The 113,080-nt window shown below is 69.4% G+C and carries 102 protein-coding genes, 1 tRNA gene and 1 pseudogene; 49 read left to right on the top strand and 55 right to left on the bottom strand.

Going from position 1 to position 113,080, the window contains the following annotated elements:
* Positions 1–9: 9 nt before the first annotated feature.
* A complete protein-coding gene (locus G9Q41_RS14280; RefSeq protein WP_092527554.1) occupies positions 10–567 on the bottom strand; it encodes a sigma-70 family RNA polymerase sigma factor in 558 nt (185 codons plus the stop codon).
* Between the two features lie 193 nt (positions 568–760).
* Between G9Q41_RS14280 and G9Q41_RS14275 the strand changes: the two genes are divergently transcribed.
* The 4 genes from G9Q41_RS14275 to G9Q41_RS14260 all read left to right on the top strand — a co-directional run bounded on the left by G9Q41_RS14275 (position 761) and on the right by G9Q41_RS14260 (position 7,728).
* A complete protein-coding gene (locus G9Q41_RS14275) occupies positions 761–1,516 on the top strand; it encodes a zf-HC2 domain-containing protein (RefSeq protein ID WP_165632874.1) in 756 nt (251 codons plus the stop codon).
* Positions 1,517–1,609: 93 nt separating this feature from the next.
* On the top strand, positions 1,610–3,883 hold the full coding sequence (locus tag G9Q41_RS14270) for a heavy metal translocating P-type ATPase (RefSeq protein ID WP_207631076.1): 2,274 nt from the start codon (positions 1,610–1,612) through the stop codon (positions 3,881–3,883).
* Between the two features lie 503 nt (positions 3,884–4,386).
* The gene (locus tag G9Q41_RS14265; RefSeq protein ID WP_092524336.1) at positions 4,387–5,139 is read left to right on the top strand and encodes an ABC transporter ATP-binding protein; all 753 of its coding nucleotides are present in this window, start codon (positions 4,387–4,389) and stop codon (positions 5,137–5,139) included.
* Positions 5,140–5,145: 6 nt separating this feature from the next.
* Positions 5,146–7,728 (top strand): FtsX-like permease family protein, encoded by a 2,583-nt coding sequence (locus tag G9Q41_RS14260; protein ID WP_165632875.1) that lies wholly within the window; start codon positions 5,146–5,148, stop codon positions 7,726–7,728.
* A gap of 94 nt (positions 7,729–7,822) precedes the next feature.
* Here the strand turns inward: G9Q41_RS14260 and G9Q41_RS14255 are convergent, their stop codons facing one another.
* The 3 genes from G9Q41_RS14255 to G9Q41_RS14245 all read right to left on the bottom strand — a co-directional run bounded on the left by G9Q41_RS14255 (position 7,823) and on the right by G9Q41_RS14245 (position 12,347).
* On the bottom strand, positions 7,823–9,829 hold the full coding sequence (locus G9Q41_RS14255; RefSeq protein WP_207631077.1) for a cytochrome c oxidase assembly protein: 2,007 nt from the start codon (positions 9,827–9,829) through the stop codon (positions 7,823–7,825).
* A gap of 177 nt (positions 9,830–10,006) precedes the next feature.
* Positions 10,007–11,038, bottom strand: a complete 1,032-nt coding sequence (locus G9Q41_RS14250) for a cytochrome c oxidase assembly protein (protein WP_165632876.1) — start codon at positions 11,036–11,038, stop codon at positions 10,007–10,009.
* A 163-nt stretch (positions 11,039–11,201) separates the two neighbouring features.
* Positions 11,202–12,347: a citrate synthase 2 gene (locus G9Q41_RS14245; RefSeq protein WP_092524330.1), complete on the bottom strand. Its 1,146-nt coding sequence runs from the start codon at positions 12,345–12,347 to the stop codon at positions 11,202–11,204.
* Between the two features lie 570 nt (positions 12,348–12,917).
* Between G9Q41_RS14245 and pdxH the strand changes: the two genes are divergently transcribed.
* Positions 12,918–13,571 carry a pyridoxamine 5'-phosphate oxidase gene (pdxH, locus tag G9Q41_RS14240; RefSeq protein ID WP_092524328.1) on the top strand — a complete coding sequence of 218 codons (654 nt, stop codon included), beginning with the start codon at positions 12,918–12,920 and terminating at the stop codon, positions 13,569–13,571.
* 85 nt (positions 13,572–13,656) lie between these two features.
* The gene (locus G9Q41_RS14235; RefSeq protein ID WP_165632877.1) at positions 13,657–14,586 is read left to right on the top strand and encodes an aldose 1-epimerase family protein; all 930 of its coding nucleotides are present in this window, start codon (positions 13,657–13,659) and stop codon (positions 14,584–14,586) included.
* 45 nt (positions 14,587–14,631) lie between these two features.
* Here the strand turns inward: G9Q41_RS14235 and G9Q41_RS14230 are convergent, their stop codons facing one another.
* Positions 14,632–15,765 (bottom strand): acyl-CoA dehydrogenase family protein, encoded by a 1,134-nt coding sequence (locus G9Q41_RS14230; RefSeq protein ID WP_092524324.1) that lies wholly within the window; start codon positions 15,763–15,765, stop codon positions 14,632–14,634.
* Between the two features lie 179 nt (positions 15,766–15,944).
* On the opposite strand from G9Q41_RS14230, the gene G9Q41_RS14225 reads away from it, so the two are divergent.
* From G9Q41_RS14225 to G9Q41_RS14215, 3 genes are all read left to right on the top strand, one after another.
* Positions 15,945–16,613: a TetR/AcrR family transcriptional regulator gene (locus G9Q41_RS14225; RefSeq protein WP_165632879.1), complete on the top strand. Its 669-nt coding sequence runs from the start codon at positions 15,945–15,947 to the stop codon at positions 16,611–16,613.
* On the top strand, positions 16,610–17,566 hold the full coding sequence (locus G9Q41_RS14220; RefSeq protein WP_165632881.1) for a carbohydrate kinase: 957 nt from the start codon (positions 16,610–16,612) through the stop codon (positions 17,564–17,566). Before G9Q41_RS14225 ends, G9Q41_RS14220 begins: the two co-directional genes overlap by 4 nt.
* A gap of 1,015 nt (positions 17,567–18,581) precedes the next feature.
* Positions 18,582–19,886, top strand: coding sequence for a citrate synthase (locus tag G9Q41_RS14215; RefSeq protein WP_092524318.1), 1,305 nt, complete (start codon positions 18,582–18,584; stop codon positions 19,884–19,886).
* A gap of 110 nt (positions 19,887–19,996) precedes the next feature.
* Here G9Q41_RS14215 and G9Q41_RS14210 read toward each other — a convergent pair whose 3' ends face one another.
* The 9 genes from G9Q41_RS14210 to G9Q41_RS14170 form a co-directional block, all read right to left on the bottom strand.
* Positions 19,997–21,193, bottom strand: a complete 1,197-nt coding sequence (locus G9Q41_RS14210; protein WP_347567545.1) for an ABC transporter permease — start codon at positions 21,191–21,193, stop codon at positions 19,997–19,999.
* A complete protein-coding gene (locus G9Q41_RS14205) occupies positions 21,190–22,101 on the bottom strand; it encodes an ATP-binding cassette domain-containing protein (protein ID WP_165632883.1) in 912 nt (303 codons plus the stop codon). The genes G9Q41_RS14210 and G9Q41_RS14205 overlap by 4 nt, the downstream gene beginning before the upstream one ends.
* Before the next feature lie 518 nt (positions 22,102–22,619).
* Complete coding sequence (locus G9Q41_RS14200) at positions 22,620–23,081, bottom strand: Imm1 family immunity protein (protein ID WP_165632885.1); 462 nt, start codon at positions 23,079–23,081, stop codon at positions 22,620–22,622.
* Positions 23,078–23,818, bottom strand: a complete 741-nt coding sequence (locus tag G9Q41_RS14195) for a DddA-like double-stranded DNA deaminase toxin (protein WP_165632886.1) — start codon at positions 23,816–23,818, stop codon at positions 23,078–23,080. Before G9Q41_RS14195 ends, G9Q41_RS14200 begins: the two co-directional genes overlap by 4 nt.
* A 10-nt stretch (positions 23,819–23,828) precedes the next feature.
* Complete coding sequence (locus G9Q41_RS14190) at positions 23,829–24,077, bottom strand: hypothetical protein (RefSeq protein WP_092524310.1); 249 nt, start codon at positions 24,075–24,077, stop codon at positions 23,829–23,831.
* A 117-nt stretch (positions 24,078–24,194) separates the two neighbouring features.
* Positions 24,195–25,778, bottom strand: a complete 1,584-nt coding sequence (locus G9Q41_RS14185; RefSeq protein WP_165632888.1) for an FAD-dependent oxidoreductase — start codon at positions 25,776–25,778, stop codon at positions 24,195–24,197.
* A gap of 79 nt (positions 25,779–25,857) precedes the next feature.
* The gene (locus G9Q41_RS14180) at positions 25,858–26,886 is read right to left on the bottom strand and encodes an NADP-dependent oxidoreductase (RefSeq protein WP_165632890.1); all 1,029 of its coding nucleotides are present in this window, start codon (positions 26,884–26,886) and stop codon (positions 25,858–25,860) included.
* 173 nt (positions 26,887–27,059) lie between these two features.
* The gene (locus G9Q41_RS14175) at positions 27,060–27,278 is read right to left on the bottom strand and encodes a DUF397 domain-containing protein (protein WP_165632892.1); all 219 of its coding nucleotides are present in this window, start codon (positions 27,276–27,278) and stop codon (positions 27,060–27,062) included.
* On the bottom strand, positions 27,275–28,102 hold the full coding sequence (locus G9Q41_RS14170) for a helix-turn-helix transcriptional regulator (protein WP_165632894.1): 828 nt from the start codon (positions 28,100–28,102) through the stop codon (positions 27,275–27,277). Before G9Q41_RS14170 ends, G9Q41_RS14175 begins: the two co-directional genes overlap by 4 nt.
* A 219-nt stretch (positions 28,103–28,321) precedes the next feature.
* Between G9Q41_RS14170 and G9Q41_RS14165 the strand changes: the two genes are divergently transcribed.
* Positions 28,322–28,765 carry a hypothetical protein gene (locus G9Q41_RS14165; protein WP_207631078.1) on the top strand — a complete coding sequence of 148 codons (444 nt, stop codon included), beginning with the start codon at positions 28,322–28,324 and terminating at the stop codon, positions 28,763–28,765.
* A gap of 118 nt (positions 28,766–28,883) precedes the next feature.
* Here the strand turns inward: G9Q41_RS14165 and G9Q41_RS14160 are convergent, their stop codons facing one another.
* From G9Q41_RS14160 to G9Q41_RS14130, 7 genes are all read right to left on the bottom strand, one after another.
* On the bottom strand, positions 28,884–29,315 hold the full coding sequence (locus G9Q41_RS14160) for a hypothetical protein (protein ID WP_165632896.1): 432 nt from the start codon (positions 29,313–29,315) through the stop codon (positions 28,884–28,886).
* Complete coding sequence (locus G9Q41_RS14155; protein ID WP_092524300.1) at positions 29,308–32,217, bottom strand: FtsK/SpoIIIE domain-containing protein; 2,910 nt, start codon at positions 32,215–32,217, stop codon at positions 29,308–29,310. The genes G9Q41_RS14160 and G9Q41_RS14155 overlap by 8 nt, the downstream gene beginning before the upstream one ends.
* A 344-nt stretch (positions 32,218–32,561) precedes the next feature.
* Positions 32,562–32,813 (bottom strand): hypothetical protein, encoded by a 252-nt coding sequence (locus G9Q41_RS14150; RefSeq protein ID WP_092524298.1) that lies wholly within the window; start codon positions 32,811–32,813, stop codon positions 32,562–32,564.
* A gap of 4 nt (positions 32,814–32,817) precedes the next feature.
* The gene (locus G9Q41_RS14145) at positions 32,818–33,078 is read right to left on the bottom strand and encodes a hypothetical protein (protein WP_026152045.1); all 261 of its coding nucleotides are present in this window, start codon (positions 33,076–33,078) and stop codon (positions 32,818–32,820) included.
* Between the two features lie 254 nt (positions 33,079–33,332).
* Positions 33,333–33,854: a hypothetical protein gene (locus G9Q41_RS14140; protein ID WP_207631080.1), complete on the bottom strand. Its 522-nt coding sequence runs from the start codon at positions 33,852–33,854 to the stop codon at positions 33,333–33,335.
* Positions 33,835–34,440 (bottom strand): PRC-barrel domain-containing protein, encoded by a 606-nt coding sequence (locus G9Q41_RS14135; protein ID WP_165632899.1) that lies wholly within the window; start codon positions 34,438–34,440, stop codon positions 33,835–33,837. The genes G9Q41_RS14140 and G9Q41_RS14135 overlap by 20 nt, the downstream gene beginning before the upstream one ends.
* Before the next feature lie 225 nt (positions 34,441–34,665).
* The gene (locus tag G9Q41_RS14130) at positions 34,666–35,409 is read right to left on the bottom strand and encodes a DUF4232 domain-containing protein (RefSeq protein WP_165632900.1); all 744 of its coding nucleotides are present in this window, start codon (positions 35,407–35,409) and stop codon (positions 34,666–34,668) included.
* A gap of 800 nt (positions 35,410–36,209) precedes the next feature.
* Between G9Q41_RS14130 and G9Q41_RS21580 the strand changes: the two genes are divergently transcribed.
* The 4 genes from G9Q41_RS21580 to G9Q41_RS22730 are packed head-to-tail and all read left to right on the top strand — an operon-like array spanning position 36,210 to position 40,541.
* The gene (locus G9Q41_RS21580) at positions 36,210–37,130 is read left to right on the top strand and encodes a multidrug resistance efflux transporter family protein (RefSeq protein WP_165632901.1); all 921 of its coding nucleotides are present in this window, start codon (positions 36,210–36,212) and stop codon (positions 37,128–37,130) included.
* Positions 37,131–37,142: 12 nt separating this feature from the next.
* Positions 37,143–38,378, top strand: coding sequence for a glycosyltransferase (locus G9Q41_RS21575; RefSeq protein ID WP_347567546.1), 1,236 nt, complete (start codon positions 37,143–37,145; stop codon positions 38,376–38,378).
* Positions 38,379–38,391: 13 nt separating this feature from the next.
* Positions 38,392–39,360 carry an alpha/beta hydrolase gene (locus G9Q41_RS14120; protein WP_165632902.1) on the top strand — a complete coding sequence of 323 codons (969 nt, stop codon included), beginning with the start codon at positions 38,392–38,394 and terminating at the stop codon, positions 39,358–39,360.
* Positions 39,357–40,541, top strand: a complete 1,185-nt coding sequence (locus G9Q41_RS22730; RefSeq protein ID WP_165632903.1) for a glycosyltransferase family 1 protein — start codon at positions 39,357–39,359, stop codon at positions 40,539–40,541. The genes G9Q41_RS14120 and G9Q41_RS22730 overlap by 4 nt, the downstream gene beginning before the upstream one ends.
* Before the next feature lie 193 nt (positions 40,542–40,734).
* On the opposite strand, the gene G9Q41_RS14110 is transcribed toward G9Q41_RS22730, so the two are convergent.
* Complete coding sequence (locus G9Q41_RS14110) at positions 40,735–41,217, bottom strand: peptidase inhibitor family I36 protein (RefSeq protein ID WP_165632904.1); 483 nt, start codon at positions 41,215–41,217, stop codon at positions 40,735–40,737.
* 237 nt (positions 41,218–41,454) lie between these two features.
* Between G9Q41_RS14110 and G9Q41_RS14105 the strand changes: the two genes are divergently transcribed.
* From G9Q41_RS14105 to G9Q41_RS14090, 4 genes are all read left to right on the top strand, one after another.
* Positions 41,455–42,429 carry an aldo/keto reductase gene (locus G9Q41_RS14105; RefSeq protein WP_207631081.1) on the top strand — a complete coding sequence of 325 codons (975 nt, stop codon included), beginning with the start codon at positions 41,455–41,457 and terminating at the stop codon, positions 42,427–42,429.
* Positions 42,430–42,615: 186 nt separating this feature from the next.
* Positions 42,616–42,921 carry a YrhK family protein gene (locus tag G9Q41_RS14100; protein ID WP_092524284.1) on the top strand — a complete coding sequence of 102 codons (306 nt, stop codon included), beginning with the start codon at positions 42,616–42,618 and terminating at the stop codon, positions 42,919–42,921.
* A complete protein-coding gene (locus G9Q41_RS14095; protein WP_165632905.1) occupies positions 42,921–44,150 on the top strand; it encodes a helix-turn-helix domain-containing protein in 1,230 nt (409 codons plus the stop codon). The genes G9Q41_RS14100 and G9Q41_RS14095 overlap by 1 nt, the downstream gene beginning before the upstream one ends.
* 209 nt (positions 44,151–44,359) lie before the next feature.
* Positions 44,360–45,973, top strand: a complete 1,614-nt coding sequence (locus G9Q41_RS14090; protein ID WP_165632906.1) for a long-chain fatty acid--CoA ligase — start codon at positions 44,360–44,362, stop codon at positions 45,971–45,973.
* A 96-nt stretch (positions 45,974–46,069) separates the two neighbouring features.
* Here G9Q41_RS14090 and G9Q41_RS21990 read toward each other — a convergent pair whose 3' ends face one another.
* Positions 46,070–46,192 carry a cell wall metabolism sensor histidine kinase WalK gene (locus tag G9Q41_RS21990; RefSeq protein WP_165632907.1) on the bottom strand — a complete coding sequence of 41 codons (123 nt, stop codon included), beginning with the start codon at positions 46,190–46,192 and terminating at the stop codon, positions 46,070–46,072.
* 708 nt (positions 46,193–46,900) lie between these two features.
* Between G9Q41_RS21990 and G9Q41_RS14080 the strand changes: the two genes are divergently transcribed.
* Complete coding sequence (locus tag G9Q41_RS14080) at positions 46,901–48,397, top strand: potassium/proton antiporter (protein WP_165632908.1); 1,497 nt, start codon at positions 46,901–46,903, stop codon at positions 48,395–48,397.
* Between the two features lie 889 nt (positions 48,398–49,286).
* Here G9Q41_RS14080 and G9Q41_RS14075 read toward each other — a convergent pair.
* Positions 49,287–50,711, bottom strand: a complete 1,425-nt coding sequence (locus G9Q41_RS14075) for an MBL fold metallo-hydrolase (protein ID WP_165632909.1) — start codon at positions 50,709–50,711, stop codon at positions 49,287–49,289.
* A 196-nt stretch (positions 50,712–50,907) separates the two neighbouring features.
* Complete coding sequence (locus tag G9Q41_RS14070; RefSeq protein WP_165632910.1) at positions 50,908–51,495, bottom strand: TetR/AcrR family transcriptional regulator; 588 nt, start codon at positions 51,493–51,495, stop codon at positions 50,908–50,910.
* 105 nt (positions 51,496–51,600) lie between these two features.
* Between G9Q41_RS14070 and G9Q41_RS14065 the strand changes: the two genes are divergently transcribed.
* Together G9Q41_RS14065 and G9Q41_RS14060 are read left to right on the top strand one after the other, a co-directional pair.
* Positions 51,601–52,275: a haloacid dehalogenase type II gene (locus G9Q41_RS14065; protein WP_165632911.1), complete on the top strand. Its 675-nt coding sequence runs from the start codon at positions 51,601–51,603 to the stop codon at positions 52,273–52,275.
* 101 nt (positions 52,276–52,376) lie between these two features.
* Entirely contained in the window at positions 52,377–53,216 is an 840-nt protein-coding gene (locus G9Q41_RS14060) for an arginase family protein (protein ID WP_165632912.1), read from the top strand.
* Positions 53,217–53,293: 77 nt separating this feature from the next.
* On the opposite strand, the gene G9Q41_RS14055 is transcribed toward G9Q41_RS14060, so the two are convergent.
* Positions 53,294–54,346, bottom strand: coding sequence for a zinc-dependent alcohol dehydrogenase family protein (locus tag G9Q41_RS14055; RefSeq protein ID WP_165632913.1), 1,053 nt, complete (start codon positions 54,344–54,346; stop codon positions 53,294–53,296).
* A 61-nt stretch (positions 54,347–54,407) separates the two neighbouring features.
* On the bottom strand, positions 54,408–55,421 hold the full coding sequence (locus tag G9Q41_RS14050; protein ID WP_165632914.1) for an NADP-dependent oxidoreductase: 1,014 nt from the start codon (positions 55,419–55,421) through the stop codon (positions 54,408–54,410).
* 199 nt (positions 55,422–55,620) lie between these two features.
* Here G9Q41_RS14050 and G9Q41_RS14045 point away from each other — a divergent pair, with 199 nt between their 5' ends.
* Positions 55,621–56,652 carry an aldo/keto reductase gene (locus G9Q41_RS14045; protein ID WP_165632915.1) on the top strand — a complete coding sequence of 344 codons (1,032 nt, stop codon included), beginning with the start codon at positions 55,621–55,623 and terminating at the stop codon, positions 56,650–56,652.
* 121 nt (positions 56,653–56,773) lie between these two features.
* Here the strand turns inward: G9Q41_RS14045 and G9Q41_RS14040 are convergent, their stop codons facing one another.
* The 4 genes from G9Q41_RS14040 to G9Q41_RS14025 form a co-directional block, all read right to left on the bottom strand.
* Positions 56,774–57,289: a MarR family transcriptional regulator gene (locus G9Q41_RS14040; protein WP_165632916.1), complete on the bottom strand. Its 516-nt coding sequence runs from the start codon at positions 57,287–57,289 to the stop codon at positions 56,774–56,776.
* A gap of 95 nt (positions 57,290–57,384) precedes the next feature.
* Positions 57,385–57,966 (bottom strand): TetR family transcriptional regulator, encoded by a 582-nt coding sequence (locus G9Q41_RS14035; RefSeq protein ID WP_165632917.1) that lies wholly within the window; start codon positions 57,964–57,966, stop codon positions 57,385–57,387.
* Positions 57,963–58,970: an aldo/keto reductase gene (locus G9Q41_RS14030; RefSeq protein WP_092524260.1), complete on the bottom strand. Its 1,008-nt coding sequence runs from the start codon at positions 58,968–58,970 to the stop codon at positions 57,963–57,965. The genes G9Q41_RS14035 and G9Q41_RS14030 overlap by 4 nt, the downstream gene beginning before the upstream one ends.
* A gap of 96 nt (positions 58,971–59,066) precedes the next feature.
* Positions 59,067–59,897 (bottom strand): MOSC N-terminal beta barrel domain-containing protein, encoded by an 831-nt coding sequence (locus tag G9Q41_RS14025; RefSeq protein ID WP_165632918.1) that lies wholly within the window; start codon positions 59,895–59,897, stop codon positions 59,067–59,069.
* Positions 59,898–60,075: 178 nt separating this feature from the next.
* Here G9Q41_RS14025 and G9Q41_RS14020 point away from each other — a divergent pair, with 178 nt between their 5' ends.
* The 5 genes from G9Q41_RS14020 to G9Q41_RS14000 all read left to right on the top strand — a co-directional run bounded on the left by G9Q41_RS14020 (position 60,076) and on the right by G9Q41_RS14000 (position 62,702).
* Entirely contained in the window at positions 60,076–60,252 is a 177-nt protein-coding gene (locus G9Q41_RS14020; RefSeq protein ID WP_165632919.1) for a hypothetical protein, read from the top strand.
* A complete protein-coding gene (locus G9Q41_RS14015) occupies positions 60,242–60,616 on the top strand; it encodes a hypothetical protein (protein WP_165632920.1) in 375 nt (124 codons plus the stop codon). The genes G9Q41_RS14020 and G9Q41_RS14015 overlap by 11 nt, the downstream gene beginning before the upstream one ends.
* Before the next feature lie 57 nt (positions 60,617–60,673).
* A complete protein-coding gene (locus G9Q41_RS14010) occupies positions 60,674–61,549 on the top strand; it encodes a hypothetical protein (RefSeq protein ID WP_165632921.1) in 876 nt (291 codons plus the stop codon).
* A gap of 239 nt (positions 61,550–61,788) precedes the next feature.
* The gene (locus G9Q41_RS14005; RefSeq protein ID WP_092524252.1) at positions 61,789–62,247 is read left to right on the top strand and encodes a type II toxin-antitoxin system antitoxin SocA domain-containing protein; all 459 of its coding nucleotides are present in this window, start codon (positions 61,789–61,791) and stop codon (positions 62,245–62,247) included.
* Positions 62,244–62,702 carry a hypothetical protein gene (locus tag G9Q41_RS14000; RefSeq protein ID WP_165632922.1) on the top strand — a complete coding sequence of 153 codons (459 nt, stop codon included), beginning with the start codon at positions 62,244–62,246 and terminating at the stop codon, positions 62,700–62,702. Before G9Q41_RS14005 ends, G9Q41_RS14000 begins: the two co-directional genes overlap by 4 nt.
* A gap of 260 nt (positions 62,703–62,962) precedes the next feature.
* Here G9Q41_RS14000 and G9Q41_RS13995 read toward each other — a convergent pair whose 3' ends face one another.
* The 3 genes from G9Q41_RS13995 to G9Q41_RS13985 form a co-directional block, all read right to left on the bottom strand.
* Positions 62,963–63,685 carry a DUF5710 domain-containing protein gene (locus tag G9Q41_RS13995; protein WP_165632923.1) on the bottom strand — a complete coding sequence of 241 codons (723 nt, stop codon included), beginning with the start codon at positions 63,683–63,685 and terminating at the stop codon, positions 62,963–62,965.
* Between the two features lie 2 nt (positions 63,686–63,687).
* Positions 63,688–64,470, bottom strand: a complete 783-nt coding sequence (locus tag G9Q41_RS13990) for an exonuclease domain-containing protein (protein ID WP_165632924.1) — start codon at positions 64,468–64,470, stop codon at positions 63,688–63,690.
* A gap of 155 nt (positions 64,471–64,625) precedes the next feature.
* The gene (locus tag G9Q41_RS13985) at positions 64,626–65,291 is read right to left on the bottom strand and encodes a triacylglycerol lipase (protein ID WP_165632925.1); all 666 of its coding nucleotides are present in this window, start codon (positions 65,289–65,291) and stop codon (positions 64,626–64,628) included.
* Between the two features lie 281 nt (positions 65,292–65,572).
* Here G9Q41_RS13985 and G9Q41_RS13980 point away from each other — a divergent pair, with 281 nt between their 5' ends.
* A complete protein-coding gene (locus tag G9Q41_RS13980; RefSeq protein ID WP_242687465.1) occupies positions 65,573–68,308 on the top strand; it encodes a LuxR family transcriptional regulator in 2,736 nt (911 codons plus the stop codon).
* Positions 68,309–68,452: 144 nt separating this feature from the next.
* On the top strand, positions 68,453–69,298 hold the full coding sequence (locus G9Q41_RS13975; RefSeq protein WP_165632927.1) for a formate/nitrite transporter family protein: 846 nt from the start codon (positions 68,453–68,455) through the stop codon (positions 69,296–69,298).
* 120 nt (positions 69,299–69,418) lie between these two features.
* Here the strand turns inward: G9Q41_RS13975 and G9Q41_RS13970 are convergent, their stop codons facing one another.
* From G9Q41_RS13970 to G9Q41_RS13960, 3 genes are all read right to left on the bottom strand, one after another.
* Positions 69,419–70,558 carry a hypothetical protein gene (locus G9Q41_RS13970; protein WP_165632928.1) on the bottom strand — a complete coding sequence of 380 codons (1,140 nt, stop codon included), beginning with the start codon at positions 70,556–70,558 and terminating at the stop codon, positions 69,419–69,421.
* Positions 70,559–70,684: 126 nt separating this feature from the next.
* Positions 70,685–71,020 carry a hypothetical protein gene (locus G9Q41_RS13965; RefSeq protein ID WP_092524234.1) on the bottom strand — a complete coding sequence of 112 codons (336 nt, stop codon included), beginning with the start codon at positions 71,018–71,020 and terminating at the stop codon, positions 70,685–70,687.
* Positions 71,021–71,060: 40 nt separating this feature from the next.
* On the bottom strand, positions 71,061–71,279 hold the full coding sequence (locus G9Q41_RS13960; RefSeq protein ID WP_092524232.1) for a hypothetical protein: 219 nt from the start codon (positions 71,277–71,279) through the stop codon (positions 71,061–71,063).
* 194 nt (positions 71,280–71,473) lie between these two features.
* Between G9Q41_RS13960 and G9Q41_RS13955 the strand changes: the two genes are divergently transcribed.
* Positions 71,474–73,441, top strand: coding sequence for an IucA/IucC family siderophore biosynthesis protein (locus G9Q41_RS13955; protein ID WP_165632929.1), 1,968 nt, complete (start codon positions 71,474–71,476; stop codon positions 73,439–73,441).
* Positions 73,438–75,441 (top strand): IucA/IucC family protein, encoded by a 2,004-nt coding sequence (locus G9Q41_RS13950; RefSeq protein WP_347567547.1) that lies wholly within the window; start codon positions 73,438–73,440, stop codon positions 75,439–75,441. Before G9Q41_RS13955 ends, G9Q41_RS13950 begins: the two co-directional genes overlap by 4 nt.
* Before the next feature lie 81 nt (positions 75,442–75,522).
* Here G9Q41_RS13950 and G9Q41_RS13945 read toward each other — a convergent pair whose 3' ends face one another.
* Together G9Q41_RS13945 and G9Q41_RS13940 are read right to left on the bottom strand one after the other, a co-directional pair.
* The gene (locus G9Q41_RS13945) at positions 75,523–77,067 is read right to left on the bottom strand and encodes a hypothetical protein (RefSeq protein ID WP_165632930.1); all 1,545 of its coding nucleotides are present in this window, start codon (positions 77,065–77,067) and stop codon (positions 75,523–75,525) included.
* Between the two features lie 498 nt (positions 77,068–77,565).
* Positions 77,566–78,159: a TetR/AcrR family transcriptional regulator gene (locus tag G9Q41_RS13940; protein WP_165632931.1), complete on the bottom strand. Its 594-nt coding sequence runs from the start codon at positions 78,157–78,159 to the stop codon at positions 77,566–77,568.
* Between the two features lie 320 nt (positions 78,160–78,479).
* Between G9Q41_RS13940 and G9Q41_RS13935 the strand changes: the two genes are divergently transcribed.
* The 5 genes from G9Q41_RS13935 to G9Q41_RS13915 all read left to right on the top strand — a co-directional run bounded on the left by G9Q41_RS13935 (position 78,480) and on the right by G9Q41_RS13915 (position 83,740).
* Positions 78,480–79,853: a carboxypeptidase regulatory-like domain-containing protein gene (locus G9Q41_RS13935; RefSeq protein WP_347567548.1), complete on the top strand. Its 1,374-nt coding sequence runs from the start codon at positions 78,480–78,482 to the stop codon at positions 79,851–79,853.
* Between the two features lie 151 nt (positions 79,854–80,004).
* A complete protein-coding gene (locus G9Q41_RS13930) occupies positions 80,005–80,640 on the top strand; it encodes a TetR/AcrR family transcriptional regulator (RefSeq protein ID WP_347567549.1) in 636 nt (211 codons plus the stop codon).
* Between the two features lie 11 nt (positions 80,641–80,651).
* On the top strand, positions 80,652–81,596 hold the full coding sequence (locus tag G9Q41_RS13925; RefSeq protein ID WP_165632933.1) for an ATP-binding cassette domain-containing protein: 945 nt from the start codon (positions 80,652–80,654) through the stop codon (positions 81,594–81,596).
* A gap of 21 nt (positions 81,597–81,617) precedes the next feature.
* Entirely contained in the window at positions 81,618–82,460 is an 843-nt protein-coding gene (locus G9Q41_RS13920) for an ABC transporter permease (protein WP_092524216.1), read from the top strand.
* Positions 82,461–82,534: 74 nt separating this feature from the next.
* Positions 82,535–83,740, top strand: a complete 1,206-nt coding sequence (locus tag G9Q41_RS13915) for a macrolide family glycosyltransferase (RefSeq protein ID WP_165632934.1) — start codon at positions 82,535–82,537, stop codon at positions 83,738–83,740.
* Positions 83,741–83,938: 198 nt separating this feature from the next.
* Here G9Q41_RS13915 and G9Q41_RS13910 read toward each other — a convergent pair whose 3' ends face one another.
* A complete protein-coding gene (locus G9Q41_RS13910; protein ID WP_165632935.1) occupies positions 83,939–84,271 on the bottom strand; it encodes a putative quinol monooxygenase in 333 nt (110 codons plus the stop codon).
* Between the two features lie 512 nt (positions 84,272–84,783).
* Here G9Q41_RS13910 and G9Q41_RS13905 point away from each other — a divergent pair.
* Positions 84,784–86,253: an SDR family oxidoreductase gene (locus G9Q41_RS13905; protein ID WP_165632936.1), complete on the top strand. Its 1,470-nt coding sequence runs from the start codon at positions 84,784–84,786 to the stop codon at positions 86,251–86,253.
* A gap of 199 nt (positions 86,254–86,452) precedes the next feature.
* A pseudogene (locus G9Q41_RS22725) lies at positions 86,453–87,828 on the top strand (deoxyribodipyrimidine photo-lyase).
* A gap of 674 nt (positions 87,829–88,502) precedes the next feature.
* On the opposite strand, the gene G9Q41_RS13890 reads toward G9Q41_RS22725, so the two are convergent.
* From G9Q41_RS13890 to G9Q41_RS13870, 5 genes are all read right to left on the bottom strand, one after another.
* Positions 88,503–89,285: a sulfite exporter TauE/SafE family protein gene (locus tag G9Q41_RS13890; protein WP_165632938.1), complete on the bottom strand. Its 783-nt coding sequence runs from the start codon at positions 89,283–89,285 to the stop codon at positions 88,503–88,505.
* 171 nt (positions 89,286–89,456) lie between these two features.
* Positions 89,457–90,032, bottom strand: a complete 576-nt coding sequence (locus G9Q41_RS13885; protein ID WP_165632939.1) for a rhodanese-like domain-containing protein — start codon at positions 90,030–90,032, stop codon at positions 89,457–89,459.
* Positions 90,033–90,170: 138 nt separating this feature from the next.
* Positions 90,171–91,592, bottom strand: a complete 1,422-nt coding sequence (locus G9Q41_RS13880) for an MBL fold metallo-hydrolase (RefSeq protein ID WP_165632940.1) — start codon at positions 91,590–91,592, stop codon at positions 90,171–90,173.
* Positions 91,593–91,695: 103 nt separating this feature from the next.
* Positions 91,696–91,965, bottom strand: a complete 270-nt coding sequence (locus G9Q41_RS13875; protein WP_165632941.1) for a metal-sensitive transcriptional regulator — start codon at positions 91,963–91,965, stop codon at positions 91,696–91,698.
* Between the two features lie 125 nt (positions 91,966–92,090).
* Positions 92,091–92,549, bottom strand: coding sequence for a hypothetical protein (locus G9Q41_RS13870; RefSeq protein ID WP_165632942.1), 459 nt, complete (start codon positions 92,547–92,549; stop codon positions 92,091–92,093).
* Positions 92,550–92,602: 53 nt separating this feature from the next.
* On the opposite strand from G9Q41_RS13870, the gene G9Q41_RS13865 reads away from it, so the two are divergent.
* The 7 genes from G9Q41_RS13865 (at position 92,603) to G9Q41_RS13835 (ending at position 100,308) form a co-directional block, all read left to right on the top strand.
* Positions 92,603–93,298, top strand: a complete 696-nt coding sequence (locus G9Q41_RS13865) for a response regulator transcription factor (protein WP_165632943.1) — start codon at positions 92,603–92,605, stop codon at positions 93,296–93,298.
* Positions 93,298–94,590 (top strand): HAMP domain-containing sensor histidine kinase, encoded by a 1,293-nt coding sequence (locus tag G9Q41_RS13860; RefSeq protein ID WP_165632944.1) that lies wholly within the window; start codon positions 93,298–93,300, stop codon positions 94,588–94,590. Before G9Q41_RS13865 ends, G9Q41_RS13860 begins: the two co-directional genes overlap by 1 nt.
* Before the next feature lie 205 nt (positions 94,591–94,795).
* On the top strand, positions 94,796–95,257 hold the full coding sequence (locus tag G9Q41_RS13855; RefSeq protein WP_165632945.1) for a PepSY domain-containing protein: 462 nt from the start codon (positions 94,796–94,798) through the stop codon (positions 95,255–95,257).
* Positions 95,258–95,502: 245 nt separating this feature from the next.
* Positions 95,503–95,826, top strand: coding sequence for a type VII secretion target (locus G9Q41_RS13850; RefSeq protein WP_165632946.1), 324 nt, complete (start codon positions 95,503–95,505; stop codon positions 95,824–95,826).
* 6 nt (positions 95,827–95,832) lie between these two features.
* Entirely contained in the window at positions 95,833–98,178 is a 2,346-nt protein-coding gene (locus G9Q41_RS13845; RefSeq protein ID WP_165632947.1) for a DUF6571 family protein, read from the top strand.
* Between the two features lie 104 nt (positions 98,179–98,282).
* Entirely contained in the window at positions 98,283–99,245 is a 963-nt protein-coding gene (locus tag G9Q41_RS13840) for a hypothetical protein (protein ID WP_165632948.1), read from the top strand.
* A gap of 43 nt (positions 99,246–99,288) precedes the next feature.
* Positions 99,289–100,308: a hypothetical protein gene (locus G9Q41_RS13835; RefSeq protein ID WP_165632949.1), complete on the top strand. Its 1,020-nt coding sequence runs from the start codon at positions 99,289–99,291 to the stop codon at positions 100,306–100,308.
* Positions 100,309–100,358: 50 nt separating this feature from the next.
* Here G9Q41_RS13835 and G9Q41_RS13830 read toward each other — a convergent pair whose 3' ends face one another.
* The 3 genes from G9Q41_RS13830 to G9Q41_RS13820 are packed head-to-tail and all read right to left on the bottom strand — an operon-like array spanning position 100,359 to position 101,649.
* A complete protein-coding gene (locus G9Q41_RS13830) occupies positions 100,359–100,577 on the bottom strand; it encodes a hypothetical protein (RefSeq protein ID WP_165632950.1) in 219 nt (72 codons plus the stop codon).
* Between the two features lie 26 nt (positions 100,578–100,603).
* Positions 100,604–100,795 carry a DUF397 domain-containing protein gene (locus G9Q41_RS13825; protein WP_165632951.1) on the bottom strand — a complete coding sequence of 64 codons (192 nt, stop codon included), beginning with the start codon at positions 100,793–100,795 and terminating at the stop codon, positions 100,604–100,606.
* Positions 100,795–101,649 (bottom strand): helix-turn-helix transcriptional regulator, encoded by an 855-nt coding sequence (locus G9Q41_RS13820; RefSeq protein ID WP_165632952.1) that lies wholly within the window; start codon positions 101,647–101,649, stop codon positions 100,795–100,797. Before G9Q41_RS13820 ends, G9Q41_RS13825 begins: the two co-directional genes overlap by 1 nt.
* Positions 101,650–101,776: 127 nt before the next feature.
* On the opposite strand from G9Q41_RS13820, the gene G9Q41_RS13815 reads away from it, so the two are divergent.
* From G9Q41_RS13815 to G9Q41_RS13805, 3 genes are read left to right on the top strand one after another with little or no spacing between them, the layout of a single operon-like run.
* On the top strand, positions 101,777–102,028 hold the full coding sequence (locus G9Q41_RS13815; protein ID WP_092524188.1) for a zinc finger protein: 252 nt from the start codon (positions 101,777–101,779) through the stop codon (positions 102,026–102,028).
* On the top strand, positions 102,025–102,261 hold the full coding sequence (locus tag G9Q41_RS13810) for a hypothetical protein (RefSeq protein ID WP_092524186.1): 237 nt from the start codon (positions 102,025–102,027) through the stop codon (positions 102,259–102,261). Before G9Q41_RS13815 ends, G9Q41_RS13810 begins: the two co-directional genes overlap by 4 nt.
* Positions 102,254–102,568: a hypothetical protein gene (locus tag G9Q41_RS13805; RefSeq protein ID WP_165632780.1), complete on the top strand. Its 315-nt coding sequence runs from the start codon at positions 102,254–102,256 to the stop codon at positions 102,566–102,568. The genes G9Q41_RS13810 and G9Q41_RS13805 overlap by 8 nt, the downstream gene beginning before the upstream one ends.
* Positions 102,569–102,750: 182 nt before the next feature.
* Here G9Q41_RS13805 and G9Q41_RS13800 read toward each other — a convergent pair whose 3' ends face one another.
* The 6 genes from G9Q41_RS13800 to G9Q41_RS13775 all read right to left on the bottom strand — a co-directional run bounded on the left by G9Q41_RS13800 (position 102,751) and on the right by G9Q41_RS13775 (position 109,368).
* The gene (locus G9Q41_RS13800) at positions 102,751–103,032 is read right to left on the bottom strand and encodes a TM2 domain-containing protein (protein WP_165632953.1); all 282 of its coding nucleotides are present in this window, start codon (positions 103,030–103,032) and stop codon (positions 102,751–102,753) included.
* 459 nt (positions 103,033–103,491) lie between these two features.
* On the bottom strand, positions 103,492–105,267 hold the full coding sequence (locus G9Q41_RS13795) for a P-loop NTPase fold protein (protein WP_165632954.1): 1,776 nt from the start codon (positions 105,265–105,267) through the stop codon (positions 103,492–103,494).
* A 577-nt stretch (positions 105,268–105,844) separates the two neighbouring features.
* Complete coding sequence (locus tag G9Q41_RS13790) at positions 105,845–106,831, bottom strand: NAD(P)-dependent oxidoreductase (RefSeq protein WP_165632955.1); 987 nt, start codon at positions 106,829–106,831, stop codon at positions 105,845–105,847.
* Between the two features lie 124 nt (positions 106,832–106,955).
* Positions 106,956–108,209 carry a diguanylate cyclase gene (locus tag G9Q41_RS13785; RefSeq protein WP_347567550.1) on the bottom strand — a complete coding sequence of 418 codons (1,254 nt, stop codon included), beginning with the start codon at positions 108,207–108,209 and terminating at the stop codon, positions 106,956–106,958.
* 299 nt (positions 108,210–108,508) lie between these two features.
* Positions 108,509–109,054 carry an alpha/beta hydrolase gene (locus tag G9Q41_RS13780; RefSeq protein WP_165632956.1) on the bottom strand — a complete coding sequence of 182 codons (546 nt, stop codon included), beginning with the start codon at positions 109,052–109,054 and terminating at the stop codon, positions 108,509–108,511.
* A 241-nt stretch (positions 109,055–109,295) separates the two neighbouring features.
* Positions 109,296–109,368 (bottom strand) — tRNA-Arg (locus G9Q41_RS13775).
* A gap of 216 nt (positions 109,369–109,584) precedes the next feature.
* Here G9Q41_RS13775 and G9Q41_RS13770 point away from each other — a divergent pair.
* Positions 109,585–111,690 (top strand): NB-ARC domain-containing protein, encoded by a 2,106-nt coding sequence (locus tag G9Q41_RS13770; RefSeq protein ID WP_165632957.1) that lies wholly within the window; start codon positions 109,585–109,587, stop codon positions 111,688–111,690.
* Positions 111,691–111,796: 106 nt separating this feature from the next.
* On the opposite strand, the gene G9Q41_RS13765 is transcribed toward G9Q41_RS13770, so the two are convergent.
* On the bottom strand, positions 111,797–112,924 hold the full coding sequence (locus tag G9Q41_RS13765) for a hypothetical protein (protein ID WP_165632958.1): 1,128 nt from the start codon (positions 112,922–112,924) through the stop codon (positions 111,797–111,799).
* Positions 112,925–113,080: the final 156 nt, after the last annotated feature.

Raw genomic sequence — 113,080 nt, 5'->3', positions numbered from 1 at the left:
CTCGCTCTGCTACTCCGCGGTGCGCTGGGGGGACTCCTCCTCGCGCAGCTGCGCGGCCAGGTCCTCGCGCGCCCTGGCCACCCGGGAGCGCACGGTTCCGACGCGGCAGCCGGTGACCTGCGCCGTCTCCGCGTAGCTGAGCCCGAGCACCTGGGTCAGCACGAACGCCTCGCGCCGTTGCGGGCCGAGCGCGGACAGGGCGCTGCGCAGCGCGTAACCGTCCAGCAGCGTCGGCGTGCGGGGCTGGGCGAGCTCCGCGGCTCGCTGCCAGTCGGGGTGGTCGGCCCGCTGCGGGCGGCGTTTGCGGCGCCGCAGGTGGTCGGCGGCCACTTTCCTGGCTATCGAGAGCAGCCAGGTGCGGGCCGGGGCCTTCCCCCGGTAGGAACTGAGCGAGCGGAACGCCCGCAGGTAACACTCCTGAGTGAGGTCCTCGGCGGAGCTCTCGTCGGTGAGATGCCGCAGCAGCTGCCAGACCTGCCGCTGCGTCCCGCGGACGAACGCGGTGGCGGCCGCGGTGTCGCCCTGCTTGGCCGCGAACGCACGACGCGTGAGCTCCTGGTCGTCCAACACCCGGTCCAATGAGTTCTCGGGGACGGAAGGTCCACCGGAAGAGTTGCCGTGGTCACGGTGAGCGAGCCGCCCGGCACCGCCCGGCCGGCCGCGCTCACCTCGGAGAACGATACTCGCCGCCTCGCTGGACCGGTCGTGCGGCTTCGGGAACCAACCGGGACTCGCGGACGACCAGCACCGTGTGGACTGCGTGACGAGTGTCGAGATCCTCTCCGCCGAGCTCGACGGGGCGGCGACGGCGGAGGAGCGCCGTCGAGCACGGCTGCACCTGGACGGCTGTGCCTCCTGCCGGGACTGGTACCGCGAGGCCACGGCGCTGACCAGGGCGGTCCGGGTGATGCCCGCAGAGCCGGGCCCCGATGTGACCGAGGCGGTGCTGCCCGCCCTGCGACCGAGCAGGCTGGACCGGCTGCGCGGGGCCGAGGGAAGGTCGCTGCGGCTCGGGGTGCGCTGGTTGCTCGGTCTGGTGGCGCTGCTCCAGCTCGGCACGGCGGTGCTGTATCTCACCGGAGCGGAGGTCCGAGTGCTGCCCGGGGGCGCGCACGACACCGTCGCGCACGTCGACCACGAGACCGGGGCGTGGAACGCGGCGCTGGCAGTGGCGCTGCTCTGGGTGGCGCTGCGCTCCAGGCACGCGGCCGCTCAGCTGCCGGTGCTGGCCAGTTTCACCGCCGCGCTCGGTGGGCTGTGCCTGCTGGACCTGCTCACCGACCGCGTGGGGCTGGCACGGGTGCTTTCTCACGTACCCGTACTGCTCGGGTTGGCGCTGGTGGCAGTGTTGGCGGTGTTGCGCGGGCCGGAAGGGTTCCCCGGCACCCCGGAGGCCGGTCACGCGGGCGCGGCCCCGGACGAGGACGGTGAACCGGGGATCGTCCCCGGCCCCGCGGAGGACGCGGAGTCGGAGGACCCCGGGTCCTCCCCGGTCGCCCACCGCGCGAGCGCGTGAGGGGGTCGCAAAGCGGGCGCACAGCCCGAGTTGGAGGTCGGACGCCGTGGCGGGGAGTGCTCCACCACGACGAGACGCACGAAAGGTGTCCGGATGACGATGTCCGCGGAGCCCTCGACGGCCGAGCACGCTGCGGATCAGCGCTCGGTCGAGCTGACCGTGGGCGGTATGACCTGTGCCGCGTGTGCGACCAGGGTGGAGCGCAAGCTGAACAAGCTCGACGGGGTGCGGGCCAGCGTCAACTACGCCACCGCGCGGGCCAGCGTCACCGCCGCCCCCGAAACCGAGGACGAGCTGCTCACCGGAACGGTCGAGAAGGCGGGCTACCGGGCCGAGGTGCTGCGCCCCGCCGAGCAGTCCCTGGAGGAGGACTCCGAGCAGCGGGTGCGCGACCTGTGGCGCAGGCTGGCCGTGGCCGTCATGCTGTTCATCCCCCTGGCCGACCTGGCGATCCTGTTCACGGTGCTGCCCGAGGCGCGGTTCCCCGGCTGGCAGTGGCTGGTCGTGGCGCTGGCGCTGCCCGTGGCGGGGTGGGCGGCCTGGCCGTTCCACCGGGCCGCGCTGATCAACGCCAGGCACGGTTCCTCCTCCATGGACACCCTGGTCTCGGTCGGCATAGCCGCGGCCTGCGTGTGGTCGCTGTACGCGATGTTCACGCCCAGCGGGGCCCCTGCCGACGCCTCGGGGCTGTGGTTGCTGCTCAACACCGACGGCGCCGCCTACCTCGAGGTGGCTGCCGGGGTGACCACCTTCGTGCTGGCCGGGCGCTACTTCGAGGCGAAGGCCCAGCGCAAGGCAGGCAGCGCGCTGCGCGCGCTGGCCGAGCTGAGCGCCAAGACCGCCACGGTGCAGGAGGCGGACGGCACGCAGCGGGGGATTCCGGCGGAGCAGCTGCGCGTGGGCCAGCACTTCGTCACGCGCTCGGGGGGCACGATCGCCACCGACGGGCGCGTGGTGCGCGGGCGGGCCGCCGTGGACCGCAGCTCCATGACGGGCGAGTCCGTCCCCGCCGAGGTCACCGAGGGCGCCGAGGTCACCGGTGGGACCGTCGTCTCCAACGGCTGGCTGCTGACCGAGGCCACCGAGGTCGGCGGCGATACCCAGCTGGCCGGGATGGTCCGGCTGGTGGAGCAGGCGCAGAGCGGCAAGGCCGCCGTGCAGCGGCTCGCCGACCGCATCTCGGCCCACTTCGTCCCGGCCGTGCTCGTGCTGGCCGCGCTGACCCTGGCCGGGTGGCTGCTGCTGGGGGCCGGTCCCGAACGCGCGTTCACCGTGGCGCTGTCCGTGCTGGTCATCGCCTGCCCCTGTGCGCTGGGGCTGGCCACTCCGACCGCGTTGATGGCCGCCTCCGGGCGCGGGGCCCAGCTGGGGATCTTCCTGAAGGGGTACCGAGCCCTGGAGTCGACCAGGGAGGTCGACACCGTCGTGCTGGACAAGACCGGGACGGTCACCACGGGCGGCATGTCGTTGACGGACGCGTGCTGCGCGTCCGGCTTCTCGCGGGAGCGGGTGCTGCGGCTGGCCGGAGCGGTGGAGCACGCCTCCGAGCACGCGGTGGCCGCGGCCGTGGTCGCGGCGGCGCGCGCCGAGTCGCTCGGGGAGGACGAGTCGCTGCCCTCCGTGGAGGGCTTCGTGAACGAACCGGGGCTCGGTGCGCGCGGCGAGGTCGAGGGACACCGGGTCCTGGTCGGCAGGGCGAAGCTGTTCACCGACCGCGAGGTGCCGGTCCCGGACGAGCTGGACCGGCAGCGTTCCGAGTGGGAGAGCGCGGGACGCACCACCGTCCTGGTCGGCTGCGACGACGCCGTGGTCGCGGTGCTCGCGCTCTCCGATCGGGTCAAGTCCTCGGCCGAGGCGGCGGTGCGCGAGCTGTCCCGGCTCGGGATGAGCACCGTGCTGCTCACCGGGGACAACGAGGCCACGGCGCGTTCGGTCGCCGCCGAGGTGGGCATCGACGAGGTGGTGGCCGGGGTGCTGCCCGGGGAGAAGGTCGCCGAGCTCGAGCGCTTGCGGGAGCGGGGGCGTCGGGTGGCGATGGTCGGCGACGGGGTCAACGACGCCCCGGCCCTGGCCACCGCCGAACTCGGCCTCGCCGTGGGGGCGGGCACCGATGTGGCGATCTCCGCCGCGGACCTGATCCTGGTGCGCGACGACCTCACCGCGGTGCCCGACGCGATCAAGCTCTCCCGCCGGACGCTCGGCACGATCCGGGGGAACCTGGTCTGGGCCTTCGGCTACAACCTCGCGGCCGTCCCGCTGGCCGTGCTGGGGCTGCTCAACCCGTTGATCGCCGGAGGGGCCATGGCGCTGTCCTCGGGGTTCGTCGTCTCGAACAGTCTCAGGCTGCGGAGGTTCTCCCCGAGCTGACCGGGACCTCGCGCTCTCGCTCCCGCGCACGCGCCCGTCCGGGGCGCACCGTCCACCGGCTCGAGCCTCCGTCCCGTGTGGCCGGTGCGCCCGCGAATCGGGCCCGGACGGGGGATTGGTTCGGCTCGCCGCGCCCCCGGGGAGGTTTCAGGGGAGTCTGGGGGATTCACCCGAGGCGCGCGCGATCTCCGCGGTGCTTGTCTTGATCCGTACCTTCCGGAGCTTCCCGCGAGCTCCGGTCCGCGGGCGGCGGAGGACGTGATGCCGGAGACCCCGGAGCGCGTTCCACGTTCGTGGTGGGGCTTCTCACCCGGACGGGAGCGCGCGGGGGCAACCCGAGCATTCTTCCGCGCGTCGTGCGGACGGCACGTATCGTTCTTCGTGCTCAGCCGATCACGTTGAGCCAACTTCACAAGTTGAACAGACCACAATGGGGGATTCACGTGAGTGTCCCGAACGGGCCGCACCAGGACGCGGCCTCATCGGAGGACCCGACCGGTGGCTTGTCCACCACCCCGAGAGAGCCCGAGCGGGGATACGCGACGGGCGGATCCGCACTGGTGAAGGTCTACGGCAGCGGTGCCGCCCAGGTGCGTGCGCTCGACGGAGTCGACATCGGCTTCGGCAGGGGGCAGTTCAGCGCGATCATGGGGCCCTCTGGCTCGGGCAAGTCGACGTTGATGCACTGCCTGGCCGGGTTGGACGTGCCCACCTCCGGGCGCGTGATGCTCGGTGACACGGAGCTGACCGCGCTGCCGGACAAGAAGCTGACCCTGGTGCGCCGCGACAGGATCGGCTTCCTCTTCCAGTCGTTCAACCTGCTGCCGACGCTGACCGCCGAGCAGAACATCCTGCTGCCCCTGGAGCTGGCCGGGCGCAAGCCGGACCGGGACTGGCTGGGCAGGATCACCGACGCGCTGGACATCACCCAGCGCCTCAAGCACCGCCCGAGCGAGCTCTCCGGCGGGCAGCAGCAGCGGGTCGCGGTGGCTCGCGCGCTGGTGACCAGCCCGGAGGTGGTGTTCGCCGACGAGCCCACCGGGGCGCTGGACTCCCAGTCCGGGACGAACCTGCTGAACTTCCTGCGCGGTTCGGTTCGGGACCTCGGCCAGACGGTGGTGATGGTCACCCACGACCCGGTGGCCGCCTCCTACGCCGACAGGGTGGTGCTGCTGGCCGACGGGGGAATCGCGGGACAGATCGACAACCCCACTTCGGACGCCGTGCTCGAAGCGCTGCGTCAGCTGGGTGGGTGAGGGCCGATGCTGCGCAACACGCTGTTGCAACTGAGGTCCAACCTGGGACGCGTCTCCGCTGCCGGGCTGGCCATCGTGCTCGGAGTCGCCTTCGTCGCGGCCAGCCTGGTCTTCGCCGGGACGATGCGCTCCTCGATGGAACGCATGCTCTCCGCGCCCTACCTGGCCGCCGACGTCGTCGTGTCGACCAGCACGATGACGGGGCAGGGGGAGATCTCGCCGAGCGAGCGGAACGAACGAGAGGCGGAGCGCGTCGAGAACATCCGCCGGGTGGACGGGGTCGCCACGGCCTCGCCCCGCTACGAGGACTACGTCAACGGGTCCTGGGACGGCGGGAAGGGCACCGTCCAGCTGAAACGGCTCCCGCAGGACGAGCAGCTGCGCTGGTACGAGCTCAGCAAGGGCGAGTACCCCACGGCGCGGAACCAGGTCGTGATCAACGAGCGCGCCGCGAAGGCCGAGGGGATCACCCCCGGCGACAGGATCGAGGTCGAGGGGTTCGGCACCCCGTCCGTGGGCAGCACCGGTGACGAGCAGCAGCAGGAGCCCCCGAAGACCGAGGTGACCGTCTCCGGCCTGGTGGACACCGGGGAGACGCTGCTCACGGGATCGGGAGCGCCGACGCTGTTCGCCGATGTCGGGGTGCTGCAGGAGTTCGCGACGAGCGGCTACAGCGAGATCGACCTGGTGCTCGCGGACGGCGCCGACACGCAGGCCGTGCTCGAGAGGGTGCGCGAGGCGGCCCCGGAGAGCGCGGACGTGCGCACGGGTGATCAGGCGGCCCAACATCAGGTGGAGCAGTTCAGCACCAGCGCGTCCGTCGCGCTGAACGCGGCGCTGCTTCCCTTCGGGGGAATAGCCCTGTTCGTGGCCGGCTTCGTCATCGTCAACACCTTCTCGGTGCTGCACGCGCAGCGCAGGCGCCAGTACGCGCTGCTGCGCTGCGTGGGTGCCACCCGGGGCCAGATCCGCCGCTCGGCGCTGTCCGAGGCGCTGATCATCGGTGTGGCCAGCTCGGTGATCGGTACCGCGCTGGGGATCCTCGTCGTTCCCACCGTGGGCTGGCCGATCGGACTGACCGGCTCCCCGGCCGACCTCGGCGCCCTGGGGATAACTCCGTGGGCGTTCGTCGTCCCGCTGCTGGCCGGCGTGCTGGTCACCTTCCTGGCGGCGCTGGCCCCGGCCGCGCGCGCGATCCGGGTCTCCCCGCTGGCCGCGCTGCGGCCCGTGGCTGATGAGCAGTCGGCACGCAGGATGGGCAGGGTCCGGCTCGTCTTCGCCGTCGTGCTGACCGCGCTCGGTGGTGCGCTGCTGTTCGGGGGAGCCGTGCTGGGAGTGGTGGCGCTCGCGGTCTTCGGCGGCATGATCGGCGCTGTCGGGGTGCTGCTGTTCACGCCGACGCTGATCCCCGGAGTGGCCAGGCTCATCGGCAAGCTGTTTCGGGTGTTCGGTCCCACCGGGGTGCTGGCCACCGGAAACGCCGTCCGCAACCCGTACCGGGCCTCCTCGACCAGCACCGCGCTGATGATCGGCGTCGGCCTGCTGGTGGTGCTGATGACCGGTGCGGCCACCGCCGAGCGCAGCGCCATCGCGGAGATCGACCGCAGCATGCCCATCGACGCGCAGATCAGCTCCATGAGCCAGAACGGGTCGGTTCCCGACGGGCTGGTCGAGGACGTGCGGTCCATGGACGGCACGGCGGTCAGCACCGAACTGCTCGGTGCTCGGGCCGAGGTCGATGCGGCGGACGAGGTCCGCGTCTCCTCCGGGAAGCTTCCCGTGCAGCTGCTCGGTGTCGAACCGGGCAAGCTGAGCGAGGTCGCCAGGCACGGGGGCGACGTCCTGGAGCAGGGCACGGTGGTGGCCCACCCGGACTTCCTGTCCAGCCTCGGCTGGTCGGACGGGCAGCGGGTCGAGCTTGCCGCGGGGCCGAGCCCGATCACGGTGCGCGTCGAGAGCGCCAAGTTGGGCGACTACAACGAGCTGCTGCTGTCCGAGAGCGACCTGCGGGCGACCGGACTGGAGACCAAGCCGATGAGCGTGTGGGCGCATGCCTCCGCGGACGCGGACCTGCAGCAGTACGCCTCCGATCTCCAGGAGCTCAGCGACAACAGCAGCGGTGACTCCGCGCTCAGCGTGAGCGGGGCCGCGATGAGCCGCGCCAACGTCATGCAGGTGCTCAACGTGATGCTGCTGGTGATGACCGGGCTGCTCGGAGTGGCCGTGATCATCGCGGTGGTCGGCATCGCCAACACGCTCGGGCTGTCGGTGATCGAACGCGGCAGGGAGTCCGCGCTGCTGCGCGCGCTCGGGCTCACCAGGGGGCAGCTGCGCGGAACCCTGGCGCTGGAGGCGATACTGCTGGCCCTGGTCGGCGCGGTGCTGGGCGCGGTGCTGGGCGTGGTGCTCGCCTGGGGCGGTGTCGCCGCCATGCTGGGGCAGGCCCAGGTGCCGGTGGCCTTCGCGGTGCCGTGGTGGCAGGTGGCGCTCGTGCTGGCGTGCTCGATCCCCGTGGGGATCCTCGCCTCCGTCCTGCCCGCGCGGCGCGCGGTCCGGGCGGTCCCGGCCGCCGCGCTGGCCGAGGAGTGATCCGCCCGCTCCTACCGTGACGACGGAGAGCCGGGGCGCCTCTCACGCCCCGGCTCTCCGCGTGAGTTCATCGGCTCGGTCCGGTGATCGCGCGTCACCGGCCCGGGTCGGGCTCGTGCTCGCCCCGCCGGGTGGCCTCCAGCCGCGCCAGCATCGAGTCGTGCGCGTCGGTGTCCTCGTCCGTGCCGTGCTGGTCCCGCTGCCACTGGCGCAGCAGCACGAACAGCACCAGCAGCATCGGCAGCTCGCCGCCCAGCCAGCCGATCAGCGCCCCGGCCTGCTGCGCGGCCATCGGGTCGATGCTCCAGGGCAGGTCGAGAGTGCGGTAGTAGTTGTCCGCGATCGGCTCGGGCATACTCAGCACGAGCACCCCGAAGAAAGCCAGCAGCGGCATCATCCCCAGGGTGACGCCGAGCCGGGCCAGCTGCGGTACGCGGCGCGGGGTGCGGTCGACGTCCAGGATCGACCAGAACCACAGGTAGCCGGTGACCAGGAAGTACACGTTCATGATCGTGTGCGCCCAGTGCTCCTGCATGATCAGCTGGAACAGCCCGGTCGGGTAGAGCCCGTACAGCGAGCCCGCCAGCAGCAGGGAGGCGATCACCGGGTTGGTCAGCAGCCGAGCGACCGGGGAGTCCACCACCCCGAGCAGCCACTCGCGCGGACCGAACGGCTGGTGCTGCCCGGAGCTGGGCAGCGCCCGGAGGGCGAGGGTGATCGGCGCCCCGAGCGTCAGCAGCGCGGGGCCCACCATGTTCAGCAGCAGGTGCGCCGACATGTGCACCCCGAACGTCGCCGGGGCGTAGCTGGCCACCCCGGAGGAGCTGGCTACCAGGACGGCGGCGCAGCCCGCGAACCAGCTGGCGGTGTGCAGTGCGGGCCAGCGCTGCCCGCGCGACCGGATCCGGCGGACGCCGAGCGGGTAGAGCACGGCCAGCAGCACGGCGGCGGTGCCCAGCAGCAGGTCGAACCGCCACGTGGTGATCAGCTCCCAGACCCCGGGGAACTCGGGCAGGTTGTAGCCGATCAGCAGTTCGGAGGCGGTGGCGTCCCGGTCGAGCAGGTTCGGCGGGGGCGTGTGGGCCATTCCCATGGACACCCCGAAGGTGCCCAGCAGGACGGCGAGCTCCACCCCGCCGAGCCGGAGCAGCGCGCGGTGCGGGGCCACCCCCGACCGGGCGAGGCGGCGGCGCAGCGGGATCGACACCGCCCCGATCAGGAGCAGGCACCCCACCTTGGCCAGCACCATGGCCCCGTAGCTGGTGTCGAACAGCTGGTCCACGGGAACCAGCACGAGCGAACCGATCACCCCGGAAGCGGCGAGCACGCCCCAGCACCCGGCGGCGAAGCGTCGGTAGCGGCGCAGCACGACCTCCGCCTGAGCCCCGTTCCTGCGGGAGTGGGCGAGCACGGCGATCAGGCTCCCCAGCCACAGCACGGCTGCGACCACGTGGAACGCCATGCTGTCCGAGGCGAAGTCGTGCCCCGCGTTGGAAGCGGCGTGCCCGACCAGGACCGGCGGCAGCAGCGCGAGAACCCCCACCGCGGCCAACGCCATCGTGGTGCGCCACCGCAGCACGAAGTGGCAGGTGAGAGCCAGCGCGAGCGTGACGGCGGCGGAGAGCAGCCAGGCCTTCGGCACGTCCAGCGCGCCCAGCAGCCCGGCGAGCGCGGTCGGCGAGAGGCTCGCCGACACCGGCTGCCCGGCCGAGTCCGCCGCGTCGAAGACGGTGAGCAGCAGGCTCGCCCCGCCCCACACCCACGCGGCCCCTCCCGCCGCGCGCAGCGCCGCGTAGCCGTCCGGCGAGACCAGACCGTCCCGCTGCGGCGCGGTGAAGAACGCGCAGAACACCAGCGAGCCCACGCAGGTGGCCGCGGCCAGGTCGAACACCAGGCGCAGCAGGTTGAGGCCGAGCTTGGTCGGCGCGCCGGGGTCGGTGTAGCCGAGCACGAGGTAGACGCTCTCGCCCGCGGAGAGGACCAGCGCGGTCGTCAGCGCCACGGCGAGCACCGCGCCCGCGACCGCCCAGTGGACGGGCCACCTCCGAACCCGCGGCTCCGGTGAGCCGTCCGTGCGGTTGCTCGGGAGGGGACCGGACATGAGTGAACCTCGTGCTCGATGTGGGAACGGGATCGTGCGGGTGGGGCGAACCGCGCCGCGGGGCCGTACGCAGCATAGCGGCGGTTCCTCGGCGCCGGCTTCGGCGCCGACCTGCCGCCGAAGCCGCCGGGGTTCCGCCGAGCGGTGGTCGGGGGACTGGGGGACGTCGAAGCCCCGCTAGCCTCCGCGCTCGTCGCGGTCGTGCCGGGCGAGCCGGGCGAGCATGGCGTTGTAGGCCTGACGCGCCTGCTCGTCCTCGTCCAGGTCCTCGCTCGCCTGCAGGCTCCGAGCCGCCGACTGGTCGTCCTCGTCGGTGTCGGCGAGCGCGCTGCGCCGGGCGGATTCCAGCCAGTTGCCGAACCCGGCCTCCGAGCCCTTGGCGCGCATCCACTGCTTGACCAGGATCAGCGCGAACACGGCCATCAGCGCGTCACCGAAGAACCACATGATGCCGCCGCCGAGCCGCTGATCGGCCAGCACGGTCAGGGTCCCGTCGTCCATCCACCAGTCGCGCATCTCGTGGTAGGCGGGGAACAGCGGGTCGTCGGCCATCATCAGGATCACGCCGATGCCCGTGTCCGGCCCCATGCCCATCATCGCGCTGAACACGCGCAGCGGGTAGGGGAAGCGCTGCCAGCGCGTCGGCTCGGTCCCGAGCAGCGGCAGGAAGGTGAGGTAGCCGGTCACCAGGTAGAGCGCGCTCTCCGCGTGGTGCAGCCACGGGTTAAGCAGCATGATCTGCATGAACGAGGTCAGATGGGTGGCGACCAGCACCACGGTGTACAGCACCATCGTCCACGCGGGGTGGGTGAGCATCCCGACGGTGCGTCCGCGCAGGAGGCGTTCCCGCGCGCCGGACTCGTCCAGTTCGCTGTAGAGCTGGAGCGGTTTGCCGTAGACCAGCAGGGCGGGAACCAGCATGATCAACATCAGGTGCTGGACCATGTGCATGGTGAACAGCGCGTGGCTGTAGACCCCGACGAAGCTGTTCATGGCCACGAACCAGCTCACCAGCCCGGCGGCGAACAGCCAGCTGCGGTGCGCGGGCCACTTCCGGTGCGTTCGGCGGCGCAGCCGCAGCACGCCCACCGCGTAAGTGGCCCCGATCAGCGCGATCAGCAGGTCCCACCAGAAGGCGAACTTCCAGCTGAGCAGCGCGTTGCTGAATGTCAGCGGTTCGACGTGGTGCACACCGACACTGTCTCGCATCCGGTTCGTGCTGTTCGCGGGGACATGCCCGACAGTGGGCTGCGGCACTGCCCGGGATGCCCGAGCGGTGCCGGTCGCTCAGCACCGGCCGAGCGACCGGCACCGCCGGAAGGACTCGCCGGGCGGCAGGCCCGGCGCCCGGCAGAGGGACTCCGCGGGCTCCTCAGCCGAGGGCGGCCTCCAGCGGGGAGGTGCCGTCCCAGCCGGCCACCTCGCGCGGCGCCCGCGCCCCCGGGCCGACGTAGCGGGCGGCCGGGCGGACCAGCCGTCCGGTGCGCTGCTGCTCCAGCACGTGCGCGGACCACCCGGCCAGCCGGGCGCAGGTGAACATGGCGGGCATCATCGCGGTGGGCACCTCGGCGAAGTCGAGGATCACCGCGGCCCAGAACTCGACGTTGGTCGCTATCTGCCGGTCGGGGCGTCGTTCCGCGAGCACCGACAGCGCCGCCCGCTCCAGCTCGGTGGCGACCTCGAAGCGGGGGGAGCCGAGGTGCTTGCAGGTCTCGCGCAGCACGCGCGCCCGCGGGTCCTCGGCGCGGTACACCCGGTGGCCGAAGCCCATCAGCCGTTCACCGCGGTCGAGGATCGATTCGACGACCGCCCGCGCGTCGCCGCGCCGCTCGACCTCCTCGATCATCGGCAGCACCCGGGCGGGGGCCCCGCCGTGCAGCGGTCCGGACATGGCCCCCACCGCCCCGGACAGGCTCGCGGCGGCGTCGGCCCCGGTGGAGGCGATGACGCGGGCGGTGAAGGTCGAGGCGTTCAAGCCGTGCTCGGCGGCCGAGACCCAGTAGGCGTCCAGCGCCTTGACGTGGGCGGGGTCGGCTTCTCCCCGCCAGGCGGTCAGGAAGCGCTCGGCCAGGGTCGAGCACTCGTCGAGCTCGGCGCGGGGCACCGGCGCGCGGTCGCCGCGCGCGGACTGCGCCGCGTAGGACAGCGCCAGTTCCGAGGCCAGCGCCAGCTGTTCGCGGGCCTGGTGCTGGTCGACGTCCAGCAGCGGGGAGAACCCGTTGGCCGAGGCCACCATGGCCAGGGCCGACTGCACGTCGACGCGGACGTCTCCGTTGCGCACGGGAAGTGGCGAGTCCGCCGTGGCGCGGAGGCCCGCACCGAACTCCCCGTCCACCAGCAGCGCCCACACGTCGCCGAAGGAGAGCTTGCCCGCGAGCTCCTCGATGTCGACCCCGCGATAACGCAGGGCCCCGCCGTCGCGGTCCGGTTCGGCGATCTCGGTCTCGAACGCCACCACGCCTTCCAGCCCCGGGCTGACCGTGGTCTGCGTCGATTCGTTGTCCACTCGGTTCGGCATCGTCGCCTCGTCTCCTGGGTTCCGGTTGTGACCGTGGCTCCCGGACGGGAGCACGGTGGGGACGTGGCGGGGTGTGGAACACGGTCGCTTCCGGGGCGGCCCGTGTCGTAGCGGTAACGGTGCACCCGCGCGCGGACCGATGGCAATCGTCTCGCCCGCCCAGCGGGTCGGAATGAAGAAGATCACACCCGCCGCGGGCGACCGGATCGGTTCGCTCGGGGCGCCGCGCCGGTTCGCGCGGCCTCGAGTACCCGCCCCGGCAGTCCCGGCTCTGGCGCCCGGCCGCACTGCTCGCGCTCGCGGCGCGCCCCTCCCGCGCCGCGCGGACGGTTGTCCGCACGAGTGACGTGCTTCTCAGTTACGGGGAACTGGATCGATTACGGAATCGATCGGGGGAGCACTCCGGTTCGGAGGCGGTTCGGATTCCGTTTACCGTCGTTGCGTGACCGTTGCCCGCGTCGGGTTCGGGTGAACGGCCCTTTTCAGCACGCACCATACCGCGGTTCGCCGTGAGCACGTTCGATTCAGCGACGGCGCCCCGAGGCGTCGGTGTGAGTCAGGAGGAGATGGATGTCGCAGGCAAAGGCCACGTTGTCCGGAATGCGCGTGTCCTACGACGCCGAACCGTTCAGCGAGGAGCTGCTGGCCGAGACCTGGCACGAGCAGCTCCAGGAGTGGTTCGACGAAGCCGTGCGGGCGGAACTGGCCGAGCCGAACGCGATGGTGCTGGCCACGGCCGACGCCACCGGCATGCCCTCCTCCCGGACCGTGCTGTGCAAGGGCTTCGACGAGCGCGGGCTCGTCTTCTTCACCAACTACACCTCCTCCAAGAGCCACGACCTCTCCGCGACCAGGGTGGCCGCGGCGACCTTCCCCTGGTTGTCGATGCAGCGGCAGGTGAACGTGCGCGGGACCGTCGAGAAGGTCAAGGAGGAGGAGACGGCCGAGTACTGGGCACACCGGCCGCGCGGTTCCCAGCTCGGCGCCTGGGCGTCCCCGCAGTCCAGCGTCGTGCCGAGCAAGGACTCCCTGGAGGCCTCCCTGGCCGGGATCGAGCGCCGGTTCTCCGACGCGGAGCGGGTACCGGTCCCGCCGCACTGGGGCGGCTGGCGCATCCGCCCCGAGCACGTCGAGTTCTGGCAGGGACGTCCGGATCGGCTGCACGACCGACTGCGTTTCCGCCGGACGGACGACTCGTGGAAGGTGGAGCGTCTCGCTCCGTGAGAGCGGCCGCGCTGACTTCGGTACCTGCCCCGGCCACTCTCCCGACGGTGATCCGTCGAGATCGAACACGACCTACAGTGGTCGGGTGACCGAAAACATTCCGGCCACCGGACGGCAGTTCGAGATCGTCCACGGTGGCGCGCACGCTGTGATCACCGAAGTCGGTGCGGGACTGCGTGGCTTCCACGTCGACGGCGTCCCCTACAGCGAGAGCTACGAGGCCGACCGACTGCCCCCGGGAGCCGCGGGGGCGGTGCTGGTGCCGTGGCCGAACCGGGTCACCGACGGGCGGTGGGAGCTGGACGGGCAGCCCCAGCAGCTCGCGCTCACGGAACCGGAGCGTGGCAACGCCATTCACGGGCTGCTGCGGCACACGCCGTGGGCGGTCAGCGAGCACACCGACTCGACTGTGGTGCTGCACGCGATGATCCCGGCGCAGCCGGGCTGGCCGGTTCCGCTGCTCACCTCGGTCGAGTACGTGGTCGACGAGAACGGGCTCGGGGTGCACCACACGGTGGAGAACCTCGGCTCCCGGGTCGTTCCCTTCGGGCTGGGGGTGCACCCCTACCCGAGGGCGGGCAACGCGGACACCGACGACTGCACGCTGCGGTTGGCGGCTTCCAGCGTGCTTCCCGCCGACGAGGAGAGGATGCTGCCCGTTCCTCCCGAGCGGGAGTTGCAGGGCCCCGAGGCGGAGCTGCGCGCGGGCAGACCGCTGCGGGGAGTGTGGCTGGACACCGCGTTCGGCGGTGCCCGCCCGGCTCCGGACGACCCGCGTGAGCTCGTGCGCCATTCGGTCACCGACTCGACCGGGCGCGGTGTCGAGGTGTGGGCGGACCCGGTCTTCGGGTGGGTGCAGGTCTACACGGCGGGGGAGTTCCCCGGACGGGGCAGGGCCGTCGCCGTCGAGCCCATGACCTGCCCTCCGGACGCGCTGAACTCGGGCACCGACCTGATCCACCTGGAACCGGGCAGCACCTGGTCGGCCCGTTGGGGGCTGCGGCCCATCGGGTGAGGCGCCCGGGGCGTGCGGACGTCTCCGCGCGGTTCCGGCCGTGGTTCACCCGGCGAGTTCGCGACCGATCACCATGCGCTGGATCTGGTTGGTTCCCTCGAAGATCTGCAGCACCTTGGCCTCGCGCATGTACCGCTCGGCGGGGAAGTCCCTGGTGTAGCCCGCCCCGCCCAGGACCTGCACCGCGTCGGTGGTCACCTTCATCGCCGCTTCGGTCGCGACCAGCTTGGCCACGGCGGCCTGTCGCCCGAAGGTTCGCCCCGCGTCCCTGCGGCGGGCCGCGTCCAGGTAGGTGGCGCGGGCCGACTGCACCGCCGCCTCCATGTCGGCGAGCATGAACTCGACTCCCTGGAACCGGATGACGGGTTGGCCGAACTGGCTGCGCTGCTTGGCGTACTCCACGGCCAGCTCCAGCGCGGCCTGGGCCAGTCCCACGGCGCACGCCGCGATTCCGAGCCTTCCCGAGTCCAGGGCGCGCAGGGCTATCCGCATCCCCTGGCCGCGCTCGCCGATGAGTCGCTCGCCGCCGACCGGGGCCTCGTCGAGGACCAGCTCCGTGGTGGGGGAGCCGTTCAGTCCCATCTTCCGCTCCGGTGCTCCGGCCGAGAGCCCCGGAGTGTCCCCGTCGAGCAGCAGGCAGCTGATCTCGTCGTCGTCCGTTCGGGCCATCAGGGTGTAGAAGTCGGCCACGCCTCCGTGGGTGATCCAGCACTTGGTGCCCGTGACCGAGTACCCCGATTCCCGTGGTCGCGCCGCGGTGCGCAGCGCCGCCGCGTCCGAGCCTGCCTGCGGTTCGGAGAGGGCGTAGCCCCCGAGCGTCCGCCCGCCGATCATCTCGCCCAGCCATCTGCGGCGCTGCTCCTCGGTTCCGAACTCGGCCAGCGGATAGCAGGACAGGGTGTGCACCGACAGGCCGACTCCGACCGTCATCCACGCGCTGCTGAGCTCCTCCAGTACCTGCAGGTAGGTCTCGTACGGCTGGTTCGCGCCGCCGAACTCCTCGGGGTAGGGCAGTCCGAGAAGTCCCGCCTCCCCGAGCAGTTTGAACTTGTCCCCGGGGAACTGCTCGTTCTCCTCGGCCGCTGCGGCTGCGGGGGCGAGCTCGTTGCGGGCGATTTCCCTGGTGAGGGCGATCAGATCGTTCGCTTCGGGGGTGGCGAGCAGGCGTTCGACCGGCATCGGATCTTCGCTCCAGCGACCGTGCGTACTGGTTTTCAGTACTCCGTACAGTACTGTGTAACCGTGATCAGTACGGCTACTGAGCACGCATAGTACTTCGCCCGCTCACTCGGCGAAACCGCTTCCGGGGCGTGCGTCCCGCACAGCCGTTCGGGTGAGCGCTGTGACAACCTCGGGCGATGACCTATTCCCGTCCGACGGAGAGCCCCGGAGGCAGGAGTGCGGGGCCCCCGAGCAGGGCCGTGCACGCGCGGCGGGCGGAGCTGTTGGACAGGTTGTGCGACCTCTTCCTGGCCGAGGGGTTCGCGCACTTCACGCTGGACGAGTTGGCCGCGCGGCTGCACTGCTCCAAGTCCACGCTGTACACGCTCGCCCGCAGCAAGGAGCAACTCGCGGTCCGCGTGGTCGGGCACTTCTTCAAACGCGCGACCACCAACATAGAGCGCCGGGTGGCCGAGGAGACCGACGTGCGCTCGGTCATGCGCGTCTACCTGAAGGCGGCCGCTGCCGAGCTGGCCCCGGCCGGAAGGCGGTTCATAGCCGACATGGCGGACAACCCCGCCACGCGGGCCTGCTACGAGGCCAATGCCACCGCCGCGGCGGACCGGATCCGCTCGCTCGTGCACGAGGGCGTGCGCGCGGGGGTGTTCCGCGAGGTCGACGCCGCCCTGGTCGGGGAGATGGTCGGCCTGACCATCTCCGCGATCCAGCGTGGAGAGATAACCGAGCGCACCGGGCTGTCCGATGCCGCGGCCTTCGACGCGCTCTCGGAGTTCCTGGTGGGCGGTCTGGCGGCCCCCGAGGAGGGGCGGCAGGCAGCAGATACGTGCCGAACGGAGGAACCTTGATCATCGTCGGTGGAGAGGCGCTCGTCGACCTCGTGCCCGAGGGCGCTTCCGCGGAGGAGTTGCCGCCGCTGCGCCCCTGGCTGGGCGGCGGGCCCTACAACATAGCCATCGCCCTGGGCAGGCTGGGCGAGCCCGTCGGCATGCTCACGAGGCTGTCCACGGACCGCTTCGGGGAGAAGCTGAGCGAGCGGTTGAGCGAGGCCGGAGTGGACACCGCCCTGGTGCAGCGCGGTCCCGAGCCGACGACGCTGGCCGTGGTCGAGCTGGACGAGAACGGCGCCGCGCGGTACGGCTTCCACACGGAGGGCACCGCCACCCCGCTGCTCGCCGATCCCGGGCAGCTGCCGGAGGGGACCGAGGCCGTCTCCCTCGGCACGCTCGGGATGGTTCTGGAACCGGGCGCCTCGGTCTACGAGCGGGTGCTCTTCCGCGCGGCGGAGCGCGGGAGCTTCGTGGCCCTCGACCCGAACATCCGGGCCGATCTGATCGGCGAGCCGGACACCTACCGGCGCAGGTTCCGCGACTGGTTGCCCGCCGTGACGCTGCTCAAGCTCTCGGTGGAGGACGCGGCGTGGCTGGCCGGTGTCGACTCGGAAACCGAGTCGGAGCCGTTGTTCGCGGCGTTGCGCGACTGGCTGGACCGCGGCCCCTCGGCCGTGGTGCTGACGCGGGGGGCGGACGGCATGGCCGTGCTCACCGCCGCGGGGGAGTTCGTGGAGGTCGAGGCCGCCCGGGTGCCGGTGGTGGACACGATCGGCGCCGGGGACACGATTCAGGCCGCCCTGCTCGCCTGGCTGCGGCGCGAGGGGGCGCTCTCCGCGGCGGCGATCTCCGGGCTGGACGCGGGGAGCTGGCGCGCGGCGCTGAGCTACGCGGCCGCCGCGGCCGGGGTCACGGTTTCCCGCTCGGGGGCCCAGCCGCCGTACGCCGGCGAACTCGCGGAGCCGCGGTGAGCGTGGGGCGGTGAGGTCCCGCCGAGCGAGCGCCCACGACGGAGGTTTGAACCGAGGGTCTCAGCGGCGAAAAGGGGGTGCCCCTCGGCGTGGGGCACCCCCTGCTCAGCGACCCGGCCCGACCTGGAGTCGGACCGGGCCGTCGACGTGATTCCTCGTGTCAGAGGACGTCGATGTTAACCAGCATGTCGATCAACGACTGGATAATGACCACTTTGGTTGTCCTTTGCTCATTTGGCGATTGTTTTTCATGTTGCGGCCGCACCAAGAGAAGTTAGTAGCGGATCGCGGTTGTGTCTTTCACACGAAAGTGCAAAGTGGACACGACTTTGCGTGACCCTGGAACACGCCAAGTGATCATGAAACACTTTTGTGAAAGTTAGTCACGTACTGGTGGCCGCGCGATGATCACGCGGGGTGCAAGTTACTGACGGGTTGGCGGGTTTCGCTCGCGGGGTCCGACCGGAGTGCTCTGGGAGTCGTTGTGCTGTGAGTGCGTTGCGGTGCTGAAACGCTTCGGTGTTCGCCTGTTCGGGTGGTTCTTAACTCTTTCGAGTGAGCGCCGAGGCAGCACTTCTGAATTGTGATTCGAGTCACTGCTGATGCCTCGAGTGGGGGTCTCGCGCGGGGAGGACTTCGGCCGAGAAGATGAACGCGTAGCGCGATCCGCCGAACCCGGAGTGTCGCGTTCGGACGGGTTGCCGCCGAGCACGGCCGGCGGCATGCTGTTGCGGGATCGGCCGTATCGGTGACGTGGGCGACCGCCTTTCGGGGGGATCGGGTGTGATCGTGGTCCCACCTGCCCGATTCGACTAACACTGTTGCTGCGTGAGAGGCCTTTCGCGGTCTAGCGTGACTACCGACAGGACCCCAACGGGGTGGTGCTGCGGCGGTTCGGAGGATCCCGACCGGCGTGTGCGCTCGATCGGGAACGGGTGACCCCGGCGCCTCGGGTGTCGGTCGTACCGCTGGTCGGCGGCAGCCCCACCCCCGATTGAGCGCGAGAGGTTCCCGAATGCCCGACGACGCGACCGCCAAACGCTCCGTCGCGCTGCGCTACGACGCCGGCGAACACGAGATGTCCGTGACGGCCCCCACCGAGGGCACGCCCGGCGTCAACCTGGACAAGCTGATGGCCAAGACCGGTTTGGTGACGCTCGATCCGGGCTTCGTCAACACCGCGGCCTGCGAATCCGACATCACCTACATCGACGGTGAAGCGGGGATTCTGCGGTATCGGGGTTATCCGATCGAGGAACTGGCGAGCAACTCCAACTTCGTCGAGGTCAGCTACCTGCTGATCTACGGTGAGTTGCCGACCAAGGAGCAGTACGAGGACTTCGCCGACCGGGTCCGCAGGCACACCCTGCTGCACGAGGACCTGCGCAAGTTCTTCGACGGATTCCCCCGGGACGCGCACCCCATGCCGGTGCTGTCCTCGGCGGTTTCCGCGCTGTCCACTTTCTACCAGGACAGCCTCAATCCGTTCGACCAGCAGCAGGTCGAGCTGTCCACGCACAGGTTGTTGGCAAAGCTGCCCACGATCGCCGCCTACGCCTACAAGAAGTCCGTCGGCCAGCCGTTCCTCTACCCGGACAACTCGCTCGGTCTGGTGGAGAACTTCCTGCGGATGACCTTCGGGTTCCCCGCCGAGCCGTACGAGGTCGACCCCACGATGGCGCGGGCGCTCGACATGCTGTTCATCCTGCACGCCGATCACGAGCAGAACTGCTCCACCTCGACCGTGCGGATGGTCGGTTCCTCCGAGGCGAACCTGTTCGCCAGCACCAGCGCGGGCATCAACGCGCTGTTCGGGCCGCTGCACGGCGGTGCGAACAGCGCCGTGCTGGAGATGCTGGAGGGCATCCGGGCCGAGGGCGGTGACGTCGACTCCTTCGTGGAGCGGGTCAAGAACAAGGAACCCGGCGTGAAGCTGATGGGTTTCGGGCACCGGGTCTACAAGAACTACGATCCGCGCGCGCGGATCATCAAGAAGACCGCCGACGAGGTGCTGGAAAAGCTCGGGGGCGACGACCCGTTGTTGGACATCGCGTTGAAGCTGGAGGAGCGCGCGCTGTCCGACGACTACTTCATCGAGCGCAACCTCTACCCGAACGTCGACTTCTACACCGGGTTGATCTACAAGGCGATGGGCTTCCCGACGAAGTTCTTCACCGTGCTGTTCGCGCTCGGCAGGCTGCCGGGCTGGATCGCGCACTGGCGCGAGATGATGGACGACCCGGCGCGCAAGATCAGCCGCCCGCGGCAGGTGTACACCGGGTACGGCGAGCGCTCCTACGTTCCGATGAACGAGCGCTGAATCCTTCTCGAAACCGTTGCGTGCGCGAGAGCGGGCCGCCCGGGACCGACTGTCCGAGCGGCCCGCTCCTTTCTCGCTCCGTTCGCGCCTCCGGGCGCGTCAGGCGCCGGTCAGGACGCCCGCAGCGCGTCCTTCACCCGGACCCTGGCGCCGGTGCGCAGGATGGCGTTCGAGTAGATCCGACCGCCCAGCCAGAGCACGGCAGCGCTCGCCACGAGCGAGAGCACCACCGCCAGCGGTGCCTCCCACGGTGCTGCCACGCCGAGCGCCAGCCGCATCGGCATCAGCACCGGCGAGAAACCGGGAACGAAGGACAGCACCTTCCCCAGCACGCTGCCCGGATCGCCGGGGAGCACCGAGATTCCCACCAGGAACGGCACCACCAGCGTCATGATCACCGGTGTGATCACGCTCTGCAGGTCCTCCTGCCGGGAAACCAGCGAGGAAGCTGCCGCGAGCAGCGTCGCGTACAGGAGGAACCCGAGCAGGAACCACACCAGGACCCAGCCCAGCAGTCCCGCGACGGCCCCCAGCGGCAGCGTCAGGGTCGCCGTGGCGCTGACCGCGACGAGCCCGACCACCCCGATGGTCGCGAACTGGATCAGCCCGGTGAGCCCGATTCCCAGGATCTTCCCGGCCATCAGCTGAGTGCTGCTGATGGTCGACAGCAGCACCTCGACCACCCGGTTGGACTTCTCCTCCACGACGCCCTGAGCGATCATCTGCCCGGTCATGATCAGGAACATGTAGAGCAGGAAAGCGGCCACGAACGCGATCAGCAGTCGCTGTGCCTGCTGCGGGGCGGAGGACTCCAGGTTCGTGGTCGTGACTTCGACCTTCTCGGCCTGCCCGCGGACCTGGCCCGGGTCCATCCCCGCTTCGGCCATCGCCTCGTCCAGGGAGCGCTGCTGCGCGATGTTGGCCAGCATGTTTCGCAGGTCGGCGTGGTTCCCGTCCTCGAAGACCAGCTCCGGTTCGGTGGACGTGCCGGTCACCAGCACGTCCAGCTCACCCTCGCGGACCAGCTCCTCGCCCCGCTCGCGGTTGCCGACCCGCTGGAGCTGCCACCCGGTGTTCTCGGGAGTGCCCGCCCGGAGTGGCTGGGTCAGCGAGCTCGCCTGCGGCGTCACCCCGATGCTGGTGCTGCTCCCCGACGCGTTCGAGTTCCCGATGAAGAGCATCAGAGCCGGGTAGGCCAGCACCACCAGAAGCATGAACAGCGTTCCCAGCACGAACGCCCGCGTCCGCACTCTGGTCAGCAGCTCGCGCCGGGCGACCAGCCACACGGTGTGCAGTGTCGATTTCACTCGTCGGTCTCCTCGGTTACGACGTCGCGGAACAGCTCGGTCAGGCTCGGGCGGGCCCTGCTGAACTCGTGCACCGGCCCGGTGTCCAGCGCGGCACGCAGGACCTGCTGGTCGTCGGCCGTCTCGTCGAGCTGCAGCGTGGTGTGCCCGTTCGCGCTGTCCACGACGCTGACCCCTGGCAGTCCCTCCGCCCAGTCGGCGGGGGCCTGCGGGGCGTGCACGGTCAGCTGGGGCGGGGCGCTGGACCGCAGTTCCTCGACGGTGCCGTCGGCGATCATCCTGCCGCGCCGCACGATCCCGACCCGGTCGCAGAGTCGCTGCACCAGTTCCAGCTGGTGACTGGAGAAGATCACCGGCACGCCGCGGTCGCGCATTTCCCGCAGCACGTCGCTCATCACCTCGACCGCCACGGGATCCAGCCCGGAGAAGGGCTCGTCGAGGATCAGCACCGCGGGGTCGTGTATCAGCGCGGCGGCGAGCTGCACGCGCTGCTGGTTGCCCAGGCTGAGCTTCTGCAGCTGGTCCCCGCGCCGTTCGGCGATTCCCAGCCGCTCGGTCCACCGGTTCACCGCGCGAGCGGCCTCGGCGCGGGACAGGCCGTGCAGCTCACCCAGGTACTGGAGCTGCTCCAGGACCTTCATCTTCGGGTAGAGTCCGCGCTCCTCGGGCATGTAGCCGATTCGGGTGCGGACGGTGCGGTCGATCGGGGCGTCGTCGTAGCGGACATCCCCGGAGTCCGCGGCGAGCACGCCCAGCGCGATCCGCATGGTGGTGGTCTTTCCGGCGCCGTTGCTGCCGACGAATCCGAGCATCTCACCTGGTCGCACGGTGAGTGACATCTCGTCCAGGGCAACGACGTCCCCGTAGCGTTTGGAGATCCGGTCGACCTCCAGCGCGCCTTCGGGCACGGGACACTCCTATTCGGTAGTCGAGCAAGGAACCGTCCCGCTTCAGTGTGGGTGCGCCGCCGGATCGGTGCCGTCGCCGCGTCTCTGCCCCCAGCTGACGCGAGACCGTTTCGTGAAAACCCTATCGCCGAGCCCGCCCCTGACGAGCGCTTTTACCGAATCGGAAGACGACCGTGCTGTGGGGAGGGTCCGCGCGGCCCAGGCCGCTGCTCCGGGTGGCCCACGGCGCGGCGCGGCGCCGCCGCAGGCGAGGGGGATCCGAGGAGCGCGCCCCGGGGTCTGACGGGGCGCGGCTCGGGTGAGGACATCCCCGCGTGCGCGGGGCCTACTTGGAGTGCGCCGAGTGGATGCCGGCCCAGGACGGTCTACCCCCGCGTGCGCGGGGCCTACCGCGACGTGCCCACACCGCGCGGTGTCGTGTGGGGTCCATCCCCGCGTGCGCGGGTCCTACACTCGGTGACCTGCGATCTTAGCAGTGCTTTCCCGCTGCGGGAACCACTTCCGTTCCGCGGCGGAGGTCAGTACCACTGGCCGGGCTGCCACTGCACGCAGGTGGGGCGCTGTCCGGTGCGGCAGTACTCGGCGATGGCTTCGCGTGCCCGGTCCAGCGGCAGCGAGGCCGAAGCGGGGAAGAACAGCTGCCCTTCGGGATCGAACAGCAACGCCGGTGTGTCCTCGGTGGCGTGCGGGTTGTGGGAATCCACAGCCTCACCGTTGACCGCTTCGGGACGTGCGTCCATGTGGTTGAGCGCGCTCCAACCGTCGTCGGGAGCGACGGTGATGCGAAGTCTCGCGCATGGGAAAGACGGACCGTTCTCGTCGCGGAAGCTCAGGCAAGGCCTGTCCCAGACGTAGATCTGGGAGTACCGCGTATCGAGGACGGTCTCCACGAGGTCGGCGGTTTCCTCGAGGGTGCGTGCGTAGTGGAACTCGTGGCCGAGGATTCCGGTTATGACGGTCCCCGTGTCGATGGTGGTCATGGTGTTTCCTCTCCACGTATTTCGATGGGACGTGACTCTCCTGGTTCCCACACGGCCAGTGTTGATCCACGAGGCAGGATGGCTCGTACCGCAGCATGGCAACCCCACGGATCAGGACACATGCGATTGTTCAGCACGACGACGCCGTAAGTCTGCCCTGCTTCTTTCATCCGTTGGGCGTACTTCGCTTCGACGTGGGTGTCGACGACCGGAGACGCATCTCCTCGATGTGGGGGGCACACGCTCGACGTGTCGAGAGTGAGACGTATGCGGTCGGACAGTTCGCGATCTCGACCACTGACCAGGATCTGTTCGTTGCCGTCCTGGTCGTGGATGAGTCCGGTGGTTTGTCCGCCGGTGTGGTCGGGGAGTCGTGCGCGGATGTGCTCGATCCAGGAGCGGTCTCCGGCCGTGTCGGTGGGCACCCGCGGGAGCGTCGAGGGGTGCGGCAGGCTCGGCGGGGGTTGCTCGGCGTGCATGCCGAGTTCGGCGAGGTAGTTGATCAGGTGCCCGCGGGTGGTCTCGCTCAGGGCGAGCACGTCGTCGATGAGTTCGCGGGTGTGTTCGAGCAGGGCCCTTGCCTCGGCCAGTTCGGGCGAGGTGCTGCCCGGGTCGATCTCGTCCAGGGTGGGCAGGGCGTATTCGGTGACCCAGGCCCGGGCCTGGTGGAGTTGTTCGGGCGGTACTCGTTCGAGCATCCCGCCGAGGGTGTTGCCCAGTTCCTCCACAGCGGACATGGCGGGCTCCCTAGTAGACCGTGGTGCGGAGTCGGGTGTGCTCGGCGGCCCGTGTTGCGGCCTGCGCTGCTTCGCCCGCTTTCTCGGCCGCGATGCCGAACAGCTGCAACGCCTGGTGCACCTCCTCGTTGGTGCTGGTTCCGGCTGTTCGGTGCAGCTGCCGATGCAGTTCGTCGAGCGTGGTCCAGGATTCCCGGAGCTCGCCTGCGGGGACGGTGTCGGTGAGTTGCTGGAGTCGGTTCCGGATGTCGTCGAGCATCGCCGCTCTCCTACCAGCCCGGTCCGACACTCGGACCGCACGCGCAGCCCGCGCCCTCCCGCAGGGTTGGGCCGGTGGGGTCGCGGTGCGCGCGGCCGAGGGCCGCGGCGTCGACTCCTAGAGCAGCACGCCGCGCAGGGCTCGGGTGACCACCTCGTCCAGCTCACCCAGGGCTGCGGCGCGTTCGGAGGGGGCAGGTTCCGCGCGGAGCCTGCGGTCCAGCACGTCGGCGGCGTTCAGGGCGCCCTCGTGGCGCACCGCCCACAGGACTTCGGCCACGGTGGGGGAGTGGCCGTCCAGCGCGCGTTCGGCCAGGTTCGGATCGAGCTCGTGCAGGGCGAGTATCCGCTCGGCGTCCTTCCCGTAGTGCGCGACCAGCTCGGGCGGGGCCTCCACCCCGTCCGGGGTGTGCGTGTCCGTGGCACCGACCAGCCGGAGCGCAGCGGTTCCGCTGGAACCCGCGCGCAGCCCGGTGGTGCGCACCGCGGTGTCGACGGCCTCCTCCGCGGCCTTCCGGAAGGAGATCGGCCCGGAGCTCGCGACGGTGACGACCCCGTCGGGTGAGATGTGGCTCCCGTGCCCGGGGAAGGCCCGGGCAGCCCCGCCGCGTCCCGTCCGCGGCGTTCGGCGCAGGACGAGGCGCTCTTCCTCGTGGACTCCCGCCAGGTGCTCGGGCGACAGCCGCGTTCCGAGCAGCCCACCGCCCGACTCCAGCAGCTCCGCCCGCTCGGAGGCCGACAGCCCGGCGGGGGCGGTGCCTGCTTCCCGCGGGGCGCCCTCGGTGGTCAGCGGCCCCAGGGACAGCCGCCCGTCGCCCAGGGGCAGGATCTCGAGCGGGCCGCTGCCAGGGCCATCTCCGGACGAGATCACTCCCGCGCGGGCGGTGTCGACGGTGTCGGCGGCCAGCAGCAGCCAGGAGTCGCGCAGCACGCGCGCCCCCGGCACCTCGACCAGCTCCCGCGCACGCGCCCCGGTGGCGTTGACGACCGAGCGGGCCCGCACGCGGATCGCGGAGTCGCCGAGCCGATCCAGCACGTCGGCTCCGTCGCGGTGCAGCGCCGTGGCGCGCACCCGGGGCAGGATTCGCGCGCCCATCCCGGCCGCGGTGCGGGCCAGCGCCACGACCAGCCTGGCCTCGTCGACCGGTTGCCCGGTGAATTCCAGCAGCCCGCCGCGCAGGTCCTGCCTGCGGAGCGCGGGGACCAGCGCTCGAGCCTCGGCGGGAGGCACTCGACGCGTGGCGGGCAGCGCGCTCGTGCCCGCGCGCCCGCGCGGCGCCTCCGCGCTCCGGAGTCGGGTGAGCAGCGCGAGCTGGTCCGCTGTGGAGATCTCCGCGCCGAAGGGGGTGAGCAGCGGCAGGGTGCGGAAGAGGTGCGGGGCGGTCCGGTTCGCCAGCGAAGCCAGCTCACCGGCTCGGGCGCGGGCGTGGGCGAGTTCCTCGGGAACGAGCCGGGGAGGTGCTCCGCGGGTGGACCCGCGGGACCACCGGGAGGAGTTCCGGGCGAGGTCCTCCTCCTCGACGAGCGCCACGGACAGCCCGCGCGAAGCGGCGTCGAGAGCCACCGCCGTCCCGGTGATCCCGCCGCCGACCACCAGCACGTCCGGTCGCGCCCCGCCCGCGAGCTCGGCCAGTTCGGCGTCGCGCCTGGAGGCGTTGAGCGAGGTGGCCCGGAAGGGGGCGGACGGGCTGGATGTGCTCATGCGCTCGCTGGTCCTCCCGCGGGGTTGCCTCCCGGCCGGTCCACGTCGACCGGGGACCGGCCGGGCCTTCGCGGAAGGATCAGACGTTGACGATCATCTTGCCGGTGTTGTCCCCGCGCAGCACGCCGAGGAAGGCCTCGGGCGCGTTGCGCAGCCCGTCCACGAAGGTCTCCTCGTGGATGAGCTTACCCTCGCGGACCAGCGGGGCCACGTGCTCGAAGAACTCGCGCTTGAGGTGGCCGTTGTCGTTGACGATGAAGCCCTGCATGCTCAGGCGCTTGGTCACGAACTGGAACATGTTGCGGGGCCCCGGCTGCGCCTCGGTCGCGTTGTACTGCGAGATCGCCCCGCAGGCCGCGATCCGGCCGAAGTCGTTCATGGAGCCGATGGCCGCCTCGAGGTGGTCCCCGCCGACGTTGTCGAAGTAGACGTCGATGCCGTCGGGGGCGGCCGTGCGCAGCTGCTCGGCCACGGGGGCGTCCTTGTAGTTGAAGGCCGCGTCGAAGCCGAACCGCTCGGTGACCAGCCGCACCTTCTCGGCCGAGCCCGCGCTGCCGATCACGCGTTCGGCCCCGTTGAGTTTGGCCAGCTGGCCCACGAGCGAGCCGACCGCTCCGGCGGCTCCGGAGACGAAGACGGTGTCGCCCTGCTTGAAGCGGGCCTTGTCCATCAGCCCGGCGTAGGCGGTCATGCCCGGCATCCCGAGCACGCCGAGGAAGGCGCTCGACGGCAGGTCGTCGGCCACCGTCGTGGCCTGGGAGGCGTCCACCACGGCGTACTCCCGCCAGCCGAGGCTGTGCAGGACCTGCTGCCCGGCGGAGAACTCGTCGGACTCGGAGCGGACGACCTCGCCGACGGCACCGCCGTCGAGCGGCTTGCCGACCTCGAAGGGAGCCACGTAGGACTTGGCCGCGCTCATCCGCCCGCGCATGTACGGGTCGACGCTCATGGCCTTGTTGCGCACCAGGATCTGGCCCGGTCCCGGTTCGGGGACGGGAGCCTCCGCGATCTCGAAGTTGTCCGTTGTCGGCCATCCCTCGGGGCGGGAGGCGAGTCGTACCTCCAGGGCCGTGGCCGGGACGGAAGAGTCGCTCACCTGAACCTCCATATTCGAAACTACTTCGTACCGTAATTTTACCCGCGTCGCGGTGTGGTTGCCACGCGAGTGAGTGCCTTCGATCGTACCGACCGGTCGGTCTTCGGGGTGCGCAAGTGCCGAGGCGCGACCCGGCGATGAGGCCACGGCTGCGCACGGGACAGGGCGCGCGGAGAGCCCCGGTCTCAGGCTGAACCGAGCCGTCCGGCCTTGACCTCGTCGAGGAAGGCGGCCCAGGCCTCACCGCTCAGCGCGAGCGCGCCGCCGTCGCGGTCCTTGGTGTCTCGCACCCTCCGGGCTCCGCCGGGAAAGCCGGCGACCTCGACGCAGTTTCCGGTTCCGGTGCTGTAACTGCTCCTGCGCCAGCTCGGGGCAGTTAACGCGGTGCGGGTCTCGGTGGTCATGGCAATTCCTCGAGCACGTCGTGGATGAGGTCGAGCGATTCCCGTGGGGACAACGCCTGGCTCTGCACCGAGGCCATCGCGTGCTGATAGCTGCGGATCACGCCATCGCGCTCGTGCACCGTCCAGGACGTCACGCCGTCAGCATAGACGGCTTCCGGGGTGGTTTCCTCGGGCCACTGGATGATTACGAAGGAGTCTCCGAGCGCCGCGTGCGCGTCTGCGGTGAACGGGACGATTTGAATGGTTACGTCCCCTTCGCTGATCGTGCTTTCGAGATAGCGCAGTTGCTCGCGCATGACCTCGGTTCCGCCGATGCGTTGCCGGATGGCGGCTTCCCCGAGCACGGCGGTCAAGCGCACGCCCTCGCGGAGGCGTTGCTGGCGACGCATCCGCAGTTCCAGGTACCGGTCGATATCGGACACTCTGATGTGGGGCGAGACTGCGGTGATGATCCGCTCCGCGTAGGCGCGGGTCTGGAGCAGTCCGGGAATCAGATGCCCTTCGTAGGTGCGTATCCAGGAGGCGTCCGCCTCCAGCTCGATGAGCATCTGCACGGCCTCGGAGAGGATGTCGCCGTAGTCCTGCCACCAGCCGGGTTCCTCGGCCTTGCGGCGGAGCGTGTCCAGCTGGGCGGTCGCTTCCGCAGGGATCTCCAGCGCTTCTGCGGTAGCCGTCAGCACCGGTGGCGTCAGTTTGGACTTGCCCGCTTCGATCTTCGACCAGGTCGCTTGGTGAAGACCGAGGGTCTTCGCCAGTTCCGTCCCGGAGAGTCCGCTCCTCTCCCGGTAGCTCCGCAACTTACTGCCGAGGCGGCGACTGCGCACCGTTGGTCTCATAGTCCGGTTCTTCCCGTTTTTCCGCTCTCACTCGTCCGAAGGATTTCATGCTTCGAATAATGCATGACAGTATACGAAGCATGTTAAGTAGCTAACTGTGCACGGTAGATCACGAAAAGAGAAGGGGTGAAGGTGCCCCGTTCGTGCCGACAGCGGAAGCGATCAGTGAGCGGATCCCGTCCGGGAAGACGATCAGGAGGAGCATCGATGAGCACGCGGCTACGGTCGGAAAAACCCGCCGACACACAGCACGACCACCGACAGACGCAGAAGGACACGAGCTCACCGCACCGGCCGGACTCGTGCGGACATCCGCTGGACGCCCTGGTTCCCGACCCCGCGGGGATTCCGCCGCTCTGCGACGAACCGAGGTTCGTCGAACTGTTGGCGGGGATGGTCGCCGACCACGCTCCGCTCGTGTTCGCGATCGTTCAGGAATACGGCGAACGAGTGGACGGCCGCATCGTTGCCTGGGGAATGCTCCTCGAGGACGGCGCCGAGGTCATCGCCCTCGACCGCCGAGCGCGCATGAGTCTGCGAACCCCCGAAGAAGCCCTGCCGCTCTTCCGCTTCGGCAGTCACATCGGGAGCCGGCTGATTTGGTTCGACCCGGCGGCCGGGACCGTGCTCGACGAAGATCAGCACGGTTGATCGTCGGAGACAGCACCACGAACGGGCGACGCTTCCACGACGGGGGTCGCCCGTGCAACCCTTCCCATGCTCGAACGGACGACATCTGGCCGAGCGGGGGAGGAAAGCGTACTCAGTACTAGCGACGCCCCAGCCAGCCGGTGGGTAGGAACCCCGAACCCGACCAGCGCTTCTGACCGACCGCCTCGTGCAGCTCCATGTAGGCGCTCTGCACCGAGCGGATGGCCTCCTCGGCCGAGGTGGGCTCGGCCGCGGGATCGGGAGGGGGGAGCTGGGTCACCTGCATCCAGCGCTCCTCCCACAGCGCCTCCTTGGCCGCGTTCCAGCGGAGCCGAACCCCCTCGTCCACCTGGTCCCGCTGCTGTTGCGCCTGCTCGACCCGGTCCCGTTCGGTGGCCAGCTCGTGCTCCAGCTGCTCGGCGCGCTGCCGCTCCCGCTCGCTCAGCCGCTCGGCCGCCTCGGTGGCCAGCGCGGTGATCTCCTTGTAGCGCTCGGCCGCCCTGGAGGCCCGCTCCGCGGGCTGCTCGGGCTGCTCGGACTGCTCAGTCACCCGTTTCCTCCCCGACGTTGGACACGACAGCGTCCGAACCGCGCGGACGCGGGACGTGCTCCTGCTCGTCGAACTCCGGCTCCGGCATCCGCTCCTCGAGCATCCCGGACAGGTCGAACGGGAGGACCACCTCGGGATGCGAGTGCGTCGAGCGGTCGAAGAACAGTCCGCGATGGGCGCGCGGGGACCAGGTGATCAACTGCCCCGCCGCCAGCGGCGCCAGCTCCTGCCCCTGCACGTCGAAGGCGACCCAGGCCCCCACGTCGTCGGCGGGCCCCATGCCCAGCGCGTTGCGCAGCCGCTGGACGCTGCGCCACCAACCGATGGTGTGCACCCCCGCCTCGGGACCCTGCTTGAGGATCTTGCGCAGCTGGTCCAGCCCGCTGAGCCGCGTCTGCGGGTCCTTGTTCTCCAGCAGTGGCTGGGCGGCATCGGCCCCGTAGAGCAGCAGGCAGTGCTTGGCCGCCCCGGAACCCTTCGAGCTCGAGTCGGCCCGCTCGTCGAGCAGCGCGGACAACCGCTGCAGGGTGTCGTTCAACTCCCCCGTCTCGACGAACGAGACCTCGTGCCCGTTCCGCCGCAGCGTCGTCTCCAGCGCACGCGCGTGCTCCGCGCTCTCCTCGACCAGCCCCGCGATGGTGAACTCGACGTCGCCGGGCACGAACTGCGCGGCCAGCGAGAGCGCGCTCGCACCCAGCACGGCCACGGCGTCCTGCTGGGCCGAACCGAGCACGGCCAGGTTCCGGCCGGGGGAGCGCCCGAACGGCAGTGCCGCTGCCGTGCCCCGCACGTCGATCACCTGGCCCAGCAGCACCTGCGGGGACCGGGCCGGACCGGGGCGCAGCGCCTCGTAGTCCTCCAGCTCGGAGAGCCGGGGCAGATGCGAGCCGTCGAACAGCCGCGGAGGCCGCGCGTTGCGCCTGCCCGTCTCCCACAGGTGCCGCTCCCACAGGTCCGTCTGCAGCGAGTCGAAGGTCTCCGAGGCCGTGGCGTCCGGGATGCGCGCCACCTCGTTGCCGTGCTTGACCCCTGAATCGTGGTTGACCACGGCGTGCCAGCGCGGCAGCTCCAGCGCGGTCGTGTTGTTGTCCACCAGCACCCGCCGGGCCTTGGGCAGGGCGATGCGCAGGATGAACTGCTCGAAGATGGCCGGTTTGCCCCAGAACGCCTCGATGCCGGACACGTCCTGACTGGCCAGCACCAGGTGGATCCCCTGGGAGCGCCCCCTGCGGGCGACGTCCTCCAGCAGCGTGGCCGCCTGGGTGGACACCGAGTCGCGTTCGGAGAACAGGTACTGGAACTCGTCGATCACGGCGACGATCCGGGGCCAACGCCCCTGCGGATCGCGCTGGCGCAGCTCCTCGAGCTTGGTCACCTCGCAGGCCTTGGCCGCGTCGGCCCTGCGCCGCATCTCCGTGGCGAGGAAGCGCAGCAGCGCCAGCCCGAACTCGCGGTCGGTGTTGACGTTGACCCCCACGAGCTTGGCGTGCGGCAGCCAGCTCGGATCCCTGCTCCCCGGGGTGAACTGGGCGAAGGACACGCCCTCCTTGAAGTCGAGCAGGTACATCTCCAGCTCGTCCGGGCTGTACCGGGCGGCCAGCGCCCCCAGCATCCCGTACAGGAAGTTCGTCTTGCCCGAGCCGCTGGGACCCCCGACCAGGGTGTGCGGGCTGGAGTCGCCGAGCGAGATCCGCACCGGCTCCCCCTCGAAGAACCCCACGGGAGCGGTCAGCCCGGAGGTGGAGTCGTTCGTCCAGTACTGCTCGGGAAGCAGGTCGGAGAAGGTCCGCACCCGGGAGCGCCTGGCCTGGAACGCTTCCGAGATCGCCGAGCACGCCCTGCTCACGCGTTCCCGCGGCGGAGTCTCGTCCGGAGCGATCGCCAGGTGGGCGCCGGTCATGCTGCTGCGCGCGCTGTTCGGACCGGTCAGGGTCACCGACTCCAGGGCGTTGTTCACCGTCATGGGCAGGTCCACGACGATCAGCTGGATGCCGCAGGACAGGCCGTTGCGGGCGACGCGCTGCAACTGCTGCTGCTGTTCCTCCTTGAGCGGTTCGCCGTCGCCGAACAGCACGGCGATCCGCCAGGGCTCGCCACGATGGCCGGTTTCCTCCACGAGGGACTTCAGCGAGGTGTGCCCGCCGAGCAGCGCGGTGGTGTGGATCCTCCTGATGTGCTCGGCCAGTTCCTCGAGGAGGTCGTCCAGCCGCGTCGGATCGTGCGCCGTGAGCAGACCCGAGCGGGTCAGGGGGAACAGCCCGGGCAGGGTGCCGGTCAGCCGTGCGGTGTCCCAGACGTGCACGCGCACCAGTCCCGGCTCGTAGTACGAGAGCACGCGCAGCAGCAGGTTCTGCACGAGGTGCTCGGCCGCGTCCCGCGTGGCTTCCTCCGCGTTGGCGGACCGGCAGGTGATGCGCAGGTTCGACTCGTCGAGCAGCGGAACCGCCGCGGGAAAGCCGGGGGCTTCGGGAGCGGCCGGGGCGTGTGCGGCGCCGATGCGCCACAGCTCGGGAGCGGGGGTCTGGGCGGTCGCGGAACCGATGCTGCCCAGCCACTCGCGCCACGGCGCCGAGGCGGTGCCGGGGGCCGCTTCGGCCATCAGCTCGGTCAACCGCTCGGGGCCCTGCGCCGTCCACCGGGAGAACACCTCGGCCCGTTCGGCCAGCGCCTCGTCCAGCGCCGTCCGGAACTCCGGTTGCTCGGACCCCTCGAACGAGTCCGGATCCCCTGCCGCAGCGGAGACCCCGTGCTGTGCGATTCGCAGCGCGTGCTCCTGCTTGGCCTGATCCGACCGGACCCGCGCCACCTCGTTCTCGGCCGCTCCGAGGGCCGTGGCCGCGGTGGCGCTGAGCCGGTCGAAGGCCGTCTGAATCGCGTTGCGCCGCTCGTTGCGTTTCCGCACGCCCCACCTCGGTACTCGCATCACTGACCGTAAGCAAAGTACCACTGATCAGCCCGTGTGGACGGCGGTGTGACCGGTTACTCGCGACGGGACACCGGAGCGCGGGAGCGGTGCCCCGGTGTCGTCCGCTCGGCCCCTCGCGGATGGTCGCTCGGCGGGAACTCGCGCGGGACGCCGGCGGCGCCCCGACATCGGGTGGTGCTCCGCACGACGTCGGGACCGTCCTCACGGGAGCGACGCGGGAGAGGCCGCGCAGGTGTCGGTGACCGGGATGGCGGTTACGGCGCGGTCGCGCCGCGGGAAAAGCCCCGCGAGCACCGACTGCTGAGGCGAGCGAGACCCGGTCACAGTCCGGCTGCGAACTGTCTGATCGTGTCGGCCACCTGCTCCACCGTGGACAGGGTGTGCTCGATCTGGTCGTCCGCACGGTGCAGCCCCGGGGGGACCACCGTCTCCGGGTTGTCCGGATCCACTCCGCGCAGCGCCGATTCCGCCTGGTGCAGCGCGGTGCGGGAGGTGGCCAGGTGGCGCTGGGTCTGCTCGAGCTGATCGCTGACCGTCTGCAGTGCCTGCTGGAGTTCCTGAAGTGCCGACACCGCGTTACAGCCGTCCCGCGTAGTTCTCGGCCGAGGTGATGCTGGCGTTGATCGTGCCCTGAACCCCGTTGAGGCTCTGCGCTGCCTCGGCGAGCATCCCGTAGGCGTGCTGGATCTCCTCCTGCCCGCTGCCCTGCGTGGCGTTGGCCAGCGCCTGCTGGGCCTCCTCCAGGCTCAGGGTCGCCTGCTGCAGGGCCGCCACGCTCTCCGAGGCCTTCTGGTTGGCCAGTGCTATACCGGCGCGGACCTCTTCCACACCTGCCATCGAACTTGTCCCCCTCCGGGTGATCGTGTTCCGATGCCACGCCTCGATTCGGCGCGCTCGCGTGGACACCGATGTCGATCACCAAAGTAGCGTTCCACCACGGTGCTGCCGATCTCAGGTTGGCACTCGGCGCGTTCGCCCGAAACGTCCGTACGGAGGTCACTTCCGGCGACTTCGGGGGAACCGCTCCGCGGCGGTGGGCGAGCGCGGCGAACCGCGCTCCGCACCGGAGCGGGGGGCGGGGAGAGGAGTCCTCAGGGGTCGAGGTGATTCCCGGGGTGTCCCTCCGACCTGGAGGGCTGGGCCGGGCTCTGGTGGGAGGGACCGGTCAGCGGTCCCGCCTCGGCGGCTGAGGCCACCTCACCGGTGAAGCCGGTTTCCCCGGTGGTGCTCCACGCCTCCACGAGCACTCGTTCCCCGCGCGCGACCAGGGAACCGACCAGTGCGGGGTCGTCGATCACGGTCCAGGCGCTCGGCGGTTCGCAGGAGACGCGAGCTCCGGTGAAACCGGGTCCGAGAGCGTTCAGCAGCTCCCGCACCGCTCGGGAGAGGGCGGCGGCCTGGTTGCCCGACGCCGGAGCTGAGGTGGTCCGTGCCAGCGTCACGGAGCGGCAGCCGGGTTCCTCGTCGGAGCAGTCCACGGACTGCACGATCCGCCCGTCCGTTCGCCGGACCAGCTCGGAACACGCCCGGCGTGCCGTTTCCTCGTCCTCGGCGCCGACCACGACAGTGGTCAACAGCTCCACAGCGAACTCGTCAGCCGTCACGGTCGTCATTGTCCCGCAGGCTGTCGCCGGCACGGTCGGGTGTGGCCTCCGGAGGCGGGGTGCGGGCTCGCGCGTGGTGTTGTTCCGGAGGGGGCCCGTCCGGAGGCGTCGCCGCTCCGGAACGGGCGGATTCGGAGGAGCTGCCCGGAACGGGGAAGTGCTCCTGGCCCGGTGTCGTCATCGCCTCAGGTGGGCAGCTCCGGCTGCGGGCGTGGGAGTCCCGCGCCCGGGACTCCGCAGTGGGGCGGCTTTCCGGGAGCCGGGGCGGCGGCACTTCCGCGTTGTCGACGCCGTAGTGCTCGTAGAGTCTGTGCCCGTCCCGATTGGAGAGGTGGCCGTGCTCGACGTCCACGCTCGGGGCCGTTCTGACCTGGCGCTTCGAGAAGCCGAGCAGCAGACGTCCCCGACTGAGGACGGCGCCGTGCAGCGGGGCGAAGTTCTCGCGCATCCCCAGCGGGCCGCTGCGGACGGTCACCCAGTCGGCCCGGTGGCTGCTGTCGTCGACGTAGACGTCCCCGACCCGTCCGATGCGCTCCCCGTCCCGGTCGTGTACCCGGATGCCGAGCAGGTCCTGTGCGTGCGGCGCTTCGCTCATGGCCCCCGCCTCGGTCGTGCTCGGGCTGACGAGTGTTCCTCCGCCGCGGTCAGTTCCGCGTTCCACGCTGCCCGGTTTGTCGGGTGAGCGCAAATCCTGCGGGCTCGTTCCGCCGGCGCGGAGGAGCCGGGGCGGGGGAGCCGGGGTGGGGGGAGTCCCGGCGGAGAGGACGCGGGCGCGGCCACTTCGCACGGGCACCGGTGCACGCGGCACCTGGCGAGCGGTTCAGCGGAACGCCGTCACGTCCACGTCCCCTCCGCACACTCGGCCGAGGTTCCAGTCGAGCCGGAACGAATCGGTTTCATCCGGAGGAGTGACCCTGACTCCTGCCGGGACCGGTTCGCAGGAGCTGCCCGCCGGATCGGTACCGGTCGGAACGACGCCCCAGTGCAGTTGCGCCGAGGAGGTCTCGTCCGGAGCCAGCCTGAGGGTGCTGGGCCCCGGATCGGCGGTCCTGGACACGTCGGTCGGCAGCGGGGATCCGGACTCGTCGAGCAGTTCCAACCCCGGGTAGCCGTAGAGCGTGCACGTGCTGTCCCCGGTGTTGCGCACCGTCAGCTCGGCGTAGCGCTGTCCGGCCCCCGGGTGGCCCCGCTTCAGGGAGCCGTCCAGCGACCCGGTGTGGCAGCGGCTCACCGGAGGGGGGTGTTCGGTGCTGGTCGGAGTTCTGCCGTTGGACTCTCTGCTCTCCGAGGGCGAGGAAGCAGTGGAGCTCTCCGTCGGGCTCCGCCCCGTCCGCTCTCCGGCAGTCGAGTCGTCGGTTCGCGTGCGGGACGTCGACGTGTCCGCCGCTCCCGCGACGGAGTCGCCGGACGCGCCCATCGCTTCGCCCGCCGCGTTGGACAGCTCGTTCGCGGAGCCGGCCTGCTGTCCGCATCCGGCGAGCAGCGCTCCCGTGAGCAGAGTCGTCGTCGCCGCGAAAACGCGGAGACCGAGACCGTTCCGTCCATTCCGTCCGTGGGGAACCATTGCGGCACCTCTCATCGCTACCGGTTTGGTCGATTCACCGTTGATCCGTTTCTCCGTCCCGTAGGACGTGTCGGCTGCCCAGGGGTTGCTTCCGTAGTACCGAACTGGGCGAGATCGTCTTCGGTGCCAGTCCGGTCCGGTTCACCCGGGTGTGCCGCGGGCCCGTCGTCGCCCGTCGTCACGTGGTGGGCTGGTCCGGTTCGGGCGCGGGAGGTGATCGAGCTGCGCGTGTGCCGGTGAGTTCGTCACGCCGGGTCGCCGAACGGGCTCGCCGCGTGTTTTTCCCTCTTTCGCGTAAGTGGGCTCGCTCACCGCGGACCGTACTCCCCGATTCGGGGGAATGCTGCCCGCAGCGGCTCGCGTGGAGGCGAAACTGCTGGTGTGCGCGCTACAGCGCGGGCAGGGGCGCGTTCGGGCGGTGGTCCCCGGATGAAGTGAATCGGCATCATGCCGGGGACGGGTGTTCTACAGTCGTGCGCGTGAGCGTCCGGGCTCGGCTGAGCCCGGGGCGTCCCTGAGAGCGGCGCGATGTGCTCCGGGGAAAGTGGGGGATCGCCCCGAAGTGGAACGATGTGCGATACGCGAGATTTCAGAGGAGCACGAACGGCCGGCTCCGGGAAGCTTGAGGCGGAACCTTCCGGTCGGAGTTCTCGTCGATTCGGAGTCTGCGGCGGTGTTGTGGAGGATCGTGGTGGAGACCCGGGAAGGTGGGTTGTTCCCGGTCCGGGAAATCGGAGAACCGAGTGGGAACGGTGGCTCGTGGTGCTGGATGATGCGGCTATGAGCGGACGAGACCTGATATGACCATGTTCGCGGTTGTACTCGCGGCCGTGGCGGCCTTCGGATACGCCTTCGGAGCCCGCCTGCAGCACGGTGCGGTCCACGACACGATCTCCGGACGGAGACTGGGGGTACGTAACCAACTGCGCCTGGTGCGCAACACCAGATGGCTGCTGGGGTTGATCTGCCTGGCCAGCGGCACCGTCCTGCACGCGCTGGCGCTGGGGCTCGCTCCGCTCAGCGTGGTACAGCCGCTCGGGGTGCTGGCCCTGCCCATCACCGTGCTGCTGAACTCCGGTGGGAACGCGGGTGAGCTGGGCAAGCTGCCGCGCTCCACGATCGTGGCGGTGTTGATGAGCGGCGGCGGTGTCGCCGCGTTCGTCTTCCTCGCGATGCGCAGCGCCACCCCGACCTCGGTGACTTCGGAAGCGGCCGTGACCGCGATCCAGCTCGTTACCGTGACGGTGCTGGTGTGCGGGGTGGTGGCCCTGCTGAGTCGCAGCTCGGTCCGCTGCGTGGCCTACGCCTCCGGCTGCGCCGTGGCGTACGGTCTCGTTTCGCTGCTGCTTCGCGCGGTCTCCCAGCAGGTGACCTCCGGAAGGCTCGCCGAAGTCGAGCTGTGGTTGCTGCTCGCCATGGTGGTGGCGGTTCTCATCGGCGGGTGGTTGCTGCAGCACGCCTACGCGAGCGGCCCTCCCGACCTCGCCGTCGCCTGTCTGACCGTTATCGACCCGCTGGTGGCCGTGGGACTCGGCATCGGTCTGCTGGGGGAGGCCGATGCGGTCGGCACGTCGACCGCGATGGCCGAAGTGGTGTGCGCTGCGATCGCTTGCGCCGGTGTGTTCGCGCTTGCGCGCTACCACCCGGACAACCGGAGCGGCGTTGCGCCTACCGTGACCGAGGACGGCGACCGCCGGGTCACGTCGATTGACAGTTCGTAATGGGAGTAGCAGGTGACTTCGCAACCAAGCGGCCGGCCACTGCGGATCGTGATCGGTGCCGTCATGTATCCGCCCGACGTCAACGGTGCCGCTAGCTTCGGACACCGGCTCGCGACGGGACTGGCCGCACGTGGCCACGACGTGCACGTGATCTGCCACGCCGCGGACCGGAGAACGCAGACCGCGGTCGAGGACGGCGTCACCGTTCACCGGGTCGGCTCCTACGCCACTCCGGTCCACCCGACCGCCAGGATGTGCTCCCCGTGGCGCGCCTCTTCCGAGGCGAGGAGACTGCTGGCCGAGATCCGACCGGACGTGGTGCACGTCCAGTCCCACTTCTTCATCGGCCGCGGAGTGATCAACGCCGCCCGCAGGATGAACATTCCGCTGGTGGCGACCAACCACTTCATGCCCGAGAACATCTTCGGGTACCTGCCGATTCCCGGAGCGCTGAAGTCCGTTACGGCCAAGGTGCTGTGGCGGAACCTGGTCAAGCACTACCGCAAGGCCGCGACGGTGACCGCGCCGACCCCGCGCGCCGTTCGGCTGCTGCAGGAGAACGGCTTCGACAAGCGTGCGCTGCCGATATCCTGCGGGATCGACATCGACCGGTACCGCAGCGCCGCGGCCGAGCACCGGGAGCAGCACCCCTGCCCCGAGGTCAGGACCGTGCTGTTCGTGGGCAGGCTCGACGAGGAGAAGCACGTCGAGGACCTGTTGCGTGCGATGTCGCTGCTGCGCACGGACGTGTCCACTCGCCTGGAGATCGTCGGGGACGGCAGCAGGAAGGAGTCCCTCGAGCAGCTCGCCGCGGAGCTCGGCATCGCCGACAGGGTGTGCTTCGCCGGGTTCGTCGACGACGAGGAGCTGTTGGCCGCCTACGCGCGTGCCGACGTGTTCTGCATGCCCAGCATCGCGGAGCTGCAGAGTCTGGCGACGATGGAGGCCATGTCGGCGCGCACGGCCGTGGTGCTGGCCAACGCGATGGCCCTGCCCCACTTGGTTCGACCGGGGAACAACGGTTGGCTCTACCCGCCGGGGGACGTCCACGCGTTGGCCAAGGCCATCGACGAGATCGTCAGCGACCGCGCGACCGTCGACAGCATGGGGGCCTTCAGCGAGCAGATCATTGCCGAGGCGCACGACATCGACGCGGTGCTGGCCAGGTTCGAGTCGGTTTACCGGCATCTGATCGATCCGGGCAGGGCCGACGACCCTGTGGAGATCCACACCGAGATGGCGAGCTGAGGGACGTTTCGTGGTGCGTGAGTCGACAACCGTGCCGAACGGTTCCGGGGAACTCACAGCCGGGGTGAGCCGTTCGACGTTTTCCGTGCTGGGCAGCGACCTGAGCGTCTGGCGGTACAGCTCGGCTGCCGTTCTCCCGGAGGGATACGAGCAGGACCACCCCGCCGCGAGCGGGAACGGGGACGCGGCTCGGGACTCCGGCAGCAGGTTGATCATGCTGCACGGGCTGCGCGGCACCCACCACGGACTCGGGCTGATCGCGGGCTCGTTGCCGGAGCGGGAAGTGCTGATTCCCGACCTTCCGGGGTTCGGCGACTCGGGGCCGATGACCGCGGGCAGGCACGACGTGGCCGGGTACGCGCGAGCCGTGGTGGAACTGCTCCGCGAGCTCCGTTCGGACGGGGAGCGCTTCGATCTGCTCGGACACTCCTTCGGTGCGGTGGTGGCCGCCGCGGTGGCCGCACGTGCCCCCGAGCTGGTTCGCAGGATGGTGCTGGTCAACCCGATAGCCGTTTCACCGGCCCACGGGGCCTCCTCCGTGCTCACTCGGATCACCTCCGCCTACTACCGCTTGGGCGAGCTGCTGCCCCGGAGGGTGGGGAGGGCCCTGCTGTCGAATCGGTGGATCGTGCTCGCAGCGACCCGCGTCATGCTCCGCACCCGTGACTCGCGGGTGCGTCGGTTCGTCTACGACAGCCACCTGCGGCATTTCAGCCGTTTCCACAGTCCGGCGCTCGTGGTCGAGAGCTATCGTTCCTCGCTGACCGCATCGGTCGAGGACCACGTCGAGCGGGTGCAGGCGCCCACGCTGTTGATAGCGGGGGCCACGGACGAGATCGCTCCGCTCGACGGGCAGCGACGACTGGTCGGCCGGTTCGCGGACGGTAGGCTGCGGGTGCTCGACGAGGTCGGCCATCTCGTGCACTACGAGGCACCCGAGCGCGTTGCTCGGGAGGTCCGCTCGTTTCTGGACGAGTCGTGAGCGGAACCGGGGACGACACGCGTTCGCCCGCCGGGGGGCGCGAAGACGGTGCGCGGGACGCGGACACGCGGATCTTCGTCGATGCGCGCTGGACGCGTACCGACTTCCCGGACGGCATCAGTCGCTACACGGCGGGACTGGTCGAGGCGTTGCACCGGATCCACCCGGTGACCGTGCTGGTCCACGACCCCGCCCAGCTCGGATTGCTGCCCGCGGAGGTTCCGCACGAGTTGATCAACAGCCCGTTCTCGCCGCGGGAGCTGTGGTTGTCGCGCACCCTGCACGGGCTCGGTGCCGAAGTGGTGTTCAGCCCGATGCAGGTGATCGGTGGCTTCCGGCGCCGCTACGCGCAGGTGCTCACCCTGCACGACCTGATCTACTACCGGTATCCGAAACCCCCCGAGTTCCTCCCGCTGCCGGTGCGGGTCGTGTGGTGGCTGTTCCACCAGGCCTGGTGGCCGCAGCGCGTGCTGCTCAACCGCGCAGATCTGGTGGTCACCGTCAGCGAGACGACCAGGGGACTGATCGAGCGGCACCGGTTGACCCGGCGGCCCGTCACGGTCGTTCCCAACGCGCCGACGGCTTCGTCCGCAGCGGGCGCCGCGAGTTCCGGCGGCGCGGAGCGGACGGGTGAGCAGGACGGACAGGGCGAGCAGGGAGGTTCTCCTTCCGCGCTGTTGTACATGGGCTCGTTCATGCCGTACAAGAACGTCACCACGCTCATCTCCGCGATGGACGGGCTGCCCGGATACCGGCTCCACCTGTTGAGCCGGATCGACCCGGACAGGCTGCGCTCACTGCGGGAGGTGGTGCCCGACGGGGCCGACGTGGTCTTCTGGAACGGTGTGTCCGAAGAGGACTACAGGAGACTGCTGAGGAACGCGGCGGCCCTGGTGACCGCTTCCAGGGACGAGGGATTCGGACTCCCGCTGATCGAAGCCATGAACGCGGAAACCCCGGTGGTCTGCAGTGACATCCCGATATTCCGCGAGGTGACGGGTGGGCACGCGCAGTTCTTCGATCCGGATTCGGTTTCCGGATTCATCGCGGCCGTGCGCTGCTTCGAGGATCCGGAAACCAGGGCGGGAACGGTCGAATCCGCGCGTGCCCACGCCGCGGGTTTCACCTGGGAGGAGTCCGCGCGCAAACTCCACGATTCGATTCGTCGGCTGGTTTCGTGACGTGGTCCCGGCGGGACTTCGCCGGCTCGGTCGTGCCACGGGGCGTCCCGCGCTCCCCGTAGTGGGTGGTCGCGAGAGCATCACGAGAGGTCCCGCGGCGACGTCGGTCAGCGACGAGATCGCTTCGGCGCCGTTCCCGGAACCGAACACCACCTCCGGCAAGCACTGTTCCGGTAACGCCAGTCCCCTGCGCTCAGTGCGTCCAGATCTTGAAGGCTCTTACCACGAACGGGGAGCGCGGAACGAAACTTCCCTCCGGGTAGGTGCTGAACTCACCTCTGGTTCCGCAGTGCGCGTCCTGGTACACGGTGACGGGGCGGTTCAATCTGTTGACGAAGGAGTGCGCCTCCAAGTCGCCGCTCAGCGGGACGCACTCCTCCATGTTGGTCGTACGCAGGTCGGCGGAGTGCGGACTTCCGCCGTACTGCTGCTCGGGCCAGGCGCAGAAGACACCGGACTCGCACTGCGCCTCGTCTTGCGCGGGGTCCTGCGCGGGGCCGGAAGCGGCCGCGGCCGGAGCTCCCAGGGCCACCGCCGCCAGAGCCAGCACCAGTGGGGTGCACCTCGCCCGCAACCGCCGCGGTGCTGCCGTCCAGGGGCGCGTGCGCTCCCCACCGGTGAGTTCTCCGCCGGTGAGTTCTCCGCGGGAAGTGGTCACACGTGAAGCGAGTTTCATGCGAAATGGATCCTTTCCGGTCGTGAATCCGTTGTCGGGATTCGCGTCGAAACCTCGCGGTCAACATGGCGAAGGCTGGAGCCGAGTCGCCAGCGAATGATCCGGATTCACCCCGGAAGAGTGTTTTTTCGTACTTTTTGCGGGGCTTGGAAACTCGGATGTTTACACGAAAGAGTGCTCCTGTGACGTTGTGCGTTCGAGGTGGCGAAAAATCGCCGTTTCCGGTGTCATGGAAGTATGCAGACCACAGTGTTGGGTAAGACGGGTATGGAGGTGTCCCGGATCGCCTTCGGCACCTGGCAGCTGGGTGGCGAGTGGGGATCCTTCGACGAGGAACAGGCCGTCACCGCGATCCGTCACGCGCGTGAGCTGGGGGTCAATTTCTTCGACACCGCACAGGCCTACGGCTTCGGCAAGTCCGAGGAGGTCCTGGGGCGCGCGCTGCAGGACGAGTTGAAGAGGGATCGGGACAGTCTGGTCATCGCGACCAAGGGTGGTATCAACCCCGGAGGGGAGCGCCCGCGGGACGCGCGACGCGCGAACCTGCGTCAGGGCGTGACCGAGAGCCTGAGCGCTCTCGGCGTGGACCACATCGACCTGTACCAGGTGCACTGGCCGGACGAGCAGACCCCGGCCGAGGAAACCGCGAGCGCGCTGCAGGAGCTCGTGGACGAGGGCAAGATCCGCCACGTGGGCGTGTCCAACTACGACGCGGCTCAGATGGCCGATTTCGACCGCACCCGTCCCGTTGAGACGCTCCAGCCGCCGTACCACCTGTTCCGGCGGGGCATCGAGCGCGAGGTGCTGCCCTACACGCGCGAGCACGACATCGGGGTGCTCGCCTACAGCCCGCTGGCCAGCGGGCTGCTGACGGGCAGGCTCTCCGCGGAGAGCACCTTCGAGTCGAGTGACTGGCGTGCCCACTCCTCGGCCTTCCAGGGGGAGACGTTCCGGCGCAATCTGGAGGTCGTGGAACAGCTCTCCCGCTTCGCCGCCGAACGCGGGACGAACGTGAGTCAGCTCGCGATCGCCTGGGTGCTCGCCCAGCGCGGTGTGCACGTCGCGATCGTCGGGGCGCGGAGTCCGCGCAACATCGAGAACAGCCTGGCCGCCGCCGATCTGGAGTTGACCCAGCAGGACCTGGACGAGATCGACAACATCGCCTCCTCCGGAGTGTCGATCGAGGGGGCCAGCCCGGAAGGCGTGGCCTGAGGAACCCCTGAGGGCTCGTACGCCCGGTCGAGCAATCACGGCCGTCCCCGCGCGGGTCGCGCACCCGCGCGGGGACGGCCGTTGCTCGTTTCTCCGGAGCCGCGTGGATCGGGAGACCTCCCCGGATGTCTTCCGGCGCGGCTGTGCTCGCCGCTTCACGCCCCGGTCGGGTGCGAGGATGGGCAGATGAGCGAGTCCTCCGATCCTTTCGCCTCCACCCCGCTGGTGCTGCGGATCGGGCACGAGGAACTGTCGATCCGCAAGCGCTACGAAGCACTGAGCATCGTCAACGACATCCTCATCGCGCTGTGGTTCGTGGTAGGCAGCGTCCTGTTCTTCTGGGAGAGCACCACCTTCCTCGGAACCTGGTTCTTCCTCGTGGGCAGCATCGAGCTCGCGATCCGGCCGGCCATCCGGCTGAAACGACAGCTGCACCTGCGCAGGTTGCACGCTCCCGCCCGGTCGAGCGCGGAGTCGGAGCAGGACTTCTAGTGATCGACCGCACGAGCGCAGAAGGGGGTCCTTCCGGGGTGCACGAGGGCGCTTCCGAGGCGGCGGCTCGGTTGGCGCGCTCCATGCTCGCCGGGATCGACTCCGTCACGGACCGGCTGGTCGACGACATCATCGCGGAGAACCCCGAGTACTACGAGTCCGAGCGCGTGGCCGAGTCCGATCTGCGCGACTCCTGCCGGGCGAACCTCCAGCGGGTGCTGCAGCTGCTCGGCCGGCGCGTTCCGCCCGGAGCGGATCCCTACGACGCCGCCCGGCGAACGGGGAGGTTGCGTGCCGAGCAGCGGGTCGCGCTCGATCTGGTGCTGCGCTCCTTCCGGCTCGGCGGTCGCGTGGTGTGGTCCAGCGCCCTCGAAGCCGCGCGGGAGGAGCACGCGTTCGACCCGGACACCCTGCTGGAGGTCGGGACCTCGATCTGGAACGTGGTGGACGCGGTCTCCCTCGCGGTCTCGGATTCCTACCGTGCCGCCGAGCTGGAGCTGCTCCGGGGCGACGAGCAGCGTCGCCAGGTGCTCGTCGACGGGTTGCTGCGCGGTACCGGTACCGACTCCGACTTCGTCGAGTCCGCGCTGCGCGCTCTCGGACTGCCCGCGGTGGGGCCGTACCTGGTGATCGCGGCCGAGATCCCCTCGAGCGTGGCCGACGTGCCCGCTCCGGAGAGCACCTTGCAGCAGCACGGGATAAGTTCGGTGTGGCAGGCCCAGGCCGACACGCTCGTGGGGCTGGTCGCAGTGGGTGACCACCCGCTGGAGGAGATCCCCGGTCTGCTGCGGGACGTCGTGCAGGCGGGCATGGGGGTCTCGCCGACGGTCGACCGCGGTGACGCCGTTCCCCACGCCAGGGAGCTCGCCGTGCTCGCCCTGCGCTCCCTGCCGAGAGGCGCGAGCGAGACGGCGTGGTTGGACCGGCGGTTGCCCCAGGCGCTGGTCGCGCGCTCCCCGGAACTGGCCGACCGGCTGGTGGAGCGGACCCTGGCGCCGGTGCTGAACCTTCCGGAAGCCGAGCGGAGGTTGCTGCTCGAAACCCTCGAGACCTGGCTGGCGGCCGACTGCTCGGCCAAGAGGACCGCTGCCCGGCTCTACTGCCACCGCAACACGGTGCTGAACAGGTTGAGTCGCATCGAGGCGCTGTTGTGCCGCCCGGTTACCGGGGTGCAGGAGACGGTCTGGCTCAGCCTGGCGATGCACGCCCTGGAACTGCGAAAACGCTAGCGGGCTTCCCGGGTGGATCGCGCAACGTGGTTCTCGGGGCTGTCTCTGTTGTGTTGCGTGCACAACACTTCCCGTTCATCAGTGGGCCGGTGACATAGTGCCAATCCCCCTGAACGGCTGATAGACAGTAGTGTGTTCGCCGTCACAGTCCCTGGTCGGGGCTGTGCCGGAGGGGTTCGAGGTGTTTCGCACAGCGGGGAGAGCACGAGATGCAAGCATTGATGCAGGACCGCCCGCTGACCATTCCGCAGCTTTTCCACAGGGCGGAGCGTCAGTTCCACGACAAGAAGATCGTCACGACCACGCTGCGCGGGGAGGCCAGCAACACCTACGGGGAGTGGAGCACCCGCGTGCGGCGGCTCGCCACGGCCTTGGACAACCTCGACGTCCCGCAGGACGCCAAAGTCGCCACCTTCGCGTGGAACACGCAGAGCCACCTGGAGCTGTACTTCGCGGTGCCGTGCACCGGTCGGGTGCTGCACACCCTCAACATCAGGCTGTTCGCCGATCAGGTGGCCTACATCGTCGAGCACGCGAACGACGACGTGATCTTCGTGGACCGCTCGCTGCTGCCGATGCTGTGGCCGATGGCCGACAGGTTGCCTGCGGTGCGCCACTTCGTGGTGATCGACGACGGAGCCGAGGCCGAGATACCGGACGATCCGCGGATCCGGCACTACGAGGAACTGCTGTCCTCGGCGGAGCCGTTCCGCGGCCGGTTCGAGGTCTCCGACGAGAACGCCGCCGCGGCCATGTGCTACACCTCGGGAACCACGGGGCAGCCGAAGGGAGTGGTCTACTCGCACCGCTCCACCGTGCTGCACTCCTTGGTGAGCCTGACGGTGGACGCGGTCGGGCTGAGCGAACGGGACACCATCCTGCCGGTGGTGCCCATGTTCCACGTCAACGCCTGGGGACTGCCCTACGCCGCCGTGTTCGCGGGCTCCTCGATCGTCTTCCCCGGCCCGGCCATGAAACCGGAAGCCCTGGTCGAGATGCTGGAACGACACGGGGTGACCGCCACGGCGGGCGTGCCCACCATCTGGATGGGTATGCTGCCGCTGCTCGGCGAGCACGACCTGTCCAGCCTGCGCGTGGTGGTCGGCGGGGGAGCCGCCATCCCGACCGCCCTCTCCGAGGGGTGGCGCGCGGCGATCGGAATCCCGATCACCCAGGCGTGGGGCATGACCGAGACGAGCCCGCTGGCCTCGGTGGCCAGCCCGCGCAGCCACCACGAGGGGCTGGACACCGAGTCGTTGATCCAGGTGCGTGCCACGCAGGGGCAGGCGGTCCCGCTGGTCGACCTCCGCATCGTGGACATGGACACCGGTGCGGAACAGCCCTGGGACGGAGTCACGCCGGGGGAGCTGCAGGCGGCGGGGCCGTGGATCGCCTCGGCCTACTACGGCGAGGAGGGCTCGGACGCGTTCAGCGCGGACGGCTGGCTGCGCACCGGAGACGTGGCCACGATGGACGAGCACGGCTTCGTGCGGCTGGTGGACCGGACGAAGGACCTGGTGAAGTCCGGCGGGGAGTGGATCTCCTCCGTCGAGCTGGAGAACGCCATCATGGCTCACGAGCGGGTGGCGGAGGCCGCGGTGATCGCCAAGCCCGATCCCAAGTGGACGGAACGTCCCGTGGCCTGCGTGGTCGTGGAGCAGGGCGGGCAGCTGACCGCCGAGGAGGTCTACGACCACCTCAAGGACCGGGTCGCGAAGTGGTGGCTGCCGGACGAGGTGTGGTTCGTCGACGAGCTGCCCAAGACCAGCACGGGCAAGTTCTCCAAGAAGGATCTGCGGGAGCGGTTGCTCGACCGCTCCTGACCAGGACTCGTGGCTGAGCTCCGCGCGGTGGGCGGAGCAGCCTGCACCCGAACCGGGCCCCACGGATGCCGCGGACAGCCGGTGGCCCCACCGGGGTCACCGGCTCGTGGGCACCACGGGCCGGGAGGTGCTCCCGTGTCCCTCCGCGGTGTCCAGCTCGATCCTGCCGCCGTGCGCCCCTGCCGGGATGGGGAGGAAGTCGTCCAGTTGCTGGTCCACCGCTGCTCAGCGACCAGGAACGCAGGACGAGCATCCCGGTCACCTGCGAGAGCAGCGCGGTGATCGTGGCGAGCACGGCGGGGCCGTTCAGTAGCCTGCGGCGCAGCGAACGCGCGCGGAGCCGGTCGGCCATGAGGCGGTGCTTGTTCACGGGACGCTCCTCTCCGGACGGCTCTTGAGGGGTGGGACCGCGTTTCCCGTGTCCCTGGTGGAGTGGTACTTCGTCCGCTCTCCGGTTCGCCTCGGTGGTCGAGAGGGGTTTTCGCGGTGAGAGCGGCATGGCTGACCGTGCGGTGATCCCGCCGGTGCTCCGTCTGATGGGGAACTGGCGCTCAACGTATCGACGGAGCTTTCCGCCTTTCCCGTTCCGGAATTTCCTGAGAAATATTCGCAAATATTTCGCGGAACGTTCCCCCGATCGCGTTGAGCAGGCCGGAACGTTCTGGAACGCGGGGATAGCTGAACTGGGGTTAGCTGAACTGGGGGTAGCTGGACGCGGGGACGCGGTGGGCGGTGCTGCCCGCGGAATCCGTCGGTGGGATCCGCTTTCCTGCGCTGGGCTCTTCGCTTCGACGGGGCGAGGCGGCCGTTCGATCCCGCACGAAGCTGCCGATCTTGGTGTACTTGGACACCACCGACCGCGGTGGCGACGACCCGCAGCTACCCGTGCGTGGCAGCGGTGCAGTCACACGGGAGACCGGGGGTGCGATGAGCCTGAACGAGCTCTACCTGGCGTTGTTCGCGGGCGGTGTCGTTCTCCTGGCGAGCATAGTGGCCACCCGGATCGCGTCCCGGGTCGGTTTGCCGAGCCTGCTGCTGTTCCTCGCGGTCGGAGTGATCCTCGGCGAGGACGTGCTCGGGGTGGACCTCGATGATCCACAGCTGGCGCAGAACCTGGGCACCGCCGCGTTGGCGATCATCCTCGTCGAGGGCGGGCTCACCACCAAGTGGTCCGACGTCTCCGAACTGCTCGCGCCGGCGGGGGTGCTCGCCACCCTGGGAGTCGGGGTCAGCGTCGGGATCACCGCGCTGGGGGCGCACTTCTTCCTGGGGCTCGACTGGCAGCTGGCCCTGTTGCTCGGAGCGGTGCTGGCCTCCACCGACGCCGCCGCCGTGTTCTCGGTGCTGCGCGTGCTGCCGCTGCCGAGACGCATGGTGGGGCTGCTGGAGGCCGAGTCGGGGTTCAACGACGCGCCGACCGTGATACTGGTGCTGCTGTTCAGTTCGACGCCCCTGCGAATGCAGCCGTGGCATTTGCTCGGTTCGCTGGTGTACCAGCTGGTGGTGGGCGCGGCCATCGGCATCCTGCTGGGGGTGATCGGTTCCCTGGTGCTTCCCCGGATAGCGCTGCCCGCTTCGGGGCTCTACCCGCTCGCGATATTCGGGCTGGGGGTGCTGGCCTTCGCCGCGGCGGGTGTGGCCCGGTCCAGCGGGTTCATCGCCGCTTACCTGGCCGGAGTGGTGCTGGCGAACGCGGGGTTGCCGCACCGCTCCGCGACGCGTTCCTTCGCCGAAGGACTGGGGTGGTTGGCCCAGATCGGCCTGTTCGTGCTGCTCGGGCTGCTGGTCACTCCGAGCGAACTGCATCGCGAGGTGCTCCCCGCCCTGGTGATCGGGGTGGTGCTGCTGTTGCTGGCGCGCCCGCTGGCGGTGGTGGTTTCACTGCTCGGCTTTCGGTTTCCGCTGCGAGAACAGGCCTTTCTCTCCTGGGCGGGGCTCCGCGGGGCGGTGCCCATCGTGCTGGCGACCTTTCCCGTGGTGGCCGGGGTGCGGGGCAGCGACCGGCTCGTGGACATCGTGTTCGTGCTCATCCTGGTCCTCACCCTGGTGCAGGGGCCGAGTCTGCGGGCGCTGGCGCGTTGGCTCGGTCTGATCCGTCCGGAGGCGGCTCGGGAGGTCCAGGTGGAGTCCGCGCCGCTCGACGTGCTCGACGCCGAGCTCCTGACGGTCACCATTCCGCGCGGTTCGCGGTTGCACTACGTCACCGTGCTCGAGCTGCAACTGCCCGAGCCCAGCGTGCCTGCTCTCGTGATCCGCGAGTACGGGGTCTTCGTCCCCCGGCCGGAGAGCAGGCTGGAGGAGGAGGACCAGCTGTTGATCGTGACCACGACCGCCAAGCGCGAGGTCACCGAGCGGAGACTGCGTGCGGTGGGGCGCAGGGGCAAGCTGGCCTACTGGTTCGGCGAGTACGGCGACCACATTTGATCACGCTCAGTACCCGGAGTGTGCGGTGGACATGCTGTTTTCACTCTTCCGGAAAGACTTTTTGGCACCTTCGGATGACGTTGATGGAGTACAAGTTGATCGTGGTGCTAGGTTGAAAGCGCTCGTTTCCCGGGTTCGGAAACTGGTTTGTAAGTATCTCTGTGTCTGGGGTTTGGAGTAGATAGGAGGTTTCCGTGGGAAGTTTTCTTCCGAAGGATCCTATGGGTTGTGTCCGGGCAGGTGATTTCGCCTTACTTGACTTGTGCGGTGGCTCCGGCGTGTCGCTGCGGCGCCCGCGCCCTTTATGAGAGTTTTCGTGTTCTTGTTCCGGCGTGAGGTCGCCGTGCGAGGACAGGCTTAATTCGAAGCTGACCGAGTGTCCGAGGCGAATCATTCGAATTTCTCTCGTGTTTTTGTTTTGCGCATCACCTCCGCGTTCGAAGCTTCTTTCGCCTCCGGTTCGTGTGACGAACCGAGCACCGGCTAACTCGGGGCTCGCGCGGAGCCGCGCGGCGGGGAGTGGGCTCCCCGCCGCCGGCCCCCGCCCGGGGGAGTCCCGAGGTCCGGACACTCCAGACCGGCCTTCCGCAATCACCGAGGCCCTGAGCCCCTCGACGTCGAAACTCGCGCAGCGGAGTCAGCCGATTGTCCGGTTTCCCGAGTAACTGCTACGAGTCGACCGGACAGGCTGAATTGACCGGACAGGCTGGTTCGACTTCCGACGTGGTTCCCGTGCCCGTTCCTCCCGGCTCCTGTCCGTCCGGCGCCTGTCCGTAGGAGTTGTCACGCGGACTGCGTCCGCCACGCTCCCGGAACGTGGCAGGACCCGGGATCGTTTCAGGACCCGGGATCGTTTCAGGAACACGGCCGTTTCAGGAGTACGGGCGTTTCAGGAACGAAGCACTTCCAGCCCGGTGCTGTCGGCCGCGGAGAAGGAGTCGTCTATCAGCACAGTTCGCCTGCCCGCCGATTCCAACAGCGAGCTGGCCGCCGCGGCCCGGTATCCGCTGCCGCAGTGCACCCAGACCGTCCCGGAGGGGATATCCTCGGCTCGTTTCGACAGTTCGTAGAGCGGGATGTGCACGGCTCCGGATATGTGGGACTTGTGGAACTCGTTGTTGGTTCGCACGTCGAGGACCACGTCCGCCTCGGGGAACCCGTCGTTCTCCCCGGAGCGGGTCCGCGCGAGGTCGTGAAAGGTGGCCGTGGTGGTGGCGCGCAGCTGTCCCGGGTCGGCGGCGAGCTGTTGGGGGTATCCGGTCGCGGCCGCGGCGAACTTGTCGATGCCTATGCGGGCCAGTTCGCGCTGCGCTTCGGAAACCTCCTCGGGAGTTTCGCCCAGCAGGGTGAGCGGAGCGCCCCAGTCGATCATCCAGCCCAGCCAGGTGGCCAGTGGTCCGTCCAAGCCCAGGCTGATCGTTCCGAGCAGGTGGGAGCGCACGTAGGCCTTGCGGGAACGCAGGTCGACGACCCATTCCCCGCGTTCCAGCCTCCGGGCGAGTTCGTCCGGGGAGGCCTGCGCGGGACGGCGCAGATCGAGTGGTTCGGGCCCCGCGGAGTTGTGCACCCCCATGTGGGCGTAGTAGGCGGGGTAGGTGTCCAACCCGGTGAGGAGCTGGTCGACGAATTCCCGTTCGGAGAGCGTCAGAGCCGGGTTGCAGCGCTTCTCCGCGCCGATGGTGCTGGAGTCGCCTGCGGACTGACTCGCGGAGCAGAAGCTGCCGAAGCCGTGCGTGGGCCACAGGTGTGCGCCGGCGGGGAGTAGCTCGGCGAGTTTGCGGGCGGAGGCGTGCTGGTGTCGGGCCAGGGGTTCGCTGTGCTGCTCGCCGAGCAGGTCGGTGCGGCCGGTGGTGCCGAACAGCAGTGACCCTCCGGTGAACGCGCCGACGGTGCCGAGCTCGCCCTCCAGCAGGTACGACAGGTGGTGGTAGGTGTGCCCCGGGGTGGCCACGACCCTTATGCGCAGGTTCCGGGAGACTTCCAGCAGCTGCCCGTCCTCCAGGGAAAGGTGTCCGAAGGGAAGCTCGTCGGCGGCGGCCATCCCGTAGTCGGCCCCGGTGAGCCTGGCCAGTTCCAGCCCGCCGGAGACGTAGTCGTTGTGCACGTGCGTCTCCAGCACGAGTCCGACCCGCACTTCGCGGCGTCCTGCCACGGCCAGTATCCGGTCCACGTCCCGCTGCGGGTCGACGACCACGGCCGTCCTGCCGTCGGTGGCGAGATAGCTGCGGTCGCCCAGTGAGGAGGTGGCGATCACTTCGACGTCCGGACCGCCGGAGAGTCCGGCACGCCGTGTCTGTGTGTCGTTGGCGGTCATCGGCGAACATCCCTTCGGCCCGTGCTCGTCCGATCCGTTCCTCCAGGGGAGCGCATCTCGGCCGGATATGCATGCCCGGCCGTTGGAGCGGTTCGCTGCTGCTCGCCCGGGATCGACCGAGCGGAGCTTTCCACCTCCGCGTGGTGTTCGTGCGGTGCCGCGAGCCCCGACCGCCGCGCTCATGACCGCGCCGCCGTCAGCCGGTTGCCCGTGGGGGTGTCAACAGTCGCAGGGCCGCCTCGTGCGCCCGGTGCAGCGGCAGTACGTCGTGGCGCAGAGTGCAGCGCACCACGGCGCCTTCCAGCAGCAGGAACCACTCCTCGGCGACCGCCGCGGCATCGGCGCATCCCGCTGTTTCCGCGATGTCCTGCAGTTCCCGCCGGACCCCCTCCTTGTGCTCCTCGATGACTTCCCGCGCCGGGTGCAGCGGTTCGGTCAGCTCCACGGTGGCGTTGACGAAGCCGCATCCGCGGAACCGGTCGGTCACGGTCCACTGCTCGTAGGCGTCGAAGATTCCCGAGAGCCGTTGTTCGGGAGTTGCGCGGTTTTCCACGAACCGGGACAGCGTGCTGCGCCAGGCGTGGTCGCGCGCTCGCAGGTACTCGGTCACCAGCCCGTCCTTGGACCCGAAGTGGGAGTACAGGGTCACCTTGGTGACCTCGGCCCGCTCGGCGATGGTGTTGACCCCGGTGGCGTGGATGCCGTTCTCGTAGAACAGTCGCGCGGCCGTGTCCAGGATCCGCTCGCCGGTGTGCTGTCGTCTGTTCCCCGTGGGACCGGCCATCGGTGCTCCTCGCCGTTGTTGGGCTGCCATTGCTGATATACAAACCGGTATGTATGCTCATGGTATCCCGCCAGGGGCGAGCCGACAGAACAGGGAGAACTCCGGATGAGCACCAGGCAGCACGCCGTCGCCTTCGACGTCCTCGAGACCCTGCTGAACATCGAACCGCTGCGCGAACGCCTCGTCGGGATCGGGCAGCCGGAACAACTGCTGCAACCGTGGTTCATGCGCTTCCAGCGCGACTCGATGGCGCTGAGCCTGAGCGGGGACTTCGGTTCCTTCCACGAGGTGGCGCGTCAGGCGCTGCGCACCGACACCGAGCACACCGCCAGCGAGGCCGACATCGACCACGTGCTCGAGGGCTTCGCCGAGCTGCCCGCGCACTCCGATGCCGAACCGGCACTGCGCAGGCTCTCCGAGTCCGGGGTTCGCGTCGGTTGCCTCACCGTCGGAAATCCCGACGCGACCGCTCGCTTCCTCGAGAGCGCGGGGCTGGCGCGGCACGTCGACCGGGTGGTCACCGCGGAGCAGGCCGGGGTCTGGAAACCCGCGCCGAGCATCTACCGGGTAGCCGCCCACCGGCTCGGAGTCGCCCCGCGCGACATGGCCCTGGTGGCCGTGCACGCCTGGGACTGCCACGGGGCCAAGCGGGCCGGATGCCGCGCGGGGTGGTGCAGTAGGTTGGAGGGCGAGTACGGCGAGGTGTTCACCCCGGCCGACGCCACCGCCGATGATCTCGTAACCCTCGCCGACCGCCTCCTCGAACTGCCCGAGCGCTGACTCGGGGACGGTTGTCGCGGTGGCGGACCGGGAAACTACGAGGAATTCCCGCGCGTCGGATCCGGTGACCCGAGACTTGCGATGTTTGTCGAGGAGGTCCGATGACGCGTGGTGACGTGTCCGCACTGACCGTGTTCCGCGGACGCGCGGGAGACCACAACGAGCGCGGGATGCGCGGAGCACGGTTGCTGGGGGAGGAGCTCACCCGACGCACCGGCAGTGGTTCGGTCTCGATCGGGCAGTCGAGGCCGGTGCTGAACTCCTCGTGGGAGACGGAGCTCGCCGCCGCGCTGCCGGAGCTGCGCCGACTGGCCCGGCGCTACGAGGAGATCCTGAGCGCGGGATCGGTGCCGGTGACGGCCATGAACAGATGTGCGGCGGGGTTGGCCACGCTTCCGGTGGTCGCACGTCATCGCCCCGACGCCTGCGTGGTCTGGCTGGACGCGCACCCCGATCTGAACACCCCGCTGACCTCGGAGAGCGGCTACCTCGGCGGGATGGTGCTGGCCGGAGCCACGGGTATGTGGGACTCCGGGCTGGGCACGGACCTGTCCGTGGACAACGTCGTTCTCGGCGGGGCAAGGGACGTCGACCCGGCGGAACGGCGGATGCTCGACGAGGGGCTGGTGCGGTCCGTTCCCCCCGGTGCCGATCTGCCGGAGCGGCTGCGCTCGGCCGTGGCCGGGCGCCCGGTCTACGTCCACCTGGACTGCGATGTCCTGGAGCCGGGGATCCTGTCCACCGACTACCGGATTCCGGGCGGAATGACCCTCGAACAGCTGCGCGCGGTGTCCGAGGTGCTCGCCAATCACGAGCTCGTCGGCATCGAGCTCGGGGAGTTCGAGGGCGGAGGATCAGCGGAGGACGAGGCCGGGCAGGCGGGTGCCGCCGAGCTGGTCGGGACGGTGGAGCCGTTGCTGCGGTCGCTCGACGACCGGTGATCCCCCGAGACCCTCCCGGTCGCCCCGAACGACCGGGAGGGTCGGCATCGTGACGCGGCCTCCGGACCCGCGTGGGCTCACGGGCGGATCAGCACCTTGAGCGCCTCGCGTTCGTGCATCGCGCGGTAGCCCTCGGCGACGTCGTCCAGCCCGAGGGTGCGGTCGAGCACCAGGCCGGGCTGGATCCGGCCCTCCAGCACGTCCGGCAGCAGCTTCGGGATGTAGTTGCGCGCCGGGGCGACGCCACCGCTGATGGTCACGTTCCCGAGGAACGTCTCGGCCGGTCGCGGGATGTTCTCGTAGGTCGGTGCCCCGACCCGTCCGATCGATCCGCCCGCCCGGACCGCGCCGATGGCGGTGGACAGCGAGTCGGCGGTGCCCACGCACTCCAGCACGCTCGAAGCGCCGTGCCCGCCGGTCAGTTCGCGGATCCGCTCCACGCCCTCGGCGCCCCGCTCAGGGACCACATCGGTGGCGCCGAAACGCTTGGCCAGGTCGGTGCGCTGCGGGTGCCTGCCCATGATGATCACCCGGTCCGCGCCGAGACGGTTGGAGGCCAGCACTCCGGAGAGCCCGACCGCGCCGTCGCCGATGACCACCACTGTGGACCCGAGCCCGACCGAGGCGGACACGGCCGCGTGGTGCCCGGTGCTGAACACGTCCGACAGGGTCAGCAGCGAGGCGCTCAGCGCCTCGTCGGAGCCGCCGGGCAGCTTCACGAGGGTGCCCTCGGCCTGCGGAACCCGCACGGCCTCGCCCTGGCCGCCGTCCACGCCTGCGGCTCCCCAACCGCCACCGTTGATGCACGAGGTGTGCAGCCCCTCGCGGCAGAACTCGCAGTTGTCGTCCGAGAAGGTGAACGGGGCGACCACCACGTCACCCTTGCTCAGCGAGTCCACATCGGATCCGGTCTCCTCGACCACGCCCAGGAACTCGTGCCCGATGCGCTGGGGTTCGGAAGGTGCCTCCTGGTCGGGGGCGAGTCCGATCCCGCGGTAGGGCCACAGGTCGCTGCCGCAGATGCAGGCGTGGGTCACTCGGACGATCGCGTCGGTGCTCGCGTGCAGCGCGGGGTCGGGCACCTCTTCGACGCGAATGTCCTCCGGTCCGTGCAGCAGGGTCGCCTTCAAGCTCTCCTCCGTCCCATTGTGGCTGGTTCGGGTGCTCGCGTCCGGTCCGACGACCGCGGCGTCAGCGGAGGTCGACCAGCATCTTGCCGGTGTTCTCGCCGCGCATCATTCCGAGGAAGGCCTCGGGTGCCTTCTCGAGGCCGTTGAGCACGGTCTCCTCGTAGCGGATCCGCCCGTCACGCACCCAGGGGCCGACGTGCTCGAGGAACTGCTGGTACTGGTCGAAGTGGTCCAGCACGATGAAGCCGCGCGCGGTCAGCCGCTTGGACACCATCTGGAACATGCCGCGCGGTCCCGGCTGCGCCTCGGCCTCGTTGTACTGCGAGATCGCGCCGCACATGGCGATGCGGCCGAAGTCGTTCATGTTGTGGATCGCGGCTTCCAGGTGGTCCCCGCCGATGTTGTCGAAGTACACGTCGATGCCCTCGTCCGCGAGCTCGGCGAGCTGTTCGCCGACGGGGCCCTTCTTGTAGTTGAACGCGGCGTCGAAGCCGAGGTCCTCGGTGATGTGGCGGACCTTCTCGTCGGATCCCGCGCTGCCGATCACCTTGCGGGCTCCGTGCAGCTTGGCCAGCTGCCCGGCGAGGGAGCCGACGGCGCCCGCGGCTCCGGAGACGAACACCACGTCGTCGGTGGTCAGCCCGGCTATCTCGAACAGTCCCGCGTAGGCGGTCAGCCCGGGGGCGCCGAGCACTCCGAGGAACGCGTTGGGCTCGGCGAGCTCGGGGTCGACCCGGCGCGCTGCCGTTGCGTCGAGCAGCGCGTACTCCCGCCACCCCAGGGTGTGCACCACGAGATCACCGGCGGTGAAGCCTTCCGCTGCGGAGGCGGCGACCTTGCCGATGGCCGCTCCGGTGAGTGGTTCGCCGATCTGGAAGGGGGGCACATAGGTGTGCTGGTCGTTCATCTGGCCGCGCATGGCCGGGTCCACGCTCATCACCAGGTTGCGCACCAGCAGCTGGCCCGGTCCCGGTTGTTCGGGGGTGACGGTGGCGATCTCGAAGTTGTCCTCGGTGGGCCAGCCGTTCGGTCGTGCGGCGAGCCGTACTTCTCGTGCTGTGACGGGCGCTGACAACTGCTTCTCCCGCGGGTCGGGTCTTGGTCGGGCTCGGTCCGCGCCTGCGCGCGAACCAATTTCTATTGTATGCAACTTAAAAGAGTACTTTTGTATTGTGTGAAATTAAAAACCGCTCCAGAGGGAGTGCGGCCTGGGGCGTGGGACGGCAGGGTGAACGGTGCGAGCAACGCCTAGATCCGAGAGGACGCGCTAGAGCATGGATTACGTTTCGCTCGGCAGGACCGGAGTCAAGGTCAGCCCGCTGTGCCTGGGGGCCATGAACTTCGGGGCCTGGGGTAATCCCGACCACGACGAGTCGATCCACATCATCCACCGCGCCCTGGACGCGGGGATCAACTTCATCGACACCGCCGATGTGTACTCCTACGGCGAGTCGGAGGAAATCGTCGGCAAGGCGCTGGCCGACGGCCGTCGGGACGACGTGGTGCTGGCTACCAAGGCCCACGCCCCCATGGGAGAGGACGCCAACCGGCGGGGCAACTCGCGCCGCTGGATCGTCCGCGAGGTGGAGAACAGCCTGCGCAGGCTCGGCACCGATCACATCGACCTGTACCAGATCCACCGGCCCGACCCGGACACCCACATCGACGAGACCCTGGGCGCGCTCACCGATCTGGTTCGGGACGGCAAGATCCGCTACGCGGGCTGCTCGACCTTCCCGGCACACCTGATCGTGGAGTCCCACTGGGTTGCCGAGCAGCGGATGCGCGAGCGGTTCGTGACCGAGCAGCCGCCGTACTCGATCCTCACCAGGGGCATCGAGACCGACGTGCTGCCGACCGCCGAGAAGTACGGGATGGGCGTCCTCCCGTGGAGCCCGCTGTCCGGGGGCTGGTTGTCCGGCAAGTACCGCCGGGGGCAGGAGACCCCGAACACGCACCGGGCCAACTTCTTCTCCGGGGACCGGTTCGACCCGAACAAACCGGAGAACGCGCGCAAGCTGGACGCCGTGGAGGAGCTCGTCCAGCTCGCGGGTGAGCTCGGTATAACGCTGGTGGACCTGGCGCTGGCCTTCGTGCTCAGCCATCCCGCGGTGACCTCGCCGATCATCGGGCCGCGCACCATGGAGCAGCTCGAGTCCCAGCTCGGCGCGGCCGACATCGCGCTCGACGCGGCCACGCTGGACCGCATCGACGAGATCGTTCCGCCGGGGACCACGCTGAACCCGGCCGATGTGGGCTGGACCCCTCCGGCGCTGGAGCGCAAGGAGCTGCGCCGCAAGCGCTGACGGGGCGCACCGGGCGGTTCGCGTGGTGGTGCGGGGGTGACGGTCCCCGCCCACCGCGCGGACCCGCGCGGTGCGGAAGGACTCGGTCGGAAACGGGCTGCGGCGTGGCGAGCGGGCCGTTTCAGTCCTGCCGCTCGATGCTCTCGGCCGCCGTGTCCAGGGCCGAGGTGACCCTGGACAGCTCGTTGTAGAGCTCGCTGAGCCGGTTCTCGTCGAGTCCGGTGGCGGACAGGATGCGGCGCGGGATGTCCCGGGCCTGCTCCCGCAGCTGCCTGCCCTGGTCGGTCGCGTTCACCAGCACCGAGCGCTCGTCCACCGCGCTGCGTTCGCGTCGCACGAAGCCCGCCTTCTCCAGGCGTTTGAGCAGCGGGGACAGCGTTCCGGAGTCCAGCCGCAGCAGGTTGCCGAGCTCCTTGACCGTGAGCTCGCCGTGTTCCCAGACCGTCAGCATGACCAGGTACTGCGGGTAGGTCAGCCCCAGCTGGGAGAGGACCGGTCGGTAGAGCGTGTCGAACGCCCGCGAGGTGGCGTGCAGCACGAAGCAGAGCTGCCGTTCCAGACGCAGCAGCTCCTCGGAGCCGCTCTCCGGAGTCGTGCCTCCCGCGGCTTCCGCTGCTGCATCGTTCGAGTCCCGCACACACGCAGGTTAGCAGCGAATTGTGCGCAACCAAATGGCGTCGGTCAGCTCACCCGACCGGGCCTCGGCCCCCGCCACGGCCTCCCGGTGCCGCCCTACCGCGTTTCGAGCCCGCGGCGCACCAGTTCCCAGACCGTCTCGAACTCCCGGTCGAGGTTCGGGTCCGCCCACTCCGCCGCGTGCGCGGGGTGGTGGAACTTGGTGGTCGCCGACAGCATCGTCCGCGCCGTCTCGTGGGGATCGTCCACCGCGAACTCCCCGCGCCGCACACCGTCGGCGACGATGCGGGCGAGCAGCTCGGTCAGCGTCTCGAGGTGGTCCGACACGACCTCCCTGATCTCGCTCGCCAGCGCGTAGTAGGTGGCGAAGAGCTCGGGGTCGTTGCTGGCCATCTCGCGCTTGGTGGTGCTGAGCAGCCACAACCACCTCCAGGCTCGCTCCGCGGCGGGACCGTCCTCGGTGACCACGGGGTGGAGGGGCACGCAGATCCGCTGCAGCCAGCGCTCGGCCACGGCGTCGCGCAGGGCTGCCTTGTTCGGGAAGTGGCGGTACACGCTGCCGTGGCTGACACCGAGCGAGCGGGCCACGTCCACCACAGTCGTCTTGCCCGGACCGAAGCGGCGGAGGGTGTCCTCCGCCGCATCGAGGATCCGTTCCGCGGTCAGCGCACCGGTCACGAAGTCCCGTCCCGGCTGCTGCGCTCGCTGTCGAGCAGCTCCATCGCGTGCTCGTCGTAGCGCTGGCCCGCCGCGGAGTCCGCGGGGATCGCTCGCTCGATCGCGGCCACGTCCTCCGCGGTGAGCCGCAGGTCCAGCGCGCCGAGGGCCTCGTTGAGCCGTTCCCTGCGGCGGGCGCCGATGAGCGGGACGATGTCCTCTCCCTTGGCCAGGACCCAGGCGATGGCGACCTGGGCGACGTTGGCGCCCTTCTCCTCGGCCACGGAGCGGAGCTGCTCGACGAGTCCGAGGTTGTGGTCCAGGTTCTCGCCCTGGAACCTGGGGAAGCGCGTTCTCGGGTCGTCGCTCTGGTTCCGGTCCCAACGGCCGGAGAGCAGCCCCCTGGACAGCACGCCGTAGGCGGTGATCCCGATTCCGAGCTCCCGGCAGGTGGGCAGGATCTCGGCCTCGATGCCGCGGGAGAGCAGGGAGTACTCGATCTGCAGGTCCACGATCGGGTGCACCGCTGCCGCGCGGCGGATCGTGTCCGCCCCGACCTCGGACAGGCCGATGTGGCGGACGTGCCCGGCCTCGACCATCTCGGAGATCGCCCCGATGGTCTCCTCGATGGGAACCTGCGGGTCCAGGCGGGCGGGGCGGTAGATGTCGACGTGATCGGTGCCCAGGCGCTGCAGGGTCTGGGCCAGCGAGTTCTTGACCCCGGCGGGGCTGCCGTCGAATCCGACGAAGGCGCCGTGCGGGTCGCGCATCGCCCCGAACTTGACGCTGAGGGACAGCTGGTCCCTGTCGTGCCGCCGCAGGGCTTCGCGCAGCAGGAGCTCGTTGTGCCCGCTGCCGTAGAAGTCGCCGGTGTCCAGCAGGTTCATCCCCGCTTCGATCGCGGCGTCGATGGTGGCGTGGCTCTCCGCCGTGTCGGCGGGGCCGTAGAAGTCGGACATGCCCATCAGCCCGTGCCCGAGCGGGAACACGGAGGGACCGGTGGATCCGAGGGCGCGTTGAGTCATACCACCACCATCGGCAAACAAATGACAGTTGTCAAATTTTGTTATCAGTAAGCGAGTTCCGCCACCGGGAGAGTCGCTGCTCACCAGCGGCCCGGTTCAGAGCTCGGAAGTCCCCCACTCGGTGACCCCGAACTCGTCCCCCACGGAGAGCTTGCCCGCGCGCAGCACCGCGAACTTGCTGCCGAAGGCCACCCCATTGCCCTCGGTTCGCCGGTACTCGGCGAGAACGCGCAACGGCTCGGGGCCGTCCTTGCGGCCGCTGGTCTGCTCGACGGTGGTGACCGCGCAGCGCTTGGCGATCTTGGCGTAGCCCAGCTCCACGTCCCCGGCCGCGCCTCTGCGCACCAGGTCCTCGGTGTGCGGCTCCCGCCAGCCCGCCACCACGATGTTCGGACGGAAGCGGTTCATCGGCAAGGCGGGAAGCCCCCGCTCGGTCAGCCGCTCGTTCACGTCCCGCAGGGACTCCTCGGAAACGACCAGGATCGGGCAGCTGTCCGCGTAACCGGAGGTCCCCTCGGTGAGTCCGCCGGTCACCCGATCGTGCTCCGGAGGGACGTGCACGAGCCTGCACCTGGTGCCGAGCACCGCCGAGAACCACTCGGCGGCAGTGTCCCCCTGGTCGATTCCCAGGTAGCCGGCCCCGTGCAGCTCGACCTCGGAACGCGCCGTGGCCGCGGTGTCCACCTCGATCGCGACCGACTCGACCCCGGGGGCGTGCAGCGTCAGCCGCGTGCCGTCCGGGTCGATCTCGGGGCGGATGACGGCCATGCCGGGGTCCTTGCGCTGGCTGCGGAAGCCGCCCCGCTCGTCGACGACCATGAAGCAGCGGTCGTGGCGCAGCCCGGCGGGGGTCAGGTCGGCGCTGCCGACGGTGATCCCCGCGCAGCCCTTGACCGGGTAGTAGACGAGTTCGGTGATCTCGGCCATGGGCCAAGCCTAAGGGGTCCGCGCCGGAGCGCGACGCATCGTGTTCCGACAGGGCGCTCATCACCCCTCGGGAGAGGTCACCTGCCGGAGTCGGACTCCATGGGGCCGGGGAGCGGCAGGTCCCGTGAATGCACCAATCCCCCGACCTCGTCAGGACGGGGAAAGGAAGTGCATCGGCGTGAGCACGTCCCCGAATTCAGATGAGGAGCAGCAGGAACAGCTCGTCGTCAGCGGGCCGCCCGTGCCGATTCCCGTCGACGCCGACACGCTGGCTTCCGGTGTGGGGTCCAATACGGAACACGGCACTGACAACAAGACCGAGGGTGCGGCCGAAGATTCGGCCGATGCTGGGTAACGGGCAGCAAGATGGGGCGACACAGCTGCGCTGTCGGATCTCTGTTCGTGGCCTGTGGTCAGTCGATCCGGACGGATCGATCGGCTACGACATGCACACCGGCAAGCCACCCGGCAAGACCGTGTTCTCGGGTGTCGCCGGCGCCGGCGCCGCGGCCCTGGTGGCCTCCACACCGGTCGGCTGGGGTGCTCTGGCTGCTGTGGGTGTGGGCGTGGGTGTCGCGGCGGATTTCGTCTACGACGCTCTCCCGCAAGGCGTACAAGACAAGATCAACGAAGGTGTCGAGGCCGTCGGCAATACCGTCGCGGACGGAGCAGAGGCTGTTGGTGATGCCGTATCGGGTGCTTGGAACGCGGTGTTCTAGCCGAGCTCACCTCTACATCGCGCTGGTCTGCTGTTGGTAGTAAGGAGCCCTTGAATCATGTCCGAGCTTGGTGGCCAGCAGACTCGGCGCTTGCCGTGGCCTCAGGAGTGGCCCGAGCCGGGCGAGGCGAAGCAGAAAGTCACTGCCACGGTATTCGCGGTGCTGGGATTGGGCTCCTTGGCCGGGGCTGTCATCGCGTTGACCGCGACCCCGCCGGACGCCCGAGGGGTGATCATGGCGATCTGTGCCCCGCTGTTCCTCGGATTCGTCAGCATCGCCGTCCTCACCCGGCTACGCGTTCGTGATCGGGGGACCGCTTCGATCCATCTCGATCACGTCGCGCCCGCGAACTCGAAAGCGGTAGTGATCCCGTACTCACGCGGACTCGCACTGACCTACGTCGCCATGACCGCTTCCATGCTCGCGCTGTTCGGTCTTCTCGCCGTTGTCGCCCTGCTCGTGGTCCTGGATGACGATTCCAGCGGTACCGGCATGAGTGTGCTGCTCGTCGCAAGCAGCCTGGCCACGCTGTACCTCCTGCTGCTGGTCGTCGAAGCACTCCGAGGAGGTTTGAGTCGTGGCGCGTTGGCTCTCGCTCCCAGCGGGGTCCATCATCGTTCCTGGGCGTTCACGAGCTTCTTCACCTGGGACAGCATCATCTCAATCAGCGCGGGCACCACGGGTGGGCAGCTGATCACCACAGCCGTCTACGACAACAGCACCCCGTATTTTCACCGGCGCTCACGTCTGTGGAAACAACCCGAGCTAGCCCTGGCACCCCACATGGGTGTGCAGGGCATGAACTTGTCCGTCGATCCAGCCCTGGCCTACCAAGCACTGCGCTACTATCACGAGCACCCGGAAATGCGCGCCGAACTCGGCCGGCAAGCGGGTGTAGACCGCATCCGCCGTGCAGATCTGATCATACACTGATCCCTGAACAGGTGGTCACAGTGACGAGGAGCGAGTCCTGAGGACTGCCCACATCAGCGTGGGACGCCGTAGTGCCCGCTCTGAGGTGAACTCGATCGGCTGATGAGTAACGTTCGAGAGGACGGGTCGAGGCGATAGATCACTGAGTGGTTCAGGTCACCTGATCCTCATGGCTGCGCTACGATGGGGCGAGTCATGACACGATGTCTCGGTATTACACGCCGAAGGGAGAGACGGTAATGGCTACCGCCAGGGATGTCGCCGCCTATATCCTGCGCCAGCGTGGACCGATGACCGCGATGAAGTTGCAGAAGCTCGTCTACTACAGCCAGGCGTGGCACTTGGTCTGGGACGAGCAACCACTGTTCGGTGAGTCGATCGAGGCGTGGGCCAACGGGCCGGTTGTGCCTGAACTGTATCGAGCGCACCGTGGAAACTTCCGGCTCGACGCCGCTTTTGATATCGGCGGTGATCCCGATCGCTTGACGCCCGAACAGCGTGACACGATCCATGCCGTCCTTGACGCATACGGTGACAAGTCTGCTCATTGGCTCAGCGAGCTCACGCATCGCGAAGCGCCCTGGCGTGACACGCGTGGTGATCTCGATGATCTGCAGCGCAGCAACGCCGTCATCACCACGGACTCGATGTTCGAGTACTACGACGCATTGACCGAGGAGAACGCCGACGACGTATGAGCGCCGGCAAACGCAAGACGAAGGCCGTCCCGTCTGCGGCGAAGAGCATTCAGGATGGTGCGCAACAGCGGCCGCGACGACAGTTCAACCCCGATCACGCCCCGGACAACCTGGTTGTTCGCTTCAACCACGTTGACGTGGGCAGTGATTGGTGCCTGACGAACATCACACGAGACGACCACGCCAAGCTGCTCGAAAGGCTTCGTTCGTTCGAGCAGATGCGCGCGGATCAGGTGTTTGTTCCGGGAGCCGAAGAGGGCAAAACCTACGACGTCGATGCTTTGCCCAACAAGGATGCTGTTCGCAGGCTCGTGGATCTCGGATACGAGGACCAAGACACGATCGCTCGTCTGAGGATCACCGGCAAGCGCCGCCTGTACGGGTTCTTGATCGGGAACCAGTTCTACGCGCTGTGGTGGGATCCCGAGCATCTCATCTGGCCCAGCAAGAAGTAGAGCTCCCCGGATCTCCGAAACCGCAGGTCATCGAGTAGGCTCCGCGCACGCGGGGATGGACCGCAGCTCCTCGCCGCGGATCATCAGATACGAGAGGTAGGCCCCGCGCAGGCGGGGGCACTCGTGCGTGCTGCCCGTGCTGAGCAGCACGGCTCGCCCGCCGTCTCCGGTGAGCTACGCGGCCCTGTGGTGATCAGGCCCTGTGGTGATCAGGCCCCGCGGCGAGCCCGAGGGGTGTCCACACCGGAGCACGGCGCGTCTCAGCCGAATCGCCGCGGCCCCTCCGCCGCGCCACTACCCAGCTCCCGCGCCGCGATGTCCGGTCGTTGCTCGGCCTCCGGCGGAGTGCGCAGCGTTATCCCGGCCTCGGTCAGCATGCTCAGGTCCAGGCTCCACTCGACCCGCGACCTGCGGGACCAGAGCTCGAAGGCCGCTGCCACGTGCTCCGCGGCCTCGGCGGCGCTCATGCCGGTGACCGCGCACAGCTGTCGTCCGGCCTCTTCCTCGACCCCGCGCACCTGGGCCAGGCCGAAGTGGGTGACGGTGTGGCAGGCGTCGCACAGGCAGATCAACCGGCGCAGCGTCTGGACGCACTGGGCCTCGTCGTAGTGCCACCGCTCGTGCGCCTCCAAGCGGCGCCGGGAGTTCGCCTCCGGGGCGGCACCGCAGATCTCGCACCGCCCTCCGGCGCGCCTGGTGATCATCCGGCGCAGCCGTTCCCAGTCCCGCGGGGCCGTGCACGAGCGCACGTTGGTGAACCAGCAGGTGCTGGGCACGAGGTCGACGAACAGGCCGGAGCCGAACGCGCGGTCCTCGCCGGGCAGCAGCTCGGGAACCTCCGGCAGCGCGGCCCAGGGCCGCAGGGACTCCATGCCCGCGCGCGGGGCGTACCAGCGCTTCTCCGCCGGGTCCCAGCGCGCTCCCGCCGCCTTGGCTGCGTCCTTCTCGGCGAAGGGGACGTCGAGCCAGATCCGCTCGCCCACGGTCAGACCCCGGCGTTCGTGGTCGGCAGCTCCTGCTGGCGCAGCGGCCAGCCCTCGGCGTCGACGCGCACCTGGGCGGCCCGGGTGCGCAACCGCTCCGCCTCGGCCGCGTCGTCGGTCCTGCCCGCCTGCTTGTCCAGGTAGCCCGCGAAACTGCGCGTCTGGGCCCGGTACCACTCGACCTGCTGCTCGTGCAGGACTCGCGGTTCGACCAGGCCGAGCTGCTCGGGATAGCTCTTGGCCAGCCGCCACGCCAGCCGGGCCGCCGCGATGGCGTCGCCCGCTGAGGTGTGCGCCTCCTCGGCCTTCACCCGGTGGTGCTCGCACAGGGCGGCCAGCGTGCGCTTGCCCTTGCGGTAGCGGTCCACGTGGCGGTCCATGCAGAGTGGATCGATCACCGGACCCCCGAGCGGCAGCGCGGTGCCCAGGTGCCTGCGCGATTCCGCGTCCAGCAGGGACAGGTCGAAGCTGGCGTTGAACGCGATCAGCGGTGTCGTCGGTGACCACTGCGCGGCCAGCGCCTCGGTTATCTCGGCGACCACGGTTCCCGCGGGCCTGCCGTGCGTGCGGGCGTGCTCGGTGTCGATTCCGTGGACCTCGGTGGACTCGGCCGGGATCTCGATCCCCGGATCGGCCAGCCAGCTCGTGGGGTTCGCCGGGTTTCCCGGGGTCACGGAAATCAACGTCGCGGTCACGATGCGGTCCGTTGCGGTGTCGGTTCCCGTCGTTTCCAGGTCCAGGGCAAGCAGCGGACCGTCGGCCCACGACGTTGCGGAATCGTTCATGGGGTGAAGGTATCCGACGGGGACGACACCGGACAGCCGCCACCCTGGGAGCAGCTCTTCCGCCGGGACGGCGCGCAGCGGCGCCGCGCGCGGACGAGGCCGTGCGCGGCGCTCGGGGGAGCGGCCCCGCTGCGGGGCTCACCGGTGTTCTCGGGTCAGGACTGCAGGAAGTCGACCACCTCGCCCAGCGTCGAGGTGTCGCTGAGGAAACCGATGTGCGTGGTGCAGCTGGTGCGGTTGTTGTCCGCGCCCACCACCCGGGTGTTGGTGTAGGGAATGATCACCCCGTCGCAGGCCGAGTACCAGGTGGCGTACTCGGAGTCGCCGGGAGTCCAGTCACCGGAGTTGAGCTGCTCCTCGAAGTCCGATCCCGGCGTCATCTCCCGGCAGGAGGCGTTCTGCAGGCACGTGCTCGCGGAGGTGGTCCCCTGGTTGGCTCCGGCCAGCGAGGCCCAGTGTCCCACGTTGGTGTGGCCGCCGAGCTCCTTCATGTACCAGCGGCTGACGAGCCCGCCCATGGAGTGGTTGACGATGTCCACTTTCTCCGAACCGGTCTCGGCGAGGACGTCGTCGACGTATCCGGCCAGCTCGGCCGCGCTTCGCTCGTTCGACTGACTCCAGTCGTACTCGAAGGAGTGCAACTGGGAGTCCGCGTACCCGCTCAGCCTGAACCGGGCCTCGGCGGCGGACCAGTTGGAGGAGCTTCCCGAGTAGCCGTGCACGAACACCACGGGGTTCGGTTCCGCCGCGTCGGCCACGGCGGGGGAGCCGAGCGCGGCCAGGGCCACGCTCGCGAGCAACAAGCCGATTTTCCTGCGCATGAAATCCTCCTGGTGAGTTCCGACAGGACGCGCCGAGTCTCCGACCGAGGAGGAAGTGGACACATCGGTGAAATCACCGGTGTGCGTTCACCGGAACGTTCTCCGGGGGACGACCGCGGTTGGTTCGCGGGAGTCCTCCGGGAAACGACCGCCGGAGCGGTTCGTGCGGAAGTTGCTCCGCCGCGGAGCCCCGTAACCGGACCGGAGAGCTCCAACGGGAAGAGTGCTCGATGGTCCGGTTGTACCTTTCCGGAACCCTGACCTCCGGAGACACTGTTGCCATGTCGGACGGCAACACCGGTCGCGCCGGACCCTCGCCCCGGCTGCACGGCTGCGAGAGCACAGTGGACGGACTGCGGGAGAGGATATCCCGAGCCGCTGGAGGGAACGGTTCGGTCGTGGTGCTGACGGGACCGCGCGGCAGCGGGAAGACGACCCTCCTCGAGTGGGTGGGCCGCGACGCGGGATTCACCGCCGTCGACCTGCGCGGGACGCGCGCCGAGCGCGGCATCCCGCTGTCCGCGCTGGACCGGATGCGCCCCTCGGACGGATCGGCCCTGGAAGCGGTTCGCGCACCGGAGGAGGACGAGTTCGCGTGCTGCACCGCGCTGCTGCGGGAGCTGGCCGCCCGCTGTCGCCGCGGTCCCGTGCTCCTTCGCGTGGACGACGCCGGTTCGGTGGACCCGGCCTCGCTGCGAGTGCTGGGGATGCTCGGGCGCAGGGTTCACCGGCTCGCGCTGCTGCTCGTGTTCGCGGTGGAGACCGACCCGCTGGGCCGGGAGTCCGAGGTGGACCCGCTGGAGGGCTTCGACCGGATCGACCTCGAACCGCTGGACGAGCGGGCCGGGGCGCGACTGCTGCGCGAGCGCGCGAGGTGCTCGCCGGCTCCCGAGGTGGTCGAGGACGCGCTCGTTCGTTGCGGCGGGAATCCGCTGGTTCTGTCCGAGGTGGCCGATTCGCTCACCGCGGAGCGCGCCGCCGGACTCGCCCCTCCGCGGCTGCCGCCGGACGGGAGGCTGCTCACCGAGGCGGAGGGCGTGCTGCGCGGGCTCACTCCTCCGGCCCGCAGGCTGGCGCTGCTGCTGATGGTCGGGGAACGGTTGAGCGTGGACACCGTGCACCGCGCGGCCCCCGAGGACTCCGCCGTGCCGGGGGCGTGGAGCGAGCTCTTCCGCGCGGGGCTGGTTCACCTCTCCGAGTCAACGGCGTGCTTCTCCCAGGACCTCGTGCGCATCGGGCTGCTGGACCGGGTCTGCCCAGCGGAGTCACGGCAGGCGCACCTGCGACTGGCCGAGGTCCTCGAACGGGAGGGGGACCGGGCGCGGGCCGTCCGGCACCGCTGCGCGGCGGGCGAGGACTTCGGAGGGCGACTGCTCGCAGAACTGGCCGGGGCCGCCGAGTCGGCGAGCAGGGCACGGGACCACTCCCTCGCCTCCGAGCTGCACGAGCTGGCCGCGACCCACTGCTCCGCTGGAGCGGACAGGGGTGATCGACTGCTCGCGGCGGGACGCGAGGCGTGGGCGAGCGGGGACACGCGGCGGGCCCGCGCCCTGTCCCGCCGTGCGGGGCCACTGGTGCGCGAGGTGCGGGCACGCGCGGCGGACGAGCTGCTGCGCGGTGGGCTCGAACTCTGCGACGGCGACCCGGCCACGGCGGGCAGGAGCCTGGCCACCGCGGCGGAGGCCCTGCTCGGTACCGACAGGCGAGCGGCGTTCCGGGCCCTGATGCTGGCCGGGGAGGCCAACTGCCTCACCGGGGACTACCGGGGCTACTACGCGCTGGCCCACCGGGCCGAACGGCTGAGGTGCCGGGAGGAAGCGGCGGAGGTCACGCTGATGCTCGAGCACTTCGAGGGCATGTCGGCGACCTTCCGGGGCGGCCACGCGGCCGCCGTGCCCCCGCTGCGGCGGGTGGTGCGGTTGGCGGGGGACGCGGCCGACCCCATGTCGATCATCTGGGGGAGCCAGGCCGCGTTCACGCTCGGTCTGCTGGAGACCTCCCGCGAACTCGCAGGCCGGGCGCGTGACTTCGCGCGTAGGGACGGGAGCACCGCCCAGGAGCCGTGGGCCCGCGTCTACGGGTGCCTCTCCGCGCTGTCCCTGGACCGGTACGCCGAAGCGGAGTCCACCGCGCTGGAGGGGTTGCGTCTGGCCAGGGGGTTCGGGCAGCGGAACCTGGCGGTCGACCACCTGGTCCTGCTGGCGCTGGTGGCCGCGCTGCGCGGGGACCTCGAAACGGTGCGGGTGCGCCTGGATCGGGCTTTCGCCGAGGAGATGTCCGGCAGGGGGCTCGGACGTCCGGACGCCTTCGGCAGCTGGGGAGCGGCGTGCGCCGAACTCGCCGACGGCAGGCCGGCCGAGGCGTCCAGGCGGCTGCGGCTGATGAGATCGGGAACCGATGGTTCCAACCCCGCCGTGGGGGTGCTCGCCGCTCCGCACTTCGTGGAGGCGGCCGTGTCCTGCGGGGAGGTCGGGAACGCGGAGCGGTTGCTGACGGCCTTCGACCGCTGGGTCACTTCCACCGGCAGCACGGCGCGGTTGGCGCTGTCCCACCGGTGTCACGCGTTGTTGGCCCGGCGTACCTCCGAGGCGGAGGAGAGGTTCCGGACCGCTGTGGAGCTGCACCGGGGCAGCGGCAACTCCCTGGAACTGGCCAAGACGGAGCTGTTGTACGCCGGTCGGCTGCGCAGGGCGCGCAGGCCCACCGACGCCAGGGGGCTGCTCGGCGAGGCCCACACCATTTTCCGCCGTTACGGGGCCGAGCGGTGGGCGGACCGGGCCCGTGCCGAGCTCAGGGCCGCCGGGCACACCCTCCCGGGGGACGACGGGGGTGTCGTGCCGGAGCTGACGGGGCAGCAGTCCCGCATCTCGGCCCTGGTGGCGGAGGGGGCGACCAACCGCGAGATAGCCGAGCGGCTCTGCATCAGCGAGCGCACCGTCGAGCACCACCTGCGCAACGTCTTCGTCAAGCTCGGGGTGCGCTCCCGGGTCGAGCTGACCAGGATGCTGGGCTCTTAGAGAGCGCCCGGCTCGATTCGCGCGGGTGATGAAAAGCGGCTGCGCCGCTTGCCCGCCGCCCGCTCGGCGGGCGTGGTTTCCTCCTCGACTGCACAATGAGTCCGCGCGTTTGCCGATTCCGGTGACGACGGTGCGGAAAGGCCGATGGCTAGCGGAGATCAGGACGACGAGCAGCTGGGGACCGACAGCAAGGGCAGGCACGCTCCGCTGCGCGAGGACGAGGTGGAGCGGGCCTTCGACGCGATAGTGGCCCGTGGTCGCCCGCGACTCTTCCGGACGGTCGCCGAGCTGCTGGCCAGCGGCGTCATAGCCGGGGTGGAGATATCGCTGGGGGTGCTGGCCTTCCTGGCCGTCGAGCAGGCCACCGGAAGCGAGCTGTTGGCGGGGTTGGCCTTCGGGGTGGGCTTCATAGCTCTGCTGCTGGGCAACAGCGAGCTGTTCACCGAGGGGTTCCTGGTTCCGATCGCCGTGGTGCTGGCCAGGGAGGCGGGCTGGTGGCGGTTGCTGCGGTTCTGGGCGATCACGCTGGCTGGCAACCTGTTCGGGGGATGGCTGAGCATGTGGATGGTGGTGGTCGCCTTCCCGGAGCTGGGTTCGGTGGCCGTGGAGACCGGGCGCACCTTCGCCGAGTCCGGTTACACCCTGCACACCTTTCTGCTCGCCGTGCTGGCCGGAAGCGCCATGACCCTGCTGACCAGGATGCGCATCGGCACCTCCGACGACGTGGCACGGGTGCTCGCCTCGTTGACCACGGCTTTTCTGGTGGCGGGGCTGAGCATGTACCACTCGGTGCTGGACACCCTGTTCCTGTTCGGCGGCATCCACGCGGGAGCGGGCTACGGCTACGGGACCTGGGTGGTGTTCTTCGGCTGGACCGCCCTGGGCAACGCCGTGGGCGGCATAGGGTTGACGAGCTTCCTGCGCCTGGTGCGCAGCCACGAGCGGCTCAACGAGTGGCGACGGGCGGCCCCGGCGAGCAGGCGTCCCTGAGCATGTTTCGGCATCGGCCGGCAGCCCGCAAGCCGCAGCCCGCGGCCCTCGGGCCCGCGGAGCAGTTGTCGGGGCAGTACGGGATCCCCGCCGGGAGGAGCCCAGCCGGGCAGGAGGGGCTCACCCGCCGTTCCGACCGTGCTGCTCCTCCTGCTGCTCGGCCCGCTGCTGGCTCTCCCTGCGCTGGGCCTCCCGGTACCCGTACGCGGCGCGGCGCACCGTGGCGTCGTCCTCCAACCCGGATCCCAGGGCGCCCGCGGCCACGCCCATCGAGGCGGCCCCCCAGGCCAGCCCGAGGTAGTCGCCGAACGAGGTGGTGCCGCCGAGCTTGCTGCCCAGCAGCTGGGGGTCGATCAGCAGGCTCGCCAGCGCCAGGTTCACCAGGAACAGCGCGATGTACAGCACCCCGACCCCGATCGTGACGGTCGTCGCGGTCGAGGCGTTGTAGAGCACGCGCTGTTCCCGGTCGTGCGAGTGCTGCGGCTTCTCCCACAGGCGGTGGGTGAGGATCAGCCACGCGGTCATCAGCGCGATCACACCGGCGACGACGACTCCGCGGCGTACCGGCCCCAACATGTCGCCGATCTGCCAGACAGTGCTCGAGGTGAGCCCGAACACCGAGCTGGCCAGGGAAGCGGCCACCGCCCCGGACATGCCCAGCACCAGACGCCACGGCGTGTTGCTGCGCACCATCCCGGAGAGCAGCCGCGCCCGCCCGCGCCACTTCGTGGCCCGGTAGCGCACCGATATGGCCGTTCCCTCCGGCTCCTCCCTGCGGATGGGGGCGAGCAGCTCGGTCAGCGCGCTGTGCAGGCCACGCCTTCTCTTCCGGGGCTGCTCCTCGGCGGATTCCGTTCCGCGCGACTCCTCGGTGGCTCTGAGGATCTCGTCGACGGCCTGCAGCATCATCTGACGTGCCCGGCGGCGCGGTTGGAGCCCACCGAGCGCGGGCAGCGAGACGAGCCCGACGCGTGGGTGCTCCCCGCCGATGTTGGCCAGCACCGGTCGACTGCTGGTGCGCAGCGGCAGGTCGGTGACTCCGATCGCGTAGTCCCAGCGCTGCGCCGTGCGCTGGTTCTCGACGGCGTCGAGGATCTCCTTGCCTTTGCTGCGCCCCGCCACCACCGGATCGCACACCACCTCCACGACCCACTCGGAACCGCCGATGTGCTCCTCGAGTTGTTCGGGCAGTTGCTGCGCCAGCGCCCTGGCCACGTGATCGGGGGAGTCCGGATCACTGATCAGGCCCAAACGCGGCATTGACCTCGCTCCCTGGGAGAAAATCGCTGTTCGGCTCGGCGGGTGCTCCGCGGCGGGTGCTCGCTCGTCGGGGCCTTTCGATCCGCGACGCGGGCGCTGTCCGCGGGTGGCTTTCGCCCGTGGGCGTCACCGGTGCTCGATACCGTATCCGGAACGGCTCGAGGTGCCGTGCATGGTGGGGCGGTCGGAGCTGCGCGGGGCCTTCGGGGTGACGTCGGATCCTCCCCTGCCGTGCTCGGGCTGGTCCGCGGGCTTGCCCTCACCGCCTTCGGTCGGCGTCGCTCCCGCTCGGAGCTCCTCCAACCGCGTGTTGAGCAGTTCGAGCACCTGCGGCCGGTCCGCGTGGGCGCGTTCGTGCTCGACCAGGGTGTTGAGCTGTTCCTCCTCCAGCGAGCGGATCCGGTGCTGCATCGTCGTCAGCGGCAGTTCGTCGAACTCGGGGATGGGGAGTTGTTCCGTCATTCGCGGATTCCTTCGTGCCGAGGTGCTTTCCGGGGCGACTTCAGGCGGACACGACCGGGGCGACCCAGCCGTCGTCGGTGGTGGTCCAGTCGGCGCTGCGGTTCCAGCCCGCCGCGAGCAGCTCGTCGTCGGCGTGCGGCGGTTCGGACGCGGTCCGAGGCAGCTCCAGCTCGACGATCTCCGCGCCGCGGTCGTCCCGCACGATCACCGAGGGGGCGGCCACGTCGTCTCCCAGCCTGAAGTGAGCGGTGTTGGCCATTCCGGGCCTCCAGCAGGTCGTTTGTCCGGGCTCGCGTTCACTCGTGGTTGCCCGCCTCCGTCTCGGATACCCGCTTTCCGAGCTGGTTAAGCATTCCGGTAACCGGGCGCCGGTGCCCAGGGCTCGCCCGGGGCGACTGCGCAAGGCGGGTGAGGGGAGTTGTCCCCGGCGGCTCCGAAGATCAGCATGAGGGTGTGGACAGCGATCACGTGGTTCCGGCCGCGAGCGCTCCCGGAGACGTCGCGGGGACGGGGGACTGCGGTGACCGGCGTGCTTCGGCCCGGTGGACCGTCCTGTCCAGGTTGGTCTCGGCGCTGGTGCGCGAGGGGTGGCTCGACCCGGCCGAGGCCGCCCGTCGCGGGGTGGTCCTGCCTACCGGGATCGTCACCGAGACGGGCAGGCGGGAGCTGCGCGCGCCGGTCTCCGCGCCCTCCTGGGACGGTGGTGCGCGGGGTGACCCGCACGATCCCGCGGAATTCCTCGACGTGCTCCGGCGGGCCGGGCTGTTGGAGGGGGATCCGGACGCCTGGCTGCGCCTGCGCGCCGATGTGGCCGACAGCGCCTCTGGACTCGCGCGCGCCCGGCGCGCGTGCGAGGGACGTGCCGGAAGGGTGCGGGCGGTGGTCGGGGAGCGTTCGAACGTGCGGACCCGGCCGTTCACCGAGCTGGTGTGCGCGCTGCGCGTCGCGGAGGGGGCGGACGATCCGCTGCTGACCGCTTTCGAGCAGTGGGTGGTGGACGGGCACCCGCTGCAGCCGGTAGCCAAGATCAAAACCGGGATGTCGCCGGGGGACGCCCGGCGCTACGCCCCCGAGTTCGGGGCCGAGTTCGACCTGCGGCTGGTCGCGGTTCCCCGGCGACTGGTGTCCGGGGCCACCGCGACGGGTGAGCGAGATCCGGCGGAAGCCCTCCGCGCCGAACTGCGTCGAACCGTTCCGGCCACCGCCGACTCGGCGGAGTCCGAGCTGGTGCGCAGGGGGCTCGCCCCCGGTGAGCACGCGCTGATCCCCGTGCACCCGCACCAGCTGCGGCACGCGCTGCCCCGGCTGCACGGCGCCGCGCTCAGCAGCGGAGCCGTCACGGTGCTCTCCGCCACCGCTCCGGCGCGTCCGCTGATGTCGACCCGCACGCTCGACGTGCGCGAGCGCGGCGAGCGCGCCGGGGTGCACGTCAAGACCGCGCTCGAGGTGCGGCTGACCGGAGCGGTGCGGGGAGTGTCCGCCGAGGCGGTGCACAACGGTCCACGGATCTCGGGGCTGCTGGACGAGCTGGCCGCCGCGGATCCCGCGCTCGCACCTCCGGACCGGTTGGGCGGCTCTGGTTTCGCCGTCTGCCGGGAGCTCGTCGGGATGCGCCACGATCCGCGGCTGATCGGCGAGTCGGCCGCGGACTCGCCGGAGCGGTCCAGGGCGCGGAACCGCTCCCTCGGGGCGATCCTGCGTGAGGACCCCGCGGAGTCGACGAACCCGGGGGAGGTCGCCCTGCCGGTGGCCGCCCTGTCGGCGCGCTCCCCGCTGACCGGACACCCCCTGATCCACGACGTGCTGACCGAACGGCGGGCCGTGGACGGCGCGGGCGGTGGCGGTCGGCCGTCCCGGTGCGAAGTGGCCCGCCGCTGGCTGGGCGCGCACCTGGACCTGGGGCTGTCCCCGCTGCTCACCCTGCTGGTGCGCTACGGGATCGCGCTGGAACCGCATCCGCAGAACACCGTGCTGGTCCTGCGCTCCGGGCGACCGAGGTCGTGGCTCGTGCGCGATCTGGGCGGGGCCCGCGTGCTCGGGGAGCGGTTGCGGCGCTCGGGGCGCCGCCCGCGGCTGCTGGAGGGGACGGGGGTGTGCTGCCACGATCCGGAAGCGCTGCGGAACAAGCTGTTCTTCCCGCTGTTCGTCAACCACCTGGGGGAGTTGGTGGCCGCGCTGGCCGTGGCGGCGGGGTGCCCGGAGCGGGTGTTGTGGCGGGTGGTCGCCGAGCGGGTGCGGAGCTGCTTCGCCGGGTTGGTCGCGGCGGCGGGCTCCCCGGAGGAGGCGGCCGCCGCCCGCGCCGACGCCGCCGCGCTGCTGCACGAGCCGTGGCCGTTGAAGACCATGCTGACGATGCGCCTGTCCGGGCTGGTGACCGAGCAGCGCTACGTCCCGGCCCCCAACCCGCTGGCCCGCTCGTGAGCGGCCCCTCCGCGGTGCGCGCGGGCAGCGGCACGCTGAGCTCCCGCGAGGCGGCCGTGCTGGCGGAGCTGCGTCGGCGGGACGCGGAGCTGGCGCACTGCTGGTCGCGGGCCCTGCCGACGGCCCGCGCGGAGACCGCGCGCGGTTTCCTCGCTGCGCTGCTGCGGGAGGACGCACCGGGGGTGCGCGGACGTGTGGCCACTTTCCGGTGGCCTCCGCGGCCGGGTGAGGCGCACGACTTGCCGGAGGCGCTGCTGGGGAGGTTCGCGGACGGTGCCGGAACTCTGGCGATCGTGCGGCTCTCGGGGGGCCGCTCCGTGGCGGCGCTGCGGGAGGAGGGGCCCGGATTCGGGCTCGGCCGGGTGTCGGTTCCGGTGCTGGTGGGCCGGGACGGCGAAGTCGACTCGCTGGAGCGCGCCGAACGGCTGATCGAGGTGCTGCGGGAAGCCGATCCGAGCGCGGGCTGGGACCGGATGCGGGAGGAGCTCGCGGACTCGGCGTGCAACCTGGCGCTGTCCAGGGTGCTGGTGCAACGGCGGAGGCGTGCGCTGCCCCGGGCCGCGCACTCGGGCGGAGCGAACCCGCCGGGCGCGCCGGCCGCGGGACGCCCGGGCAGCGACGTAGCCCTGGACCTGGACATGCTGACCGGGGAGGGGCACAGCACCCACCCCTGCGGCAAGGTGCGCCGCGGCTTCTCCGTCGCGGACTCGCTGGCCTACACCCCGGAGGGCGGTGCGCACGTCGAGATCGAGCTGGTTGCCCTCGGCCGGAAGCTCGCGTGCTCGACCGGGGACGCGCGTCGACGCTCGGTCGGTGAGCTGCTCGGGGAGCACTTCCCCCGGTTGCTGGCGTGCGCGGTGCGGGAACTGCACGAGCTGGGCAGGACTCCGGAGGAGTACGTCCTCGTCCCGGTTCACCCGTGGCAGCGCCGCAACGTGCTCGCGCGGGAGTACGCGGGCGAGCTCGCCGCGGGGGAACTGGTTCCGCTCGCAGGGCCCCGGCTGCCCTGCAGACCCACCCTGTCGGTGCGCACCCTGGTCACCGCTCTGCCCGGCAGGCACGGGAGACGGCTGACGATCAAGACCTCGCTGGACGTGCTGCTGACCTCCACCCGGCGCACGATCTCGCCGGAGACCACGCGGGACGCCCCGGGCACGAGCGCGCTGCTGCGGGAACTGCTGGACGGCGATCCGGTCTCGGCGGGCAGGGTGGGCACGGTCTCCGATCTGGCCGGGATCGCGTTCGCCCCTCCGGAGGGAGCAGCGAGCGGACCGGCTCGCCTGCGCGGACTCTCCGCCCTGCTGCGGGAGGACCCGGCCGACCAGCTGGGTGCGGCCGAGCACCTCGTTCCGGTCTCGGCGCTGCGGGCGCCGTCACCGGCTGCCGAGGGGACCCTGCTGGCCGAGCTGGTCGACGAGCTGGCCGCGCGCACGGGCACGAGCGCGCTCGCGGCCGGTGAGCGCTTCCTGCGCAGCTACGGAGAACTGCTGTTCTCGGCGACCCTGCCGCTGCTCTCGCGCCACGGAGTGGCGCTGGAGGCGCACATGCAGAACACCCTGCTGGTCGTGCGCGGTGGTGAACCCGTCCGCTTGTTGCTGCGGGACTTCGCCGGGATGCGGGTGCACCGCGGTCGGACGCGCGCGGCCGGGTGGGACAGCGCGGCGCGCCACGCGCGAGCGACGGTGGTGGAGCACGTGGAGCAGCTGCACGCCAAGCTGGGCCACTCCGCGCTGCAGGTCAACCTGGCCGAGGTGGTCCGCTCACTGGGCGAGGCCCCCGGGATCGCCCGGTCGCGGTCGTGGGAGGTGGTGCGCTCGGTGCTGGTCGAAACGGCCGAGCGGGTGGCGGCCACCGGCGGCGGGGAGCACGCGCGGTCCGACCTGGCGGCCCTGCTCGCGCCGACGCTTCCGCAGAAGGCCCTGGCCACCATGCGGCTGCTTTCCACCGCGGAGGACGTCCACCGGGGTCAGCCCAACCCGCTGCACCGGACCGGGACGTGACGGTCGCTCACCTCCCGGTCACGGGGGTGCCACGTTTCCGCCGGGCACTGCGGAAACGCGGCACCACGCGCTCGGGCCGGTTCACTCCACGGGTTCGAGAACGAGGTGCGCGGGTTCGGTCCACGGGGAGTCGATGTTCCACGCCGGATCGGGCCCCGGCCCCATCACCCTGTGCAGCTCGTAGTCCACCTCGCGCGGCTCCGTGGGGGTGAAGTTCCGGTAGTTGGCCCGCAGCAGGGCGGAGGTCACCGGCCCCGCTTCGTCGATCCGCTTCCGGATCTCGGGGGCGAGGTAGCCCCGGTCGGCCAGCCCGTCCACCACCGCGCACTCGCAGAAGTAGGCGAGGGTGCCGATCTCGCCCGGACTGCGCACCGTGCCGTCCCCGACGATGTCACCGACCCGCTCACCTATCCGCGCGTAGTCGGAGGGCTTGGCCCAGTTCGTCGTGATGGAGGCGTGCTTCCAGGGGAGCCCGGTTTCGAGCGCCACGCGCGCCTGGTTGACGACGACACCCGCGCCGAGGGCCACGACCACCGTCGTGGCCAGCAGCGGGAGCGCGCTCCGCCGCACGCTGACCGTGGTGGCCACCACCCCGACGACAGCGGCCGCGAACACGGACAGTCCGATCATGCTCGGCACGTAGTACCAGTGGTAGGGCGGTACGCCGAGCAGGGTGTAGACGTAGAAGTGCGCGGCTCCGCCGATTCCCAGCAGTGCCCAGGGGTGGATGTCGCGCGCTCCCGGACGGCGCAGCGAGCGAGTGATCACCCACGCGGGAAGAGCCACGGCGCCGAGCACGGCCGCGCTCAGCGCGGCCGCGGTGGCCGCCGGGTACGTCGTGTAGTACAGCTCCAGACCGTTGCCGAAGTCCCAGTCGCCCCAGTGCTCCTGGAGCTGCTTGATCACGAGCGTGTCCGGCACGGCCGAGCCGAAGGCCCACCAGCTGAGGGCGAACCAGGGCAGCGCGACCGCGCAGCCCGTCAGCAACCATCGCCACCACTTGCGCCACAGGCTCGGTCGGCCGATGAGCAGTGCCAGGACGAAGACCCCCAGGTCCAGCCTCGTGAGCGCCAGCAGGCCCGCGGCGGCTCCGAAGAGCACGCGGTTGCGGCTCGTGGCGCCGAGCAGCAGCAGGCCGAGCAGCGCGGAGGCCAGCGTCATCTCCAGGCCCGCCGAGGAGAGCAGGAACGGGTTGAGCAGCACGAGCAGGCTCCCCAGCAGGCCCGTGAACCACGGTAAGCCGCTGTGCCGGGCGGTCCGGTGCAGCGAGTGGGCGAGCACCGCGTTCGCCAGCACGAACACCACGCCGAGCGCGAGGACCGGCTGGCGCAGCAAGAAGGTGAAGGCAGCCAGCACCAGCACGTTCAGCGGGGAGGTGGCGGTGTTGGCGAACTCCTGCTCGATCATCCCCCAGTGCCCGTGGAAGGCGAGGTTCCGGGCGTAGTCGATGGTGATGTAGGCGTCGTCGGTCAGTCCGCCGCGGATCAGCAGGAACAGCGCGGCGGCCAGTACGCCCACGCCTCCCGTGGTGAACAGCGCTCTTCGGTCGGGCGCGCTGTTCTCGTGCGGGTTTCCCTCCTCGGAGTGTTCTTGCTGCGTTTCGTGTGCTGCTTCGGCGATCGCCACCGCTACTCCTCCCTTTGACGAAACAGAGTGGGGCGCTCGGGAATGGACGCAGTCCTAGCTTCGCAGCTGTTCACTCGAGTGTGGTCGGCGGTATGCGTTTTGGATTCCTGCTTGTCAAGGAGGGTAGCGCTTGTCGTCCGAACTCGCTCGTTCGTTCGGCGGTTCAGTATGCCGTGCATCACTCTCGGTGATCACCACTGTGGAAAGTCCTACCGGAGCACAGGGGTGTGAACAGGACCGCCACCCGACCAGCCGGCACCGCCGCGAGCCAACCGAGCCCCTGGGGACCCCGGGCAGGAACTCCCGACCAAGAGCTCCGCTCCAACGCAGGTGCTCTGAGCCTGCGCAGTCGGCACCGCCGCGGGTTCTCAGTCGAGTGCCCGGCGAGGACGGCCCCGACGTGGCGTAGGTGGCTACTCGATGTCGGGGCACCCGCAGCCGGGCGCCGACTGAGGTTCCGCCACGGAACCACCTACGCCAACCGAACCCGGAAAACTCCTAATCGTTCGGGCGGAGTCCCCGATGCAGCTGCTCGAACGCCTCATCCAGGTACTCGTGCAGGCTCGAGTCCGATTCGGACTCCTGCCAGGCCTGCACGGAGACGCGCAATGCGGTGATCGCGGTGGCGCCCACGAGGCGGACGTAGGGGTCCTCGCAGGAGACGTCCCTCTTCCGGGCCAGGCCTTCGACCAGGGAGGACTCCATGGCGCGGAACGCGGTGACCACGCGTTCGATCAGTTCGGGGTTCTCGCGCAGGATCACCGCCTGGTCGCGCCAGGTGGAGCCGCTCATGGCCGTGTTCATGGCCTCGCCGAGCACGGCCTGCGCCGTGCGCAGGGGTTCCTCGGTGTCGGGGCGGGCAAGTACGCGCTCCGGTGTGTTGGTGATCGTCTCCTGGTCCCAGGGGACGAGCACTTCCTCCTTCGAGGTGAAGTAGTTGAAGAACGTCCTGGGGGAGACGTCGGCGTGGGCGCAGATGTCCTCGACCGTGACCGAGTGCGGGCCGTGCTCGCGGAAGAGGCTGACGGCCGCTCGCTGCAGCGCCTGGTGCGTGGCGCGTTTCTTGCGCTCGCGCAGTCCGCCGGTGCTCACATCAGCGCCGGTGGATGCCGTGTTTCCGCTTGTTCTCGGCGCTGTGTGCGCTGGTCTGGCCATCGTGTGGCTCTCCCTCGCTGCGGCTGCGGCCACTGGGCGGCTGAGCTGGGGGTTCATCCTAGTCGCGGTTCTTGACGGCGGACAAACCGGGCACTCGTCATAGTGTGCATGATTGCATTTTTGCAGTCCCTGCACGAAAAGTGCTACGATCGTGTCCGTCGTTCGACGCGCTGTCGCGCAGGCGGTCGCCCGAGTCCGCGGCCCGCTGTCCGTGGTTGATCGCGAATCGGTTCCCGAACTCGTGGTGAGGAGTGTTGGTGTCCGAAGAGCAGCCGAAGCAGTTGGCTCGAAAGCTCGTCTCGACTCTGTGGTTCCCGATGTTCTTCATCGTCGGGTTCATGGTCTGCTACCTGCTGCCGTTCCACGCTCCCCAGCCGCGCGACATGCCAGTGGCCGTGGTCGGTGAGCAGAGCGCGGAGCGGCTGGACATCGCGCTGAACCGGTCCGTGCCCGACGGCTTCGACGTGACGGCGGTTCCGGACGTGCAGGCGGCGAAGCAGTCGATCGACGACAGGGAGGCGACCGCCGCCTACGACCCGGCCAACGGCGAGCTGTTCTACGCCTCGGCCAACGGCAAGGCGAGCGTGCAGATGCTGCGCCAGGTCTTCACCCCGGTCGCGCAGCAGTCCGGTCAACAGCTGACCACCACCGACATCGTGCCCACCGCTCCCGGTGACGTCATGGGGACCGGGCTGTTCTACTGCCTGATGGCGATAAACATCCCGCCCTACATAGCGGTGATGATGCTGCTGCGGGCGGAGTTGACCACCAGGCAGAAGCTGGGCTCGCTGGTCGGCGTCGGCCTGCTGGGGACGCTGATCGTCTACGGGTCGGCCCTGTCGCTGGACGTCATCTACAACGATCCGCTCCTCCTGCTGGTCGGTTTCCTGCTCACCCAGGCCGTGGCCTGGACGACGTTCGGCCTGATCCCGTTCGTCAAGCAGTTCTTCCCCGGTGTGGCCGTGGGGCTGTTCGTCCTGCTGAGCCTGCCCTCCAGCAGCGGGGCGATCCCGAAGGATCTGGTCCCCGGCTTCTTCCAGTCGTTGCACCTGGTCATGCCGCTCGGGCAGGCCGTGCACGCGATGCGCGGGATCCTCTACTTCGAGGGGACCGGAGCGCTCGGCGCCACCCTCGGGCTGTCCGCCTGGGTGCTGCTCGGCGTGGCGCTGGTGGTGTTCAACCAGCTGCTCGTGCGGCGCAGGTCACGAGCCGGTGCGGCCGCGGGGTCCACTGCGGAGACCGCTGGCGGCTACGAGCACGTGGACGACGGCGATGTGGTCGTCGATCCCGCGGTGGAGCCTCCGGAACCGGTGCGGCACCGGACGCTGGCCGGGTCGGTCACCGACGCCTCCGGGGCAGCTGTGCCGGGGGCGAGCGTGACCGTCACGGACGGGCGCGGGGTGCAGCTGGCGAGGATGCTGACCTCGCCCGACGGGAGCTACAAGGTGGAGGAGCTGCCGGAGGAGCCGGTCACGGTGGCCGCCTCGGCCTCGGGGCTGCAGCCCGCCGTCGACCGGTTGGCCGCCCGCTCCGGCCGGGTGGAGCGCTGCGACTTCCTGCTCGATCCCGAGGAGGGCAGCCGCAGCGTGCGGCCGAACCGGGTGGACGTGTCGATGGCGGTCCGGGGCTGACCGCCGGTGCGCGCGGCAGTGGCCGGGCCGGGCTGCGCGGAAGCAGGAGGGCAGCCCCGCGGGGCGCTGTGCCACGGAGGAGCTGTGGAAGTGGTCGTGCGCACACCCGGAGCGCCTTGATGAGTGAGTGCTCACTCAGTAAACTGGTCGTGTGAGCACGGATCGTTCTCGGCGCAGGGCGCCCGCGATGAGTTCGGAACGACGTCGGGAGGAGATCGTTCGGGCCACGCTGCCGCTACTGGTCGAGCAGGGGCCCAACATCACGACCCGCTCGATCGCGCGGGCCGCCGAGGTCGCGGAAGGAACGATCTTCCGGGTTTTCACGGACAAGAACGAGCTGATGCAAGCCTGCGTCTCCGAGGCCTTCCGCACCGACGAGGCGTGCGCGCGCATCAGGTCGATCCCACCGGAGCATGACTTGGCCGATCGGCTGAGCCGGGCTTCCTCGATCGTGTTGGACCACTTCCACCGGCTGGGCAGGCTCGTGCACAATCTCTCCGATTCGGAGTACGACGTGCACCGGCACCAGAAAGCCGAACAGCACCGCACCGAGGGCGGGCCCCAGTTCGTCCGGGACTTGATCGACGCCTGCGCGGAACTGGTGGCCCGGGACGAGCACAGGTTCCGCAAGTCGCCCGGCGACGTCGCCCGGATGTTGCTCGGGCTGCTGATGAGTACGCGATTCGAAACGACCACCCCGGAAGACGAGCAGCCCGCGATCGAATCGCGCATCGACGTGCTGCTCAACGGGGTCCTGGCCGAACCGGGCCAGCACGAGCACCGCTGAAGAAGGACGTTATGACAGGACCACCCATCGAGGTCGAGCACGTCAGCAAGGAATTCGGCAAGTTCACGGCACTGGACGACGTGAGTCTGCAGGTGCCGCGGGGATCGGTACTGGGGTTGCTGGGGCACAACGGCGCGGGCAAGACCACGCTGGTCAACATCCTGAGCACCCTGTCCCCTCCGACGAGGGGAACGGCGCGCGTCGCGGGCCACGACGTGGTCCGGGAGAGCAGGAAGGTCTGCTCCCGCATCGGCCTGACCGGGCAGTTCGCCGCGGTGGACGAGCAACTGTCCGGATTGGACAACCTGGTCCTCGTGGCCAGGCTGCTGGGAGCGGGCAAGCGCGCGGCCAAGAAGCGCGCCGAGGAACTGCTCGAGCTGTTCGAGCTGACCGAGGCCGCCAAGCGTCCCGCGCGCAACTACTCCGGGGGGATGCGCCGCAGGCTGGACCTGGCCGCCAGCCTCGTCGGGGGACCGGACGTGATCTTCCTGGACGAGCCGACCACGGGACTGGACCCGTCCAGCCGCATGGGGCTGTGGCGGATCGTGGAGAACCTGGTCAACGACGGGACCACGGTGCTGCTGACCACGCAGTACCTCGACGAGGCGGACAGGCTCGCCGACTCCATCACCGTGCTGTCCAGCGGCAAGGTCGTCGCCTCGGGAACGGCCGAGGAGCTCAAGGCCGAGGTGGGGCAGCGGACCGCCACCGCGACGCTGGCCGACCCCGCCGACGCGGAGCGGGCGGTGAACGCGCTGCGAGCAGGCGGGATGAGCCCGGTGCACGACGCGGAGCGGCACGTGATCACCACACCGGTGGTCGCCTCGCACGAGCTCGCCGTGGTCGTGCGCGCGCTGGACGAGGCCGGCATCGAGGTGAGCGGGCTCGGACTGGGCGAACCGACTCTGGACGACGTCTACCTGACCCTGGCCAACTCCGCGCATCAGGCGGCCTGACACGACGATCGGAAAGCGCACATGACCACTACACTGACCGCTCCTCCGGACGGGTCCGCGGGCACTGAGCACGAACGTCGCAACTGGCAGGGCGCGAGCGTCTGGACCCAGGTCACGGTCCTCACCGGCAGGTCGCTGCGCGCGGTGCTGCGCGACCCGCGGATAGTCGTCTTCAGCCTGTTACAGCCGCTGATCATGCTGACGCTGTTCAGCCAGGTCTTCGGCAAGGCGCTGATGGGCAGCATCGCGTCCCAGACGGACAGCTACATCAACTACCTGATGCCCGCGATCCTGGTGACCACGGGGATCGGGGCCTCCCTGCAGTCCGGTGTCGGACTGATCACCGACATGAAGAACGGCGTGCTGGGCAGGTTCCGGGCGCTGCCCATCCGGCTCGGCACGGTGCTGGTGGCGCGCAGCCTGGCCGACATGTTCCGCACCGCCGTGCAGCTCGTGGTCCTGCTGCTGGCGGCGACCGTGCTGTTCGGGTTCGCGCCGGAGGGCGGACTGACGGGCACGATCAGCGCGTGGCTGCTGGCCCTGCTCGTCAGCTGGTCGCTGACCTGGGTCTTTCTCGCCATCGCCTCCTGGGTGCGCAAGGAGGAGGTGATGCAGAGCGTGGGCTTCCTGGCGATGTTCCCGCTGATGTTCGCCTCCAGCGCGTTCGTGCCGCTGGACGCGCTGCCCGGTTGGCTGCGGGTCGTGGCCCGCATCAACCCGCTCACCTACGCCGTCGACGCCTCCCGCGACCTCTGCCTGGCGCTGCCCGTGGGCAGCGGGGTCTGGTCCGCCCTGGGGACCAGTGTGCTGCTGCTCGTGGTCGGCGCCGTGTTCGCGGTCAGGGGGTTTCGCCGGCCCCTGTGACCCCCGCCGTCCGTGAACGCCGTTCCCTGTGAAGTCGCTCCCCTGTGAAAGCAGCGGAATCGATTCGGAAGATGATGCGCAAACATTTCGCTTTCGTGAGCATGCCCGCCTACGGGCACGTCAATCCGTCACTCGCACTCGTCGAGGAACTGGTTCGCCGGGGCCACCGGGTCAGCTACGCCACCGGTTCCGACATGGTCCCCGCCGTGCGCGCCGCCGGTGCCGAACCCGTTCCGGTGCCGATGGAGCAGCCCTCCGCCCCCGCGGGGGACGGGGCGCTGACCCCGGAGGTGATGGCCCCGATGATGGAGAAGTTCCTGGAGGACACCCGGGAGACGCTGCCGAAGTTGGCGGAGCACTTCGCCGACGAGCACGTCGACGCGGTCTGCGCGGACTCGGCCACCCCGGCCGGACGCGTGTTCGCGAAGAAGCTCGGAGTCCCCAACATCTCCCTGGTCCCGACCCACGCGGGCAACGAGGAGTTCTCGATGCGTGCGGAGTTCTTGAAGCGGGCTCCGGAGGACTTCGACCAGAACCATCCGGTGCTGCGGGACTTCACCGAGCGGATGAGCGAACTCGCCGTGCAGCACGGTGTCGAGCTCGACAGCGAGTCGATGATGGCCGAACCGGCAGGCGCGCTGAACCTCGTGTTCATCCCGCAGGAGTTCCAGTTCCACGCGGACAGCTTCGACGAGCGGTTCGCCTTCCTCGGGCCGTTGCTGGGCGGTCGGGCCGAGCGTGAGCAGTGGCAGCCCCGGCGCTCGGACCGGCCACTGCTGTTCGTCTCGCTGGGAACCATCTTCCACGGACACCTGGAGTTCTACCGGACCTGCATCGAGGCCTTCGCCGACACCGGCTGGCAGGTGGCGATGTCCATCGGTAACCGGGTCGGTCCGGAGGAGCTGGGCGAGATCCCCGAGAACTTCGAGGTGCGTGCCCGCTTCCCGCAGACGGCCGTGCTGCGGCACGCCGACGTGTTCCTCTCGCACGCGGGGATGAACTCCACGATGGAGTCCCTCTCCTACGGAGTGCCGCTGATCACGGCTCCCCGGATGGTGGAGCAGGAGATGAACGCCGAGCGGGTTCGCGAGCTGAACCTCGGCGGGCAGCTCGCCGAGGAGGAACTGACCGACGCCGCGCGGCTGCGTGAGCGGATCGAGGAAGTCGCCGCGGACGGGGAGATCACCAAGGCCGTGGGCGAGATGGCCGAGACCATCAGCGGGTACGGCGGGGCCCGCGCAGGTGTGGACGCTATCGAGGCGTATCTCGGGGCCGACTAGAGTCGGCGGCTCGGTTTGCTCGGATGGTTGCGTGGCGGAACCTCTCGCGGGCTCTCGCTCCGGGTGCCCGACATCGAGTAGGCCCCCTCGCGGCAGTTCCGACTGGTCGGGCGGGGGAGCGGGCACGCCGCTTGTGCGGACGAGAAGGCGCCGGGCCCGGAGCGGCCCGGCGCCTGACGTTCGGCTGAGCGGGTGCGCTCAGCTCTCCGAGTCCACGGCCATCTCACCGAGCCGGGACCAGTCGTCCTGATCCACCGGCGTGTTGATCACCCGCGGAGTCTCCGCCAGGTGGGGCGGAAGGGTCTGCTGGGCGGTCTTGAAGTGCTCGGACTGCACGTGCGCGGCCCCGGCGTCCCCGTCGCGGAAGGCCTCGAGCAGGACGTACTCGTTCGGGTCCTCCAGGCTGCGGGACCAGTCGAACCACAAGCAGCCCTCCTCCGCACGCGTCGCCTCGGTGAAATCGCGCGCGATCTCGGGCCACCGGTCCGCGGACTCGGGAAGAACGCGGAACTTGACGGCGATGAAGATCATCGAAACTCCCCTGTGATTGTTCGGTCCGAACTCTCGGTCGGGCTCCTGCTCGGAAACCGGCTGTGGACGGTGAACCGGCTCCGGAGCCACGCTCCGGCCGCGTTGTGGTGTCACCGGCGCGGTCCTGCGCGCGGTGGGCGCACCCGCCGCGCGACCGCCCGGGGCGACTCGTCCGCGTCGGGTTCGACGACCGGCCGAGAAACGGGTTCGGGGACAGGTTAGGAGATCCGTCCCCGCCCGCGAGCGCCGCCCCGAGAGCCGGGGACGGGCGCTATTCGACTCTCCGTCGCACCGTGCCGGCGTCCTTCGAACCCCGGTGTCCGCGAGAGCAAGCGCCCAGGTCTGGTGAGCGCATTCGCATCCGGTTCGGACTCGCGCGCGGCTGTTGTTGCCGCGACCATCGGGACAGCGCACGACCCCGTTCGGCTCGAGGCGTGTCCCGGGAGATCGGTAATGGTCGAGCGCTCGCGACCGGGGACGGTCGAAGCTCGGTGTGATGGGTGGATGGTTACATGCTGTGTCTGGTTGCGGGGGCCAGCGGTTATATCGGGGGTCGTCTGGTGCCACGACTGCTGCGAGCCGGGCATCGGGTGCGCTGCGTCGCACGCGATCCCGGCAAGCTTCGTGACGTGCCCTGGCGCGATGAGGTCGAAGTCGTCAGGGGCGACGTGCTCGACGTGGAGTCAGTGGCCGTCGCGTGTCGCGACGTGGACGTGCTGTACTACCTGGTGCACTCGATGTCGGAAACCGGCTTCGCCGCCAAGGACCGGCGCGCGGCGCTGTGCACCTCGCAGGCCGCTCGCGAGTCCGGTGTCGGGCGGATCGTTTACCTGGGCGGTCTGCACCCCGACGACGATGACCTGTCCGAGCACCTGGGGTCCAGGGCTGAGGTGGCCGAGATTTTCCTGCGCAGCGGAGTTCCGACGGTGACGCTGCAGGCAGCGGTGATCATCGGTTCGGGTTCGGCGAGTTTCGAGATGCTGCGTTACCTGACCGAGAGGCTACCAGTCATGATCACTCCGAGCTGGGTGCGCAACCGGGTACAGCCCATCGCCGTGCGCGACGTGTTGCACTACCTCGTAGCCGTGGCACATCTACCCCCCGAGGTCAACCGTTCCTTCGACATCGGCGGGCCGGAAGTGCTCACGTACGCGGAGATGATGCGACGCTACGCTGCCGTGGCGGGGTTGCCCCGACGCGTCATGTTCCCGGTCGGGGTGTTGTCCCCGAGGTTGAGCTCGCATTGGATCAACATCGTCACCCCGGTGCCGAAGAGCATCGGGGGACCGCTGATTGAATCGCTGGTCCATGAGGCGGTCCGTGGCGATCACGACATCGACGGGTACGTCGCGAAACCGGAGGGCGGGGTCACTGAGTACAATCGCGCGGTCGAGCTGGCCCTCCACAGGATTCGACATGCCCAGATTGAGACTCGATGGTCGGACGCCTCGCCCGCCGAGGCACCCGCCGAACCGCTGCCCTCGGATCCGGACTGGGCGGGCGGTAGTGCCTACGTGGACACGCGGTTGTGGTACAGCGAGGTTTCGGTTCCCGATGTGTGGCGCGTGATCGAAAGTATCGGTGGTGAGAACGGTTGGTACTCGTTCCCGCTCGCATGGGCGGTTCGTGGCTGGGCCGACCGGGTGATCGGCGGTGTCGGACTGCGCCGCGGACGACGTGACCCGGTTCGTCTGCGAACCGGTGACGCCCTGGACTGGTGGCGTGTCGAGGAGATCGACGAGGGACGGCTGCTGCGCCTGCGCGCGGAGATGAAGATCCCCGGGCAGGCATGGTTGGAACTCGGTGTCACCCCGACTGACTCCGGGGGAGCCCTATACCAGCAACGGGCCGTCTTCGTGCCGCACGGCTTGGCCGGGCACGTCTACTGGTGGTCGGTCATCCCGTTCCACGCCCTGGTCTTCGGCGGAATGGGCCGTAATGTTGTGCTCACCGCCGCCAGAGTTCGCCGCGCCTTCGAGTGATGTTTTTCGTTCCTCCGTCGTGGATGGGTGCTGAGCGGAACCCTCCGTATTCCCGGGACGCGGCTCCGAACTCGGATGGAGTTCCGCACGGAGTCGGACACTTCTGAGCCCGCGCTCCTGATGAAGCTCCCGGAAGCACTACTGCCGGACACACCTGGTTTCCCGTGCCCACCGGGGCCCTGGTGCGTAACGCCGGTGTATGAGCACTCTCGCCATCCTGTGGTTCCGACATGATCTCCGTTTGTGGGACCATCCGGCTCTGCTGACGGTCCCCGGTGGTCCGACCGCGTTCTGGCGGTATTCGTGCTGGACACGCGGCTAATCATGCCGGCTGGTCCACCGCGGCGAACGTTTCTCTACCGGTGCTTGCGAGCCCTCGACGCCCGGCTCGACGGCCGGTTGCTCGCGCTGGAGAGACCTCCGGAGACGGCTCTGCCCGAGCTGGCGCAGAAGGCCGGAGCCGGCAGCGTGTACGTGTCGGGCGAAACCAATCCCTACGGGCATCGGCGCGACGAACGGGTGGAGCGAGTGATGGGAGGGTATGGGCGTCGACTTCGTGTCGACGAGATCGCCGTACGCGATTGAGCCCGGGTGCATCACCAAAGGCGACGGCCAGCCCTACCGGGTGTTCACACCGTTCCGGCGAGCTTGGAGCGCACACGGATGGTTACCACCCGTTGACACGGACGCCTCCGTCGTGGAGTGGATGAATGTCGCGGGCCTCGGTGGTGTGGTCGTGCCCGTCGACGAACAGCTCGATTCGGTGACATTGCCCCCCGGCCGGGGAGGAGCACGCGCTGGAGCGCTGGCAGCGCTTCGTCGACAGTGGTCTCGAACGGTACCACCAGCAGCGCGATCGCCCCGACCGATCGGGGGAACAGCCGCATGTCCGTCTACTTGCACTTGGGGTGTGTGCATCCTCGCACTCTGCTCGCCGACCTCGCCGACAGCGACAGTCACGGGGCGTCGAGTTATCGCAACGAGCTCGCCTTCCGTGACTTCTACGCGGACGTGGTGTGGAACTGGGCGGAGAGCGCGCGTCGGAACTTCGATCGCCATTTCGACCGAATGAGACTGGACGTTGACGATGACGTGCGGAGGCGGTTCGACTCGTGGTGCCGCGGCCGGACGGGATTTCCCGTGGTTGACGCCGGAATGCGCCAACTCCTGGCCGATGGGTGGATGCACAACCGAGTGCGCATGATCGTGGCGAGTTTCCTCGTCAAGGACCTGCACTTGTCTTGGTGGTGGGGTGCCCGCCACTTCATGCACCACCTCGTCGACGGTGACGTCACCTCCAACCAGCACGGTTGGCAGTGGGCGGCGGGCACGGGGACGGATGCCGCCCCGTACCTCCGCGTCTTCAATCCCATCACCCAGGGGGAGAAGTTCGATCCATCTGGTGACTACGTGCGCGATTACGTGCCGGAGCTGAGAGGCGTTGAGGGTGGTGCCGTCCACCGGCCGTGGCAAGCGCCCACCGGGTCGGCGCTGAACTACCCGGGGCCCCTCGTCGATCATGAGCACGAGCACCGGGAGGCCTTGGCCCGTTATGGTGAAATCAAAAAATCTTGATCATCGTGATAGGGGGTAGGCAGTCACTGGATCGAGCGCCTCGTGCTGGTTCATCCGCGCGGGCAAGCGAGCGCACTGGCGGAACGGCTGGCACCGTATCCGGTGGTGAGAAGGTTCGGCGCTTGGCGGCGGAGCGTCATCCGACCCTGCGACGGAGCGGGCGACGGAACCTGTGCCCAGGAAGTTCTCCACTTTGACCGCCTGTCCCCCGGTCGGGACGTGTACGAGCTTGCCGTTGCTGATGTACAGCCGTTGTGGCCGGGTGAGGAGCAGTAAAAGAGCACGTCGCCCGGACGCAGTTGGGAAGCGGCCCTCTCCGCGCCGGCTTGGATCCGTGTCGAGGCGGACAGGGAAATACCGACCTGCTCGCAGGACCATTGCATCAGTCCGGAGCAGTTGAACCGGTTCGGCCTCTTGATACCCCGCACATGGGGCGGCCCCTGCTTGCACGGTGTTCGCGGTTGCGGTGGCCGCGTCCGTGTCTCCAATGGAGCTGACGTCCTCGGAGAGCAACAGTCGTGAAGCCCTTCTCCGCCCGCTGGGAGAGGCCTGCATACCACCTTTCGTCCTCGGCGGTCCGCTCTCCGAGATCGCTTGGCGTCCGGTCTTCTCGATCTTTTCAGCGACCCGGGAATCTGCGCACCGGCGATCGGTGAATGCGTCCGGATTGCTGTTCACCCACCGAGCGCTGAAGGGGCGAATACGGCGGCGAGCGCCACCCCGGCGGCCACGGTCAGCACTACTCGGGCGAACCACTCGCGCACGAGCCGTGCGGGCAGTCGCGCGGCGAAAGCACCCGCCAGCACCGAAACCACCAGTGCCGTTCCGGCGAAGACGCCGAGCAGTCCGTAGTCGAGCTGCACCGCTCCCGCGTGCGCGACCAGCCCTGTAGCCGAGTTGGCGAAGACCACCACGAGCGAGGTCGCCACGGCGGCTCGGGAACCGATACCGAGCAGTGTCGTCAGCGCGGGGACCACGACGAATCCGCCACCGACCCCGAAGAGTCCGGTCAGCACCCCGACCAGGGCCCCGGCTGCGATCGACTTCGGCAGGCAGCTGCGCCAGTCGATTCCGCCCTCGACGGTTCGACACGCCCCGCCCCGCTCTTCGCCGCTGCGCAGCATGCGCAAGGCCACGACGGCCATGAGCGCCGCGAACGCGAGCAGGAGCCATCGCTGGGGGAGCAGCTGTCCCAGGGCGGTGCCGCCGAAAGCCGCCGGCGCGCCCGTCAGCGCGAACACAGCTGCGATCGGCCACCGCACCAGGGTGCGTCGTGCGCGGGGAAGCAGGCCACCCAGCGACGACACGGCGACAACGGCGAGCGAGGTGGGGATCGCGATCCGCAGCGGCAGTCCTGCGCCGTAGACAAGCGCGGGAACGGCCAGCACGGCCCCGCCGCCCCCGAGCGAACCGAGCGCCAAACCGATGACCGCTCCGAAAACGGCGGCCGGGATCATCACTCATCTCCTTCGGAGAGCGCACCGGTCGGGCACAGCGGGCGTGCTCGGGAGCGGAGCCCCCTGGGCCTTCCCCACTTCCAGGGCACGCGGCGGGTTCCGCTCGAGCGAGTTCGCGAATCTTTCCGAACCGGGCGGTGCGGTGACGACCACCGGTCCGGGGAGATCCGCTCAGCTGCCGGAACTCGCCGGAGGGTGCCGGTCGGTCAGGGCTGCGAGCAGTTCGGATGCCTGGTTCCGGGGCGCGCGGTTGTGCGGCAGCAGCTCGAGCAGGCGGGCCATGGCGCAGGTGTTGCTGACGGCGGCGAAGGTGAGCCCGGCACCGACGAATCCGGCGAGCCACTTCAGGGGGCGGAAGAGAACACTGCCCGCCACGCCGAGCAACACCAGTGACCCCGCCACCAGTCGGACTTGCCTCTCCAGGGACCAGGTACCGGAACCGTGTTCGACGGGAGCGCCGTGTTCCTGCCAGTTCCCCAGACCGCCGCGCAGCACTTGGGCCTGAGTGAATCCGGCCGATTCCAGCAGCTCACGTGCCTGCTCGGCTCGGTTGCCTGATGCGCACACGAGCACCACCGGATCCTCGTGCGCGGAAACGAGCTCTGAGCTGCGCTCGCGCAACAGGTCCAGCGGTACGTTGTGCGATCCGGGGGCGTGCTCGGTGGTGAACTCCCCTGGAGTGCGCACGTCGATGAGGCGCGTGCGCGGGTTCGTTCCGATCAGCTCACGAACCGCTGGTGTGTCCATAGTGGTCCTGTTTTCTCCGGGCATCGGTACCGCCTTTCGTCTTCTTCACCGGATGGGATGGCCCAGCCGGCTCCTCTGCCACGTCGTGACGGCTCTGGCCACACCGTCTCGCTCCTCGCCACCGGCGGGTCCAGGTCCTCACGATGAGGCCAGCGTGATTCCCGCCGCTTCGGCGTTGTCGAACACATCGTCGATCAGCACCGGGGTGCGCCCGGAGCGCTCCAGCAGCGCTGCGGCGGCCGCGGCGCGATAACCGCTCCCGCAGTGCACCCACACGGCCCCCTCCGGTAGCTGTTGGGCGTGCTCACCGAGCTCGTACAACGGGATGTGGGTGGCTCCCTCGACGTGGGAGGCGTGCCACTCGTTGTTAGTGCGCACGTCGAGCACGGTCTCCGCACGGGGCAGTCGTTCGTGCTCTCCGGCGCGTGCCGTGGCCAGGTCTCCGAAGGTGGCCGTCCAGGTGCTGCGAAGCCTGTCCTCCGCGGCCAGATCCTCGGGTTGACCGGTGGCGGAGGCGGCGAATCGGTCGATACCGATGCGGGCCAGCTCACGCTGGGCTTCGGTGATTCGCTCGGGGGTGTCTGCGATCAGGGTGATCGGCGCTCCCCAGTCGATCATCCAGCCGAGCCAGGTGGCCATCGGGCCGTCCAGCCCCAAGCTGACCGTGCCTGCCAAGTGGGAGTCCACATAGGCCTTGCGGGTGCGCAGGTCGACTACCCACTCGCCCGCGTCCAGGCGCCGGGCGAGCTCAACGGGGGTGGCGCGCGCGGGAGTGCGCAGGTCGATCGGCTCGGGTCCCTGCACATTCCGCACCCCCATGTGGGCGTAGTAGGCAGGGTGGGCGCCGAGCCCGGACAGCGTCTTCTTCACGAACTCGTCCCGCGCGAGGGTCAGGGCCGGGTTGGTCTCCTTCTGCTCGCCGATGGTGGCGGAGTCCCCGGAAGCCTGCGTGGCCGAGCAGAAGCTCCCGAAGCCGTGAGTGGGCCAGATGCGCGCTCCATCCGGCAGCGACTCGGCGAGCCTGCGCGCCGATGCGTGCTGGTGCTCGGCCAGCCGGTGGGTGTGCTGCTCTCCGATCAGGTCGGTGCGCCCGGTGGTGCCGAACAGCAGCGACCCTCCGGTGAACACTCCCACGGCACCACGTTCGCCCTCCAGCACGTAGGAGAGGTGGTGATAGGTGTGCCCCGGAGTGGACATCGCGCGCACCCGCATTCGCGGGGAGAGCTCGATGGTTTCGCCGTCGTGCAGCGGACGGTGTTCGAAGGCGACTTCGTCGTCGGCGGCGATGCCGTACTCCGCTCCGGTCAGGCGGGCGAGCTCGAGTCCGCCCGAGACGTAGTCGTTGTGCACGTGCGTTTCCAGTACGAGAGCGATTCGTACGTTCAGTCGTCCCGCCGCGGCCAGGAAGCGGTCCACGTCCCGCTGCGGGTCGACCACCACGGCGACCGCTCCGTCGGTTGCGAGATAGCTGCGATCACCCAGCGAGGAAGTGGCGATGATTTGCGTGGTCAGGCAGCCGGGAAGCTCCGTCGTGTCGTTCTCCTGTGTGATCCCACTCATGCCTGCTCCTGGAATCGGAGGTTGTCCCTCTTGAAAGGGAGGATTATTACCCCCAGGGGTATAAGAGTATTTCGAGAGTCTGGGACTCGCCGTGGGTCGGCACTCAGGCCAGTGCGAGGAACAGTCGTTCCAGTTCCTGCTCGGTCATCTCGGGCTCCTCGCCATCCTCCCGGCTCTGCTGGCAGTGCCGCATCCCACTGGAAACGATCTTGAATCCGGCACGGTCCAAGGCGCGGGAGACGGCTGCGAGCTGGGTCAGTACTTCGGAGCAGTCCCCGCCTTCCTCGATCGACTCGACTACGCCCGCAAGCTGCCCCTGGGCGCGACGCAGGCGGGTCAGGGCGTCGCCGACGAGTTCGGGCCTCATCTGCATGACAATCACCTCCGTGGTCTCGTGTTCGAGACTACCCCCGGGGGTATCTATGTCAAACAGCGGGCCGTGGAGTCGCTGCGGAGTACTCGTTACCGGTACTGGTAGCTCGTTGACCGGAGGCCGCCTCACCGGTCGATCTCGGTGGACACGAGCGGTTCGCCGTCGCCGCACTCGACGGTGATCTCCACTTCCGTGTCGGTGGACTCGAAGGTGAGTTCGGCCTCCTCGGCGGGGCCGTCCTGCACGTCCTGGGCCTGGAATCCCTGCGCCGGGCTCCAGGAGAGCAGTGCTGCGCGCCCGCCGGAGCAGTTGACGACCACCGTTCCTCCCGGGGTGTGCCGCAGGTCGCGCTGCCCGGAAGCCGGGGGTCGGCTCTCCGCGGTGCTCTCGTCGTTCGCGGTCGGCGCGGGCCCGGCCAGCTCGCGGCGCACCTCGTCCTGACCGGTCATCGGAGGCCCTCCGTCGAGGATGCCGCGTCCGAGCGCGGACACGGCCGCCAGCCCCACCGCGACCGCCACCGCTGCGGCGGCGAACCATCCCAGCACCGCGAGCGCAGTGCGGGTCCTTCCGGTGGGACCTGCCATGCCCCCACTATGCCAATCCGCGCGGCTCGCCGGGCGCCGGTTACCGTGCGACTGTGGCGCAGGTGCTGCTTGTCGAGGACGACTCGGCTCTTCGCACGTCGTTGAGCAGGGGGTTGAGTGAGCGCGGGCACGCGGTCACCTCCGCGGGGACCGCGATGGACGGGTTGAACCTGATCGTCTCGGGCAAGCCCGATCTCGTGGTGCTGGACATCGGTCTCCCCGATCTGGACGGGCGGGAGATGCTGCGGATGCTGCGCGCGGCGAGCCGGGTTCCCGTGATCGTGGGCACCGCGCGCGGCGGCGAGGACGAGATCGTGACCGTGCTGGACGCGGGCGCGGACGACTACGTGGTCAAGCCGTTCAGCGCGGGGCAGCTGGACGCCCGGATCAGGGCGGTGCTGCGCAGGGGCGGGGAGCAGTCGCGTCCGGAGGTGCTCGTGGTCGGCGGGCTGCGGATCGACCCGGCGGCCCGCTCGGCCGCTCTGGACGGTTCGCGGCTGGACCTCAACCCGAAGGAGTTCGACATGCTGCACTACCTCGCCGTGCGCGCGGGGCAGGTGGTGAGCAAGCGCGAGCTGCTCACCGAGGTGTGGCAGCTGCCCTACGGCGGGGCGGACAAGACCGTGGACGTGCACGTCTCCTGGCTGCGGCGCAAGCTCGGCGAGACCGCGCGGGAGGCGCGCTACCTGCACACGGTGCGCGGCGTGGGGGTGCGGCTGGCGGCCCCGGACGAATCCGGTGCGCGCTGATGCGGCGGCGCATCGCGCTGCTGGTGGCGGCCACCACGACCCTGGTGCTGGTGGCGTTCCTCATCCCGTTGGCCGTGCTGGTCCGCACCGTGGCCTTCGACCGGGCCGTGAACACCGCGACCACAGAGGCGCAGGCGCTGACCTCCGTGGTCAGCACGGCGGACAGGTCCACTCTGGAGCTCAGTGTTCAGCGGGCCAACGCGGAGGGCAGGTTCCCCGTCACCGTGTTCCTCGCCGACGGCCGGCGGCTCGGAGCGCGGGCCGAGCGCACCCCGGCGGTGCGCCTGGCCGCCAGGGGGCGCAGCCTCACCGTGGACACCGGCGACGGGGTGGCCGTGCTGGTCTCGGTGGGGGACTCCTCGGGAGGTCAGGCGGTCATCCGGAGCGTTGTCGGGGAGCGGGAGCTCATGCGCGGGGTGCACCGCGCGTGGTTGCTGCTGGCCGGGCTCGGGCTGGTGCTGCTCGTGCTGAGCGTGCTGGTCGCCGACCGGATGGCCCGTTCGCTGGTTCGGCCGACCAGGGAGCTCTCCGCGGTGTCCCACCGGCTGGCCGGTGGGGAGCTGGACGCCAGGGCGCGGGTGGAGGCTCCCGGGGAGATGCGCGACGTGGCCACCGCGCTGAACCACCTGGCGGGCCGGATCCGGGAGCTGCTGGCGGAGGAGCGCGAGTACGTGGCCGACCTCTCGCACCGGCTGCGGACCCCGCTGATGTCGCTGCGGCTGGACGCGGAGTCGTTGCGGGACGGGGAGGAGTCCCGGCGCATCACCGAGCACGTGGACGCGTTGCAGCGCGCGGTGACGCGGATAATCGAGCAGGCGGGCAGGCGCAGTTCGCAGACCCCGGTGCCGGACAGCTGCGACGCGGCGGCCGTGGTTTCCGAGCGGCTCGAGTTCTGGTCGGTGCTGGCCGAGGACACCGAGCGCGAGATGCGCTCCGAGATCGCGCCGGGTCCGCTGCGCGTGGCCGTGGGGGATTCGGAGCTCTCCGACTGCGTGGACGCGCTGCTGGGCAACGTCTTCGCGCACACCGAGGAGGGCGTCGGCTTCGAGGTGCGGTTGTTCTCCGCCGACGGGTTCGCGCGGTTGGTGGTCACCGACGACGGGCCCGGTTTCGACGGGCTGGAGTCCGGCAGCGGGCCGTTGAGCCGCGGGGCCAGCGGCAGCGGGTCCAGCGGGCTCGGTCTGGACATCGCGCGCCGCGCCGCCGGCGAGTCCGGCGGTTCGGTGACGCTGGGCGCGGGTGAGAACGGCGGTGCGCGCGTGGTAGTGGACTTCGGGGTGCCCGCGGAGTGACCGGTGGTCTCCGCGCGGGGAGCGGCGGGCGGCCGCGCCGCCTGCCCGGAAGGCGGCCCCGACCGTGCACTCGCTCGGGCCGCACGACCTTTAACCCCGCTTTAGCTTTCGAGTAGCGCCGGTTTAGTTCCCGCGCTGCCACCTTGGTTCCCGTCAACGACAGCGAGCCGGGAGGTCCTCCCGCGCGGATTCAGGAGGCAGCAGGTTGCCGGGAAACAAGAAGCTGGTCGGAGCGCTCGCGGTCGCGGGTGGAGTGCTCGCCCTGGGCGGCACCGCCGTGGCCTTCGGAAGCGGCGGGGGTTCCGCCGCGGAGGCTGCCGGGGACGCGCCCGCCGAGGTGCGCTCGGTTTCCGAGGGGAACGACGCGGGCCCGGACGGTGTCTACACCGGACCGGACCCCGATGAGGTCTACACCGGGCCGGGCGAGGGGTATCGCGGCCCGCGGCCGGAGCACTGCACGAAGGAGAAGCCTGCGGTCAACGGTGACCGGGCGCGCGAGATCGCGCTGGAGCGGGTGCCGCAGGCGAAGGTGATCGAGGTCGAGCTCGACCGCTGCTACGGGCTCGAGTGGGAGCTCGAGCTGCGCGAGGGGCAGACGGAGTACGACGTCACCGTGGACGCGCGCAGCGGCGACGTGGTCGGCTACGAGCAGGACCGGGACGACTGAGCGAGCGGTGCGGAAGGGGCATCCGCGTGAAGGCGCGGATGCCTCGCCGGTGCGCGGATTCCTGCGGGGATCGCCGCGTGTCGGTGGTTCCGGTGGGGAGCTCGGCCGCGGCTCCCGGCGCCGACGACGATCGTTCCGAGGTGATTTCTCCCTCTTCTGTTGATGCGTGGAGTTGCTCGACCATCACCCAATGGAGTGTTAGCGTTCCCCCTTCGGAAGATCATTTTCCAGTGGAGGGGATCTGGATGAACGCGCCTTCCGACGGGGGCAGTGGCTACTCCGTCCGGCCCGAGGAAGTGACGAAGCTCGGCAAGAAGGCGGAAGAACTGGGCAGCAGGCTGGTGAACCTGGTGCGGGCCACGGCGGAGGAGTCGACCGCAGCGGCGCAGGCACATCAGGACTGGGCGTTCGCTGGCCCGCTGGAGAGCCTGCAGCGCAGCTGCGAGCACAACATCGAGGGGTTCGGGCGCTGGGCCGACGACATGGGGGACCGGTTGGCTGCGGCGGCCAGGAACTACGAGAAGACCGATGACTGGGCGCTGGAGAAACTCCGGGGAACCGGAGTCTGACGGGACATGGATTACCGGAAGCTGAAGAACGCCGCTCCCGCGAAGCTCAGCGAGGCGGGTGAGGCGTGGAAATCGCTGCTCGATGAGCTCGACAAGGTGATCTCCGATTTCCGCGCCCAGGTGTGCGACCAGTTGGACAACGGGGACTTCTGGCGCGGTGAGGCCAAGGAGCTCGCCACCGCGCACGGGAAGCGGATCCACAAGAGGATGCGGGAGTACCGCGACCGGATCGCCCCGGTGAGCGAGGCGTTGAACACGGCGGCCGAGGAGATCACCACTTGTCAGCGGCAGGTCCGCGGGGTGGCCGATGAGGTGAACGGCAGGGGCGGTAATTGGCGCTTCGACGCGAACGGGGAGATCACCTACCCGGAGGGGCAGCGGAGCGAGTACGAGTCCTACGTCGCTGAGATAGAGGGGATCCTGTCCAGGGCAGCCGAGGCGGATCAGGAGGCGGCGCGTGCGCTGTCCGAGGCCGACGACACGCTCGAGTACCTGAACGAGGTGCTGACCGAGGAACGCAGGGAGGAGGAGCAGGCGGCAAAGGAGGCCGCCGAGCTGGCCTCCCAGTCCCCGGACGAGCTCAGCTTCGCGGAGGGCAAGAAGCTCGCGCAGTTGTTGCGCGAGAACGGCAAGGATCCCGCCTTCGCCGGGGAGTTCCTGGAACGGGTGCAGCCGAAGCAGCTGCTCAAGCTGACCGATCACCTGCAGGACATGCCGTTGGGCAACTGGGACTCCCACACGCAGGAATCGGGGCCGAGTCGTTCCGAGTTGATCAGCAGTTTGCAGCGCCGGCTGGGCGAGACGCTGGCCACCGGAACCGGCGAGGAGGGGCGCGAGTACCTGGGGGAGGACCTGCACGGTCCGGAGGAGGAAGGCAGCACGGACCAGCGGGCCGCGAGCTACGGCAAGCGGATGTTGAAGGCGGCGGAGAACTGGGACACCGGTTTTCTGGGGCTGGGGAGCCACGAGGACACCGGCTATCGCGCTCTCGGGATGCTACTGCACAGCGGTGAGTACTCGAGAGACTTCCTGAATCCGGTCGGGGACGGGCTCGTCGAGGCCGACAAGAAGGACGCCTTCGAGCCGCTGCGGGGCAACGACATCAACCATGTCGACGACCGCGGTCGTGGCGGGGATCCGCTGGTGGGGCTGATGACGGCCCTGGAGCACAGCCCGGACGCCGCGGGCTCGTTCTTCGATCCCGCTCGCAACGATGAGAACCTGGGGCATCTGGTCCAGCGGGAGTGGCCGGTGGACCGGTACGACCACGCCGAGGGACCGCGACACGACTCGAGTCCGACCGAGCAGGAGGAGAACCTCGGGCACGACCTGCTCGGCAAGGCCCTGGAATCGGCGACTCTGGGCGAGCAGCACGGCAGCGCGGAAGCCGCCAGGACCGTGTCGGGGATGGTGCACACGCTGGCCAACACGGACGACTCGATGCAGGATCCCGGGCAAGGGACGATTCCGCCTCCGCTGCGCGACAGCGTCGGGCACATGCTGTCCAACTACATGGGCGCTGTGCACGATGCCGGGCCGCCGTCGCCGAACGACGGAGATTCACTGGGCATGAGTGGGGACAACCCGAACTGGGCGACAGGGGCGGCAGGAGACATGAATCCCCGATTCAGCCAGAGCGAGGTGTACAAGGTGATGGGATCAGCTGCCTACGATCCCAATGCCTACGCGGAGATGCGCGACGCGAACATGGTGCACACCGAGTTGAGGCTCGACTCGATCGCGGCGAATGACAGTATTCCCCTGGAAGAACGTCGTGGAGAAATGGAAGAGAAGGCGAGTAAGGCCTCATCCGTGTTCGGTGCGTTGGACGAGGCCCGGTCCTACGCCGTGGACGAGTTCTACGACGGCGAGGACGCCGCCTTCAACTCCAAGATCGACGCGGGCGGAACCCTGACCTCCTGGGCAGTGACCGGTGCCAGCGCGGCCTGGAGCGGCCCCGGTGGTGCGGCCCTGGGAACGGCCGGGGCCGATGCGGTCGATCAGGTCGCGGAGCAGCTCAAGCAGGACAGTTCTAACGTCGTGACCCGGGAGACAGCCGATCTCCAGGGGAAAGGTCAGAATGACGCGAACAGCCTGTTGAATCAGACTCTGTGGGAGAACCGGATGTGGAAGGAGGGGGAACCTCCTCCGCCGGAGCTGTTTCCCGGGGAGTCGTCGCAGCGGATTATCGACTCGAACGGGCGTATGTCGGAGACCTACCAAGAGTGGGTCGGTAGTAGGGACCCCTACGACCTCAAAGAGCATATGGTGCAGAACGCTTATCATACCGGGGCCGATGTGTACGCCGATGCCACGGGAAACCGTCCGGTGCGGGTGAGCGAGACCGAGTGATGACTGGGCGGATGTGTTGGGTTCGGTTTGTGGTCGGTTTCGTGGTTGGTGTTTTGGTGGTGTCTGGGTGTTCGGGTTCTGGTTCGGAGGGGCCGCCGGGGTGGGTGAGTTCGCCGCCGGAGTATTTGTCGTGTGATGGTTTTGCTGATCCGCAGTTGGTGGTGGATCTGGTTCGGGCGGCGGATTTGGTCGAGCCCGATCCTGAAGAGCCTAGCGTCAAAACGGATGGCAAGGAGCCTTCGTTCGAGTGTCACCCTCTCCTGGGGAACCAGATCGGGATCAGTAGCTCTCCAGTTGATCTATCTTATCTGGCTGGCGGATTCTGGCCGCCTGATCCGTTGATGGTGCCGATTCGTGGGTTGCCCGGTTTCGTGATGCACGACAGCGGGTGGCTGTACGTTCCGTGTACGCGTGGTTCGGGGACGGTCACGCTGAACAGTTATATCAGTGCTGATACGGCCGAGTTGCGGAATCCGCGGGTGCGGTTGGCGATGGCGCGGTTGTTGGTGGATACGACGAACAGGGCGCGTGCTCGGTTCGGGTGTGCGGAGTCGGCGTTGTCCCTGCCGACGGAGTTGCCGGAGATTCCGGACACCGATCAGGCCAAGTTCCCGGAGCAGCGGGAGCACACTGGTGGTGAGGTGTGCAGCATCGCTGCGTTGTCGGGGTTGCCCGGTTACCAGCGTCCCGGGCCCGGGACCGGTTATGACGAGTCGCGGCCGTGGGCGATGGAGACGCCGCGTCCGAGCCGCCTGCTCAGCACGTGTGAGATCCGGGAGGGCTCGGGTGGTGTGCGGGGGACCGTGCCGGGGACGCCGAAGGTTGCGTTCGTGACGTATCGGGGTGTGTTGGCGCGGGCGCGGCACGAGTCGGAGAAGTATTCGTGGCCGGAGTACGACCTCTCGTGCCACGGTGAGCCGGTGTCGTATCGGATGTATGTCACTGACCCGGACGATTCCGATTCGTGGTTGACCGAGCTGCCGGATGATCCGGCCTACGAGCGGATGCTGGACAACTTCGCAGGCAAGGCCGCCGACCGCGCGGGCTGCCCGATCTCGGAGAGTTGAGCGAGACCGAGTGATGGCTGGGCGAGTGTGTTGGGGTCGGTTTGTGGTCGGTTTCGTGGTTGGTGTTTTGGTGGTGGCGGGGTGTTCGGGTTCCGGTTCGGAGGGGCCGCCGGGGTGGGTGAGTTCGCCGCCGGAGTATTTGTCGTGTGATGGTTTTGCCGATCCGCAGTTGGTGGTGGATCTGGTTCGGGCGGCGGATTTGGTCGAGCCCGATCCCGAGGATGCTGATGCCGTCGAGGCGAATTCCGAGGACCCTTCGGTTGACTGTGATCCCCTCCTGGGAGGGCAGCTTTCGGTTAGCAGCTCTCCAGCTGAAGAAGTTTCCCTGGCTAGCGGATTCTGTCCGCCTGATCCGTTGATGGTGCCGATTCGTGGGTTGCCCGGTTTCGTGATGCATGACAGCGGGTGGCTGTACGTGCCGTGCACGCGTGGTTCGGGGACGGTCACGCTGAACAGTTATATCAGTGCTGATACGGCCGAGTTGCGGAATCCGCGGGCGCGGTTGGCGATGGCGCGGTTGTTGGTGGATACGACGAACAGGGCGCGTGCTCGGTTCGGGTGTGCGGAGTCGGCGTTGTCCCTGCCGACGGAGTTGCCGGAGATTCCGGAGTTCGGGCCGGGCAGCGGAAGCGGGCAGCGTGACGATGGGGATCGGGCTGTGCTGTGTGATCCCGGGGTGCTTTCGTCCTTGCCGAACTACTCTCCGGGCTGGGGACGGCCGTGGGCGATGGAGACGCCGCGTCCGAGTAGCCTGCTCAGCACGTGTGAGATCCGGGTTGGCAATCAGGGGCGTGCGCGGGGGATCCTTCCGGGGACGCCGAAGGTTGCGTTCGTGACGTATCGGGGTGTGCTGGCGCGGGCGCGGCACGAGTCGGAGAAGTACTCGTGGCCGGAGTACGACATCTCCTGCCACGGTGAGCCGGTGTCGTATCGGATGTATGTCACTGACCCGGACGATTCCGATTCGTGGTTGACCGAGCTGCCGGATGACCCGGCCTACGAGCGGATGCTGGACAACTTCGCAGGCAAGGCCGCCGACCGCGCGGGCTGCCCGATTTCGTGAGCAGTGGGCCCCGGCGAGCCCGTTTCGACGCGGCTCGCCGGGGCGGGACGCTAGTGCTCCTGCCGGTTGGGCCCACGACGCGCTCCGCGCCTGAGCAGCTCGCCGACGCTGACGAGCAGCAGTGCGGTGGTCGGCACGAGCAGGATCCACTCGACGAGCTCCGGGAGCATCGCGTCGTGCTCCGCGACGATCTCGTTGACGAACGTCAGAGCAACGAGGCAGAGCAACGCCGAGTTCGCCACGAGGAACTTGGACGGTATGCGGGTCATGTCGGGTCCTCGGTGCGGTGGCCGGTTCACGCGAAGCGGTCGGTCTTGACCGCCTCGATGAACGCTCGCCACTGCGCGCGGTCGGTGGTGAAGTAGCCGCCCGCACGGTTCTTGGTGTCCCGAACGGCGGCGCCGTCGCCTAATCGTCCGATCTCGACACAGGCGGTCTGGTGTTGCGAGCGGCTGGACTTGCGCCATCCAACTGGGTTCGTCGTCATCATCGCGAGTTTTCCATCTCCTTGGCGGTGCGTGTAATGATCTCCGTCGATTCGGCAGGGCTCATCGCCAGCTGCCGGAGCCTACCGACCGCCTCCTGGTAAGCCTGCCCGTCCTCGGGCTCGTGCAGGAAGACCGCCGAGCTGTACTGCTCGATGTGCACGATGGGCTTCGACTTCGGAAACTCGAACAGGATGAAAGCCCCTACGTGCGCCGGATGCCACGTCTCGATGTCCGACGGGATGACCTGGACCGTCACGTTCGGCCAAGCCGCCATGTCTGCGATTTGCCGAAGCTGCTCGGCCAGAACTCCGCGACCACCGATCGGGGTTCGCAGGGCGGTTTCCAGTATCAGGGCGGTGAAGTGTGGCCCGTTCCCACGAGTCAACACCTCTCGTCGGCCCAGGCGCAGCGCTACTCGTGCCTCGACGTCGTTGTTCGATGCGCCTGTCATGACGGCTCGAGCGTAGTCCGAAGTCTGGAGAAGTCCCGGCAGTACCATCGTCGAGACTTCGACGACTTGCGAGGCGTCCCGCTCGAACTCGATCAGGGTTGTCAGTTCGTGTTGTGCTCCGGGGACACCGGTCGATACCCACGTCGCTTCGTTGGCACCGCGGGCCACGCTCGCAAGGCGTTCACGTTCGCTCTCGGAAACTCCCAGCGCAGTGAGCACGCTGGCTACGTATTCAGGGCTCGGTGTGGCTGACACACCGCTCTCGTATCGCGAGATCTTCGAGTGATCAGTTCCCAAGCGGCGCGCCAGTTCGCGTACGCCCACGCCGCGTTCTTCGCGGGCTTGCCGCAGTTCAGCGCCCAGGGCACGTGCACGTGGGGTACCTCCGTTGGTGCGAGCCATACACCAATCGTAGTGCTGGGCATCGACGATCTTCTTTCCTTCGATCGTGTAATTGCAGCCGCTGGTGCACACAGACCAATCTGGTGCACACCAGATACACCAGTGATCCAGTGGGAGAAGGAGGATCATGTCTCATCCGTTCACCTGGGTTCCAGCGGCCTGGCAGCGGCACGCGAGCCGGGATCCGGTTCCGCCTCCCGCGGCGGAGTTTCCGCAGGGGGTGCTCGTTTCGACGCTGTGCGGCCAGGAGCTGACCTCGGCCAGCGGCGAGTTGGCGTGGCTGTGGGGTACCTGCCCGGAGTGCGACGACGCGGCGCGGGAGATCGTGGGAGTTCCGTCGCGGGCGGAGACCGCTGCCGAGGGGAGGGGTCGGTCGTGAGCACGCGGCACGGAGAGCTGGCCACGTTCCTGGTGCACGAGCAGTGGCGACTGGAGCAGCTGGCCTACGACATAGCGGGGCACCGGTGCACGGCGCGGGAGTGCGCCGAGACTGCGGCGGCCGTGGAGCGGGTCTCGGTGGTGCTGCGGGAGTACGCGGCTTCGCTGCCGTTCGAGCGGTTCGGGGACGACCCCGGTTCGTCCACTGTGGTGGAAGGTGGTTCCGGTGACTGAGTCGTTCGCCGTGGCGTCCACGGCGCTGGTGCTGGCGGTGACGGCGATCGTGCTGGGAGTCTCCGGTCAGCGGGCCGAGCGTCGTCCGCGCCACGCGGGTGGTTCCGGGCCCGCGGCCCGCCGGGCGGCGGCGTTGCGGATGGAGCGGTTGGCCGGGGCGGATCCGCCCACGGTCGAGCTGATCGCCTGGCCCGCTGTGGACCCGGACCGGTACTGGCGATCCGCGGGCGGGGTCTGTCCCCGGGCCGAGGAGGATCCCACCCTGGAGCTGCTGCGCCGGGTGCGCGACGGCCTCCGCGAGTTGTGAACTGCGGACCCTCCTCGGCCGCGCTGCCCGGGAGACGAGTTCACCCGTGCGAAAACGAGCTGCCGGGCCTCCGGAGTCCGGCAGCGTTCACGGGAGGAGGTCTCGACAAGTCTCCTCGGGGAGAGCAACCGGCGGACACGGATGTGGTGAGCGGCGGAGTCACGAGCGCTCCGCTCGGGTGCTCAGCCTTGAACGGATCCGCGCTTGCGCAGCTCCTCGGCGATCTGGAGGTTGTGGTCCCGGATCCAGCCGGGGATGAGGAAGGCGTCGACGATGATCCAGACGACGGTGACGATGCTTCCGATGAAGGTCACCGTGCATATCAATTGCGCCACCGCGCTGCCCACGCGCTTCGCGTAGAAGCGGTGACCGCCGAACATGCCGAGGAACAACCACAGTATGTAGCTCACGACCAGGGACTTCTGCCTGGCCTGGTATTCCATCAGGTCGTAGTCAGAACTCATCGGGAGAGGTCCTTTCGGAGTAGCTTGCACTGAGCCGGACTATCGTAAGTGCTGCTCCGAGAGGGAGATCACTGCGGAGGGGAGATCGGTCCTCCCGGAGGTGGTGGGCAGTTGCCGCTGCTGCCACGGCGAGCGCTCGGGAATCGTTGCTGCGGGCGGTAGCTGTGGTCGTGATCACCGGTTCGGGCCCGTCGAGGACCGCGACGAGGCCGTTGCCCGCTGCACGGCCCTCCTCGGCCCGGTGTCGGTGAAGGACACTCCGCTCGAGGAGGGCGAGCGTGGAGCGTGGTTCGAGGCCTCGAGGTGAACGGTCATGCGGTTGGTTCCGAGGCGACCGTTCGCTCGCCCCGAGTACGAGTGCACCGGGTGCGCAGTGCCGCCGAGCCCGCACCGTTCCGCGTCCCGGCGACACTCGATGACATGTGCTTCTGTTGATTCTTGGTTACTCCGGAACCGGTCTCACCGATACGTCAGGGAGTTCTCGAGTGACATCTTTGTCCACTCCAGCATCTCGTTGAAATCGTTGGTGATTCCGATGGCCTGGAGCTCGTTGGCCCAGTCGCGGCGCGCGCCTGTTATCCGAGCGACGTAGAATATCGTGGGTCCTGTGTAGATGTTCTTCTCGCGCAAAATTTGGAGATCTTCGAGTCCTGCGTTTTCTCTCTCGTGACGGTTTATGTCCGAGATGATCAGATTTGGGTTCCTGCGCCGTGCTGATCGTTCCATCGATTCGAAGTCGCTGGCTGTGTCCACTGTGGCACCCCACTCCTGCAGGATGCTGACAATGGTTCCTGGTTCTGAAAACTCACTATTTTCCTGGGCGAACAGGTCGTCGACCACGAGTACGTGTGCTCCGTACAAGTTCGTACCGTCGTTCGTGAACTGTTGCTCCGTCTCGCCCTCTCCGAGGTCGGGTTGGAAACGCCTGCGTTGTAGGTGCTCCCGGAGGCGGTCGAAATGAGGCGAGTCCTTGAGCTGACGAAGTGTGGCGGTGAACGCCTCTTCTGTTGACAACCTGGACATGGGTTCCGGAAGTGCTTGTTCCAGTTGTTCGAGAGCGTTCAGGAGGGTGCTGCGGTCACTGGGGGTGTCGCTCGGGGGTTCGATACCGTACCTGGTGAAAATGCTCTTCCAATTTTGGGAGTCCAGTTCGCCCAGCATGATGCTCGCTCGAGCATGGCGATAGTCGAGAAAATCTTGGACCGGGTCTTCCAGGACGGGGCTGGTGATGAGTCTGTAGAAAGCAGGGTAGAAGTGCTGCAGCAGCAGGACTCTCACGAGGAGGTTGGCCCCCAGGAAGTTCCATTCCCCGTCGAGGTGGTACTCGAGGACGAAACTGTTGATCAGCCTCTTGATTCGGCGTGGATTGCGCCCCGTGCGTTCGGCGATGAAGTGGGATATGTTCGCGTCGAACAGTTGCGAGGTTCCGGAGCGTGATGCATACCCCCTCACCAGTCCATGTAACTGTTGCTGGTCCGGCAGCGGGGAATGGTAGTTGACTTGAACGATCTTCTCCAAGTAGTCGGAGGGGCGCACGTTGGCGGTGTCCGCTTTCTGGAGAGCTCGGGAGAGGGCGGACCGGTCGTATCCTATTACGAATATCAGCCCTGGGATGTCGAGATAGAGTTTTATCGCTTCGCAGACGGCAGTAACCACGTCTTCCTGGCAGCGGTCCAGGTCATCCACGAAGACGACGATCTGCTTCCCCGGCGAACCTGAAGACATCACCCATTCTTGCGCCATTTGCTTCACGATTCCGTGGATTTCGTTCCGGGACTTGGGGTCCACCGAAATCTGGGACCAGAGTGCGTCCACCAGGCGGCGCAACCCGAGGGTGGTCATCGTCAGCAGAAACACGATTCTGATGAATCTCGAGACCCGAGGAGTGTTGGCTACTCTGTGATAAGCCCTACGAAGTATGTTCCGATCGAAGCGCAGCAGAACTGATTTGATCAGCACTTCCAGGGCGTTGGTTCCCGAGGTCCAGGCGTTGAACCAAGCTGTTTGTATTCCCGCCGTTTCGTCGAGTCGGCGCTGCAGCTGTCGCATCAGGCTACTCTTGCCCATCCCCCAGCCGGCATCGATCGCGAGCGTAAACGGAGTGGAGTGCCGCGAGGAAACGATCAGATCTGCCAGCCTGTCGGCCGTGTTCCCCGTGTCGAGCAGGTCCTCTTCCGCATTGCTGACCGGCTCGTCATTGAGGACGACGAAGTGGTCATCACCGGATGACTGCACGTTTCCCCCATATCGGTAGTAGCGGTCGCTCTTGCGCTGTTGGATTAGTTGATTCCCGGGCGTCGGACGTCATGAGCTGAGATCATCGAGTGTCATGGAAGATTCTTTCTGCCAAGATTTTTGTCGGCTCGTCGAGCCGGATGTCCACATTGGCACATCGATCGCATCGCCATGATCGAATCATGTGTCACCTCGGACGAGTAACCCTCGCCGTAGGCCACGACGCGACCGTCGTATCCTGCAGTCTTCTGCGGTTAGGAAGGGTCTTCCCGCTCCGGTGCCCGTTTCCGGAAGGCACGAATGATCGCGGAGAGAGCAACGGTGTGGGGAATCGTGCTAGTCCAATGGGGTGAATTCGGAGTATTTCCCGTGCATCAGGCAGTCAAGCTGTGTATCGGGAAGGACGAGACCAGTTCTCCGGCTCGGTCGGAGGCCTTGTTGATGCGCCGTTTCCGGTCGACCGTCCGAAGTGCGGGGAAGTGGCGGGAGCGGGTTGCCGGGGCGAGCCCGTCGCGGTCCCCGTCAGATCCCCGCCAGGTTCCGGCCGGGTCGATCCACCCGGGAACAGCGGGGAGCGTCAGCGGACGGTGTAGACCCCGGTGGGCACTGAGTGGTACCCCTTGGCGCCCACCGCGCGGGCGAGCGGGCTGCGGGGGTCCTCGTCGGCGGCGATGCTGTCGAGGACGTGGCGGAAGTCGTAGCGGGGCGTCCAGCCGAGCTCGGTGCGGGCACGCTCGTTGACGTAGACGCGGTCCAGCCGGGGGAACAGCGCCCATCCCAGGCGGGCGTACTCCCGGTCGACCTCCGGGAACAGGCGGCGCACCACCGCGGCGGCGTCCCTGCCGAGTTCGGGCAGGTCGTCCGGGCCGAACGGGGTGGTGGCGCTGATGACGTAGCGCCCGAAGCCGAGCCCGGGTGCCCGCTGCGCAGCCAGCAGGTGCGCGTCGACGACGTCCTGGACGTCGACGCGGCGGTGGAGGTACTCGTTGGCCTTGACGTTCGCGTCGGCGTAGTGGGCGCGGACCTCGGCGTCGTCGTCGAGCTCGGGGAAGAACCGCGAGGTGCGCAGCACGACTACGGGCAGCCCCCGCTCGCGGTGGACGAGTTCGCACAGGTCCTCGGCGCCGGTCTTGGTCACGCCGTAGACGTTCTTCGGGACCGGTGTGACGTCCTCGGTGATCCAGGCGGCGGGCCGACCCGGCCCTGGGGTCAGCGCACGCCCGAAGGCGCTGGTGGTGCTGGTGAACACGAAGCTCTCCACACCGGCCGCGACGGCCTCCTCGAGCAGGACCAGCGTGCCGGTGACGTTCGTGTCGACGAAGGCCTGCCGGTCGTGCGAGCCCACGTGCGGTTTGTGCAGCGTGGCGGTGTGCAGCACCGCCTCGACACCCCGCAGGACCCGCCGGACCGTCTCGCGGTCCGCGATCGACCCGACCACATCGGTGAAGGACGAGTCCTCGACGTCGAGGCCCACGACCTCACGTCCCCGCTCGCGCAGGACCCGGATCAGGGCTTCGCCGAGGTGCCCGGCGCTGCCGGTCACCAGAACCCTCCCGTTGGACACGGCGTGATCCTAACCGCTCACCGGGGAGGAATCGAGGGTCGACCAGCAGGGCCGCCGCCGGATCACTCCCCGGGAACCCGACCCCGGGAACCCGGCGCGTCGGAGCGCCGGGCGACACCGGCGGCTAGTGGGATCGGGCGAACTTGCGCGCGTACATGTCGCGGTCGGCACCGGCCAGCAGGTCGTGCGGGGTGACCGACGGATCGCGCGTGGTGGTCAGCCCCACGCTGGCCCCCAGCCTGCCCCGCCGCTCGGGGTCGGGGGTGGCGGAGTTCAGCTGCTGGGCGACCCGGGCGCGCAGTTCCTCGGCCTGGGCGGGTTCGGCCAGCACGGCGAGCACGACGAACTCGTCGCCACCGATGCGGGCCACGGTGTCGCTGGAGCGCACGGCGCTGGACACTTCTTGCGCGGCGGCTTGCAGAATCCGGTCGCCCGCGTTGTGCCCGTAGCGGTCGTTGATCGGTTTGAACCCGTCGAGGTCGATCATGAGCACGGCCAGCACGCCGCCCTGTTCCGGAAGCTTCGTGAGCTCCTGGTGGAACCGGTCGAGAAGCAGGGAGCGGTTGGCCAGGCCGGTCAGCGGGTCGTGCAGCGCCATGCGGGTCAGCTCGGCCAGCCGTCCCTCGTCCACCTGCGCATCGTCCCCGAGGGGCTCGTACTGGCTGACCACGTAGGCCGGCCGGTCGTCCAGCCCCTGGACCACGCCGATGCGGGCCAGGGTCCAGAACGGGTGCCCGTCCCGGTGCCGGAGGCAGAGCTCCAGGTTGGCCGACTCGGTGCGCCCCGCCCTGAACTGGGGGTACAGCGAATCCACCTGCTCCTTGTCGCCCTCGTAGACCAGCTCGCTGCTACGCCGCCCCAGCAGCTCGCCCCGGCCGTAACCGACCAGCTCGCACAACCTGGCGTTGACCTCGGTGCAGTACCCCTCCAGATCCATCAGGGCCATGCCGATCGGGGCATCGCCCAGCGTCCGGCGCCAGAGCAGCTCGGCTCCGTACCGGTCGGTGATGTCGTGGAACTGGGAGGCGATCAGGAGCGTGCTGCCGTCCGAGGCCCTGAGCAGTGAGCTGGTGACCAGCACCAGGATGACGTCGCCGTCCGCGCGCAGGAGCCGCTTCTCCGACGAGAAGCTGTCGATCCTTCCCGCAACCAGGTCCCGGATCGTTTCCTCGGCCAGAGCGTAGTCATCCTGATGGGTGACCTCCACGGGCAGCAGTTCGAGCAGTCGCTCCCGTTCGTAACCGAGCAGGCGACACATGGCCGGGTTGACGTCCACGTGCCGCCCCTGCAGGTCGATCAGCGCGATGGGACCGGCGAGCTGCTTCCACAGGCTCTCCCACGGCACCGTGCTGCTCATGTTCCACCCCTCGGGGGTCACGACTCCCACGCTAGCTGTCCCGGGAACACATCACGACCGGTGAGCTCGCGGGCCCGGGCCCCGCCGAGTTGAGAATCCCAGCCGCCGACGTGCCGGTGCGAAGCGGTTCCGCACCGGCCGGCGTCACGTGCTCCGGCCGCGCTCCAGCACCGGGTGATCGCAACCGGGCGGGCCGCGTGGAGGTCTTCGCCCGGGCGAGTACCGAGTCGCGCGCGGAGCCACGCGCGGAGCCGGTGACTCGCCGGGCTGCCTTCCGAACGGGCTGCCCTCCGGAGTCGTTCCGGCGGGAGACCGGTCTCCTACTGCGCGGTGAGACCCGCCAGGAGGTCGCGTCCTGCGGGCCAGTCGCCCAGGCCGCTGTCCGAGTTGATGTGTCCCAGCGGGCCGGCCAGGTGCCAGTGCGCGCGCCACCCGGAGGCGAAGGAGGCCGCGGTCGTCGAGTCGCAGTAGGGGTCGTTCTCACTGGCGACCACGAGCGCCGGGCACGGCAGCTGCCGGGCTGCCACGTTCAGGAAAGTCGGGGCCGCCTGGCGCGGGAACGCCGAGTCGTGCGGGTCGGGAGGAGCCACCAGGAACGCGGCCACGTTGTCCGGGCGAGCCTCACGAACCCAGGTCGTCGTGGCCCAGCACCCCAAGCTGTGGGCCACCAGCACCACCTCGTCGGCGTCGGCCGCGGCGGCCCGGTACGCCTCGTCGACCGCGTCGACCCAGTCCCGCAGGTCCGGTGCCGACCACGATTTCGGGGAGATCCGCGAGGCCGACCCGCCCCACTCCCGCTCCCACCGGCTCTGCCAGTGCCTGTCGTTCGAGCCGTCGATCCCCGGCACGACCACGTAAGCGACCATGGGACACCACCGTTTCCTCAGTTGTTCCGATTGGGCTCACAGTCTGACGGCAACACCCGTCACCGTGGTCCAATACCGCTGAGTGGTGTCGAGGTCGGTCGGATCGTCGGACGCGCGCGGGTTGCGGGCAGCGGGTGCGCGTGCCCTGGTGCTCAGTGGCAGCGGGCTGAGCAGAAGTGGGGGTAAAGTGGGGACCGATCTTGGTCGGGATCCATGCCCGCGCCTGTGCGCTGGGGTGATGTGCCCTCGGCAGGATTCGAACCTGCGACACCCGCTTTAGGAGAGCGGTGCTCTATCCCCTGAGCTACGAGGGCTTCTGTTGTGCGTCCCGGATCGTCGAAGCCGATCCGGCGACCAGGATACCGGTCCGGTGCGCGTCGCCGAACACCGGGCCGGTGCCGGGCGCGCACCGGCGTGCTCACCGCGCTCGGCGCGCCCCTCACGCCTCCGCGCCGGGCCGAGCGGAAAGCCCCCTTCCCGCATGGTCAACTGATCGTTACCGTGTGCTCCGAGACGGCACTGGGGTGGCGATGACGAACGAGTTCCACGGCGACGCGCACAACGCGGTCCAGGCGGCCCACATCGGGCAGCTGATACAGCACTGCCACCAGGCGCGGGAGGAGGATCCCGCGCGCCGCCGGAACAGCCTTCCGCCCGGTCCGAGGTTGCTGGTCGACCGCAGGGAGGACAACCGCAGGCTGCACGAGGCGCTCGAGCGGAAGACCGCCGCCGAGAGCGCCGGCGCGATCCTCGTCGGGCTCTGCGGCACCAGCGGAGTCGGCAAGAGCACGCTGGCCAGGAGCTTCTCCTGGGAGGTCCAGGACCGCTTCGAGGACGGCTTCCACTACGTCGACTGCCACGGCCTGGCCCCCTCCGGCGCGGGCGAGCTGGCCCTGCTGTGCCTGCGCAGGCTGGGCACGGCCGAGCGCGACCTGCCCGCTTCCGGAGAGGGAGCGCTGGGCCTGCTGCACGAGCTGACCAGCGGCCGCCGGATGGGCTTCGTCTTCGACGGTCTGGTGCACCCGCGCCACCTGCTGGACCTCCGGATAGCCGCCCCGGAGAGCCTGATCCTGTTCACCAGCCAGCGCAGCGCGGACGAATTCTCCCCCGAAGGGGTGAACTCGATAGACCTCGAATCGCTCTCCGCGGAGCACGCCGTCGAACTGCTCACCCGGGTCACCGGAACGCGGCTCGACGCGCGGGACCCGGACGTGGAGCGGCTCGTCGAGCTGTGCGGGAGGATGCCGCTGGCGCTGGAGTTCGTGGGCAAGAAGATCAAGCGGCTCAAGCACTGGACACCGCGCCGGGCCGCCGACTGGCTCGCCGACCCCGCCCACAAGCCCGACATCCTGCGCGACAACCCCGAAGTGCGCGACACCCTGGAACTCGCGGTCACCGACCTGCCCGCCGACCAGACCGAGCTCTACCGCCTGCTCGGCTCCATCCCCTGCCGCACCTTCGACGTGGCCACCACGGCCGAGCTGCTGGACACCGCATCGCCCGAGGCAGAGGACCTGCTCTACGAGCTGCACGCCGCCAACCTGGTGCGCGAGTCCGAACCCGGACGCTTCCACCTCCACGACCTGGTGCGCGTCCACGCGGGCGAGCACGCCAGGGCGCTGGACCGGCGGCGCTCCGAACCGGCCCACCGGCGCCTGGTCACTCGCTACCGCAGGCTGGGCGCCCACGCCGACCGCGCCGTGATGGCGGAGAACAGGCTGCGCGTGGCCGGCGACGAGGAGCTGATCGCGCCCGAGCGGAACCCGTTCACCAAGCAAACCGCGCTGCGCTGGCTGGAAACCGAGCTGCCCAACATCCTCGCGCTGCTGCACGACGCCGAGCTGCGCGGCGACGACGAGACGGTCCTCGCGCTCTGCGACGGGCCGCTGTGGACGCTGCACAACTACCACAAGCACTACGACGAGACGCTGCGCGCCTTCGAGTCCGCGATCGAAGCAGCCGGGCGCCGGGACGACACGCTCGCCCTGGCCAGGATGCGCATCCTGCGCACCCGCGTGCTGATGGAGCTGCACCACTTCGACGCGGCCCACGAGCAGGCGCGCGGAGCCGTCGAAACCGCCGTGAGCTCCGGACACCGCCAGGTGCTGGCCTCGGCCTACGAGTTCCAGGGGCGGGTCTACCTGGAGGAGGAGAACCACGAGTCGGCCGTCGAACCGCTCGTCCGCTCCTGGGAGATCAACCACGCCCTGGGCAAGCAGCGCGGCATGGCCCTGGTGGAGCACTTCGCCGCGCAGGCCCACAGTGGACTCGGTGACCAGGAGACCGCTCTGGAGCGGTTGGAAACCGCGACCGCGCGCCTGGAGGACTTCCCGAACGACTGGCGCACCCCGGCGCGGATCCGACTCACCAGGGGAATCGCGTACCAGCGGACGGGGCGGCACGAGGAAGCCGTCGAGCAGCTGGGCGAGGCGGTGCGCGAGATGAGCGCCCACCAGTCCGATTCGGACGACGAGCGGCTCCTGTTCGACCTGGCCCAGCCCTTCGAGTGGCTCGCGCCGTCACTGCGCGCGCTGGGCGAGGAGGAGCGCGCCGCGCAGTGCCTGCGCGAGGCCGCCGCGATCTACGAGCGGGCCGGCAGTCCCAAGGCCGCGAGGCTGCGCGCCGAACTCGGGTGATCGGACTTCCCGGTACCCCCGAAGTCGGGGCATCCGCAGCGAGAGCCCGCGAGAGGTTCCGCCGCCCGCACCGCTGCGCGGGGAGAGCCGCGGAAATTCCGGACGCTCACTCGGGGACGAAGGGATCCAGGGGGCGCGCCACCGCCCGCCAGGCGGGCTCGGCGAGCCCGAGCTGCTCGTAGATCACCCTGCGCAGGGCGCTCGCCGCCCCTCCGGGCTGCGCGAAAGCAGCGTTCACGAGCTCGGCGTGCCCGGCCACCGGAGCGGCCCGCTCGACCTGCTCGCGCAGCGGGCGGTCGCGCTCCAGGTAGGCGGCGCGCCTGCCCAGCTCCTCCCGCGGCGTGCCCGCCACCACCTCCCGGTGGCCGAACTCGGCCAGCAGCAGGCGCTTCCCCAGGGTGGCGGCGTACATCCCCAGCGATCCGTGGTCGGATACCACGGTGTCGGCGGCGACGAGAGCGGCTTTCCACCCGTGCTCGGGCGGAACCAGCACCAGCCCCGCCTGCCGGGCGCGGTCGGTCCACTGCCTGATCTGCCAGGGGCCGTGCCGCGCCCAGACGTTGGGGTGCAGCACCAGGGCCACCTGGTGGCTCCGCGCGGGCAGCGCGTCCACCAGCTCGGCGGCCAGCTCCGGCGCGCGGCCGAACAGCGCCCGCGGCCCCCAGGTGGAGGCCAGCAGCACGAGCTCGCGGTCGCCGGTCCCGAGGGAGTCCCGGTAGCTCTGCCGCGACGGCGTGCTGATCCGCAGCCGGTCGAAGCACGGGTCCCCGACCACCTCGGCCCGATCCTTGGCGAGCGGGCACTCGCGGGCCAGCAGCTCGAACTGGTCCCGGTGGGACAGACACACGACCGAGGGCACGACCCTGCCGTCCCGCACCAGCTGCTCGTGCGCCAACCCGGCCACCTCCGGGCCGAAACCCCGCCCGGAGGGGAGGTGCTTGTGGTGGCCCGCGCCGTGGGACAGGGTCAGCACCGGCATGTCCAGCTCGTGCAGCGCGCCGTTGCCGCTGGGGGAGATCGCCAGGTCGAAGTTCCGCCCGCACGCCTGCGACCACGGGACCACGTGCATCCCGGCGCGGCGGAAGTGCCCGGACAGGTCGGCGTCGAACTCCGAACCGGCGGCGTGGGTGAACCGGGTCTCCACCCGGAAGTCGTCGGCGAGCACCGTGAGCACGTCGGCCAGCCGGTCCAGGGCGGTCAGGTTGCGGACCACCCCGAGCACCCGCCTGCGCACGGGTGCGGTCGCCCAGGGATCATCGCGGTTCGCGGTTCGCGGTTCGCGGTTCGCGGTTCGCGGTTCGCGGTTCGCGGTTCGCGGTTCGCGGTTCGCGGTTCGCGGTTCGCGGTTCGCGGTTCGCGGTTCGCGGTTCGCGGTTCGCGGTTCGCGGTT

The sequence above is a fragment of the Actinopolyspora sp. BKK2 genome (assembly GCF_011291845.1).
Lineage (GTDB): Bacteria > Actinomycetota > Actinomycetes > Mycobacteriales > Pseudonocardiaceae > Actinopolyspora > Actinopolyspora saharensis.
Note: the sequence above shows the minus strand (reverse complement) of the source record. Positions and strands in the feature narration are given on the sequence as shown.

What these genes read in the sequence shown, in the direction of transcription:
- G9Q41_RS14190 (WP_092524310.1), bottom strand. Translation starts at nt 24,077, where the DNA reads ATGCTCGACGACATCCGGAACCGACTCCAGCAACTCACCGACACCGTC.
- G9Q41_RS14090 (WP_165632906.1), top strand. Translation starts at nt 44,360, where the DNA reads ATGCAAGCATTGATGCAGGACCGCCCGCTGACCATTCCGCAGCTTTTC.
- G9Q41_RS14015 (WP_165632920.1), top strand. Translation starts at nt 60,242, where the DNA reads ATGCTGGGTAACGGGCAGCAAGATGGGGCGACACAGCTGCGCTGTCGG.
- G9Q41_RS14145 (WP_026152045.1), bottom strand. Translation starts at nt 33,078, where the DNA reads ATGGCAGGTGTGGAAGAGGTCCGCGCCGGTATAGCACTGGCCAACCAG.
- G9Q41_RS13915 (WP_165632934.1), top strand. Translation starts at nt 82,535, where the DNA reads ATGCGCAAACATTTCGCTTTCGTGAGCATGCCCGCCTACGGGCACGTC.
- G9Q41_RS13985 (WP_165632925.1), bottom strand. Translation starts at nt 65,291, where the DNA reads ATGCGCAGGAAAATCGGCTTGTTGCTCGCGAGCGTGGCCCTGGCCGCG.
- G9Q41_RS13910 (WP_165632935.1), bottom strand. Translation starts at nt 84,271, where the DNA reads ATGATCTTCATCGCCGTCAAGTTCCGCGTTCTTCCCGAGTCCGCGGAC.
- G9Q41_RS14250 (WP_165632876.1), bottom strand. Translation starts at nt 11,038, where the DNA reads ATGCGAGACAGTGTCGGTGTGCACCACGTCGAACCGCTGACATTCAGC.
- pdxH (WP_092524328.1), top strand. Translation starts at nt 12,918, where the DNA reads ATGTCGCAGGCAAAGGCCACGTTGTCCGGAATGCGCGTGTCCTACGAC.
- G9Q41_RS13885 (WP_165632939.1), bottom strand. Translation starts at nt 90,032, where the DNA reads ATGGACACACCAGCGGTTCGTGAGCTGATCGGAACGAACCCGCGCACG.
- G9Q41_RS13980 (WP_242687465.1), top strand. Translation starts at nt 65,573, where the DNA reads ATGTCGGACGGCAACACCGGTCGCGCCGGACCCTCGCCCCGGCTGCAC.
- G9Q41_RS14195 (WP_165632886.1), bottom strand. Translation starts at nt 23,818, where the DNA reads ATGTCCGCTGTGGAGGAACTGGGCAACACCCTCGGCGGGATGCTCGAA.
- G9Q41_RS13905 (WP_165632936.1), top strand. Translation starts at nt 84,784, where the DNA reads ATGCTGTGTCTGGTTGCGGGGGCCAGCGGTTATATCGGGGGTCGTCTG.
- G9Q41_RS14110 (WP_165632904.1), bottom strand. Translation starts at nt 41,217, where the DNA reads ATGAAACTCGCTTCACGTGTGACCACTTCCCGCGGAGAACTCACCGGC.
- G9Q41_RS14000 (WP_165632922.1), top strand. Translation starts at nt 62,244, where the DNA reads ATGAGCGCCGGCAAACGCAAGACGAAGGCCGTCCCGTCTGCGGCGAAG.
- G9Q41_RS14230 (WP_092524324.1), bottom strand. Translation starts at nt 15,765, where the DNA reads ATGCCGGTCGAACGCCTGCTCGCCACCCCCGAAGCGAACGATCTGATC.
- G9Q41_RS13780 (WP_165632956.1), bottom strand. Translation starts at nt 109,054, where the DNA reads ATGGTCGCTTACGTGGTCGTGCCGGGGATCGACGGCTCGAACGACAGG.
- G9Q41_RS14065 (WP_165632911.1), top strand. Translation starts at nt 51,601, where the DNA reads ATGAGCACCAGGCAGCACGCCGTCGCCTTCGACGTCCTCGAGACCCTG.
- G9Q41_RS14100 (WP_092524284.1), top strand. Translation starts at nt 42,616, where the DNA reads ATGAGCGAGTCCTCCGATCCTTTCGCCTCCACCCCGCTGGTGCTGCGG.
- G9Q41_RS14215 (WP_092524318.1), top strand. Translation starts at nt 18,582, where the DNA reads ATGCCCGACGACGCGACCGCCAAACGCTCCGTCGCGCTGCGCTACGAC.
- G9Q41_RS14010 (WP_165632921.1), top strand. Translation starts at nt 60,674, where the DNA reads ATGTCCGAGCTTGGTGGCCAGCAGACTCGGCGCTTGCCGTGGCCTCAG.
- G9Q41_RS14030 (WP_092524260.1), bottom strand. Translation starts at nt 58,970, where the DNA reads ATGACTCAACGCGCCCTCGGATCCACCGGTCCCTCCGTGTTCCCGCTC.
- G9Q41_RS13820 (WP_165632952.1), bottom strand. Translation starts at nt 101,649, where the DNA reads ATGGCTCGCACCAACGGAGGTACCCCACGTGCACGTGCCCTGGGCGCT.
- G9Q41_RS14165 (WP_207631078.1), top strand. Translation starts at nt 28,322, where the DNA reads ATGAGCACGCGGCTACGGTCGGAAAAACCCGCCGACACACAGCACGAC.
- G9Q41_RS13860 (WP_165632944.1), top strand. Translation starts at nt 93,298, where the DNA reads ATGCGGCGGCGCATCGCGCTGCTGGTGGCGGCCACCACGACCCTGGTG.
- G9Q41_RS14200 (WP_165632885.1), bottom strand. Translation starts at nt 23,081, where the DNA reads ATGACCACCATCGACACGGGGACCGTCATAACCGGAATCCTCGGCCAC.
- G9Q41_RS14140 (WP_207631080.1), bottom strand. Translation starts at nt 33,854, where the DNA reads ATGACGACCGTGACGGCTGACGAGTTCGCTGTGGAGCTGTTGACCACT.
- G9Q41_RS14270 (WP_207631076.1), top strand. Translation starts at nt 1,610, where the DNA reads ATGACGATGTCCGCGGAGCCCTCGACGGCCGAGCACGCTGCGGATCAG.
- G9Q41_RS21580 (WP_165632901.1), top strand. Translation starts at nt 36,210, where the DNA reads ATGACCATGTTCGCGGTTGTACTCGCGGCCGTGGCGGCCTTCGGATAC.
- G9Q41_RS14130 (WP_165632900.1), bottom strand. Translation starts at nt 35,409, where the DNA reads ATGGTTCCCCACGGACGGAATGGACGGAACGGTCTCGGTCTCCGCGTT.
- G9Q41_RS13890 (WP_165632938.1), bottom strand. Translation starts at nt 89,285, where the DNA reads ATGATCCCGGCCGCCGTTTTCGGAGCGGTCATCGGTTTGGCGCTCGGT.
- G9Q41_RS14060 (WP_165632912.1), top strand. Translation starts at nt 52,377, where the DNA reads ATGACGCGTGGTGACGTGTCCGCACTGACCGTGTTCCGCGGACGCGCG.
- G9Q41_RS13800 (WP_165632953.1), bottom strand. Translation starts at nt 103,032, where the DNA reads ATGAGTTCTGACTACGACCTGATGGAATACCAGGCCAGGCAGAAGTCC.
- G9Q41_RS13830 (WP_165632950.1), bottom strand. Translation starts at nt 100,577, where the DNA reads ATGACCCGCATACCGTCCAAGTTCCTCGTGGCGAACTCGGCGTTGCTC.
- G9Q41_RS13925 (WP_165632933.1), top strand. Translation starts at nt 80,652, where the DNA reads ATGACAGGACCACCCATCGAGGTCGAGCACGTCAGCAAGGAATTCGGC.
- G9Q41_RS14225 (WP_165632879.1), top strand. Translation starts at nt 15,945, where the DNA reads ATGACCTATTCCCGTCCGACGGAGAGCCCCGGAGGCAGGAGTGCGGGG.
- G9Q41_RS14180 (WP_165632890.1), bottom strand. Translation starts at nt 26,886, where the DNA reads ATGGAGGTTCAGGTGAGCGACTCTTCCGTCCCGGCCACGGCCCTGGAG.
- G9Q41_RS13825 (WP_165632951.1), bottom strand. Translation starts at nt 100,795, where the DNA reads ATGACGACGAACCCAGTTGGATGGCGCAAGTCCAGCCGCTCGCAACAC.
- G9Q41_RS13850 (WP_165632946.1), top strand. Translation starts at nt 95,503, where the DNA reads ATGAACGCGCCTTCCGACGGGGGCAGTGGCTACTCCGTCCGGCCCGAG.
- G9Q41_RS14080 (WP_165632908.1), top strand. Translation starts at nt 46,901, where the DNA reads ATGAGCCTGAACGAGCTCTACCTGGCGTTGTTCGCGGGCGGTGTCGTT.
- G9Q41_RS13880 (WP_165632940.1), bottom strand. Translation starts at nt 91,592, where the DNA reads ATGAGTGGGATCACACAGGAGAACGACACGACGGAGCTTCCCGGCTGC.
- G9Q41_RS13975 (WP_165632927.1), top strand. Translation starts at nt 68,453, where the DNA reads ATGGCTAGCGGAGATCAGGACGACGAGCAGCTGGGGACCGACAGCAAG.
- G9Q41_RS14045 (WP_165632915.1), top strand. Translation starts at nt 55,621, where the DNA reads ATGGATTACGTTTCGCTCGGCAGGACCGGAGTCAAGGTCAGCCCGCTG.
- G9Q41_RS14105 (WP_207631081.1), top strand. Translation starts at nt 41,455, where the DNA reads ATGCAGACCACAGTGTTGGGTAAGACGGGTATGGAGGTGTCCCGGATC.
- G9Q41_RS13960 (WP_092524232.1), bottom strand. Translation starts at nt 71,279, where the DNA reads ATGGCCAACACCGCTCACTTCAGGCTGGGAGACGACGTGGCCGCCCCC.
- G9Q41_RS14255 (WP_207631077.1), bottom strand. Translation starts at nt 9,829, where the DNA reads ATGTCCGGTCCCCTCCCGAGCAACCGCACGGACGGCTCACCGGAGCCG.
- G9Q41_RS14135 (WP_165632899.1), bottom strand. Translation starts at nt 34,440, where the DNA reads ATGAGCGAAGCGCCGCACGCACAGGACCTGCTCGGCATCCGGGTACAC.
- G9Q41_RS13990 (WP_165632924.1), bottom strand. Translation starts at nt 64,470, where the DNA reads ATGAACGATTCCGCAACGTCGTGGGCCGACGGTCCGCTGCTTGCCCTG.
- G9Q41_RS14070 (WP_165632910.1), bottom strand. Translation starts at nt 51,495, where the DNA reads ATGGCCGGTCCCACGGGGAACAGACGACAGCACACCGGCGAGCGGATC.
- G9Q41_RS14185 (WP_165632888.1), bottom strand. Translation starts at nt 25,778, where the DNA reads ATGAGCACATCCAGCCCGTCCGCCCCCTTCCGGGCCACCTCGCTCAAC.
- G9Q41_RS14025 (WP_165632918.1), bottom strand. Translation starts at nt 59,897, where the DNA reads ATGGCCGAGATCACCGAACTCGTCTACTACCCGGTCAAGGGCTGCGCG.
- G9Q41_RS13815 (WP_092524188.1), top strand. Translation starts at nt 101,777, where the DNA reads ATGTCTCATCCGTTCACCTGGGTTCCAGCGGCCTGGCAGCGGCACGCG.
- G9Q41_RS13875 (WP_165632941.1), bottom strand. Translation starts at nt 91,965, where the DNA reads ATGCAGATGAGGCCCGAACTCGTCGGCGACGCCCTGACCCGCCTGCGT.
- G9Q41_RS14260 (WP_165632875.1), top strand. Translation starts at nt 5,146, where the DNA reads ATGCTGCGCAACACGCTGTTGCAACTGAGGTCCAACCTGGGACGCGTC.
- G9Q41_RS13920 (WP_092524216.1), top strand. Translation starts at nt 81,618, where the DNA reads ATGACCACTACACTGACCGCTCCTCCGGACGGGTCCGCGGGCACTGAG.
- G9Q41_RS13770 (WP_165632957.1), top strand. Translation starts at nt 109,585, where the DNA reads ATGACGAACGAGTTCCACGGCGACGCGCACAACGCGGTCCAGGCGGCC.
- G9Q41_RS13965 (WP_092524234.1), bottom strand. Translation starts at nt 71,020, where the DNA reads ATGACGGAACAACTCCCCATCCCCGAGTTCGACGAACTGCCGCTGACG.
- G9Q41_RS14175 (WP_165632892.1), bottom strand. Translation starts at nt 27,278, where the DNA reads ATGACCACCGAGACCCGCACCGCGTTAACTGCCCCGAGCTGGCGCAGG.
- G9Q41_RS13870 (WP_165632942.1), bottom strand. Translation starts at nt 92,549, where the DNA reads ATGGCAGGTCCCACCGGAAGGACCCGCACTGCGCTCGCGGTGCTGGGA.
- G9Q41_RS14075 (WP_165632909.1), bottom strand. Translation starts at nt 50,711, where the DNA reads ATGACCGCCAACGACACACAGACACGGCGTGCCGGACTCTCCGGCGGT.
- G9Q41_RS14245 (WP_092524330.1), bottom strand. Translation starts at nt 12,347, where the DNA reads ATGCCGAACCGAGTGGACAACGAATCGACGCAGACCACGGTCAGCCCG.
- G9Q41_RS13970 (WP_165632928.1), bottom strand. Translation starts at nt 70,558, where the DNA reads ATGCCGCGTTTGGGCCTGATCAGTGATCCGGACTCCCCCGATCACGTG.
- G9Q41_RS13845 (WP_165632947.1), top strand. Translation starts at nt 95,833, where the DNA reads ATGGATTACCGGAAGCTGAAGAACGCCGCTCCCGCGAAGCTCAGCGAG.
- G9Q41_RS14005 (WP_092524252.1), top strand. Translation starts at nt 61,789, where the DNA reads ATGGCTACCGCCAGGGATGTCGCCGCCTATATCCTGCGCCAGCGTGGA.